Here is a 112709-nt window from a genome sequence, read left to right on the forward strand (position 1 = left end):
GGAGGGGGCCTGCCCCCTCCCCTGTCCCCACCCCCGTGAAGATATCTCTCATCGTCCGCTCTATCCTAGAACCCCGTGGCAAATCCGGGTAACATGTGGAGGAAAAGATATTCTGGCGACCGGCACTCCTCCCTCTTCAAGCGAAGAGACTCCCGGGAGATTACGGCTCCTGCGAAGAAGGCTTGTCACCGATCGAAAAAAGGCATCTGTGAACGGACGGTCCGCTCCTCGCATGCGTGAGCGGATCGCCGGCCGGAGATGTATGGAGAGGATCTACCGGACGATGAGAATCGGGGTCTCTACCTCTCCTGCCACCTCTTCGAGCAGGGCACTGAGCCGGGTCTTGCCGCTCTTGCCGTAGGCGCCCATGATGATGAGGGAGTACCCGCCGGCGTTTGCCTCGTGGATCACTTCGTCGCGGGTGATGCCTTCGGCGATCTTCGAGGAGCAGGCGAGTTTCTCCCGGTTGCAATGGTGCAGGATCCCGGCGAGATCGTCCTGGACGCCCTTCTTCATATCCCTCCAGATCTGGGTTTCGTAGTCTTTCACCCGGTCGCAGATGCCGCTCTGCGCACAGAAGTTGAAGGCCAGCGACCTGGCCTCCCTGATATCGAGGACCGAGAAGAAGACCACTTCCGCTCCTTTTCGTTTTGCGATCGAGACTGCGTGCAGCGCCGCTTTCTGGCTCCACTTTGAGCCGTCGAGGAGAACGAGATACTTCATGCCACTCACACCACGTACATCATCCAGAGTATTCCAAGGCCTACGGCCACGGTTATCACCAGCACCAGCATACCGAGTTTCAGGAAGTCGATAAAGCTGATGGCGATTCCTTCACGTTCTGCAATACCGAGCACAACGACGTTCGCCGAGGCGGCGATCGCCGAGCCGTTTCCGCCGAGGCAGGCGCCGAGCGAGAGCGCCCACCAGAGCGGGTACACATCCATCGTTCCGCTCATATCATGGATCAGCGGTATCATCGCCGCGGTCAGGGGAATGTTGTCCACGATCGCCGAGGCGAACGCAGCGAACCAGGTGATGATGATCATCGCCTCGCCGGTCGTGCTGACGTTGCTGATCATGAACGTGGCGATCTCCGCGATCACGCCCGTCTCCACCAGCGCCCCGACGATCACGAAGAGTCCGCCGAAGAAGAAGAGCGCCGGCCACTCGACCTTCTCGAAGATCATCTCCGGCGCCTCTCTGCTCCAGAAGAGGATGAGCGCCGCTCCTATCAGGGCAACCTCCGCGGGTTCGAGCGTCATCGCCGGATCGACGAACGGCAGCACCGTATGCAGAATGGCACCGATGTCGTCGTGGATGAAGAAGAGGAAGACCACGAAGAGGATGACGATCACCGATTTTCTGAAGAGCGCCATGTCCCGGATCGCCGCCCGCTCGTCGAGGCCGTTCAAGGTCTTGACGAGCACCTGGCGCTCTTCCGGCGTGACCTTCATCGTCCTGCCGTAGAGGAGATACATCAGTCCGACCAGGATGACCATGTCAACGGCGGCGATCGGGCCGAGGTTGAGGATAAACTCGTTGAACGAGAGCCCTGCCGAGGAGGCGATCATGATATTCGGCGGGTCGCCGATGAGCGTCGCCGCGCCGCCGATGTTCGAGGCGAAGATCTCCGCGACCAGGAAGGGGATCGGGTTGAGTTTCATCAGGCTTGCGACGTAGAGCAGCATCGGCGTGAGCAGCAGCACCGTCGTGACATTGTCGAGGAACGCGCTGACGACGGCGGTCACCAGCATGAAGAAGACCAGGATCAGGATCGGGCTGCCCTTCGCGAATTTTGCTGTCCGGATCGCAATGTACTCGAAGAGGCCGCTGTTCCTGGCGGTGTTCACGATGATCATCATCCCCATCAGCAGAAAGATGGTGCCGAGGTCGAGGTGTTCGAGGAGCGAGTCCCAGGGAACGATCCCGAGGAAGACCACGACCGCCGCCCCGGCCATGGCCGCGACCGCCCGGTGGATTCGCTCGTCGATGATCAGGATATACGTGAGCAAAAAGACGACTATTGCGATCAGTGCGACGCCGTTCATGACCATGCCTTCAGTAGATGACCGCCGGGATGCTCAGCCGCTGGCATATCCGGAGCGCGAGCGGGCTGATTGACGAAGTCTCGGTCTCGCCGCCGCCGTAACGCTTCGAGAGCGCGATCATGTCGTACTCCTCTGCCATCTGGACGACGTCGTCTCCTTTCTGGCCGATGAAGAGCCGTGTCCTGACGGTCATACCGCTGTTTTCCAGCCTGCGGGAGATCGCATCGAGGAGTTGCCGGCCGTGCTCCTCTTTCTTTCTGCGGAACTCTTCGGTCGTGTCGCGGTCGAGGGTCTTTGTGAGGAGCGAGTAGACCTGGGCGTCCACGATATAGGTGAGCGAGACCGTTGCGTTGTATGCGGAGAGAACGTCGACGAGTTCGTCGGGGATACCGGTTGCAAATGCGTCCAGGGGGAGCAAAACGGATTCTATCTCCGGAACGACCATCTCTTCCTTGGTGAGCAGGAACTCGCCGTACTCCCGTAAGACGGTCTCGTATCGCTTCCCGACGACATCCTTGAATTTGCGCTGAAGTAAGGACGAATAATAGCCCATCGTAGTGTTCTCCCGGTGTATGTGTTATGATCCTGGGTTTATTTTGGTGTATCTTTGCCGTAGTATACGATACGGCACTACATAAAATTGCTGACATATCCGTCTGCGGTATCGGCGGAATTGAGCTGAAAACGGAGCATGGATGGACGACTCCTTCCTGCCCGAAACCTGTCGGGTGTGAGGTGGTGGTGGCTGCCCCGGAGAGCGGCTTTGCCGGACGTTCCCTGCAGGTGGTGATCCCCTGACGCTCACTGCAGAGCACTCGCCTGTCCGGGAGGGTGCACTTCCGCGCTGCGGGTCACTCCCGGGCTACTGCCCGGAGGAGACCGGAAGCGCCGCTCTGCAGGCCGGGCAGAACTGCTTCTTCTTCCTGTCGAGTTCGTCCAGGGTCGCCGGGCGATACATAATGCACTCGGTGTCGCTGCAGTGGCCGAGGCCCAGGAGATGGCCGATCTCGTGGGCGCCTTCCTTGGCAAGCCGGTCGATCGTATCCTGGTCGCTCTGCGTGCGGTTGTAGTAGCCGTTCTCCAGGCGTGCGGCGGAGACGACCGCGACGCCGGCGGACGGCCGCGCCAGGCCGAAGACGAAGTCGCAGTTCTGCACGAAGAGGTCGCGTGCGGTGACGAAGAGGAGCGGCTCCTGGATGCCGTAGCGGCGGACAACGGTGTTCTGCAACCGATCCAGAATCTTCTGCGCATCGTGCTGGTCGCGTTCTCTGTCGTACCCCTCTATCAGGACCGGATATTCGACGAGCTCTGTGTCGCGTTCGAGGAGCATCGCGATGAGGCGGGAGACGGGGAGTGAAAGACCCGGAGAATACTGCTGATCCCAAAGAATATTGATGCCCATTACCTAATCTCTGGGTAATGCGTTCCTATAAACGTATTGAGCGGAGTATCGGGGATTTTATCGGCGCCCGGTACCGAAACGCCGCCGAGATCGGGATCGGCACCACTCCCGAGGCCGCGGAGGTTCTCGCCGGCGCCGGGAAGCTTGCGGTCTGCACCGATATCCGTTCCGGCATCCGTCACCCGGGCATGCCGGTCGTCGTCGACGATATCTTCGAGCCCGATATCTCCCTGTACCGGGGCGTGGACGTGATCTACGCCATTAGGCCCGGGGTCGAGATGGTCCCGCCCCTGATCGACCTTGCCCGGAGGCTCGACGTCGATCTGCTGGTCTATCATCTCGGGTGCGAGATCTACGAAAACGGCGGGGAGATCGTCGAGCCCGCCACCTGCCTCCGACGCTACCACCGCGGAACGTATCAGAAGAGCGTCGACTGACCGGAGGAGACGTCCGGTCGCTTCGCATCCTCTGGAGCCTTCGGTGGATCGGTTTCCGCCTTCGTTTTCCCGGTTTTCTTCCGTGACGCCGTCTCTTTCTTTTCGGCGGCCTTCGCCTCCTTTGCGACCTCCCTGACGACCTTTGCCGCTGCGGCCTTGTCATGGAGGAAGAGGGTGAGCTCGTCTGCGTCGAGGTCGAACTCCCGCACTGCGCGGGCAGGGTCCTGCTCCACCAGCAGGGTGATCGCCGTAAAGAACTCTTCGCGGAGGGTGCTCTGCGGGGTATGCGTCTCCCGGGAAAGTTTACGCAGAAGTTCTGTGCGGATCGCCTTCTGCCGGCGTGATCTGCTCATCTTCCCCCAGCGTTCCGGGGAAGTAATCCGGCCGTGGATGCCGTGTCCGCCTGCAGCATCGGCCACGCCGAGCAGCATCAGGGCTGTGGCGTAGCGCCAGAGCGTGTAGTACTGGCGGCGGTAGGTCCGCCCGATGTACTCGTCGGCACGGGAGATGCTGTCGTATCCCCGGGCTCGGGACGCAAAATCGGGCATATGCTGGAGGTTCCCCTCGATCCACTGCTCGATGGTGTCGGGCGTGTCCTCGACGTCGTATGACACCTTCAGCAGCGCCTCATCGCCTCGTTTGCCGAAGACGGCGGCGACGAGATCGAAGATGGTGGAGCGCTCGTCCTTCTCTCCCGTATGGATGTCCCCTGCCTGCAGCGTCTCCCTGCCGATAGCGGCGGCGTGCAGCATGTTCACGGCTGCCCGCATGTCCCCGCCGGCACGCTCGGCGATCGCTGCAAGCACCTCCTCGGGGCATGCAATCCCTTCGGCGCTGCAGATATAGCGGAGCCGCGGGGCGATGGAGCGTGCCTGCAGCGCCCGGAACTGCACCGGCTCCGTGACCTTCTTGAGCTCCTTCGCAAGACCGTAGTAGTCGTTTGCGATCAGGATGATCGGCTGGCGGGAATGTGCGATGATATCGACGATCGCCCGCGCCCCGCCGCGGTCGGCGTGGGCATGGAGGTTGTCGGCCTCGTCGAGGATGATCACCTTGCGCTGCGCCCCGGAGAGGCTTCCCGTCGTGCTGCTGCTGCCGGCAATCCTGTCGATGACCTGTTTCGTCCGCTGATCGGAGGCGTTCAGCTCGACCACCTCCCAGTTCATATCGTTTGCGAGGGCGTATGCACTGGACGTCTTTCCGATACCGGGTTTGCCGTAGAGGACGAGGGGCTTGCTCTGCGGCGTCCAGGTCTTCGCCCACTCGTACATCTGCCGTACGGCGGAGGTGTTTCCCACGATATCCCCGAGGCTGCAGGGGCGGTACTTCTCGGTCCAGTCTGTCGTATCGTGCATGGTGTTTCTTCCTTCTCTCGCGACCGCTCCTCTGGTATTCGGGCTGATTTTGGGAACGGCGAACAGGTCTTCTCTCCCTGGTACTATTGTCCCGGAGCGGTGAAATAGGCATCGGGTAGGCGGCGTGCCGACCTCCCGGCTGAATGCAGGGGGCGCTCCTCTCATCCGTACGCACGGCATGTACTGCCGGTATCATTCGCTGGTTATATGGGGATGGACCGGAATCCCGGTCAGGTTCGCACGATAATCAAATACATTATCTCTGATGAGGCAAAATACCATAAAGATAGATAGGAGTGTTGGTGTTCTCGTGGTAAGGGATTGCTCCACAGATTCAGTAGCAAAGGCCGTCAGGGAATACGAAGGCGTAACAAGGAAACGCGAGATCGGCGGGATGATCCGGGCGCTCCGGATTGAAGCCCCCGAGGTTATCGCCTCGTTCGGCGAGGACGCGGCCGTCATCAGGCACAATGGCGATGACGCTCTGCTGCTCGCAGCCGACGGCATCTGGAGTCGTCTCATGGAAGCGGACCCGTTCTGGGCAGGCTACTGTGCGGTGCTGGTGAACATCCACGACATCGCTGCGATGGGTGCAAAACCCGTTGCCATGGTGGATGTTCTCTCCATCTCCAGCGAGCGGATCAGAACCGAGGTGACCCGGGGGATGGTTGCCGCCTCCACCCAGTTCGGTGTCCCGATCGTCGGCGGGCATCTTCACCCCGATACGCCGTACAGCGTCGTCGACGTCGCCATTCTCGGAACCGGCAGAATGGACGACCTTATCTTTTCCCACACGGCGAACGAGGGCGATCAGGTCATCGCCGCGATCGATCTCGACGGACGCATCCACCCCTCCTGCTGCCTGAACTGGGACTCGGTGACGATGAAGTCGGCCGACCAGGTCCGTGCCCAGATCGCCCTGCTGCAGGAGCTCGGGGCCGGGCGGCTCGTGACCGCGGGCAAGGATATCAGCAACCCCGGGATCCTTGGGACGCTCGGGATGCTGCTTGAGGTGAGCGGCAAAGGTGCTGTAATCGATCTCGAGGCGATCCCGCGTCCCGACCTTGCTGCTCATGGTATGCCCTTCGAGCAGTGGGTGCGGATGTATCCGGGAATGGGCTTTATCCTGACCGCCCGGGACGAGCATGTCGATGAGGTCTGCCGACGGTTCGCCGCTGTCGGTATGGCTGCGGCATCGATCGGGCGTGTCGACGGCACCCGGAACCTCACGGTCACCTACCTGGGTGCCCGGACCGAGGTCTTCGATCTCGACCGCGACGGCATCATGCGGATCTTTGCAGACGAGGACGCATGCCGGTAACCGTCGGTCTCGGAGCCGCAGGCGACTACGACAAGATCCGGGAAAGCATCGCCGGTGTGGGCGGCCGGGCACGGGTGGTCTGCTTCGCTCCCCCGGGTTCGAAACCGCGCCTCGAGGATATCTGCACCGTCGTCGAGGGTGACGATCCGGGCAAAGCCCTCGTCTCCGCCCTGATGGCGGGTACGATCGATGCGGCCGTCCGCGGTACCCTGCCCGCCTCTTCCACGCTTGCCGCCCTGAAACAGGCCTCTGGGGTGGCCGACCTCGTCCGGATCGCTCTTCTCGAGACCGCCGGCGGCCGGCTCTTCTTCCTTGCGCCGGTGGGCGTGGATGAGGGCTGGACGATTTCCCAGAAGATCGACCTCGTCGAGTGTGGCCGAGAGCTTGCACGGAAGTTCGGGCTCTCTGAGCGGGTCTCCGTCCTCTCCGGGGGAAGATACGGGGATCTTGGGCGGCATCCGGCCGTCGACCGGACGCTTGCCGATGCCGAGCTCGTCGCCCGCCTGACCGGAGCCGACCATGCCGAGATCCTGATCGAGGACGCCATCCGGGATGCGGGTCTGATTGTGGCACCGGACGGCATAACCGGCAATCTCATCTTCCGGACGCTCACGTTTCTCGGTGGAGGTGTCGGGCATGGTGCTCCGGTGGTAAATATCGACAAAATCTTCGTCGATACATCGCGCGCCTCACCAAATTATGCGAAAGCAATTTTGCTAGCCGAATCGCTGTCTAAAGGGTGAATACGTATTTTTTGAGGTTATTTTTTGAAATGGGCTCATATGCTCATCAATTAAAAATGCGGTTTATCCCTGCCCCGTCTTCGGATGTGGTCATCAGATGTCACGCCGATGCGGGAGAACGCCGCAAATAACGAAAATAATCTCGAAACGTATTTATACTAACTGATATACTTCTTTTAGAGGTGGAATTGATTATGGCAGATCTACCTATTGCTGCGGTTGTACGTATTGCAAAGAAGAATGGCGCTGAGAGAGTCGGCAGCGATGCTGCCGCTGCACTTGTTGCAAAGGCAGAGGCATACATTGCCGAACTGACCAAGGAAGCCAACAGGCTGGCTCAGCACGCAGGCCGGAAGACGATCAAAGCAGAAGATGTCGACCTCGCAGTGAAATCTGCGTAAGACCGACATCTTCTCTTACCTTTACTCAGTTATCAGTATCGACGTTACACGTGCTGCGGGAGACTGCCCCTGAACGGGGTCTCCCGTGGTCATTCCCGTTCCCCGGACCCTGGGGTTCCGGGCTGCTGTTTTGATTGTGCTCCAGGAAACGCCTGGCAGCCCTTGTTGCAGGTTGTGTTCCGCCGCAACTCCACGGAGGTGCAGCAGGGGCAACTGCACGTGGGAGGGCGGGGAGATGTCATCGTGCATCGGTAGAGTCTGCATAGGACGTGAGAAGGCCGCCATGAAGGCTTCCCTCACGGTCTTCATCCCGGAGCAGCGCACGTGAAGCCGGGCGGCCTGTGGAAGAGCACGTCTCACACGTCTCTGCGGGCTGAAGCACCCTTCCCGGATCTCGTGTACGGGCAGTCCTGCAGCGGAAGGCCGTTCCTCCTCGCGAGAGAGACGCGAGACGGCTCGGGGCATCTTCCGCGTTTGAAAAAGAGTCCGCGGAGAGACGCACCGGCAGGGAGCCCGGTTGCTGCCCCTCAGAGCGTTCCTTTTGTGCTGGGGATCCCGCCTTCCGAGGGGTCGGGGGCGACGGCGGCACGCAGGGCTCGTCCGAACGCCTTGAAGACTGCTTCAGCAATGTGGTGGTCGTTCCTGCCGGCGAACGTGACGTGGGCGGTGATCCCGGCGTTGGTGCAGAGGCTATAGAAGAAGTGTTCGATGAGATCGCCGGGGATGCCGCCCGGCCCCGCCGGAGAGAACGCACCCTTGAAGACAAGGTAGCCGCGCCCCCCGACGTCCAGGGCGACGCTGGCGAGGGCCTCGTCCATCGGCACCGCAGCGTCGGCGAACCGGGTGATCCCCCGGCCGTCGCCGACAGCCTCTGCGAGAGCCTGTCCGAGGACGATACCGATGTCCTCGATGGTGTGGTGGGCATCGACGGCGAGGTCGCCGGAAGCCCTGACCGCGAGATCGAGCCTGCCGTGCTTCCCGAGCGCCCCGAGCATGTGGTCGAAGAACGGAATGCCGGTATCGACGGTGCACGCTCCCGACCCGTCGAGATCGACGGAGAGGCTGATCTCGGTCTCGCGGGTCTGGCGCCGCCGCTCACTCCTGCGCATGGGCCGCCTCCAGGGCTTCTTCGATCCGTATCTTCCCCGCATACAGGGCGGAGCCGAGCACCGCTCCCGCAGCCCCGGCATCGCGGAGCGCCGCCACGTCTGTTGTCGAGGAGACGCCGCCCGAGGCGACGACGGGAAGGCGTGTCCGCGCGAGCAGCCGGACGATCGGTTCGAGGGCGATCCCCTGCTGCAGTCCCTCCACATCGACGTTGGTGAAGAGGAGCGAGCCCGCGCCGAGGCTCTCGAAACGCTCGGCCCAGGCCAGGTAGTCGCCGGCCGACTCCTCCCAGCCCTCGATCACCACCTCGCCGCCGCGGGCATCGACTCCGGCCATGACATGGCTGCTGCCGAACTCATCGGCGATAGCCCGGACGGCTCCCGGCTCCCTGACGGCGAGGGTGCCGAGGATCACCCGCTCTACGCCAAGCTCCAGCCATCCCGCGGCGTCCTCGACGCTCCGGATGCCGCCGCCAAGCTCTACGGTGACCGCCGTCTCCCGGATAAGCCCGCGGATCAGGTCGGCATTCTTCGTTGCCTGTCCGAACGCCCCGTCGAGGTTGATGACGTGCAGGGCATCGGCGCCGGCGTCGAGCCATGTCCCGGCCCAGGCGAGCGGGTCGCCGTAGACCGTCGCCTCTTCGCGTCTTCCCTGGACGAGCTGCACGCACCGCCCGTCCAGGATGTCAACTGCAGGAAGGATATCCATACGTATCAGCGTATCATTCGATCGATCGGCATAACAAGTATGTCTTTTGCCCCCGCCCGCTTGAGCTGGTTGATGAGCTGATAGACCCTTTCCTCACGGACGACCGCGTGGACGGCGACGGCGTTTTCGCTCGACGCGACGTCCATCACCGTCGGCCCGCCGAGGCCCGGAAGCACCTGCTTCACGTCGTCGAGGGCATTCCGGTGGACGTTCATCATCAGGTAGCACTGCCCCTTCGCATGGATCACGCTCTCGAGGGCGAGGACGATTTCGTCGATCTTCTCCCGCTTCGCCGCGAGGGCGCCCTTGTTTGCGATCAGCACCGTGCTGCTCTGCAGGACTTCTTCCACAACGCGGAGGCGGTTGGTGCGCAGCGTCGTCCCCGAACTCGAGAGATCGACGATGGCGTCGGCGATGCCGAGGTGCGGCGTCACCTCGCAGGCGCCGCCGACCGTAACGATGGAGACGTCGATGCCGCGCTCCGCGAAGTATGCACGGGTTATCGTCGGAAACTCGGTGGCGATCCTGCTCCCCGCAAGATCGGCGACGGACGCAACCGGCGACTCCTCCGGCACGGCGACGACGAGCGTTGCCCGTCCCATCCGGAGATCGAGGAGCTCCGCGACATCGGCGCAGCGCTCCATCACCATGTCTTTACCGGTGATCCCGAGGTCGGCGACGCCGTTTGCGACGTACTCGGGGATGTCGATCGGGCGGGCGAAGAGGATCTCCACGTGGGGGTCGTGTGTTCTGGCGATGAGCCGCCGTTCTCCGCCGTCCAGCATGTGGAGGCCGCTCTTTTCGATCAGTTCATTGATGGGCTGGGAGATCCTGCCTTTGTTCGGGACGGCGAGGCGGACGGTGTACTCGTCTCCTCCCGTCCGCTCGTGCGGCGTCGGGTTCATAGGCAACAGATACCGAAAAAATTGTTTTAAAAGGTCTTAAGTTCTCCGCGGATCACCCGCTCGGTGATCGAGGTCACGTCTTCCAGCCACTCGTCGATGATCGACTCGATCTCGGAGGTGACCGTCGCGACCTTCGTGCCCGGCCGGGTAAGCACCTGGGCGCTGGCGACGTGCGGCTGGTCGATGGGATAGCCTATCTGGGAGAGCATGCGGATGTAGATCTCCTCGATGCCGTCGACCTTTGCCACACAGTCCGCGGCGATCTGGTTTGCGAGGAGGTTGTAGATCTTGCCGATATGGTTGATGGGGTTCTTGCCGCTGGTGGCCTCCATGCTCATCGGCCGGTTCGGGGTGATGAGGCCGTTCGCACGGTTCCCGCGGCCGACCGACCCGTCGTCGCCCATCTCGGCAGAGGTTCCGGAGACGGTGAGGAAGACGCTCTCGCTGGCGATATCGTCGGCGGTGTTCACGGCGACCGTGACCTTCCGGGTTGTCAGGCCCTTCGCCACTGCTGCGAGCTGCTCCTGGATGAACTGCTTCATCTCGACGTACTCATCGAGCGATGCGCAGTAGCGGTCGACGAAGGCCATCGCGACTGTGAGGGTGATATCGTCGCCGTCACGGAGGCACATGATCTTGCAGTCCTGGCCGATGACCGGATACTTCGGGCGCATCTGGTCGTCAAGGTAGGCGGCGACGCCTGCCACGATGCTCTCGGCCTCGGAGAAGGGTGCGTAGCCGACACCGAAGGAGGTGTCGTTCGCCCGCGGGATGGTGGCAGTGCCGCAGGACTGGAAGACGTCCCGCAGGTCGGTCGATCCCATCCCCATGCGGGAGTCGACGGTGATGTCGCGGTCCATGTTGAGGGTCGGGAGGATCTCTTTGATGTAGTTCCTCGCCGCCTCCATCGCGATGGCGTCGGCCGGGATGTTCGTGCCATTGAAGGACTTCGTCGCCCTGCCGCTCAGCAGCACGTAGATGGGCTTTGTGATCACGCCGCCGCCGAACTGCGGTATCGACTCTCCGGCGACGACTTCGCCCTGGTCGGTGTTGTGGTGCAGGACGACGCCGCACTCTTCGAGGTATGCGGCGCTGAGCGCCCGGCTGATCGACTCGGCGACGCCGTCTGCAATGCTGTCCGGGTGGCCGAGGCACTTTCGCTCCACGAGTTCAATCCGCTGCCGCTCGATCGGGATCTGGTCGAGACCCTCTATACTGATATTTCTCTTCATCGAATCCACCGTAGTTCTAAACGATACAGTACAAAATGACTGTAATTCATATAACCGTTTCTAACTTTTTATCCGCACATCGGAGCGAATGGCAAGCTTACAGATGCCGTCCCGGAAGACCCGCACCATGCCGCCGCTCTCGGAGATGGTGATGCCGACGACCGGGATCTCGCGGGTGACGAACGCCGTCGCACGGTGCCGGCCGCCGAGCCCGCCCGGGAGCATGACCGTCCTTCCCGTGACGTCGAGGTAGCGGCCTGCCGCCCGGATATCGCCGCTGGTATCGATGACGAAGACGCCGTCGAGCTGGGCAAACTCCTTGACGCTCTCCCAGTTGTCCTTGTTCTTGATGTCCCGCAGTGCGGGGGGCTGGCCCTGATAGGGGTTTAAGATCGCCTGGTGCGAGTGCCTGAAGATCTCGTCGGGATCGCCGATGATGAACGCGGTGCCGATCGACCGGCCCTCGCGCCCCTCGATGGCGATCTCCATAGCGAGGTTTAAAACAGCGTGGAGGACGTCGCGGGGCACGATGTCGGCGAACTCCTTGAGGCTGATGAAGTTTTTGCCCTCTTCGATGTCGTAGAGGATGAGGGCGTAGGGGAAGACCCCGACGACGAGGCCGCTCTCCAGTCGGCGCGAAAGGTAGAGCTGGACGGTGGCGTCGAGCATGTGCCGCTCGCTCACCTCCAGGATGTCGTGCATCGTGAGGTCTTTTAAGACGTCGAGCTGGAGCTCCTGCACCCAGATGACCGGGATATCGGACGCGAACTCACGCGGCTCGGTGAAGGAGACGATCGCCCGGGCGCCAACCGATGCCGCCACATCCCGGGCGGCCTGCAGCATCACGTCGTCGTTCATAGCAGGTCACGGATGAGCGCCGGGATCTCCGACGGGCGGGAGGCGACCGGCACGCCGAGGTTCTTGAGGCGCTGCACCTTCGACCGGGCGTCGCCCTCGCCGCCCTCGATGATCGCGCCGGCGTGTCCCATCCGCTTTTCGGGCGGGGCGCTGATGCCGGCGATATACGTGACGACGGGCAGGTCGGCCGACCGGACGCCCTCCTCCTCGAGGTTGCCGCCGACCTCGCCGATGACGACGACCGCCTTCGTCTGCGGGTCGTCCCGGAAACGCTCCAGCACGTCGACGAAGGTCTGGCCGATGACCGGGTCGCCGCCTATCCCGACGATGCTGCTCTGGCCGATCCCGGCGCGGGTCAGCTCGTCGACGACCTCGTAGGTGAGGGTGCCGCTGCGGGAGATGACCCCGACGGAGCCGCGGGTCGCGAGGTGGGCGGGCATGATCCCGAGTTTGCACTCGCCGGGCGAGAGGAGGCCAGGGCAGTTCGGGCCCACCACCGCACAGCCTTCGAGCTCGGCATACGAGATGGCGCGCATCGCGTCGTGCACCGGGATGTGCTCGGTGATCGCGACGACGAGCTCGAGGCCGGCGTGCGCCGCCTCCATGATCGCGTCACCGGCCGCGCCGCCCGGGACAAAGACGACGCTTGCGGCCGCATCGTGCTCCCGGAGGGCTTCTTTCACGGTGTTGTAGACCGGCACGCCGTGAACCTCCTGGCCGCCCTTCTTCGGGGCGACACCGGCCACCACGCCGCGTCCGCCGACCTCGCGGGCGTATTCGTTCATCAGGGCGGTGTGGAACGTGCCCTGCCTGCCGGTGATGTTCTGGACGATGACGCCCTGGTTCTTATCGGTGTAGATCATGCTGCCGCCTCCACCGCCGCCTTGACCGCGGCGTCCATGCTCTCGAGCATCCGGTAGCCGTGCTCTGCGAGCAGGCGCCGGCCTTCCTCCTCGTTCGTCCCTGCCATACGGACGATCACCGTCGGGGCAACGCCGGCGGCGATGATCCCTTTCGCCACCTCGTCGCACCGGGTGATGCCGCCGAGGAGATTGACCACGATCACCTTCACGTCCGGCATGCCGGCGACGAGCCGCACCGCGTGCTGCACCCGATCCTGGTCGGCTCCGCCGCCGACGTCCAGGAAGTTCGCGGCTCTGCCCTGGTAGAACTCGATCAGGTCGAGGGTGGACATGGTCAGCCCGGCGCCGTTTCCGATGACGCCGATGCTGCCGTCGAGTTCGACGTAGGCAAACCCGTGCTTCTCCGCCTCCTGCTCCCGGTCGGTGAGGTCGCGGTTGACGGCGATCCCCTGCCGGGCGAGGGCGTTGTCGTCGACGATCAGCTTGGCGTCGGCGGCGTAGACGCCCTTCTCGGTCGTGACGAGCGGGTTGATCTCGGCGAGCATCGCGTCCTTTTCGCGGAACACGCGGTAGAGCCTGTTGATCACCGGCGCGAGGTCCTTCGGCGCGTCCCCGAGGAGCTCGCGCATCAGGAAGGCGGGTACCTCGGTGAGGAGCGGCGGAAGGGTGACCTTCCGGACGGCGCCTGCGTCTTCCTGTGCGGCGCTCTCGATATCGACGCCGCCGGCATCGGCGAAGAGGATCACCGGCCCCTTTGTGGAGCGGTCGATCGCGATGGAGAGGTAGTACTCGTGGGTGATGGGGAGCCGCTCTTCGACCAGGATCTCGCGCACCGGAAGGCCCTTGATCTCCCGGGAGAAGAGGTCGCGGGCGGCCCTGACCGCATCTGCGTCGTCCGCTTTCAGGATGCCGCCGGCTTTTCCGCGCCCGCCGACGTCCACCTGCGCCTTCAGCACCACGGTATCCCCGAGCGCTGCAAGGTGAGGGGCAACCTCTTCGGGCGCTCTGATCAGCACACTCTTCGGGACCGGGATCCCGAAGTCTTTAAAGACCGATTTTGCCTCGTATTCCAGCAGTTTCATAGTTTACACGCTTCCTCGCCGAGTTCAAATCCTCGCATGAGAGCTTTTCTGTTCAGTTCTTCCGTGCCCTTCGGCACGCTGTCGAGCACCGCTTTTTCGATCGCGTCCCTGCTCACGACGCCGGTGCTGGCGACGAGCGCGCCCAGCATGACGATGTTCGCGACGATCTCCCGCCCCAAGGTCGCTTTTGCCTCTGCTGTCGCCGGGATCTCGCACGCCCTGCAGTCGGGGCGCGAGTGCACGAGACCGGAGTCGACCAGCATGATCGCGTCCTTCGACGCATGGACGCCGTACTTCTCGAACCCCTGCTGCGACATGATGACGAAGATGTCGGGGTCCGTCACCTCGGGGAAGAGGATGGGTGCATCGTCGATGATCACCTGCGCCATCGATGCACCGCCGCGGGCCTCCGGGCCGTAGACCTGTGTCTGGACGGCATATTTCCCGTCGTAGAGTGCCGCGGCCCGCCCCAGGGTGACGACCGAGAGGATGATCCCCTGTCCCCCAAACCCGGAGAACCTGACCTCGCGCCTCATCGCCGTACCCCCATCGCAGGCCGGGCTCTCCTGACCAGCTCGCCGACCGTGAACATCCCCTCGGGGATCGGAGTTCCTTCGCTCTCGAGCCGACGCTTCTTCTCGATGAGCAGTGCGTGCGTCCGCATATGCTCGATCATGTCGGAGACGCGCCGCTGCTTGTTCCGGCGCCCGTAGTTTGTCGGGCACTGGGTCATCACCTCTATAAACGAGAGCCCTGGTGTCTGCAGTCCGGTAGCGATCGCCTTTGTGAGCTCTTTGACGTGGTAGGCTGTCCACCGGGCGACGTAGTTTGCACCCGCGGCGACGGCGAGTTCGGCGAGGTCGAACGCCGCTTCGGCCGACCCGTAGGGCGTCGTCGTCGACTGGGCGCCCATCGGTGTGGTCGGGCTCCCCTGTCCTCCGGTCATGCCGTAGATCTGGTTGTTCATGCAGACGACGGTCATATCGACATTCCTCCTGCAGGCATGGATGAAGTGGTTCCCGCCGATGGCGGCGAGATCGCCGTCGCCGGTAAAGACGACCACGTTCAGGTCCGGTTTTGCCAGTTTCACCCCGGTGGCAAACGCCAGCGCCCGGCCGTGGGTGGTGTGAAGCGAGTCGGTCTGGATGTAGCCCGGTGCACGGGAGGAGCAGCCTATCCCGGAGACGAAGACGGTCTCGTCGCGCTCCCATCCCATCCCGGATATCGCTGCGAGGGTGCAGTTGATGACCGTGCCGTTGCCGCACCCGGTGCAGTAGATGTGGGGCAGCCGGTCGGTCCGGAGCCAGTCGCGGGCGGAGGTCATCGGTGCGCCTCCAGAACACTCGCGAGCTCCGCCGGGGTGTGGAGTTCCCCGCCGAGTTTCGGGATAGGTATCACCGGCTGGTCGACGTGCCGCTCGACCTCCCGCGCCATCTGTCCCATGTTCAGCTCCGGCATCAGGAAGACCTTCGCGTCCGCAAACTCCTGGAGTGCGAACTCCGGGAACGGCCAGACGACCCGCAGCCGCAGGTGGCCGACGCCCTCGTCCTGCCGGTCGTGGAGGAGCTGCTGCACCGTCCGGGAGGGAGGGCCGTAGGTGACAAAGACGCTCTCGGCGTCCGGGTTCGTCACCTCATAGTCCGCCATCTCACGGCGTGCCGACTCCACCTTCCGGTAGAGGCGGCGCACCAGGGCGTCGTGCGCCTCGGCGTCCGTCGTGTCCGGGTAGCCGCGTTCGTCGTGCGTCAGGCCGGTGACGTGGACGTGCCGCCCGGTGCCGAAGGGCGCGAATCCGGGAATGCCGTCGTCGCCCGCCGCGAACGGCAGTTCTCCTTCGGCGAGCGGCGGCCTGGAGACGGTCTCGACCGAATCCGGGATGACGATCCGCTCGCGCATGTGCCCGATGATCTCGTCCGACATCACGAACGTCGGGACACGGTAGCGGTCGGCGAGGTTGAAGGCCTTCGCCGTGAGGTCAAACATCTCCTGGACGCTATTCGGGGTGATCGCGATCGTTGCCATATCGCCGTGCGACCCGAACCGGCACTGCATCATGTCTCCCTGCGCCGCCCGGGTCGGTTGGCCGGTGCTCGGGCCGCCGCGCTGGATGTTGACGACGACGAGCGGCGTCTCGGTCATGACGGCGTAGCCGAGGTTCTCCATCATCAGCGAAAATCCTGGTCCGCTGGTGGCGGTCATGGCGCGGGCGCCCGTCCAGGCAGCCCCGATGACCGAGGCGATGCTGCCGATCTCGTCTTCCATCGGGATGAAGGTGCCGCCGGCTTTTGGGAGCTTGCGCGCCATATGCTCGGCGATCTCCGTCGAGGGCGTGATCGGGTAGCAGCCGAAGAACCGGCAGCCCGCGGCGAGCGCCCCCTCGGCAGACGCCGTGTTGCCCTGCATGAACTCAATCCTGCTCAATATTCGACCTCCACCCGGTGTGCCTCATAGGGCTCCTCTTCCTTCCAGTGTATCGCCTGATCCGGACAGATCATCTGGCAGACCCCGCAGAGCGTCCTCCCGTAGAGGGCCTGGAGACGGCAGTTCGTGCACCGCTCGGGCCGATCGAGAACCGGGACGACGATCCCCCGGCGGTTCGGCTTTGTCCCTTCCTGAAATATTGTATACGGACAGACCAGCACGCAGAGATTGCAGCCTTTACAGCGGCTTTCATCGATGACGAGTTTCATGGGACGTATCCTATTCGTTCTTGAATTCCCTGTTAAATTGTGTTTTCGCTTTGCTCTTCACCGATTCGAAGAGGTCTCCCCCGCAGGAATCGATGCCGACCGTCAGCGGCAGGTCGTCGACCTCGATGGCCCAGACCGCCTCCGCCATACCGAGGTCCTCGAAGAAGACGCCGCAACGGCGCATCCGGGCGGCGGCGAGTGCGGCGCACCCGCCGGTGAACGCGAGGTAGACGCCGCGGCCGCGGAGAGCCCGGGCGACCTCTTCGCCCATGCCTCCCTTGCCGATGAGGGCGCGGACGCCGGCGTCGAGGAGAAACCCGGTGAGCGCGTTCATCCGTGCGGAGGTCGTCGGGCCGGCGGCGACGATCCGGTCGCCCTGCACGACCGGGCCGCAGTGGTAGACCGCCGCCCCCTCCGGGTCGAAGGGGATCCCCTCTTCCATCATCCGCAGGTGCGCCTCGTCGCGGGCGGTGTAGATCGTCCCGGAGAGGGTCACCCGGTCGCCTGCCCGGAGGGCGAGCACCTCCTCGCCGAGCGGCGTTGTCAGGTTCACTCACGCCACCTCCACCGCGATCGTCGCCCGCCGGCACGCCCAGCACTGGATGTTCACGGCGACCGGAAGCGAGGCGGTGTGGCAGCCGCCCTGCTTCACCCGGACCGCGAGCGCCGTGGTGTCGCCGCCAAGCCCCATCGGCCCGATCCCGAGCCGGTTGATGGCGTCGCAGATCTCCTGCTCGCATGGGTTCATCCGGTCGATCGGCTCAAGAAGCGCCTCTTTCGCGAGCGCCGCGGCGGTATCGAACGTCCCGCCGATCCCGACGCCGACGACGACCGGGGGGCAGGGTTTTCCGCCGGCGAGCAGGACGGTCTCGGTTACGAACCGCGGGATCTCGTCCGCCTGCGAGGGGAGGAGCATCCCGATCCGCGAGACATTCTCGGACCCTGCTCCCTTCGGGAGGACGGTGACGGTGAGCCGTTCTCCGGGCTGCACGTGGATAGCGGGCATCCCGATCCCCGTATTGTCGCCGGTGTTCGCCCGTGAGAGCGGGTCGACGACGTTCGGGCGGAGCGGGACCGTCTGCGTTGCCCGGCGGACACCCTCCCGCACCGCTTCGTACAGGGCCTCGGTGAGGGGGACGGTCGGCGGAATCGTCAGGTAGATGACCGGTACGCCGGTGTCCTGGCAGATGGGCACCCGCCGCTCTCCGGCAAGAGCGATGTTGGCGAGGATGTTTTCGAGCTCCCGTGCGGCGATGGGGTTCGTCTCGTTCGCCGCCGCCCGTTTGATCGTCCCGAGGACATCGGGAGGAAGCTCAATCTCGGCCTGCTCGAGTGCACGGCATGTCGCACGGGTGAGCGCCGCAAGAAGTCGGGGATCTGCCGGATTGTTCATCATTTATAATGGAGGGAAGACAGTATAAAAATCTATATTCCTGTCTCTTTTGCCGCCGTCCGGGCGTTCCGGGATATGGCGGCAGGTGCCGCAGGCTTCCGGGCTGCCGGGGTTTTTTCGGCTGTTTTCGGGCGGAAAGCGGCATTTTTTGTGTTTTCCGGTCATGAACTGTGACGAAGGTCGGCGTGGCATCTTCTGCCTCTCTGCTCCGGGGACGCATCCCGCGCCCCATGCAATTGATTCGGGGTACCGGTCATCTTTGCACCCCCCGGCGTCTCCGCTGCATAGGCCGAATTGTGGGGGATAGTGCTTCGAGCTCTACCGATTCCCCGAAGCTCATGCGGATCATCTGCGATCGTAGGCTGCCCGAAAACCCCGGAGCAGGCGGTACCTGTGGAACGTCCCGGTAGCCCAAAAGAACTGATAAAAAAGGGGTTTGAATATATCTATGCGGCGGTCTTCTCGGTAATGACGACGCGGGCGGGCGAGGGGAGCTTGTAGGTGCCGTTCTTGATGGCGGCTTTCGCCTTCTCGACGAACTGGGGCGTCGTCCAGACGGTGATGACCTTCTGGTTCTGCTGGACGCGGGCCGCGGTTCCTACGGCTTTGCCGAACGCCATCCGCATTCCCTCGGAGACACGGTCTGCTCCTGCACCGGTCGCCTGCTTGTTCTCGCGGAGCACGTGGTGGGGGAAGGTGCGCAGTTTCATGTGGAAGTTCATCCTGCCGACCTCTTTGACGAGCTTTCTGTTGATGCTGATACGTGCCGCTTCAAGGGCGGTGTGGCGGATCTGGCAGGCTTCAAGAACGACGATGGAGAGCTCGACCGGGAAGTCTTCCCGAAGGTTCCCCATGTCGAACTGGACGATCTTGCTGCCCGGTACCCCGCCCATGTATTCTCTTCGTGTATACGCCTTCTTGTTGATATTCCTGTACATCTTGGCTGGTTTTCGTACCATCGATCTTCACTCCTGCCTGTAATAACGTGCTTTATAAAATGGAGATGTATTCTAATAAACCTTACTGGGTCTGCTCTCCCTCATTTATCAACTGGAGCACGTACCGCCGGATATCCGCGAACTCAGTGCTCGTCCTGTCCCGCGGCCGTGCCCAGGGGAGATCGAGCACCTCCCGTACTGTCCCGGGGCGGCCGGAGAGGACGACGATCCGGTCGGCGAGGTAGACCGCCTCGTCGACGCTGTGGGTGACGAAGACGATTGTCTTTCTGGTCTTCTCCCAGATGGAGAGGAGCTCCTTCTGCATCCGGTTCCGGGTCTGGGCATCGAGCGCCCCGAAGGGTTCGTCCATCAGGAGGACGTCGGGGTCGTTCGCGAGCGCCCGGGCTATCGCCACCCGCTGCCGCATCCCTCCCGAGAGCTCGTAGGGGTAGTGGTCGGCAAACTGCGCAAGGCCGACGAGATCGAGATACTCCCGCGCAGTCCGGGAGCGCTCGGACTTCGGAGCGCCTTTCATCTCGAGGCCGAAGGCGATGTTCTCGGTCACCGTCCGCCAGGGGAAGAGCGAGTACTCCTGAAAGACCATGCCCCGTTTCGGGTCCGGGCCGGTGATCGCCTCTCCGTCCAGGGTGACCGACCCCGCCGTCGCGGTCTCGAGGCCCGCGATGATCCGAAGCAGCGTGGTCTTGCCGCACCCCGACGGCCCGACGAAGCAGACGAACTCGTCGTCGCGGATCTCGAGGTTGATATCCCGAAGGGCGGTGATCGACTCGTTTTCCTTGGCGAACGACTTGGAGAGGCTGTTGATGATGACCCGTCCCATACTACACCACCTCCCCGGTCCGCCAGCGGAGGAGCCGGCTGTCGGTGTATGCACGGAAGAGACGGTCGATGACGAGGCCGAGGAAGCCGAGGATGAGCATGTAGACGACGACGTTCGGCATGTTCTGGAGCGAGTAGGAGACCCAGAGCTTATGGCCGATGCCGTAGCGGCTCACCCCGAAGATCTCGGCGGCGACGAGGCACATCCACCCGACACCCATGGCAACGCGGATCCCGGATGCGATCGCGGGGAGGGCTGCCGGGAGGGCGATGTGGCGGATCAGTTCGAGGTTCGTGTCGCACCCGAGCACCTTGCCCGCCTCTACGAAGGTCTTCGGGACGCCGCGCAGCCCGGTGTAGGCCCCGGTCAGAATCGGGAAGAATGCGCCGACGAAGATGACGAAGCCCGCCGCCTGGGTCGTGAGGCCGAACCAGATGATGGCGAACGGGATCCAGGCGAGCGGGGGTATGGGACGCAGAACTTCGATGATCGGATCGGCCAGGGAATCCAGCGTCCGGAACCATCCCATGCCGACCCCGAGCGGGATGCCGATCAGGAGCGCCGCCCCGAGGCCGACGCCGAAGTGCAGCAGGCTTGTTCCAAGGTCGATCAGGAGCGAGTTCATTACGGCCGGCGAGAGGAACGCGGCGACGACGTCGGTAAAACTCGGGAGAATGATCCGGTTGTCGACGATGAACTCCGCCACGACCTGCCAGAGTACGATGGCTGCGGCAACGGATAGTGCTGTCAGGAGTTCCCGCCTGATCCTGGAATGCAGTCTGATGTTCATGGGATTATTCCGGTTGCTTGATGAACGGGTGCTCGTATGGATCTTCCACTATTTCGTTGATATGTGCACAAAAGAATGTTTTGAAAAAAAGGATCGAAAAGATCCCGTTCATGCCGTGGCTTTCTCGTAGAACGAGAGGTCGAAGATCTCGTCTTTCGTGAGGGGCTTGTTGACGTAGCCAAGGTCGTACTGGATCTGGGTGTAGCTCACTACGGAATCGGTGATGAGGTTCGGGTCGTACACCCAGGTGCCGTCCCACTCCGCGAAGGACTTCTTGACGATAGCGACGTCCTGACCGGTCTTGGCAGCATAGGTCGTGGCTGCTTCGTCCTTGTTTGCGAGGCTGTAGTCGGTCGCCCGTACGTGAGTCTTCACGATCTCTGTGACGAGGTCGGGCTGCTCGCGGATCAGCTTGCCGCTGACGAGCAGCACGCAGCAGGCGTGGTTCGGCTGCATCTCACCGGAGGCAACGACCGATCGGCCGTTATTGTTGCTCTCGATGATCGCGGGTGCCGGGTGCGGGAGGAAGACGCCGTCGACCTGATCGGCGGCGATCGCGGTCATTGCGTCGCCGGGCCCCATGGCGACGATGGTGACGTCCACATCCGGGGTGAGGTTGTTCTCAAGCAGCCAGTTCTTGAGGAGCGTGTCCTGGATGGTACCGGGCGGGAAGGTCGCTATCTTCAGGCCCTTGAGGTCTGCGGGCCCCGCGTACGCGATCTCGGGCTGGAGCACGAGGTTCGAGCCCTGGGTCTGCACCGCGGCGACGATCTTTGCATCAAGGCCGCTGTTGGCCATCGCGACGATCGCCGGTGCGGCGCCGACGTAGGCGATATCAATCTGGTCGGCGATCATCGCCTGCATTTCGGGCGCACCGGTGGGGAACTCGGTGTCGGTTACGGTGGTGACGCCGTAGGATGCCAGGTCCTCCTGCCACCATCCCTTCTCCATCGCCGTCATCTCAGCGATCTGGTGGGTGCTCGGCTGATAGCCGATCCGAAGGGTCGTGACCTGCTGCGTATCTCCGCCGGTGCCGGTGCATCCGCTGGCGAGCACGAGTGCGACGACAACGACTGCGGCCATACAAAGTGAAATGATCCGTCTCATACGAGTGTACCTCTCTTCCAGTAGATTTGTACGGAGTACTCATTTGCAGCAGGATACGATAAAGTATTGCTGATAATCGCGATGAATGTTATATTATGGGCTCTTTTTTCCTGAAATTTGTATACTATGGGAGTGGTTTCTATCGCCTGCAGCAGACGGCCCGCGGGTCGTCGGCACGGGTATCCGCCGGCGCCATCCTCCGGCCGCAGGGAGGGTCAGCTCGAAAGCTCCCTCTCGGCAGGTTCCTGATGCCTCTCCTCCGCATACGGTGTGCGGCATCGGTGAACGGTGCGCTTGCGTGGCAGTGCAACGGGCACGGAGCAGCGGAACAGAAGAACTCTGCCGGGAGCATGACGCGAGGTATGTCGATCCGCATCGGTCTTCGTATCCCCGGATGCCTTTTGGCCGGGTTTCCCGATTCTCCCGGGCGTCCCCCACTCTCCGTTCCTCTCTCCGGCGGGATTTGCCGGGACGGGCGTGCCCTTAATCAGTCTTCGGAGCGAACCGATAAGAAGGACTGTTGATAGCATGCAGAAGGATCAGATTCGGCAGGGGAGACTCGCCGGAGACCGTTCGGAGGCGATTCTGCACTTTCTCGCGTCCATGGACGCGGATCGCTGGATCGCTGAGGCCGATCTCCTGGTGGATATGGCGCATCTCCTGATGCTCCGCCGCCAGGGCATCATCGGGGAAGAGCCTGCCCGGGCGCTGATGGCCGGGCTCCTCGACCTCCACGACACCGGCCTCCCCGAGAGCGCTTTTAACGAGCGGTTCGAGGACATCCACGCCGGGAAGGAGGCGTATCTCATCGAGCGGGTGGGCGAGGAGTTCGGCGGGCGCCTGCACATGGGGCGTTCGCGCAACGACGAGGTGGCGACGTGTATCAGGATCCGGCTCCGAAGCGAGATGCTCGGCATGATGCACGAGATCTGCGGCCTGCGGCAGGTTCTCCTCGATGCGGCCGCTCGCCACACGGAGACGATCATGCCCGGGTTCACGCACCTGCAGTACGCCCAGCCCACAACGCTGGCGCACCACCTGCTCGCCTACGAGCAGGCCTTCGCCCGGGACTCGGCCCGGCTCCGGAGCACCTACGAGCGGGTGAACCTCTCCCCGCTCGGTTCGGCAGCCTTCGCATCGACCGGTTTTCCGATCGACCGGGAGTATACGGCACGCCTGCTCGGGTTTGCCGGCATCGCCGCAAACACGATGGATGCGGTCTCGGCACGGGACTTTGCGCTCGAGGCGATCAGCGACGCTGCTCTCTGCATGACGACGGCGAGCCGGTTCTGCGAGGAGCTGATCCTCTGGAGCACGACGTTCGCCGGCTTCCTGCAGCTCGACGATCCCTACTGTTCGTCAAGTTCCATCATGCCGCAGAAGAAGAACCCGGACACCGCCGAGATCATGCGGGCGAAGGCCGGGTCGGTTGCCGGCGAGCTCGTCGCCGCCCTGACGATCGTCAAGGGGCTCCCGATGAGTTACAATCGCGACCTGCAGGAGCTGACGCCCCACCTCTGGCGGGGGGTTGAGGCTGCCCGGCAGAGCCTGCCGCTCCTCGCCGGGATGATCCAATCTGCGTCCTTCAACACCGATCGAATGCAGAGCGAGGCCGGCAAGGGCTTTTCCACCGCGACCGAGCTTGCGGACGTCCTGGTCCGCGAGTTCGATCTCCCCTTCCGGACGGCGCACCGCGTCGTCGGCCGGGCCGTCCGGCACGGTTCGCTCGATCTGGCCACGCTGGAGGCTGCCGCTGCGGACGCCGCAGGCATCTCGCTCACCGCCCGGGGTCTCACCGAGCAGCGGCTCGGCGAGGTGCTGGACGTCCGGCACGGCGTTTCCGTCAGAGTCGCACCGGGCGGCCCCGCTCCCGCTGCGACGGCCGCAGCGATCGCCGATCGGCTTGAGGCGCTCGCCGCCGACACCGCATGGCTCGACGGCACAGAGGCCGCGGTAACGGATGCAATAGAAGACCTGATACATGAAGCACGGAGGCTGATACAATAACAGAAGCACTGGAGTCCGGAGACCGGGTTCGCTGCACGCACGGCGGCGTATCCATGACCGGCACATACATCACCGATCGCGACGGAATGGCCGTCGTCAAGCTCGACACCGGCTACAACATCGGCGTCTCCCCGGGAGCGGTGCACCTCCTGGAGCGCCCCGCCCCGCAGCCTGCGGCAACGCCGGTGGTCGTCCAGAACCCGGAGCTCCCCGAGCTCGCCATCATTTCGACCGGCGGGACGATCGCAAGCAGGGTGGACTACCGGACCGGGGCGGTGACGAGCCAGTTCTCGGCGAGCGACATTCTCCGGGCGATCCCGGAGCTCGGCGACATCGCCCGCTACCGCTCGCGGCAGCTTGCAAGCATCCTCTCCGAGAATATGCGCCCCTCGATCTGGCAGGAGCTTGCCCGGAGCATCCACGCCGAGATCGAGAGCGGGGCTTCCGGCGTCATCGTCACCCACGGCACCGATACGATGGCCTACTCGGCGGCGGCCGTGAGTTTCATGGTCAAAAGCCCGGTGCCGATCGTCTTTGTCGGGTCGCAGCGCTCCGCCGACCGTCCGAGCAGCGACAACGCGATGAACGCCCTCTGCAGCGCTGCGGTCGCGACCGGCGATCTCGGCGAGGTCGCCGTGGTGATGCACGACACTACGAGTGACGACCGCTGCGCCGTCCACCGGGCGACGAAGGTCCGGAAGATGCACACCTCCCGGCGGGACGCCTTTGCGAGCATCGGGATGCCGCCGATCGGCTACGTCGACTACCCCTCGCTCGAGGTCTCGCTCTCCGGCGAGGCCGTCCGGCGGGGGACACACGACCTCGAGCTTGCCGACGACCTCGAGGAGCGCTGCGGGCTTCTCCACTTCGTTCCCGGGATGCCGCCCGAGATCCTGGACACCTTTGAGGGCTACGCCGGGCTCGTCCTCTCCGGCACCGGGCTCGGGCATGTCCGGACCGAGTGGATCCCGCGGCTCTCCGAGCTCATCGCCGGCGGGACGACCGTGGTGATGACCTCCCAGTGCCTCCACGGCCGGGTCTGCGACCGGGTCTACGACACCGGGCGCGATCTTCTCGGCATCGGCGTCATCGAGGGCGAGGACATGCTCCCCGAGGCGGCGCTCGTCAAGCTGATGTGGGTGCTCGCCCGCGAGGACGACCCGGGAACAGTCCGTGCGCTGATGCAGGAGAATCTCCGTGGCGAGATCCGCAGGGGGTCGCGGTGATGGAGTACGATTACGCAGAGATCGGTCTGAAGGCCGGTATCGAGATCCACCAGCAGCTCGACACTGCCGAGAAACTCTTCTGCCGGTGCCCGACGGCTCTCCGGGATACTGCGGAGCACACGGATGAGTTCTCCCGCTACCTGCGGGCGACGGAGAGCGAACTCGGGGAGATCGACCGGGCGGCGCAGGAGGAGATGCGGCTCGTCCGCAGGTTCCGCTACTACACCTACGACACGGTCTGCCTCGTGGAGCACGACGAGGAGCCGCCGGCGCCCCTGAACCCCGAGGCGCTCAGCGTCTGCCTCACGATCGCGAAGATGCTCGCGATGACGCCGATCGAGCAGGTGCACACGATGCGCAAGCTGGTCATCGACGGCTCGAACACCAGCGGTTTCCAGCGGACGGCGCTCGTGGCGCTGAACGGAACGCTCCCCGGCGACTGCAGGGTCGAGACGATCTGCCTCGAGGAGGAGGCGGCTCAGCGGGTCGAGGACGAGACCTTCTCGCTCGACCGGCTCGGCATCCCGCTCGTCGAGATCACGACGGCACCCTGCATGCACACCCCCGGGGACGTCCAGGCGGTCGCCCGGCAGATCGGCATGGTGCTGCGCTCCACCGGGAAGGTCAAGCGCGGCCTCGGGACGATCCGGCAGGACGTCAACGTCTCTATCCGGGACGGCGCCCGCGTGGAGATCAAGGGCGTGCAGGAACTCGACCTGATCGCCGAGGTTGTCCGGCGCGAGGTGCAGCGGCAGGTCGGGCTCCTCGGGATCAGGGACGAGCTCCGCGCCCGCGGAGCATCGGTCGACCCGGCGGTCACGGACGTGACCGATCTCTTTGCAGAGACGCAGTCTGCGATCCTCAAAAAGGCGAAGAACATCCTGGCGGTCTGCCTGCCGGGCTTTGCCGGACTCATCGGCCGTGAGATCCAGCCGGGCCGCAGGCTCGGCAGCGAGATGGCCGACTACGCCAAGAAATGCGGCGTCGGCGGGATCTTCCACACCGACGAGCTCCCTGCCTACGGGGTGACGGCTGAAGAGGTCGCCCGTCTCCGTGAGCACCTCGGCATCGGCGAGCAGGATGCGGTCGTCCTCGTGGCCGCAAGCAGGCAGCGTGCCGGCTGCGCCGCCGAGCAGGTCATTATCCGCGCCACGATGGCGCTCGACGGCGTCCCGGAGGAGACCCGCCGGATGCTGGAGGGCGGAAGCACCGCCTATATGCGCCCTCTCCCCGGCGCGGCCAGGATGTACCCGGAGACCGACGTCTTCCCGGTCAGCATCGGCGCCGGTCTCTGGGAGAGCATCGAGACGCCGGAACTCCTCACCGACCGCGCGGAGCGGTTCCACCGCGACCTCGGTCTCGACGAGGCGCTGGCGCGGCAGATGGCCTTCTCCGAGCGGCTTTTGCTCTTTGAGCGCGCCGTTGCCGAGGGTGTCCGCCCGGTGCTCGCTGCCCGGACGCTGCTCGGGACGATCCGCGAGCTCGCCCGCGACGGCGTCGGCGTCGCCGCCGTTACGGATGACGAGGTCATCGGACTGCTGCAGGCGGTGGAGGCGGGAAGCGCGGCGAAAGAGGCGATCCCCGACGTCCTGATCGAGCTCGCCCGCACGGCAGGGGAGCGGGCGCGGCAGACGCCGGAAGAGCGGGTCGCCGCCGCAATTGAGGCGGTCGCACCCGCCATCTCTGCCGCCGATCTCGAAGCGGTCGTTCGAAACGTGGTCGAAGAGCGCGAGGAGTTCGTCAGGGAGCGGGGGATGGGAGCGCTCGGTCCGCTGATGGGTGTCGTCATGAAGGAGGTTCGCGGCAGCGTCGACGGCAAGCTGGTCGCGCAGGCGCTGAAACGGGAACTGGAACGGCGGGCTTCCTGACCGTTCCACACCCGCCGCTACCTTTATCTGGCTGTTTGCGCATAGATGGTAAGGAGTTTGTATTTATGGGTAAAACAGGAACCACAGTCTGGGCGCAGGTTAAGGGCGTCAAGGGACAGATCCGGCTCGTCCCTGCACGTGAAGGCGAAGTGAAGAAACCGGGCCCGAACCAGCGGTACAAGACGCAGTCGTGCATAACGAAGCTCAGCCGCCAGCAGAGCCAGGATGCCCGTGGCGGCCGTGGCGGCCGCGGCGGTGCTCGTGGCGGCCGTGGCGGACGTGGCCGTGGCGGTGCCCCGACAGTCGATGTGCGCGTCCGCCGCAACATGCAGCGGTCGAAGGTCTCTGTTCTGGGCACCAAGCAGAAATCGCGGTAAGGCGCCTTTGTTCTCCCCCCTAAACACCTTTTATAGTATAAATTCCAGTATGTGGTATGGATCCTAAAACAGCCGTTATGAGTTACCAGTTTGCCGAACGGGCCAAGTCCGAACTGATCGTCGGTTCGCAGCTGACGCTCGCCCTCATGGATTTCAAGGGGAGCGAGAAACCCGGCGGAAAACGGATGCTGATTATGGTTCTTGAATCCATCCGCTCTGAACTGGAATTTGCGTACGGCTCGACCAGCCGGACGGAATTTAAGCGGGCGATCGATCATCTCGGCCAGGCGATCAGCATGGTCGAGAGCATGGACCTCGGCGCAGCCTCCAATACGATCAGCCAGGCGGTCAGTGCGGTGACGACCAGCGCGCAGGAGGCCTGGCAGGTCCTCAAAGAGCATGAACTCATCTGAATTTCTCCGCTTTCTGCGGAATCGCGGTTCGGTCCGGGAGTACCGGGCAGAGCCGCTCGGCGAGGAGCAGATCGAGTACATCCTCACCTGCGCCCGGACGGCGCCGAGTGCCGGGAACCGCGAGGCATGGGATGTCGTCGTCGTCACGGACGAGGATATCCGGCTTGAGCTCTCTCTCGCCGCACTCGAGCAGCCCCATATCCGGGATGCGGCGGCCGTCTTCGTCGTCTGCGCCAACTACATCCGGTCGATGTCGCAGTACGGCGAGCGGGGCATCATCTACGCGGTGCAGGACGCCACGATCGCCTGCACCTATATGATGCTCGCAGCGCATGCAGACGGTCTTCGCTCCTGCTGGACCGGTGCTTTTACCGAAGACGAGGTGCGGGAGGTTCTCCAGCTCCCGCAGCATATCCGCCCGGTCGCGCTCCTCGCGGTCGGGAAGGGGCAGCCGCCGCAGGTGCGCACGGGACGGATGCCGATCGAAGAACACGTACATAGAGAGATCTGGTAGGAAACGCCAGGGGGACATACGTATGCCCGACTATGTGGTTACACTTGAATCAGCGTGGATTATTAAAGACGTCAAATCCCTGGACGATGCCGTGAGCATTGCCATCAGCGAAGCCGGAAAACGGCTCAACCCTGCTGCAAAGTTTGTCGAGATCGAGGCGGGGATGATCGCCTGCCCCTTCTGCGAGGGTGAACTCAACAGCGCCCTCGTCGTTGCCAATACGGCGCTTGTCGGGCTCATGCTCCAGATCAAGGTCTTCCGTGCCGAGTCGAAAGAGCACGCCGTCCGGATCGCAAAGTCCGTCGTGGGAAAAGCGCTCCGGGAGGTTCCGCTGAAGGTGCAGGAGGTGGTCGAACAGTGATCTCGGTCGTGGGGCATACTGCGATCGATCACCTCTTTCGCGTCCCGGCACTCCCGGGACGGCACACCTCTACCTATATCACCGAGCACAAGGTCTACTTCGGCGGCGGGGCTGCCAACATCGCCGTCGGCATCGCCCTGCTCGGCGAGAAGTGCAGCCTTATCAGCGCCGTCGGCGGCGATTTTGCGGGCAGCGACTACGACCGGTGGCTGCGGAGCCTGGAGGTCGTCCAGGACTTCACGGTCGTCGAGGACGCCTTCACCCCGACGGCGTACGTCTTCACTGACGAGGATCGCGACCAGGTGACGTACTTTGAGTGGGGTGCATCCGCCGTCCGGTCGGATATGGAAGCGCCCGCACTCGACTTCGTCCACATGGCGACCGCAGATCCCGGTTTCAACGTCCGGGTGGCGGAAAAGGCTGCGTTTGCCTCGTTCGATCCCGGGCAGGATCTCCTCCGCTACAGCAGCGAGCAGCTTGCATCCATCCTCGGGAATATCGACATGCTCTTCTCAAACCACCATGAGATGGCGGAGATGTGCAGGATGCTTGGGACGGAGCAGGACGCGATCGTCGCCTCCGTTCCGATGGTGATCATGACGAAGAGCGCGGAGGGCAGCGTCCTCTACCATGAGGGCGCCGAGCACCAGATCCCGGTCGTCACCGTCGACGCCGTCGACCCGACGGGCGCGGGCGACGGCTACCGCGCCGGGTTCCTGACCGCCTACCGGCGGGGCTATGACCCCGTCGACTGCTGCCGTGTCGGAGCGGTGGTCTCGTCGTTCGTCGTCGAGCGGATGGGGACGCAGACGAACCTCCCCGACTGGGAGAGGATGCTGGCGCGATACCGGAAACACTTTGGAACTCTCGAACCAACGGATCGGTAAAGTATGGTGCGGGCGACGGTCTTCTCCTGCGGCACAGGGGCTCGGGCTGCATGGCGTGCAGCGGTGAGCATGCCGGCGCCGTGCCCGGGAGGCAGGCCTTGATGGAGTCGAGCCCCGACGTCCGGGTGGAGCGGCTCAGCCGCTATCTCTTCAGCGCTCCGTCGTGGTCGAAGTCGCTTGGTATCCTTGTCGTCCTCGGCCTCCTCATCGATGGAGCGAGCCTTCGGACGGGCTCGGAACTCTTCTTCTTCGGCACCCTCGGGTTCACCGTTCCGGCGCTCGCTGCATTCCTGCTCACCGGGCCGCTCGTCGAGATCTCCGGAAAGTTGATGTACCGGAACCGGTCGGCGCTCCTCGCCCTCTCGTGCACGGTCTTCGGGGTGATCATCAGCTTCTCGCCGATCATCTTCATCGACCAGACCCTTCTCCCCATCCTCTATGCCCTGGCACTCGGGCTGATCTTCGGCCTGCGGCTGCTGGTGCTCGTAGCGGTCGCCGACTACCGGATCAGCCGCATGCTCCTGCCGGCATCTCCCCAGAGCCTCTGCGGCGTTGTTATGGGAGCCCACTTCTTCGGGCTGTCGTTCGTTCCCTACGCCCTCCTCCTCCAGGTGCTCTTCGGGCTGGGCTTTGTCTTTCTCATATGGCTGATCGAGCGGCCGCTGAAACGTGCGTTCCAGATCAGCGGCCTCAACTTTCTCAATACGTTCATCGCCCACCTGACCGACGGCTCGAAGAGCATGGAGGACTTCTTCCGCGAGATAGGTGATGAGGTCTACGTGCCGGAGGTCTCGTTCTTCTTCCGGCGCACAGGTGCGCGGGACGTGATCTTCACCGTCCCGAACGTGCACCCCGGGCCTATGGGCGAAGTGGGCGGCGGCAATCTCCCCCGCGGTCTGCACGACGCCTTCGAAGAAGAGGTGCTGGTCGCCCATGGGTGCGCCACCCATGACTTCAATCTGGTCTCCGAGAGCGAGATCGATAAGATCGTCCGGGCGGTCCGCGCGTCCCGCGACGATGTCAGGTACAGTGGTATGGCGAGCCGTTCCTGCCGGGTCAGTGTCGGCACGGTGCACGTCCTCTGCCAGCGGTTCGGCGACTCGCTCCTGATGGTCAGCACCCGGTCGCCGGAGATCACCGAGGACGTCGACTTCTCTATCGGGATGGTGATCATGGCCGAAGGGCGTCGCTACTTTGCGCACACCGGGTTTGTCGACGCGCACAACTGTATGGCGCAGATGGGCACGGCCGTCCTGCCGGCGACCCGGACGGCCACGGAGTACCACTACGCCGCAAAGCGGGGCATCGAGGTATGCAGGGTCGCGCCCTTCGAGCCCCTCCGGGTCGGCGTCGCTCACATCCGCGTTCCGTATTCACGGGAGCAGGGGTTCGGCTCTCTCGGTATTCAGGCGCTTGTCACCGAGGTCGACGGACAGCGGACGGCATATGTCCTGATCGACGGCAACAATATTGCGTCCGGTATCCGCGAGCGGATCCTCGAACCGGTCCTCGAGCTCGTGGACGAAGCGGAGGTGATGACCACCGATACCCACACGGTGAACACCATCTCCGGCAAGAACCCGGTCGGGTATGCGGTGCCGGTGGAGGAGTTCCTGCCCTATGTGCTCGAGGCGGTCACCGGGGCGATAGATGACCTCACGCCGGCCAGAGCCGGGGCGAGCACGGCCTGCTGCGAACGGATCGTCGTCTTTGGCTCCCAGCGGGTATCGCAGCTTGCGAGCACCGTCAACGCGATGCTCGCGTTCATCGCTCCGCTCAGCCTGACCATCCTGCTGCTGGCGTTCCTCCTCTCCATATTCGCCTACATCGCCTTCCAGTAGGGCAGAGGTCGCCGGCATACCGATGCAATCCCTTTTTTGCCTGTGCACGAATAGTTTACCGTACGAGGTTTTCAGGATGGAGTATCGGTTTGCAGATCGGATGTCCCGCGTTCCGGAATCGTTTCTCGAGGAGCTCTTCCGGGTATCGGCAACCCCGGGCGTGATCTCGTTTGCCGGCGGGCTGCCGTCGGCCGCTATGATCGATGTTGCGGGAATCGCAGACGCCGCCCGGGCGGTCCTCGAAGAGGAGGGACGCGCCGCCCTTCAGTACTCGACGACCGACGGCTACCTCCCGCTTCGGGAGTACATCGCCGATCGCTACCGGCGGCGGCTCGGCATTCCGGCGGACCCCGCGGAGATCCAGATCGTGAACGGCTCGCAGCAGTGCCTGGACCTCGTGGCGAAGATCTTCCTCGATCCCGGCGACTGCGTCGGGATGGAGCGCCCCGGCTATCTCGGTGCGATAGAAGCCTTCTCCCTCTACGAGCCGGTCGTCCGTGCGGTGCCCCTCGAGGACGACGGCCCCGACCTCGATCTCTTCGAGGCGCTGGTCCGGCAGCACGACCCGAAATTTTTCTACGGGATTCCGAACTCCCAGAACCCGTCGGGGCGGACATATTCGCAGGAGAAGCGCCGGGCGATCGCCGATATCCTCGACGGCACCGGGACGCTCTTCTATGAGGACGATGCGTTCGGCGACCTCTTCTTCGACGGAAAGCCCCGCCTGCCGGTGAAGTCGTATCTCCCGGAGCAGACGATCCTCTCGGGGTCGTTCTCGAAGGTCGTCGCACCGGGCATGCGGATCGGCTGGGTCTACGCTCCGGCGCCGATCCTGGAGCAGTTCAATGTCGTCAAACAGGCGGCGGATCTCCACTCGAACTTCCTCTGCCAGAAGATCCTCCACCGCTACCTGATTGCCCACGACCTCGACGATCACCTCCGCCGGGTCACAGAGCGCTACGGCAGGAACTGCCGTCTGATCTGCGATCTCCTCGATGACCTCTTCCCGGACTCGATGACGCATACGACGCCCGAGGGCGGGATGTTCCTGATGGCCTTCCTCCCGCCGGGCGTCTCGGCGATGGATGTCTTTCGTGAGGGCGTCCGGCAGGGCGTGGCGGTGCTCCCCGCGGTGCCGTTCTGCGTGGACGGCGGCGGCGACGACGCCGTCCGGCTGAATTTCTCGGCGGCGGATGAAGACGCGATCGCGGAAGGGATGCACCGGCTGGCAGCGGTGGTGCGGGGGCTGGCGTAAAAACGCTGCTTCGATTCGCAATGTTTAACGGCCGGCAGGGTCTTTGTACCTTCAATGGCCACTCTCCCCTCGCCACGCTCTCCTCCGGGCCGTTCCCGGGCCTGGATCGCGCTTCTCATCTTCCTGCTCCTCATCCCCGGGAACTGCAGCGCTGCGGCCGACCCCGGCGCGGCTGCCGCTTCTGCCATTGCGGATGAGGACTGGGACGGTGTCCTTGCCGCGGTTGCCGAGGGGCTTGGCGGACAGCCGGAGAACGCTTCCCTCCTCTGCATGCAGGGCTACGCGCTGCGCAAACTCGGGCGCTACCCGGAGGCGGTGGCCGTCGTGAGCGAGGCGATCGCTCTCGACCCGAAGCCGGTCCGCTACGCGAACCGCGGCTACGCCTACCTCGCGACGGGGAACTGTTCTGCCGCGCTCGCCGATGCGGAAGCCGCGCTCCTCCTCGACCCTGCGGACAGCACGTCCTGGGGAGTGAAGGCGATGGCGCTCGCCGGGATGGGCGACCTTGCCGGCGCGGAGTCGGCCGTCGACCGGGGGCTCGCCCTGGCTCCGGAGAGCGCCCACCTCTGGCACGTCCGGGGAGCGGTCCTCCGTGCGGCCGGCAACGCCACGGGGGCTGCCGCAGCGCTGAACCGTTCGCTCGCGCTCGACTCCGAGTACAGCCTTCCCTGGCCGGGCATGCAGGACGCACGCGAGGACCTGGCGGCGATGCAGGCCGCCACCCCCGCCCCGGCGGCGCCGGTCGGCGGGATGCTCGCGGTCGCCGGCATTCTTGCGGTCGGTGTGTGGTCCCTCCGGCGGCGCTGATCCATCATTCCGAATGCAGGGAGAGTTCCGTGCTCAGCCACGCCATCCGGTCCTCCCGCGCTTCGTCGCTTAAGTAGTGCCCCGCATCGTACCACCGCATCGATTTCGGCTCGCTCGCCGCTTCAAAGAACTCCCGGGATATCTCCCGCGGAAAAAACTCGTCCCGCGCCAGGGTCCGGCGATACCTCTCGAGCGCCTCTCCTGCGAGATCGGGCAGATTGAGGACGGCGACGTCCGTGAAACTCCCGGTTCCCGCCATCAGGACGTAGGCCCGCACCCGCATCTCCACCGCGGAGAGGACTCCGCCGATGAGCGCCCCGAAACTGTGGCCCACGTAGCCGAGCCTGGCCGCGTCCACCTCCGGCCGTGCCGCAAGGAGGTCGATGCCGCGGCGCAGCCCTATCACGGTCAGAATATGTTCCCGCACGGCATTTTGCGGGTTCGTCACCGTTCTTCCCCACGTCGCGACCGCTTTCTCGGTCCAGGGGGCATCGACGAGGAGGGAGACTGCCCCTCGCCGGGCGAGCATCACCGCTTCGTCGAGGAACGTATCCCGGCTCCCGGGTCCGGGGTGGACGTAGATGATTCCTGCGAAGCGGCCTGCCCCCGGCGGCATAACGAGGTAGGCGCCGAACGTCCGTCCGGTGGCGGCGTTGTAGCGGACGTCATGGATGGCGATGCCGCCCCTCTCTTCGATGACGCTCTCTTCACTATCGAGCGGGAACTCCGGGTTGTAGTCGAAGAGGGCCTGCAGTCTCTCAAGCGATCTTTCGGGGGGTGGCGATCCTGATAGCATGCCGTTCATTCCTGCGTGGTATGGATGCGCCGCGGCATCGTCACGCAGAGCGCGATTGCACTCCGGCGGTATACAGTTTTATCGGATCCGAAGAGCCGTTGCCGCCCGGCATCCGCAGGGCCGGAGGTTCCCGGAATCCGGGCATCGCCCGGCTCGTCGGATCTCGGTCGTGCCGGGCGTCGGACTTAATACGTGCAATCGATAATAGATATTGGATCTTTTCTGAGCGAGGGTAGCCAAGCCCGGCCAAAGGCGGCGGACTTAAGATCCGTTCCCGCAGGGGTCCGTGGGTTCGAATCCCACCCCTCGCATATTGAATTTGGGTTATAGTTAGTAGTGAAAAATGCGCAGATCTCTGAACGGTTTTTTCGAACGCAGGCCCGAACGAGATGGCGAAGAGCCGGTAAGCGCATGCCTCAAGGAGAAGAGAGGGAGCGGTCCGCTATGCCCCCGCTCCTCCGGAGAGATGTGTCTGGATGAAGGTTGCCGCCATATCCCCGGCATCTTCTGCGAACATCTGGACCGCGATGCCGAGAAGAATGATTCCGAACACCCTGACCACGATCTCAAGTCCCTGCTTCCCGAGCACCCGCATGAGTGCGTCCGAAACGAGGTTGCAGACGACGATCAGCAGGCAGACGATGGCGACGACGCCGATGGCGGTTACGAGAAGACCATCGGCAATCGCCTGGTGGCCGTAGAGCACCGAGGCGGTGATCGTCGCCGCCCCCACGTAGATCGGGATGACGAGAGGGGCGAGGACCGTCGGGACAAAGACCTCGGCGGCTTTCCAGGGTGTAATGTCGCTACTGGATGAGGTGGCGGCATGCACACGTTCGGTATGCGTCCCGCTGATCATCGACATGGCAATGGTTATCAGGATGATGGCGCCGGCAATCTGGAATGCCGGGAGCGAGATCCCGAAAAAGGAAACCACCGAGGAGCCGAAGAACATGCAGAGCAGAATCGTTGCGAAGATGACCGGACCGAGGAGGATGGCGACGGCATGGTGGATGCGGCCGGAGGAGAGGTCGGCGGTATACATAATAAAGAACGGGACGTTGCCGATTGGGTTTGCGATGGCAAAAAGCGCCGCAAAGAAGGCAATAAAGAATGAAACCTGTTCCATATGGAAACGTGAACCGGAAAGCACGCTGAATCTTTTGGAACGCATTCTTGCAGCCGCAAATGTGAAACAGGCAGCGCGAATCGGTCATTTTCCGGAATGCCGGGGTTTGAAAGACGGGCTGATCGTGGCGGTTCGATCCCGTTTTGCCGCCCCGGACGGGGAGAAGCGAGAGCCTTTCAGTCCCGCTCGATCTCGCCGCCGGCCTCCATCGCCGGCTCAGGCCTGGGCACGCTCGCGGTTGAGGATCGTGCAGCTGCTCCTGTTCACCCGGTGTATCGGTTGCAGCGGCCGGAGACTGGAGAGTGTCCCATCCGAGGCCGTCTTACGCGGCTTTCCGCAGCGTAAACCGGAATGCCGCCCCTGCCTCCGGGCGGCCCGGCACCCGGTCGTCGACCCAGACACGGCCCCCGTAGCGCTCGACCAGGATCTGCACGAGGAAGAGCCCGAGCCCTTCGCCGACGCCCCGTTTCTTCTGCTCGTAGCGGTGGAAGATCTCGTCCTTCTCATTGTCCGGTACGCCGGGGCCGGTGTCCTCGACCGAGACCAGCACCTCGCCGTCCCGATCCTGAGCCCTGACGGTGACCGTGACACCGGAGCCGCCGAACTTCACGGCGTTGCCGACGAGGTTGTCGAAGACCAGGGAGAGCAGGTCGTCTGCCATGACAGAGGAGTCCGCCCCGTCACAGAGAATGGTGCTGCCCGGGAAGTCCGCGATCACGTCCCGGATCACCGTATCGAGATCCACCGGCCGGAGTCCGGAGGTCGTCCGGTGGATCCGGCGGATGGTAGTGACGGTCTTTAAGATCTCGATGCTCTTTTGGACGCTGCGCTGCAGTTTCTTCGCGTAGTCGGCGTCCTCTCCCGTTCCCTGCAGGCTGTCGATCAAGAGATCGGCATAGAGGTTTGAGACATTCTCGGTGTTCCCCATATCGTGGGTGAGGATGTCGAGGTAGAGGTTCGCCTCCCGGTTCGCGTCCTGCAGCTTCCGGTGAAGCCGCGCGAGGTCTTCGGTGTGACGCCGGAAAGCCACCTCTGCCTGTTTGCGCTCGGTGATATCCTGGGCTATCCCGAACCCGCCGAGCAGCCGGCCGGTATCGTCGATCTCCAGATACGCCTTCTCGCGCACCCATTTCACCTCTCCGTCCACCACAATGCGGTGCTCGATGTCGTAGGGCTCGCCGCCCAGTCCTGCCCGCCACCGGCCATCCACGTACTTCCGGTCATCGGGGTGGACGCAGGCCAGAAATGTCTCGTAGGTCAACGGCGTTCCTGCAGGCACCCCGAAGATCCGGTATGTCTCGTCGGACCAGGTCAGCACGTTCCGGTCGACATCCAGCCGCCAGCTCCCGATCTGGCCGATTTCCTGGGCTCGATCGAGATCTTCCCGGTTCTGGCGCAGCGCCTCCTCCGCTCGTTTGCGCTCGGTGATGTCCCGTACAATCACCTGAATCACCGGGCTGCCGCCGATATGGGTCATGACGCCCTTCCCCTCCGCCCAGAAGGGAGTCCCGTCCAGCCGAAGGATCTGCAGCTGGGTGGTCGGCGAGGAGTCGCCCAGAAGATCCTGTGCAACGTTCTTTCGGACACGGTCACGGAAATCGGGATGGACGATCTCGAGAAACCGCCTGCCCAGGATCTCGTCCGGGTGGGATGCGCCAAGGAGGTGCACCCCGGCCGGATTGATGTAGAGTATCTTCTTCGTGTCGTGAATGAGAACCATATCGAGAGCGGTCTCCACCAGGGTTCGGTACTTGGCTTCGCTCTCCCGGAGCGCTGCTTCCGAACGCCTGCGTTCTCCAATCTCGACCTGGAGCTGCGTGTTGGCACTCTCCAGATCGGCTGTCCGCTCCCTGACTCTCTTCTCGAGGTTCTCCCTGGCTTCCCGCAATGCCTCTCCGGCTTGCTTGCGCCCGGTTATATCGGTCGCGAATACCATGAGGCCGCCGGGTATCGGGGATAGCCGAAACCTCGCCCAGATTCCGTAGGGCTCGTAGTGGTACTCGAAGACCACCGGGACGCCGTGATCCATCGCATGCCGGAACCGCCGTTCGAGGTCGGTGCCGGTCAGTTCCGGAAAGATCTCCCACAGGGATGAGCCGATCAGCTCCTCACCGCGTCTCCTCGCCATGGCAAGCCCCCGGGTGTTGACATACGTGTACCGCCACCCGCCGTCGAAGACGAAGAGACACTCTGAGATACTGTTGAGGACCTCTGCGGTGGACAGAAGGGTGTGGTTCGGCGCATCGTCCTCTCTCCAGAGCTCCTGTGTCTTCCCGTCGCTTTCGGCGGGATCGGTTCCCTTCCGTGGTGTTCTCGGGGGTGTGGACATCTGGATCAGGGACTCCTCATAAGCAGAATGGCTATACTTTCGGTACGGTCGGTAATAACGATAGCTCCTGAGAAGGTGCGCGTGCGTGCCGCCAGCCTTCTTCGGGAGACGGAGGTGTGCTGAGCCGGGCAGGCGCGAGAGGTTCGCTGTGCACGGACGGATCCCGAAAATTGTCTTCGGCCGTATCGCGATTCCATTATGCGGCCTTTCGGAGTGTGAACCGAAACGCCGCCCCTGCCTCCGGCCGCCCTCGCACCCGGTCGTCGACCCATACCCTGCCCCCGTAGCGCTCGACGAGCGTCCGGACGATGAAGAGCCCGAGCCCCTGTCCCTTCCCCTTTGCCATGCCCCGCTCAAACCGGGTGAAGAGCTTCCCTTTCACCTCATCCGGGACGCCGGGGCCGGTGTCCTCGACCGAGATCAGTACCTCGCCGTTCTGCTCCCTGGCTCTGACGGTGACCCGGACGTCCGGGCCGCCGTACTTGACGGCGTTGCCGATGAGGTTTGCGAAGACTTCGGGGAGGAGCGCGTCTGCACAGACCTCCCGGTGTATGTTCCGGCAATGGATCCGAATGTGCTGCAGATGGGCGATGCCGGCCCGGATCGCCCGGTCTACGTCGATCGGTTCGAGGGGGGCACGGCCTTCGTAGATCTTTCTGATGGTTGCGACGTTCCGGAGGATCTCGGTGCTCCGGTCGATGCCGGCCTTCAGTCTCCGGGCATGCTCTTTCTCCGGCCCGTCAAGCTCCTCGATCAGCAGGTCGGCGTATATGCCGGGGACGTTGGTTGCGTTCCCCATATCGTGGGTGAGGATGTCGAGGTAGAGGTTCGCCTCCCGGTGGGCGTTCTCGAGATCGGTGTAGAGCCGGGCGCGCTCCTCCTCGGCGGACTTGCTCTCAGTGACGTCAGCGGCGACGCCGATGAGGCGGTGCGCCCGGCCGAGTTTGTCCCTGCTCACCAGGCCCTGGCTGGCGATCCAGCGCACGGCGCCGTCGGCCGGGCGCCGGATCCGGAACTCCACCCGGTATTCTCCGCCGCTCGCAACGGCTTCTTCGATGGCCGGCTGGATCCGGGGGCGGTCTTCCTCCAGCACGCAGGCCCGCCATCCGGCACGTGTCTGCAGCGCCCCCGGGTCGGAGACGCCGAAGAGTTCCGCCAGTGCTTCGGAGGGGGCAACCGTTCCCGTGATCAGATCTATCGTCCACGGGGCAAGGTGCGCAGCGTCCAGTGCCAGTGCCAGACGCTCCTGGCTCTCCCGCAGGGTTTCTTCCACCTGTTTCCGCCTGGTGATGTCGCGAACAACGCCGCCCCGGAAGAGCGGCCGCCCTTCTGCGTCCCGGGTGACGGTGAAGTGATCCGCAAGCCAGCGGTACTCCCCGTCTTTCGTTCTGAACCGGTACTCCAGGGTTCCCTGCCCGGCGGCGATCGCGTGGGCAATCTCCTCCTCTGCAGGAGCCCGGTCATCGGGATGGATCCGGTTCAGCACCTCGTCGATATCCATCGCGCCCATCTCTTCCGGCGTAAACCCGAGGATCTGCTCGATGACCGGGCTCATGTAGTCATAGCGATCGGTCACGAGGTTGCGCCGGTAGGCAGCGTCCAGGGAGTTTTCGAGGACCGCCCGGAGCCGTTCCCCGCTCTCCCGCAGGGCATCCTCCGCCTGCTTCCGGCCGGTGATGTCGAGCGCGATCACCATGCCGAGCTCGACCGTCCCCCGGTCACTCGTAACGGGGACATACCGCGAGAGGAAGGTGCGGCCATGGTAGGGTGTCTCAAACTCCAGCGTCTCCCCGGCTAGCACGCGGCGGTACCGGGGTTCGAGTATCCGGGCGGTCTCCTCATCGAGGTCCTGCACCCTCCGCCCCTCGAGCGATTCCCGGCTCCACCCGATCTGCCCGAGCGCCTGCCCTGCGGCAACGACGAAGAGGAGATCGTGGTCGAAGACATAGATGGCGCCCGGGAAGTTCGCAGCAACGGAACGCTGCAGTGTCTCGCTCTGCCGCACGCCCTCATCTGCCCGCTTCTGTCCCGGGCTCTCCCGGAACCGGACGAGCCGCATGCTCCGGAACGGCTCGTCCTGCATGACGCTGGTTGTAATGAGGACTTGTTGCTCCCGGCCGTATGCGGGGCGGATGGTGCAGGCAGTGTCGGTGCTCTCCTGCTGTGTGATCCGCTCCGTGCACGCCTCGTCCAGATACCGGCGCACGAACTGATCCGCATCGCTGCCGCAGACGGCGTCCCGATCGATGCCGAGGAGGCGTTCGAGCGTGCGGTTGACCAGGAGCACCCGGTTGTTCTGATCGATGAGAAGCGCCCCTTCGCTGAGCGCATCAAGTACAGCCGACGCAGACAGAAGTTCCGGTGAGAGGAGGGAGGGCGATTTCATCGAGTGGTACCATCCTGCAATAAATCTCATATTTTATAAATGTAGGTTTATAAATCTTCCAAAGGCCGGATACACTAAAATGTATCTTGCATTTTTCCGGAACGGTGGTTGTGCAATCCGGTGGAGCGGTAGGGCATTATGCACGTGTCAGTTTTCGGAGCATGCGGCGCTTTCAGATCTCCGCACGCGGAGATAGCCGTCTGCCTGAATATTCTGCATGTTCCGGTTGCATACTTCCCACCGCCAGAATGGGTAAGCGGCAGCAGGTGCCCGAAGATCCCGGCGTTCACGGCTGCCTCCGAAGAAGATACTGCTCCGTGCCCACAAGGACCGCCACGGTGACAACCATCATGCCGAGCAGGAGAGCGTTCGGTGCCTGGAAGTTCGCCGGATCGATACTCTGCACCACGCCGAAGAGGGCTAAAAAGTTGTGGAAGACGATCGTCGCGTAGATCTCCCTGACCAGGAAGTAGAATACACCGGTGACGACCCCGACAAGGGTGAGCAGCAGGATCAAGGGAAGCGTGTTGAAGGGCTGACTGTGTGCGATGTGGTATGCCCCGAATAGGACCGATGCAAGCGCAATTCCCACGATGATTGACGGGATCCTGCCGAGCGATCGCGTCAGCCAGGCCCCCGCCGCCCCGACGAGTGCGTATACGACGAGGACTTCTGCCGTGGAGGTGGTGAAGACCTGTGCAAAGACATTGAGCACGACCACCGGGTCGAGCGTCACCGGGGACTGCAGAACGAAGATCAGGAGGCCGAGGGCAAACGCTCCGGCGATCGAGACGAGTGTCCGCCCCGCCGGCTGGAACCCGAAGTACTGCCGCGGGATGCCGCCCCGTCGCCTGAAGACGTTCATGATGCCGAGAGCCGCCACCGTACCGATCAGCAGGTTGGCGACGACTGCATAGGTCAGGCGGGCGGCGGGGTCTCCACTGATCAGGAGATGTATTCTCCCCTCCAGCAGGTACGTGGCAAGCGTCCAGAGGAGGTAGAGCGCCAGCGCGATACCGAGCATCGTTGCCGGTGAGAGGCGCCCCTCTCCGTCTCCGTTCCGTGACATACGGGGCGATCCTGCGGCAGCGGCCTTATAGGTTGCCCCCGGATCGCGGCCGCCGATCCACGCCGCTCCGGTAAAGCAACCCTTATATATCAGCAATCCGGGTAGAATCCGGCCGCATTCCGACCCTCACAGATGCCCTCAGACGGACGATCTCGAGGCGAGTCATAGGAGACACCCTTCAAAAATTACCTCGCCGCATATCGCCGGTATGGCCTCGCGATCCTGCCGTTTTGCAGCAATCGGAGCGAGATAAGGCATTTAATTCCAGGGCCGGAATCCGGTATCTGAAACCTTCGTTACAATCGGAAAAGGGTGCCAATTCGGCCTTCTTTCAGGGCAGGAAGAGGGCGTCCCACGCGCAACCCCGGATGCCGCGCCGGGAGGAGCCGTAACGGTGCGTTCGCCGCCACCGCACCTCTGGGGTCTCGCGGCCGCGTGAACTCCTTCTGTCCGGATGCACCATCCCATGACCAAAACGCCTATGGTCTCGCGGGTGTCGGGGATCCGCGAAGACAGGTGATTCATTATGCCCCACATAAACATCGGTACAGAGAACTCGGGTGATATCTCTCTCTACTACGAAGACCACGGCACGGGCAGACCGGTCGTGCTGATCCACGGGTGGCCGCTCTCCGGTCTCTCCTGGGAAAAGCAGGTGCCGGTTCTGCTGGATGCGGGCCACCGTGTCGTCACCTACGACCGCAGGGGATTCGGCCAGTCCGGCAGGCCGGCCTTCGGCTACGACTACGATACCCTGGCCGGAGACCTGCACAAACTCGTGACGGAACTCAACCTGCGCAACGTCACGCTGGTAGGGTTTTCGATGGGCGGCGGCGAGGTGGCCCGCTACCTGGGCACCTACGGAAGCGAGCGTGCGGAGAGGGTCGTCTTCATATCCTCCGTCCCGCCGTTCCTGCAGAAGGCGCCCGACAATCCGGACGGCGTGGACGCCGCCCTCTTTGACGCAATCAGGGTGAGCATCGTCGACGACCGGCCGATGTTCCTCTCCGGATTTCTCTCCGACTTTTACAACGTCGACGTTCTCGGGGCCGACGGCGCCAGCGACGAGGTCGTCCGGCTCAGCTGGAATATTGCGGCCGGCGCTTCCCCCATCGGCACGCTGAACTGCGTCACGGCGTTTGCGGCGACCGACTTCCGGGGCGATCTCGGGCGTATCGACGTGCCGGTCCTGATCGTCCACGGCGATGCTGACCGGATCGTGCCCTTCGCCGCGTCGGGGAAGCGCACCCATGAACAGATTCCGGGGAGCCGGCTGGCGGTGATCGAGGGCGGGCCGCACGGGATCCTCTGGACGCACGCCGGAAGGGTCAACCGCGAGCTGCTGGAGTTCCTCGGGAAAAAGGTCGAAGCGGCGCCGGCGCCTGCCTGAGGGGCTGGCCTGCGCCGCCCCGGGCAGGTCAGTAGACGCCCTCGCCGGTCACGAGGATGCCCCGCACCGGGTAGGTGCCGTTGCACGCACCGGAAAACTCGTGGCGCACTCTCTCGTGGTACGAGTTCGACTGCCAGCCCATGACCCACCACTGGTTTGTCCCCTGAAATTCGGTCGAGATGGTGAGGACGTTGTCGTCGGCGGCGTCGAATGAGAGAATAAACGGCACCTCGACGACGTACCCGGACGACCCGGCGCTCACGTAGGTGTCATCGATGCGTCCGGCGGAGGCGTTCAGATCGCCGACGACCCGGTAGGGCATGAACAGGGGCTCGGAATCTATCGGCATTCTGGTATCTATCTCGTGGCCGACACCGGCATCATACATACGCAGCTCCATCTCGACGAGCAGCGGCGTCTCATCCGAGTACCTGTCGGAATAGACATGGGTCGGTTTTGGAAGCTCCGACTCGTTCTGCCCCGGCATGATCGCGATCGGCACGATGCGGTTTTCATAGACGGGAGTTATGCGATCGGCCGAGAGATTCAGCATCGGCACTCCGGCGACGTCCTCGATCCGTACCGATATATTGCGTCTGTCGACGTTGGTGAAACTGACCCGGGAGAGATTGACCGGAGTCACGTTTGTTCCAAAAGCCGGATCGGGGTAGGAAGGAAGCGGAATCAGCAGGACTGCGTTGTCGATGGGCCCCGACGTGGAGAGTTTCAGTTCGTAGCTGTACACCGACTCGGCACTCTCTGCTGCGGTAGCGCCCAGAAGGAGCACTGCGGCTATGACGAAGAGCACCACCAGAGCACCCACCGCGACGAGTACCCTCCGGATATTCAAGAGATTCCCCATAGTGAATGGGTTTATCGAAGAGGTGATAATTGTAGAGCATCTGTTCCCGGGCCTTCGGGTCACCATCGCTGCTTAATACCGCGCTCATGCTATAGATCCCGCAGAGATACGATGAGCGGCAGGAAGTACGTTCACGGCTATTCGGAGCGGGAAGCGGACCGGCTGAGCGACCAGGCACGGACCCTGACCGGGCTCCTCCACCACGACACCCGGTATCCGGCGGGCTCACGGGTGCTCGAGGCAGGCTGCGGCACCGGCGCCCAGACGGTCATCCTGGCGAAGAGCAGCCCGGACGCGGAGTTCCTCTCGGTTGACCTATCAGAGGCATCGCTTGCCCTGGCGGAGAAGCGCATACGGGAAGAAGGCATCACAAACGTCACCTTCGCGGCCGGCGACATCTTCGACCTCCGCTACCGTCCGGGAACCTTCGACCACATCTTTCTCTGCTTCGTGCTCGAACACCTCCGCCCGCTGCTCCGGGAAGGCGGCACGATCACGGTGATCGAGGGCGACCACGGCTCGGCGTACTTCCACCCGGACAGCGCGTATGCCCGCCGAACCATCGGATGCCTCGTCGACCTCCAGCGGGAGATGGGCGGCAACGCCCTGATCGGGCGGGAGCTCTACCCGCTCGTCACGTCCGCCAGGTGCCGGGACGTCCGGGTCTCTCCCCGGATGGTCTGCGTGGACGCGTCCCGGCCGGAACTCGTGGAGGGGTTCACGAAACTGACCTTCACCGCCATGGTCGAGGGTGTCGGGGATGAGGCAGTCCGGCGGGGCATGATGAGGCGGGATGACTGGGAGCAGGGAATACGTGATTTCTACCGCACCTCCGGGCCGGACGGCGTCTTCTGCTACACCTTCTTCAAGGCGACGGGACGAAAATAGCCGAAGGGACGATGCGGGCGCTCCCGTAAACGTTTTTTACCGGCATCCCGTATGGATGTATGAGAGAGGAGAATGGATCTTTCCGACTGCGCGAAGTTCGCGAACGAAAACCCCGTGACGTATATTGCGACCATGGACGGCGACCAGCCCCGGGTCAGGGCATTTTTGATGTGGTTCGCCGATGAGACCGGGTTCTATTACCACACCGGAACGCCGAAGAGTGTCTGCCAGCAGCTCCTGAAGAACCCGAAGGTCGAACTCTGCTTCTACGCGCCCGCCGAGGATGGAGGCACGATGATGCGGGTCGCAGGCGAGGTCGAGTTCCTCGATGACGCGGCTTTGAGGGAGCGGCTCGTCAAAGAGCGGCCGTGGCTTCTCCAGATCGTCTCGGGTGCGGACGATCCCGGGCTTGCGGTCTTCCGCGTCGCCCACGGCGAGGCGTATCTCTGGACGATGGAGTACAACATGCGGGAGGCCGAAGCGCCCCGCGTCAGGTTCTAAATCCCTTTTTCCCGAAGGGGAACCGGTCGGCGCCCGTCACCCCATCTCGTTGCGCCGGAGGAACTCCCGGATCTTCCGCGACTCGATCCACCCGCGGTCGAGCTCGGTGATGTAGCCGTTTATCCGCCTGACTTCTTCCGTTATCTTCCCGGTGAGCGGATCGTCGACGATGCCTGAAACACCGAGGATCACCTGCAGCGGCTGGCGGATATGGTCACCGAGGACGGCGAACTGCTCCATGTTCCGTTCGATCCGGTCGAGCGCCCGCACCCGGTCGGTGATATCCTGTACCAGCGCCAGATAGCCGTGCGGGGCATCGGCGGCATGGTCGGTCCGGGTGATGAGGACGTCGAGGTGTCGGGTGCCCGATTTCTCCGTCCGGTAGAGGTTTCGTTCTTTGACCTTCTCAAAATCGAACTCGGTGGTATAGTGCACCGTCTCGCCGCGCTCGAGCCGGAGCCGTTCGCTCTCCGGGATATTCGGGTCGGCAAAGAGATTGAATCCCAGAACTTCATCTCTGTCGGAGACGCCGAACATCCGGAGCCCGGCAGGGTTGACGTCCACCAGGGTGCCCCCGGCGTCGTAGGACTCGATTGCTATCGGAGACTCCGTAAAGATGCTCCTGAAACGCTCCTCGCTCTCCCGCAGGGCCTCTTCCGTCCTTCTGCGGTCGGTGACGTCGTGGATGATGGAGTAGAGGTACCTTCTCCCATGGATGGCGATGATCCCGCTGTAGACATCGACATCACGAACCTCCCCGCCTGCAAGGCGGTGCCTGAAGACAAAGTGGCGCTTCTCTCCGCTTCTGGCCTTCTGCAGCTCTGCATACGCTGCGCTGCTGTCGAGCGTATTGATCTCGGTGATCTTCATCCCGGTCAGGACCTCGTGCGGGTAGCCGTAGTATGCGCTTGCAGCCGGGTTCGCATCCACGATATCTCCCGTCTCCGGGTCGAGGATCAGCATAGCCGCGTGGCTCGTCGTGAAGATGCTGCGGTAGCGCTCCTCGCTCTCTGTGAGGGCCTGTTCAGCCAGGATGCGGTCGGTAATATCGGTGATGTAGCCCTCGATCGCAACGACCCGGCCGCCGGGATCGAAGATGCCGCGCCCCTGCTCCCAGACCCATCGCTCCCTGCGGTCCCGGGTGACGATCCGGTAGATCACCTGAAAGGGCGCGTGTGCCGCAAGGCCGGCCTGCACCTCTTCCCAGACCCGCATCCGGTCATCCGGGTGGATGAGGTCGCCGTAGGCCACCTGCCGGTTCCCGACGATATCGTCCGGAGCATAGCCGGTCATCCCGCGCGCGCCTTCGCTCAGGAACTCCATCGTCCAGCCGGGATCGTTCCGGCAGCGGTAGGCCATGCCCTGGAGGTTTGAAAGCAGGGTGGAGAGCCGCTGCTCGCTCTGTTCGAGTGCTTCCCTCGCCCGCTGCCGGTCAGTGACGTCCCGGGCGATTCCCTCGAGCGCGACGAGGTTCCCGGCAGCGTCGAGGACGGGCGTATTCAGGAGTTCAATCCAGATGAGGTCGCCGTCTTTCCGTATCAGGCGGAGCACGAGCGGCTGCTCGACGGCGGCCTCGCCGCGACCTGCCGCAGCGAGATGCGGGCGGTCGTCCGGGTGGATCATCGCATCGCCGAGTTCCGGGTCGGCAAGCATCTCTTCCGGGGTATATCCGGTGAGGGCGGTCGCCGACGGGCTGACGTAGGAGAACCGGAATGCCGGTACGAGCTCGATCCGGTAGATGAGGTCTCTTGCGCCACGGAGAAGCAGTTCAAGTTGTTCCTTGCTTCTCCGGAGCTCTTCCTCGGTGCGTTTCTGTTCGGTGACGTCGTGCAGGTGCTCGATGATGTACGCGACCTCGCCGCTCTCGCTTACGACCGGGGTGCTCCGGCATTCCAGGTACATTCCGAGTTCGGGGAACCACCGCTCAAGCATCGCCGGCTTTCGGGTGGCGACGGCTGTTTCGGTTGCACAGGCGGTGCAGGGCGACGTGCGGCCGATCAGCTGGTAGCACTTCTTTCCCCGCACCTCATCGGGCGTCATGCCGAGCATCTCGTAGCAGGCCTTATTGTACCGGATGAGGGTGTGATCGGGTCGCATGACCCCGACGATGTCGCCGAGGGCGTCGAACATCCCTTCGAGGAGGGTGTGCTCCTGCACCTCGGCGGTGACGTCCTGGATGACGACGACCGCACCGGTGAGTGTCCCGCCTTCGGTGATCGGGAAGGCAGAAACCCGGGCGTGGACGGTCTCTCCCGACGGGCAGGTGAGGTCGAACCGTTGATGCCCGACGACTTCGCTTCGGAGCGCCCGGCCTGCAGGTGAGTCGTACTCCCCGACCGGGCGGCCGTCCGGGTACCGCAGGTGCAGGCGGCGGAGAACCGCCGCCATGTCGTCTCCGCAGAGATCCGATCCTGCCATCTTCTCGGCGACCGTGTTGATCCGCGTTATCCGCCCATCCGCGCCGGAGATGATCACCCCGTTCGCTGTTCCGGCTAAAATGGCGTCGGCGAGAGCCGCCCGTTCTCCGATCTTCCGGATCTGCTGCGCGAGGCGATCGGAAACGTCGCTGCCGGCGGTGCGATCGACTGTTGCGAGGAGTTCCGCAAGATCGCCTTCGGCATGAGTGTCCCGGGAGTACAGGTGAGGTCGCCGCATACTGGATGTGCCGCAGTATGTCGACCTGGAGTAATACACTTTCCCTTCCGGCAGGAGCGCGGCCTTTCACGGGAAACCCGGAGATCTCCGGAACGCCCGGATCCCGGGGATCGGCTGCGCTCGAAACGAACGGTACCGCTCAAAACGGGAAATTTGGCCTGGTTTCAGGCCTTCTGTGAGGGGAGAGTCCTGTTGCCGTCATCTGACCGTCGGCGCTTCGGCGCCCCTGCCCTCTGCCGGCGGCTTCTGCTCTTCCGTAAAGAGGTGGTCGACGCCCAGGATGGTGTTCACCCACGACCAGTCGTCGCTGAACTGCGCGATCATCAGGACGATGAGCGTCAGCGGGACGGCAAAGATCATGCCGGCGACCCCGAGCGCCCATCCCCAGAAGATGACCGAGAGGATGACCACGAGTGCGGGAATCTCAAAGCGGCGCGATGCGAAGTGCGCGAAGATCGGGTTCTCGACGAGGGCGTTCAGGACGATGACGGCCGCAACGACCGCGACGACGCCCCAGAGCCCGAACTGCAGCCAGGCGAAGAAGATCGCCGGAACTGCGGCGATGATCAGTCCGATGTAGGGGATGTATGCAAGGATGAACGTCAGGACGCCCCAGAGAATGGCTGCATGCACGCCCATCACCCAGAGAAACGCACCGAAGAGGAAACCGTGGACGAGGTTCGCCTCGGTTCTGACGATGACGAACTCGATCAGAAACCTGCTCATGCGGGAGAATCCCTCGACACTCTTGGTGCTGTTCTTTGTCAGTCTCCGGATGCGGGCCGGCACCTGCGGCACCTCCAGGAGCATGAAGATCGTCGTCACCGCTATGAAGAAGAGGTAAAGGAGAAGGTCCGCGATGCTCATGGCGGAGGAGGAGAGGATCCCGGCGATCTGCTGCAGGTTGATGGAGGAGGGTGAGAACGCGGCTGTGCTGATCCCGTAGCGGTCCAGGAGGGCGAGGAGCTCGGAGAGCCGGGCGGTTAGTTCCTCCTGGTAGAGAGGGAGGTCGGAGATCAGGCTCTCGAACGAGAAGAAGGTGATATAGCAGAGGAACAGGACTGCAAGACAGGCGACGACCGTAACCACGCCGACGGCGGCCATCTCCGGCACGCCGCGCTCCCGGAGCGCCTTTGTTGCAGGGTACGCGAGCATGGCGAGGATCAGCGATACGACGATGATCGTGACGAGGTATGCGAGCAGCTGAATGCCGATGATGAGGAACACCATCGCCGCAAGCATGAGTACAATGCCGAGAGACCGGGGGAGAGCGGGAACGTCTGCCATCCTGGATTACACCGATTAAGGTGTTTTACGGCAACCGTATTTTAATCCCCCGAAATTGCATGGGAGGCGCCCCTCTCTGCGAAGCGTGGAGTCCCGGAGTGCTCATCGCCGTCCGGCGGGAGCATGCGGTGCTCCCTGGGTGGAGAAACCTGCTTCGGAATGCCCGTATCGCCGAAGTGCATCAGAAAGGAGTTACTTTTTCCGAAAGTGGCCTGGAATCCGGAAGGAAATTTCGCTACTTTTTTAAATCGTTCGGTATTTTTTTCTGTATGCGAAGACGTATCGCCAGAACTGACGTTTTACGGAGCGGCATCTGCCTGCTCGTCGCCTTCCTGCTTTTGTCAACGAATGCGGCGGCATGCACGACCTTTGCGATAACGCCCGGTGCATCCGAGGACGGATCGATGTATGTCGGGCACACGAACGACGGCGTCGGGAAGTACTGGAGACAGATCGACGATATCAGCCTGATCTACGTACCGGCACGCGATCACGATCCTGGCGCGAAACGACCGGTCTTCTACGACCCGAACAGCGGTTCGGATGCGGCAGGAGGCAAGAAAGGCAGTAATGCAAGCCTGCTCCTCGGATATATCGACCAGGTGCCGCACACCTACGCCTACTACACCTCGGCCTACGGTATGATGAACGAGCACCAGCTCCTCTCCGGCGAGTGCACCGATTACGCGAAGGTCGAGCTCGGCCCCGAGCCCGGAAAGAGGATCTTCTACTCCTCGGAGCTCGCCGACATAGCGCTTGAGCGCTGCACGAAGGCACGCGAAGCGGTCGAGCTCGTGGGCAGCCTGATCGAGACCTACGGCTACTACGGGACCGGCGAGACGCTCATCTTCGCCGACCCGGAGGAGGCGTGGGTCATCGAGATGTGCTCGAGCCTCGATCCGGAGGACGGCGGCGGTCTCTGGGTCGCGCAGAAGGTCCCGGACGGGGAAGTCTTTGTTGCGGCGAACGAGTTTCGGATCCGCGAGGTTGTTCCCGGGAACCCTGACCAGCTCTACTCAAGTGACCTCTTCAGCAAACTCGAAGAGGGCGGCGCCTGGTCCCCTGCGGACGGCCCCCTCGACTGGCTCGAGGCGGTCAGCTACGGTGAGTACGCGCATCCCTACTACTCGCTGATGCGGGTCTGGCGTATCCAGGACCGGCTCGCGCCGTCGCTCAACCTGAGCCCGTACGTCGAGAGCTCGTATACGGGTGCCTATCCCTTCAGCATCAGGCCCGACGAGAAGGTCAACCTCACGGAGGCGTTCTCCCTCTTCCGTGACCACTACGAGGGAACCGACTTCGACCTCACAACCGGCACGGCGGCAGGGCCGTTCGGCAACCCCTACCGCTACCTCGGGCCCGACGACGCCCACTCGGACTTCCAGAACGCATCGTACCAGCAGATCCGCGGCGGCGCGAACCCGCGCCCGGTCTCGGCGGTCTTCTGCAGTTACAGTTACGTCGCCCAGGCACGCTCGCATCTCCCCGATCCGGTGGGCGGCATCCTCTGGTTCGGCCCGGCGGTCGCGTACGAGACGGTCTACGCTCCGCTGTATGCAGGCGCTACGAACGTATCCACCGCATACACCATCGGCGACCGGCTGCAGTACGACCCTGACAGCGCCTACTGGACGTTCGACTTCGTGACGAACTGGGCGATGCTCCGCTACGATGCGATGATTGATACAATCCTCGCAGAGCAGAGCGCGCTTGAGGCCGGATCGATCGCCCTCGTGCAGGAGACCGACAGCAAGGCGGTCACGCTCATCGATGCCGGGGACGCAGAAGGGGCGGCACGCCTCCTTACGAACGTCACCGTCTCCCGGGGCGATGCGATCGTCGACGCCTGGCACGATCTCACCGGCACTCTGATCGTTACCTATTCGAACGGCCTCATAACCGACCCCGAGACCGAGGCGGTCGACGAACCCGGGTATCCGGCGTGGTGGCTGAACGAGACCGGCTACCAGTACGGGCCGCGGGTCTACGAGCTTGAGGATCTTCGGGATACCCCCGGGCTGAACTACACCGGCAAAACCGTCTGGGTCCCGAAGAACGCACCATTTGCAGAGATCCGGGATCTTATCTGAACTTTTTTTAGCGGATGCCTGCCCATTCCTATCGGGAAGAAGCCCCTGCCCCCGGTGGAAACGCTCAAATGCCTTTCTGAACCATGTATCTGTATGGATTACCGGGCGGTCGGGCGGCGGGTCGGTGAGTTGCTTGAGCCTGCGCACGAGAAAGACCGGGCAGTCCGGCGGCGGGTCTACGAGATACTGGAGCCTGCACGTGAGGGAGACCGGGCAAGCTACACCTTCGATGTCTTCATCACGCTCGTGATCGTGGTGAACATCGCGACCATGATCTTTCTCTCCGTCCAGGAGGTGCGCGAGGATCTGCCTTGGGTCGCCCTCGCTCTCGCCCTGCTCGCGGGCGGGACACTGATCGTCTTCATCATCGAGTATATCCTCAGGCTCTGGTCCTGCGTCGAGGATCCCGACTACAGCAGGCCCGTCGCCGGAAGGCTCCGGTGGGCACGGACGCCCTACGCCCTGATTGACCTGATCGTCATCCTCCCCTACTTCCTGCTGATCTTCTTCGGCCTCAATATCACCGGGCTTGTCATCCTGCGTGTCTTCCGGCTCTTTAAGATCGTCCGCTACTCGGACTCCATCTCCCTCATCATCCGGGTGATCCGGGCCGAGAAGGACACTCTGCTCACGACCTATGCGGTTCTCTTCATCGTCCTGATCGCAGCCGCGACCCTGATGTACCAGGTCGAGTACCCGGCCCAGCCCGAGAGTTTCTCCAACATTCCGGCGGCGATGTGGTGGGGGATCATCACCCTCACCACCACCGGCTACGGGGATATGGTCCCGGTAACGGTGGCGGGCAAGATCCTCGGCTCCGTCATCGCCCTGATCGGGATCGGTATCTTCGCCCTCCCCGCCGGCATTCTCGCCTCCGGGTTTTCGAAGGTGCTTGCCCGGGAGATGGACGACGAGGTCTACCTCTGCCCGCACTGCAGGCAGGAAGTGAAGCAGAGCGAGCTCTGGAGAAAGGGAGACTGACCGGTTTTTCGATCTGTAGCGAGGTGATCGCATGCCGGAGAAGAGATATGCACTGTTTGCCGTGGCCGTATGCTGCGTGCTGGTTGCCGGGGCCGCCCTGGTCTTCGGTATCGGCGGCTCCGGGACGCCGGCTGCGGAGAGAAACCTGCACGTCGCCCTGTATCCGGGTATCGTGGACGTCAACGGCGACGACCACCAGCGGACCGTTGCCATGCTGACCGGCCGGTTCGAGCAGCAGTATCCCGGCATCAACCTGACGCTCGAGATCTCCGGAAAGTACGACACCTATGACCTTGCGAACATCCCGCGGGTCTTTGCGCCGGAGGGTCCCGACCTGGTCGTCGTCGACCTGACGATCCTCGGCCGGCTCGTCGCCGGCGGCTATATCCGGCCCTACACTCCGGAGAGCCCGGAGGCGGCGGCGCTCCTCGAGGAGAACCTTGATGGGGTCGTCGGGCCGTTCCGGGAGATGGGCGTGGCCGACGGTACCGTCTACGCCATCCCGACCTGGCTCTGCAGCGAGTTCCGGTTCTCCCGGACTCCCCCGTCGGACGCGCCGGCGAGCGGCTACTTCAGCGGGAGCTGGACGCTGCCCGAGCTCTACCTCTCCGGGTATGCCTCAAACTACGGAGACGACCCGGCGCTGCTTGCCCGCGCACTCGCCGCTGCCGCAGAGAACAACCTCGACGAGTATACCCTGCAGGGGCTTGAGGCCTCCTTCGCCGAGGGCACCGATGCGGAGGGGCGGAACCGCTGCCTGAACGGCTACTACAACGATTCTTATCCGGGAGCGCGGGACTTTGCGGAGCACCGGACCGACCGGTATACCGGCTTTTCTGAGACCTTCCGGATCGTCCTCCTGACAAACCCGGCGGTCGCAGACGAGGAGATCGCGATCCAGGGGGCGGTCTTCGGCGACGGGACCCACCCCTCGCTCGCCTGGGCGGACGGGTTCGTCCTGAACGCGCATGCGGACCCGTCGGTGACCGCCGATGCCCTCCGGTTCGTCGCGTTCTACAACAGCCCGGAGACCAAGGAATTCCTCGCCTTCAGCCTCGACGCCGTCAATGCGTCGGCCCGGGTTCCCCGGTACCTGATGCCGGCGAGCAGCGGGTTCTACACGCTTCCGGGGGCAGTCGAGGACCCCTACTACCCGGAGTTTTACCGGATCCTATCGGGCATGTCCGCCTATCCCGTCTGGGGCATTCCCGCGACCGCCGATGCCATCTTCTGCAACATCGCGCGGGCGCTCTCTGCCGACGGCATGGATATCGATGCCGGGGACTGTGCGGTCGCCGGGTGACGGGAGATCCTGTTCTCTTCTTTTTCTCTGGCTTTTCCGTATTCCGGCGTTTGCCTGCATTCTCCCCGTGGGCGATACGACACCCCGATGCTGCTATGCATCTGCTTTGCGAGGAGCGAACCGTGGTGCACGTCTCCAGGGGGCATGATTGCGCCCTGACCGGGGGATAGTCCCGGAGCCGGAACTTTTTACGTGAAAAAAGGAGTTATACCCCGACGACCGGAGCCTCGGGTGCGTCTTCGTCGAGGTTGTCGGCGTGGATCTCGTCGCGGCTCAGGAAAGCCAGGACGACGACGGCAAGCGATATGAGGAAGACGGCGACGAAGACCAGGTCGAACCCGGTGGCAAGCACACCGATCCTGATATCCGCCGGAGAAGACTCGGTAACGTGGCGGTGCGACCCGACCGTGAGCATCGCCTGGATGAAGATCATGCTGATGAAGGAGATCCCAAGGGTCATCGGGCCGTAGCGCTCTACGTTGATGAGGCTTGAGACCATGCCGTGTTTGTCGCGGGAGGCCATGCTCATCGCCATGTTCGTGCCGGGCGAGACCAGGAGGCCGACACCGAAGCCCACAACGGCGAGTGCGCCGACGATATAGAGCATCGGGCTCTCCGCCGAGAAGAACTGGAACAGCAGGTATCCGGCGGAGACGACGAGCGCGCCGGCGACGCAGAGTTTCCGGTTCCCGATGCTGTTGATCAGCATCCCGGAGAGAATGCCGCTCACCATCATGGCAACCGAGAGGGCGGTGAGGACGAGCCCGGAGGTCGACGGGTCAAAACCCTTCACCAGTTCGAGGAAGAACGGGAGGAGGTAGTTGACGCCGCCGAAGAGGAAGTAGGAGAGGACGAGCATGAGGTTGACGTACAGGAAGTTCCTGTTCGTAAAGAGCCGGAAGTCGAGCAGCGGATCGCTCAGCTTCAACTCGTGGAGGACGAGGTAGCCGAGCGCGATCACCGCTGCTGCGAGTGCTGCGAGGATGGTCGGATCGGTCCAGCCGAGCGTCGATCCCTCGCTGACCGCATAGATCAGCGACCCGAGCCCGACGAAGACCAGAAGTGCGCCGAGCCGGTCGAACCGCGAGGGCGCAGCCTGCGCTGCCGGGCTTGCCGGTATCGCGTACGAACCGATCAGGATGGCCGCGATGCCCACCGGGACGTTGATGTAGAAGATCCAGTTCCAGGAGAGGTACTGGGTCAGGACACCACCGAGGATCGGGCCTGCCGCGGTTCCGAGCGCCGCGAAGGTGGTCACCATGCCCATCGCCTTCCCCTTCATCTTCATCGGGAAGAATGCGGCAACCAGCGCCGGCGCGATGGCGCCGATCATCGCCCCGCCGATCGCCTGGACGACCCTTGAGCCGATCAGCATGCCGAACGAGTTGAAGACCTCCGGGAAAAAGCCGCAGAAGAACGAGCCCGCGGTGAAGACCGCAAACCCTGCGATGAATATGATCTTGAAACCGATTCTGTCCGCCATCTTGCCGAAGATGAGGACGCATCCGGTCAGCACGAGGAGGTACGCCGTAGCGACCCAGGCGACCGTCGTCGAGGGGAGGTTGAAGATCTCCGATATCGTCGGGAGGGCGATGTTCACGATCGTCCCGTCGAGCGCCGTCATGAACGTCGCCAGGGAGACCGAGATCAGGATCAGCGTGTAATGCCGCCCCGAGGCATCGCCGGTTGATTGATGCATACAGTACTCTGCCTGCCGGTCAGGTTAAGATTTGTGAAACGGGTGCTCCCAGAACTCCGTTTATCTCTTATACCCGCATTCCTGCTCTGAATTCTGACTATCGCCTTCCCGGCCGTGAAACCCGGATCACGGAGCGATCGGCGGCGCCTGCGCCGGCCAGCCCCTCCTGCCGGGAGAGCAGTGCGTCTACAAAAACCGCGCTCCGGGCGAGAGCCGCAACCTCACTGCCCGGGCGGTGCGGCGCTCACTGTTGCGTTCGAACAAAAAAGTAAGGGGTTTACGGACCGGCCGCACGGATCAGCGGCAGGCTGCTCTTGCCCGTCATCGCGCCGGCGGGGCAGCCCGCGCCTCGGCTTCACGCCGTTCCTGCTCCGGACGTGCAGCAATCTGGCTCATGGCGAGGATGTTCCCCTCGGTGTCTTTGAACCATGCGATCTTATCCTGGCCGGTGGTTGCGATGCCTCCCTCGGTCTTCAGACCCGGCATATCGTACTCTTCGAATGTGATCCCCTTCTGTTTCAGCTCGGCAATCTCCGTCTTGATATCATCCACAAGAAATGCTGCCGCTGTGTTGTCGGCTTTCGTCGGCGCTCGCTGGTAGAGCAGGAGCATCGTCCCTCCTCCGGCATCGTAGAGCGCTCCGGCTTCCCGTTCCTCACGGAAGCGCAGGCCGAGTTTCTCCTCGTAGAACTTTCGCGCCCGGGCCATGTCGGCAACAGGGAGCGTGGGCATTATCATGGCATTGGTCATCATGTGTCGTACCTCCGGTGCCGGGCACCTGGTGGTGCCGGGCGGTTCAGGATAGCCTGACGCATATATGTATCTTCCTGCTGAGGGAGAGAACGCAGGTATACAGCGCGAATGCCGGTATGCGGCACAGGAAGGGGGGATTTTCGGGGATCGCCCTGCAGTGAGGATGTCCGCCGCCCGGGCATAAATGCTATATGCAGGGCGGCCGGACGGGGGGCATCCCATGGCGGAGGGAGGTTTTCATGAGAGGGAGTATCGTATTGTTTGCATTCGCTGCCGTCATGCTCGTTCTCGCCGGGTGCGTCACCCCGGGCGAAGGGAGCGACGGCGGAGCACAGAACGGCACGACGGTGGATATCGAGAGCGGCGGCCGGACCTATCCGGCCTATATCGCAGCGCCGGGTGAGAACGGGACCTATCCGGGCGTGGTGCTGATCCATTCCTTCAACGGGCTCGAGCCCGGGTACCGGGATATGGTCGACCGGTTTGCCACCGAGGGGTTCGTCGTCATCGCCCCTGAGTGGCAGATGCACGAACAATCGCCGGAAGACACGGAAGTCGAGGCGCTGATCCGGGATACGATCGCCTATCTCGGGAACCGCTCCGACGTGAACGAAAGCAGCCTCGGCCTGACCGGGTTCTGCGCAGGCGGGCGCTACACCATGCTCTTCCTGCCCGGGATAGAGGAGTTCGACGCGGGCGTCGCCTGGTACGGGTTCCCCTACTCCGGTGGGCAGGCGAACGGGACGCCGCCGGCCGAGTTCATCAGCGGGCTCGAGGATCCGATGCTGATCATCCACGGCACGGCTGACCAGGCGAGCCCGGTGGCCGATATCTACCGGTATGCGACCGACCTCGATGCTGCCGGGAAGTACTTTGAGCTTAAGGTCTACCAGGGTGAGCCGCACGGGTTCATGGTTCAGGACGGCGAGCTCGCCACGGGCTTCGTCGCAGAGGATGCCTACGGGGAGATGGTGACGTTTTTCAACCGGACGCTCGGGTGAAGGGCCTCCCCGGCCTCACTTTTTCGGTGCGTGGAGCGCGTCGCTCCGTTCAATCTTCTTTATCACCTTCTCCCATGACCTGGTCGCCAGGAAACTCTCCTCCATAAAGCCGATCACGTTTTCAAACTTCTTCATGGGAAAAGCCATCGTCAGGGTGTCCGGCGGGACGCAGGGGCGCGCCGAGGGGTCGAACATCCCGAGCACGGCTTTCGGGTTTTCTTTCTGCTGCTCGAGCCACGGGTAATGGAAGACCGAGCTGCACCCGGCGCCGAACGGGCAGATGACGCCGTCCGGGTCGGTCCGGTCGAAGTTCGCGAGCGTGAAGAGGCCGGAGAGCACCTCGGGCCGTGCGAAGAAGACGGCGGCGTCCGGGTTGTCCGCCTCAGTGAGATTATCCCAGCGCTTGAAGACAAGCTCCTTTCCGGCAGTGGGCAGCCGCATCGTCGTCTTGTCGAGCTCGTCCACGATCTCCGGCGTCTGCTTGTAACGCTCGCCCTCGACAGCGCCGGGCTTCCCGGAGGAGAGGAAGTAGCGGAAGTCGGGGAACCGCTCGGCGTCGTAGCCGAGGTAGAACCGCCCCCCGCGGCAGCTGATGGAGTCCTCGTCGAAGACGAGGCTCGTTCCTTTTCGCACCCTGACAAGATCGCAGACGAAGCACCTCCAGCCCTTCGGGGCGGGTGCTTTCTCGAGTCCGCCGGCGTTGCCCCCGACCTCGAAGACTATCGGAAGCTCCGCCCCCGGGAAGTACTTTGCAAAGAGCTCTATGAAGGTATCGCGAAGTGCTGTATCCATAGAATCCTCTTCTGGAAGAATGGTGAAGAATCTTCTGATCGTTTCACGGACGGCGGAGTCTTTGCTCCCGGGAGTTCTCATTCCCCGATGCCGCGGGACGACCTCAAGAATAAATACCGGCGCGCTCCACACTTGAGCGTTGCTACCATTCGTAACCGGCCGCGTCCGGAGGTTGTACCATGAAGAAAGGATTTGTAGCTGATATCGAGACAGAAACCGTACAGAACACCGACTTCCGCAGGGTCCTCTACACCGGGAAGTTCAGCCAGCTCGTGCTGATGTGCCTGAAACCCGGCGAGGAGATCGGTGCGGAAGTGCACGACGACATCGACCAGTTCTTCCGGTTTGAGGAAGGAGAAGGGAAGGTCGTGATCGACGGCGTGGAGCACGCCGTGAAGGACGGCAGCGCCGTGATTGTGCCGAGCGGCGCGAACCACAACGTGGTGAACACGTCACAGACGGCAAACCTCAGGCTCTACACCATCTACTCCCCGCCCGAACACCAGGACAAGGTCGTCCGGAAGACCCGCGAGGAGGCCATGGCTCGGGAGGAACACTTCGACGGAAAGACGACGGAGTGATCGCCTCCGGCATCTCTTTTCAGATCCTCATTTTTCACGCATGCTCCCCGGGGCGGTGCGGCAGAACCTTCAAGTCTCTGCCCGTCAGCTCATGTACAGATACGTTCCGTGCGCCTCTGCCGCAGACGGGACAGCATGTGGAGCACCCGACAATGACAGCGACCCCCCCGCCCCTGTTTGAGTTTGAGAAGATCACTGTCGTTCGGGACGGCAGAACGATCCTCGACTCGCTCTCGCTTACCGTCCGTGCCGGGGAGCAGATTGCCCTGCTCGGGCCGAACGGTGCGGGAAAGTCGTCGTTCGTCAGGTTGATCACCCGCGAGTATTATCCGTCGGGCCGGAGAGAGGACGTCGTCTTCAGAATCTGGGGCAACGACCGGTGGGACGTCTTCGACCTGCGCTCCCATCTCGGCGTCGTCTCAAATGACCTGCAGCAGACCTTCTCCCGGGATATCTCCGGCAGGGAGGTCGTCCTCTCCGGTTTCTTCTCGAGCGTCGGGCTCTTCACCCACGCCGTGACGAGCGCGATGGAAGCGAAAGCGGACGAGGTCCTCGCGTTCCTCGAGATCGAACATCTCGCGGACCGCCCGATGACGGAGCTTTCCTCGGGCGAGGCACGGAGGCTCCTGATCGGCCGGGCGCTCGTCCACGACCCGGCAGCCCTCCTCCTGGACGAGCCCACGAACAGCCTCGACCTGCATGCCCTCCATACCTTCCGCAAGACCCTCCGCACGATCGCCCGGTCCGGCACCGGGATCATTCTCGTGACCCATAACCTCCACGACATCATCCCCGAGATCTCGCGGGTCGTCCTCATGCGGGACGGCCGGTTCTGGAGAGACGGGCCGAAGGCGGAGGTGCTGACCGACGAGAACATCGGCGGACTGTTCCGCGTGCCGGTGCACGTAAAGCAGGATGAGGACGGCTACTACTACGCGACCGGGTACTGACCGGTCAAAAGAGGGAGTTTTCAGAGCAGCACTGCGGCGAGGGCGAGTGCGGTGGGTAGCCGGGAAGCGTGACCGCTGCCGTCGTGCGGGTGCTGTCCGGTCGGTCGGCGTCGTACGAGGGTGCGGTCGGAGCCGGCACGGGTCAAAAGAGTGGATACGGGTGTCGGCGTTCAGGCGCCGATCACTGCGAAATTCGGAGGCATACCCGCCGTCCAGATATCGTACTGGGCAACCGGCACCCACTGGTATGCGTCGCCGCCCTCCACCGACCAGAAGCAGTAGTGCGCAGTCGACCGGTCGCCGGCGGCATTCAGAGAGACCTCATCGCAGAAGGATCCGCTGACCCTCGCCGCGACCTCCGTTAAGGCGACCTTCAGCTCCGATGCATCTGCCGATGCGGTCTGCGTGCAGACTGTGGTGACGATCCAGAGTACATCGTAGGATGCCAGGCTGTAGCCGTCGGGCTGACGGCCCAGCCGGTCCTGGATCTTCCGGACGGTGGCCTCGTGTGCCGCGACAAGATCCTGCTGCCAGAACGCCGGGCCGGTGAAGCTCGTCCGTGCTGCGAACCGGGCGGCATCGCCGGGTGTCGCCAGCGCACCGATGAGAACGTTCGCGTCGCTTCCGTACCATCGGACCTGCGAGAGGTTCTGCATCCCTGCGGCCGCCTCCATGATCGGCGCTGCCTCTTCGAGGGTGATAGCGTAGACGCCGACCTTTTCCGCGCCGTATACTGCGATGGCATGCCCGACCTGCACGTCGAGGTCCGCTACCGCAGCGGTGTAGTCCGCCGTGCCCGGTGTGTACCTGACCCCGTCAAAGACGGTTCCGCCGTTCTCTTCGACCGCCGCCGCCGTCAGGTTCCGGAGTTCGTCGCCCCAGACGTCGCCGCGGGAGATGGGCACGATCGCTGTGACCCCACTCTCGTTCAGGAAGTATGCCATCGCATCTGCCTGGAAGGTGTCCGGCGGCACGAACCGGAAGACGTTGTCGCCGACAATCGCGAGTGACGGCGCCGTGCTCATGGTGCTGACGATGATGATCCCGTGCTCGTCCGCGTAACCCCGAACCGCCTCTCGGCGCTGGATACGGGGCCGATGACCATCGTGACCCCCTGCGCATCGAGTTTTTTCAACTTCTCAAGCGCAACGGCGGGCTCGGTCTCTGTATCCTCGACGACCAGGCGTACCTGGTAGTCTGAGCCGATTGAGGCAAAGTACCTGTTGATATCCTCAGCAGCCACTTCAAGGGCGGCATTGCTGGCCTGTCCGGCCTCCGTATAGTCGCCGGTGAGCGGCAGCAGAATGCCGATGACATTCTCCTGCTCGCCTGCCCGCGGTGTGGTCGTAGTTCCCGTGCATCTGCAGGCGAAGACGACTGTTGCGAGGATGATGAGCGTGAGGAATCCCGGAAAGTCTCTCCCGAGGCTTTCGAAGCGTATGCAACCGCCGCCGACGCGATGAGATCGGCGTTCGACTCCCTCACGGCATCGGTTATCGCGAAACTGTGAAGATCACTTCTCCTTTTTTCCTGCGTGCGTGAGCGCCGTCACCCTGCATCCCTGCCCCCTTGTCGCATTGCCGGCGGCCGAAAGCAATCCGCCGTGATGGATGTTCTCCCGTGCCGAACCTCGCGGATGGGCGGTACTTTTTTACGGCAGTTGCTCCATCCCGGGGAAAGGCGCTTTGCCGGAGGGGCCTTATCCGGCGGACGGCGGGAATTCTTCTCTGCTCCCGCGCCCGTGCAGAGAGGTGAGGAGGAAAGGAATGATACGGGATACGGCAACCGGCTTTCTCCAAAAGACGATGCGGGAGTATGCCGCCCGGACCGGGCTCGATCCCGCGAGTGACCGGCCGCGGCGCTACCTCTGGACCGACGCTTATGCGGTCTGCACCTACCTCGACCTCTTCCGGCTGACCGGCGATGCGGCGTATCGCGCCCTCGCTCTCGCCCTCGTCGGCCAGGTGCACCACACACTCGGCCGCCACCGTGACGACGACCCGAGGGCAGGCTGGATCAGCGATCTACCCGCAGCGGAGGGCGAGGAGCACCCGACGGCCGGAGGGCTTCGGATCGGGAAAAAAATGAACGAACGCGCCGCCGGCGAGCCGTTCGACGAGCGGCTGGAGTGGGACCGGGACGGGCAGTATTATCACTACCTGACGAAGTGGATGCATGCCTTAAGCCGCGTCGCCGCCGTCACCGGCGATCCCGTCTACCTCCGGTGGGCGATGGAGCTTGCCCGGGTCGCTCACGAGGCGTTCACCTACGCCGCCGGTGGCGGGAAGCGGATGTACTGGAAGATGAGCATCGATCTCTCCCGGCCGCTTGTCCACGCCATGGGGCAGCACGACCCGCTCGACGGTCTCGTCACCTACAGCGAGCTGCAGGCGGCGGTGAAGAACCTCCCCGGGACGGCTGCCCGGATCGATCTGGCGCCCGGGATCGCTGACATGGCCGGGATATGCCGGAAAGTGCATCTTGTTACCGACGATCCGCTCGGGATCGGCGGCCTCCTCTTCGATGCGACGCGGATCGCCCGGCTGATGATCGAGGGAGAATGGACATACGCCGAACTGCTGGAATCAGTCCTGGGCGCTGCAGGGCCGGGCCTTGTCTCCTTCGCACAGCGGGGGGTGCTCCGGCATCCCGCCGCATATCGCCTGGCCTTCCGCGAGCTCGGGCTTGCCGTCGGGCTTGCGGGCGTTCCCATGATGCTGGAGGCGTTCGAGGAGCACCCGGACGCTTTTGCCCCCTCCCTGCAGCGGCAGGCGCAGGCCATCGCAGAGTACCTGCCGCTCGGCGAGGCGATCAGAGAGTTCTGGCTGGATGAGAAGAACCGGCAGGCCGCCACCTGGACCGAACACCGGGAGATCAACACGGTGATGCTTGCAACCAGCCTCGCCCCCGGCGAGTTCCTGATGGTATAGGGGCGATCCGTGCGGAGCAGACGTTGCACCGGCGATCAGGGCGGCAGGAACCCATACTCACGGTACACCGCCTGCCCGCCGGGGCCGGCGAGAAAATCGAGGAATTCGGCGGCGGCCTGCGGGTGGGGGGCATCGCGCAGCCGTGCGGCGGCATAGGTGCCGGTCTGGTTCTGCTCCGGGGGAACCGTCACCAGCGCTATCGGGTTTCCGATCCGCTGCTGGAAGAGCGCTTCGGTGCACCACACCGGTCCCGCATCGGAAAGGCCCTGCAGGATCCGCATGGGCGTCTGCCGGTGGTGGATCTCGGTCAGGTAAGTGGCTCCCGCATCGACTTTCTCCCGCATCACGGCATCGACGAGCGCCTGCCCCCCCGCCTTTTCATATGCCTCCAGGATCAACCGCCCGACACCTTCGGACCGCGGGTCGGGCATGCTGACCCGCACGTCCGGTCTGCCGAGGTCGGCAAGCCCGGCGACCCGGCAGGGGTTGTCGGCACGGACCATGATCCCGAGCCGATTTTTCGCGTAGGGCTCAATTCGGTCGAACCAGCCGTTTTCCCGGTCGAAGTGCTCGATGCGTGACCTCCCGGCGGTGAAGATGTCCGGCCGGAGTGCGATCCGCAGATTGCCGATCAGCAGAGCTCCGGCACTGATCTGCTCGGCCAGCACGCCGGGCGGCAGGGTCTGCCAGTAGATCCTCCGGTACCCGGGATATTCCTGCCGGAATGCGGTGATCAGATCGTGGGTGACCATGAACTGGTTGCCGTTGAAGAAGATCACGAGCTCGGGGTCGACGATATCCCCGTGCAGGTCCGGAACGTTGTTGACCTCCGGGACGGTGAATCTGCGGCCGCTTCCGTGCGGTTCGGTCCAGGGCGGATAGATCTTCATGGCTCCTCCTAGTAGTGCATCAGCGCGTAGCCCTTCATCTGATAGGCGGGCAGGACGGAGAGTGCGGAGAGGGCGTATGTCACCTCCGGGTTCACGTCGTCCCGCCGGTATCCGTGTTTGAGAACCGACTGCCCGCAAACGTAGAGTGCAACGCCGTTCTGCGTGAGCTGGTGGATGAGGTCGGCGTCCGGATTAACCCTGCCGAAATCCCTCCGATATGCTTCGAGGGTGAGCGTTGCGGGGGTCGCTCCACTATGGACGACTCCTGCCAGGTGCAGGTGTTCGCCGGGCACCCCGGCCCACTCGAAGAGGTTGATGGTAAGAGCGATGTGCGAAAGCCCCGGGGTGGGATCGCCCTCTTTTTCGGGCGGGCTTGATATCCGGTATACGATCCGGTATTCCAGATTTTTATCGGGCTGGCAGGCCGCATCCGGCAGTTTTCGTATTGCACCGTACCCCTCGATCATCGTATCACCGGTTTTACTTCTCCCCATTCTGGAGTACGGTAATAAAGGTATCCCCTGCGGTCGCGTTACCGTATCCGCCTCCTGGTTGCGGGGCCTCGATTGGCAAAGGGGCGCGGTCGGTCTGATATCTCCGCGATAGGTATCCGGAAATCTGCCCTGCCCCCGATCAGAAAATCTGCGCGTTTATTGGTGTTAAACTCTCCGAGATCGGGTAAATGCGGTTAAAATACGAATTGGAAGCGCTTTTCATCGTCTCTTTATAAATACCCGCGTATAGCTTTGAGGTTTACCATGGCGGCTCCGGATCTCTCCCTGCCTGCTATCGATGCTTCCCGTATTATGTAGCTGTCTCTCGAAAACAGCGCGTGTGCGATACTCACCATCATTATTGGATATATTATCGTTCGGATACTCATTTTCAAACTCGAGGATTAGTCCGAGAAGCATATCCAGATACCCAAAATAATGATGACCCATATCATCAACGCGATACGATGGTTCCTCTACCTTATCGTGGTTCTTCTCGTCCTTGCGTTTCTGGACGAGGATATCGATGCTGTCATTCTGAGTGTCTCTGCGCTGGTTACGTTTATCCTGGGCTTCGGACTTCAGGACACCATCAACAATCTTGCGTCGGGCATCTGGATTGCCTCTGCACGGGCGTATGATATCGGGTAGTGCCCTACGAAACAACTGATACTCCCTTTGTTGCGATCGCATCCAGGTGTTCCCGATTGATTGCACCCCGGGGCACGGCTTTCCCCTGGGTATCGCCATGACTGCCCCCGCCCCCTGGGGAGGGGGGAGGAGGCCGGAGGCCGGGCGAGGTTGGGGGGTGAGGTGTGCGGATCTTTGCGTAAGACAGGGGAGGGGGGAGGCTCCATCCCCATGGCGATAGCCACCACGGTTCACGGCATGGGGAGACGCCGGGACAAGCCCGGTTCGGCACCAATCTCGTCAGGGAAGAATGACAGCCGGAATAGAGCTTCACCAAGGCCCGATACTGGAAATCTTCTCCCCATGGTATTTTTTTCATGAACACGGGTTGGCGGGTAGCGTAATTCGGTCGGATTCTCTGAGATCACGTATCAGGTATATGCTGGAGCACTACCTGATATCGGGGATGAAGTGACCATTGCAGGGCACCGCGGTTATGTTAAGAATGTAAACATTATGTCGACCGAACTGAAGCAGATTGATAATCCCAGGGTGATTATTCCAAACAGCAAAGTCTGGAACAATCCTATCATCAATGGTACCAGGATGCCGACACGGATGATCGCCCTCGAGTACTCGGTATCTTACACCACCGTTATCAGCGATGCAGTGAGCGTGAAGACCCATGAGCAGGAGCGGGGGTGGTTACACCGTATGATCCGCGACAATGAATAGGTTCTCCAGGATCCTTACAGTAACTCGTGCCGCTGGAGGAACGTCCGGATCTTCCGTGACTCGATCCAGCCCCGGTCGAGTTCTTTGATGCAGTCGTTGATCCGCGTGACCTGATCGTGGATCGTCTCCATGACCCGCTCCTCGCCGCTGAGGTCCGCCATGCCCAGGATCACCTGGAGCGGCTGGCGGATGTGATCGGCGAGGACGGCAATCTGCTCGATGTTCCGCTCGATCTGTTCGAATGCCTGAATGCGGATGCGCTCTGCCTGTTTCCTCTCGGTGATGTCGCGGACGATGCAGAGGACTTCCCGATCGTTCAGCGCCAGGAGACGCGCCTCGAACTGCCGGAGTCCCGACGGCACCGCAAGTTGGTACTCGATGTACTGGAGCTCTTCGGTCGCAAGAGCCCGTTCGATCGCTTTTAGGATGGCGTCGACGGCTTCGGGAGCAAATCCGGCGTCACGAATGGTCTTCCCGATGATCTCATCGGCAGGCAGGGCAAGGAGCTGCAGATCGGGCACCTGGAAGTCCCGGTACTCTCCGTCACGGGAGAGGACAAACATCATGTCCGGGATGGCGCCGAGGAGCACGGCGTTTCTGTGCTCTGCCTCCCGGATCTTCTCCTCAACCTGCCGCCGCTCCTCCATCTCGTAGTGCAGCCGTTCGTTCGCCTCCTGCAGCGCCGCGTTTGTGTCCCTGACGTTCTTCGTGGTGAGCGCCATATCGCTGAAGAGATGTGCAAGGCGGGAGAAGAAGTCCATCATCTTCAGCACGTACTCTTTCGAGAGGATCGGAACTTTTCCGAGCGCCTCGAGATAGGCGTCCGTATCAAAGCCGAACTCTTCGGCCTGCCTGACAAAGAAGTCGCGGTCGGGAGGCTCGAGGAGGAACTGCCCGGTGACGAAATACCCGATCCTCTCGCCCCGGATGGTGATGGGAACGGACACCGATACAAGACCGTTCCTGCACCGGTAGAGTGCGTAGCCCTCTTTGGTGTCGGGCTGCATGCCCGGAACCGTCTCGCTCTTCAGGCACCTCGCCGCGGTCCCGGGGTGCGTCCGGTGAAATCGGGCACAGATCTCCTGCCATCCGGTTTCAATAAGGATTGCACCTTCCCGGTCGAGGACGGCTGTGGGGGCGCCCGTCAGGTCGGTAAAACTCCTGCAGAGAGCCTCGAGATCGCCGATGTCTACCAGGTCGGATATATTCATGATACCGCCTCCCGTCACCCACGCTCCCGGACGTGCTGGAGGATCATACGCCAGGTATCGGATAATGATAACTCATACTTTTTGAATCCTTGCTGTGCTCCCGCGTACGATCCCCCTGCTCCCGGGAAAGGCTCTTCTCTGCCCTGCGTCCATACGTTCAGATATGACGGCAGAGGAGCGAACCCAACCCGCCGGCGACCTCTCAAGCACGCTCCGGCGGATCGATGGCAGGGGATACGGGGCGTACCGGGACTGCAGGGGAGCGTATGCCTTTCCCGGGTATACGCTCACCATCAACCACGTCCAGGCCGACCCGTTCGCGGCGCCGAGCCGGGTGCGGGTACGGGTTCCTGCCGGGACGGCAGGCTATCCCTCCTCCTGCACCCGGACGAAAGGGCGGCGGATAGCTCTTGCCGACCATCTTGCCCGGAGGTTCGCGGCGGCGGTTGACGCCCGCCCCCGGAGGCAGCGGGGCAGCGGCAAGAGTGGCTCTATTGCCATCGCCCGGCCGGGCCGGGAGATCCTGGAGCGCTCATCGGTGGTCGTGGCGGCCGACGGCGCCGTCGAGGCCCGGTTCACCGTCGGTCTTCCCGCCCGCGGGAGGACCGTGCTCGGCAGGGAGGCGGAGAGGCTCTTTTTTGAGGACGTTCCGGAGATCGTACGCGCATCGCTCCCGTACGCGGCCGTCGACGCAGAAGACCTTGCCCGGCATATCCGGACAAACGAGGACGCCGACCACCTCCGCTCCTCGCTCGACGCCCTCGGCCTCGTCGGGTTCGTCGCCGACGGGGCGATTCTGCCGCGGGCGAGCGGGGTGGACGATCGGCCCCTGGAGCGGGAGCGGGCGGTTCCCTTCGCCTCACCCCCCTCGTTGCGGGTCTCCGTCGACCTCCCGCACCGGGGAACGCTCACCGGGATGGGTGTCCCGAAGGGGATCACCCTGATCGTCGGCGGCGGATTCCACGGAAAATCCACGCTGCTTGCGGCGCTCGAACGCGGCGTCTACAATCACGTCCCCGGCGACGGGCGTGAGTTCGTGGTCACGGATGCGTCGGCCGTCAAGATCCGGGCGGAAGACGGGCGGAGGGTCGAGAACGTCGACATCTCCCCGTTCATCACGGATCTCCCCGGCCGGCCGGACACCCGGTCGTTCTCGACCGAGAACGCCAGCGGGAGCACGTCGCAGGCGGCGAACATCGTCGAGGCGCTGGAGGTGGGTGCGTCGGTTCTCCTGATCGACGAGGACACCGCGGCGACCAATATGATGATCCGCGACCGCCGGATGCAGGAGCTCGTCGCCGGCGGGAACGAGCCGATCACGCCGTTCATCGATCGCGCCCGCCCGCTCTTCCATGACGCTCATGTATCGAGCGTGCTGGTGATCGGGGGCTCCGGCGATTACTTCGAGATCGCCGACACGGTGATCCGCCTGAAGGAGTACCTGCCCGAGGACGTCACCGCAGAGGCGCGGGATATCGCCGCCCGGTATGCCACCGGGCGGCTGACGGAGGGGGACGGGAATTTTCGTCAGGTCCGGCAGCGCATACCCCATGCCCGGAGTATCGACGCACGGAAAGGAAAGTATGAGGCGAAAGTTTCGGCCGTCGGCACCCGGGCGATCCGCTTCGGCCTCCATGAGATAGACCTCTCGGCGGTCGCCCAGATCGTCGACCCGGCACAGACCGCAGCGATCGGGCGGGCGATCCTCCTTGCCCGCAGTTCCATGGATCGCGAGCGGACGCTCCGGGAGGTGGTTGCGGCCGTCATGGATGCAATAACCGCCGGCGGTCTGGACGTTCTCTCGCCGTATCCGTCCGGTGACTACGCCGCCTTCCGCCCCCAGGAACTTGCTGCGGCGATCAGCCGGCTGCGCTCGCTCTCCGCCGGTCAGGCGCCGTGACGGTTCTGCCGGGTCCCGCTATCCGAGCTTCCTCTTTGCTTCTGCGCGCTCCTCCTCTTTCTGCTGCCGCAGCTCTGCAGCCGTTCTCCGCTCTTCCGGGCTTCCCCGCTGCTCCAGCTCGACGTCCCGGGCCTCCTCCTCTAGCTTCTCGCTGCTCAGATAGCCCGAAGGCTCGATCTTCTCCCGTGCTTCTCTGAGTTCCTCCTCCTTCTGCTGCCGCAGTCTCGCAGCGTTCCTCTCCGCTTCTGCGGCAGACCCGGGCACCCGGGTATCCGGCTCTTCAGCAACCGCGATCTCTCTTCCCCGTGCCTCGGGAGTCTTCGGGAGACGTACCTCCAGCACACCGTTTTTGAAGGTGGCCTGTGCACCCTGTTCGGTGACCTCCGCAGGCAGCGATACGTCCCGTGAAACTGCTCCGACCGTCCGCTCCCGCATATAGTAGCCTTCCCGCTCTGTTTCTGTCGCCGCCTCGCGCTGGATCGCGATCCGCAGCGTCATTGGGTCAAGGAGACGGAGCGAGACGTCCTGCCGCTCGACGCCGGGGCAGTCGGCGGCGATCACGACCTCGCCGGGATGCTCGCTGACATCGACCAGCATCCCGGCGCCAGGGAGCATGGCGGTGCCCGGCGCTTCTCTGAGGCCTGCCAGCATCTCACCAAACTGTCGCCGCATCTCGGCAATCATCTCATCGAATTCACTCCACATCCCATACGGGGATCCTCTTCGTGCCATCTTTCGTACCCTCCTCTCTGTCGTTGTGCAGGTCTCCCAGTGCCGCCGCTGTCATATAAATATTCTGCGCAGGCCGTGCAGTTCCGGCAGATACGCTGCCGCGGGTCTATCGCCGCACGCATAGGCGGCGACCCTCATGCAAACTTTTAACTGTCGGTGCCGGGGGAGATCCCCATACGCGCTACCGTAGCCTCTGGGTGCGCTGAATTCCTGCTGCGATCGGCGGGGTCCAGGCAATTGATGAGATCCCATCTCTTGCTCCGGATGACCGCAATCCGGGGTATTCGGGGGCATGGACTTTCCCCTGGGTATCGCCATGACTGCCCCCGCCCCTTGAGGGGTAGTGCCCTCCGAAACAACTGATGATACCTTTGTTGAGATCGCATCCGGGTGTTCCCGATTGATTGCAACCCGGGGCACGGCTTTCCATTGGGTATCGCCATGACTGCCCCCGCCCCTGGGGGCGGGGGAGGAGGCCGGAGGCCGGGCGAGGTGGGGGGGTGAGGTGTGCGGATCTTCGCGGGAGACAGGGGAGGGGGAGATTCCGCCCCCCCCTGGCGAGAGCCACCACGGTCCACGGCACGGGGAGACGCCCGGGAAAAAGGTCGTCCCCGGCACCAGCCCGGTCAGGGGAAGGACGCGGGAGACGCGCAAATCCCCGTATCTCAGGGTAGCGCTAATGGGGTAGACCCCTCTTTCGGTGATGACCGGATGGGAACATTTGAGGAGACGATGAAGAGGATGCAGCAGATGTCACCGGAAGAACGTGCGAAATTTCTCGAAGACGAGGGAAAGAAGTGCATCTGCGGACAGTGTCCGACATACAACGAGTGTGCAAAGAACGCCCATGAGGGTTTCTTCTGTGCATGGGGGAAGAGCTTTGTCTGCATCGGATCGGAGGAGAAGAAGTGTATCTGTCCGGACTGCCCGGTGATGCAGGACTGGGGGATGCAGCACATCTACCACTGCACCCGCGGCGAAGAGCGGGCACAGTGGTTTGGCCGGTCTCTCCGATGATGAGGTGAACCGGTTCGGCAGAACCGGTTTTCACTCCTCTTTTCGTGCCGCGGCCAGGTTTTTTGCCGGATCCGTGCCCTGGTGGATAGGAGACGGATCCCGGGAATACGTTTCCCCCCGGCGTGGTGGAGGGTGCCTGCCGCCATGAGAAAGTTTTATATCTATGGATGCGCATTCAGGCATGCGGAGGGGGTCTGTGTCCGAACCGTGCACCTTTGGGATATGCGAGTTCTTCATTCCTGAGCGTGGCCGTTGCGACCTTGCCGACCTGCCCATTGATATCCTGTTCGCTTGTCCCCGAAGCCTCCGGGCGCATGAAAGCGTTTGCCATCACCTCTACCGCCCCCTCTCCGCAGAACCGGATCCCTGAACGTCTCTTCTGCCTCCCGGGCTACACCAGGGAGACCAGTATCCAGAGGATCACTGCGGTGTGCATCACGGCAAAGACCGGTACGAGCACAAACTTCGTCTTCCGCGTTTTATGCCGGAAGCGGCGCATCGCCGCGTATGCTCCAAACGGCCCGAAGAGGGCGGAGAGCAGGAGCGTGGTCTCCGGGGTTCTCCATGCATTGCCCTCTGCCTTCCTCTTGTCGCGTGCGAAGAGGAGATACGCACCTGCGTTGAGAAGAGCGTAGATGATCAGAAAGAATGGTAGGTATGCTGCGGTCACTCGTCACCGTTCCGTTGCTTTTTGTTCTGAATACGGATCCGCTCTGCCTGCGTATCTCTCTTGCCCTTGCCGGGCGAGGGCGTCACCCGCTGCAGGACCCGCTCTCCTCTCCGCGTCCGGCCGCTGCGCGCGCAGCATCTTTTTCCAGGACGGTAACGACGTCTTTTCTGTGCGGTGTCTGCACCAGGAGATACTCATTGCTCACCGATGCGGTCGTCCTCGCGGCCGTCTGCATGGTGAAGACGATCGTCCGCACCGCCTCTGCCATACCGCCGCCTTTCCAGGCTTCCCGGATACACCGGTTGGCGATCTCTTTTGCCACGGCATTCCCGAGAACGGTGAAGGTGCTCCCGGTCCCTTTCGAGACGAGGGTCATGCTGTCCCCTTCGAAGTCGGCGATGGCGTAGTTCCCCTGCGAGGCGTAGAGCCTCCGCTTCCGGACGATGCCTGCCTCGGTCTCGCCGACCTCGCCGACGAGGATCCCGTCACGCTCTGCGACCTTGGTCTTCGTGTCCCTGACATGGACGCCGATGCCGATCTCAGCTGCCCGGCGCCGCAGTGCATCGTCGGTGACGATCCGTCCGTCGTAGAGCTCCGCCTCGAGCGCCTCCCGGCAGGAGGCATCTCCGAGGAAGAGTATCTCCCGCATATCCCCTGCCATGACCGCGCCCTGCGAACCGATGAATGCAATCACGAGACTCATTGCTGTGTTGTTCCTCTCCTGCCCGCCGCCCGGCGGTGGGTACAAGGTATGTTCCCGGTCAGGTATACATGCTGCCCTCCAGCCTCTTTTTATAGGATGGACTTTACAACCGGCGTAGCATCTACGGGCACGGTGAGGTACTGCAGATGGTTGAACGACTTGATTTTCCATCCCCCGATGCCGCCCGGCAGTTCGCCGCCCGTGCCGGGGCGGCCGGATGGCAGGTGGCCTTCCCCGGCGAGAGCGCCGTCCGGATCTTCACCCGGCGGATGGCCGTGGCGACCCTCGCCGGGATTGCGCTCGGCGCCGCTCTTCTCGGGTTCATCGGGTGGCTCGCGGATACGGGACTTCTTGGTTTTGACCGGCTCGAGCCGCTCTTCGCCGCCCCGTATGGCACGGTCACCGTCCTCGCCGCCACCGTCGGCGCCTGCGTCGGTTGTCTCGCCGGCACCCTGGCGGCGCTCGAGCGGGTAGATCCGGCCGCACGAGGAACGGGATCCACTGTTCTCGTGAGCGGAAAGAAGGATCTATCGGAGATGCAGGCACTTGCCGCCGGCTACGGCGGGCGGGCTGTCGGTGAAGACGAACCTCCGGCCGGGAAGCGCCCTTCGCCGGTGCGGGACCCGGCGCGGATCACCCCGCTCCGGGGCGTCGCCTGGATCGGGATCATCATCGTCGCCGCGCTCATCCTCACCGGCACGTCGTACATCTGGATCCTCTCCGCCGCCTACGGCCCGGGGTCGGAGCAGGACAACCGGATCGGGTATACGCTCAAGAACGTCCAGCGGATCCCGGGCGACACCCCGCAGGAGGCCGGAGCGTCGATGGCGGAGATCCTGGCAGCGCCGACGATGCCCGCCCCCGCCGACCCGGTTGCCGCCGCCGTCCTCGCACCTCTTGCGGCGTCGCGGGGAGAGACGCTCGTCTACGGCGGCGCGGCAGGTGCGGCCGATATCGACGCGCTTGCCGGAGAGGCCTTCGCCGAACTCTCCGAGAGCCGCGACGTCGTCGTCGTCTCCCGGCAGGAGCCCGCGTACGCCATGCCCGGCGCCTATGCCGCAGCGCAGTTCGGTGCGCCGGTCGTCCCCGTCGGCAGCGACGGCTCGCTTCCGCAGAGTATCCGCGCCGCCCTCGCCGACGGAACGGAGCGGCGGTTCTCCGTCGCCGCCCCGGCACGCCTCGTCCCGGAGACGGCGCTCGACGGCCTCCGGGAGTACGGCGGCGTCACCCGCGTCGCGGACGAAAACATCTACCTCCACGCCCTCACCTGGGCGCGGAGCCGATGGGGGAACTTTGGCTGGGGGATGAACGAGGCCTTCGAGGACGACGGCTACTACTACTACGCGATGGCGAACCCGGCCGATCCCGGCTTTGCCGCCGCCGGGCTGCCGATGGCCTACCTGGGCAACTACGGCCCGCTCCTCTACACGCCGCATGACGACCTCGACCCCCTCACCGACCAGTACCTCTGGCGCGTCTCTCCCGACTTCTTTGTCGCGCCCTCCGACGGGCCGTTCATGAACGTCCGGGTGCTCGGCGGGCCGGCGAGCGTCAGCTACGCGGCGCAGGCGCGTGCCGATCTTGCGCTCGAGACCCACGAGTACTGGAACCAGGCGACCGGTGCAAGCGGCCTCGCCCTCATCGGCTGGTCCTGGTTCTTCATCGGGCTTTTTGGGGCGATATGGACACTCTTCGTCATACCCGCCCGCATTCCCGAGACCGGGTTCTACCCGCGGCTCTACTGGCCGCTCGCCGTCCTGATGCTCGGGCCCGCAGGCCTCACCGCTTTCTTCATGGTCTACTCCGGAAGCCTCGTCGACCGGTCGGGCGCGATGCCGCGGTTCGTCCGCCCGTCCTGGTCGCTTGCGCTCTCCGCGACGATCATGGGCATCTCGGTCGGGATGGCGCTGATGATCGGGGTGATGTACGCCGTGCAGCTCGTGTTCGGGATGCCGCTCACCACCGCCTTCGAGTACACCTGGTGGTATTGGCTCGGTGCGCCGATGTCGACGGTGATGTGGGTCGTGATGGTCGTCCCGGCGATCGTTCTCTCGACGCTCCTCTACATGGGGCCGATGCTGGCCGAGATGCACGGCGCCGGATACTGGCGGGGTGTCCGCCTCGCCGCGCCGGTCGTCGTCGTCTCGATGCTCGCGGCATCGGCCGGGATGTGGTCGATCTCCTGGTACCTGATGGCCTGGCAGGACCAGATGGCGAGTGAGGATCTCTGGCTCTGGATCGTCCCGCTCTGGACAGCTGTGGTGGCCGGGCTTCTGGCGGCCTATGTCCCGAACTACCTTATGGTCAGGGCCGGGTGGAAGGAAGGTGGTATGTGATGGATGCGCGACCGCTCACCACGTTTATCGCCATCGTCGTCGTAACGCTCGTCTTCCTCGGGCTCATCATCGTCACGTGGTCGTCCTTCGGCGACCCGTTCACGGCGAGCACGCTCAAAAGCCGGGAGAACCTCGAGATGACCGGCACGATGGCCCGGCTCTCGGGGAACGATCCTCTGCAGACGGCGGTCGCCTACTCGCAGACGATCTACGCCGCCGCCCAGGACAAGGACCGGCCCGGCGCGGTGGTGCTCGTCCGCGACGACGACCCGGCGACGGCGATCGCCACGACCCGGCTCCAGCACTTCCCGGTGAACGCCCCGATGCTCTTTGTGACCGGGAACGGCACCCGGGTTCCCGAGGTGACGATGCGTGAGCTCGAACGGCTCGACCCGGAGGGTGTGATGATGGACAACAACGTGCAGGTCTACCTGGCAGGAAACATCAGCGAGGATATCGCGATGCAGATCCGTGACCGGCTCGGCTACACCGTCCGCCGGCTCTACGCCGACGATCCGGTCACCTACACCGAAGTCCTCGACGAGTTCCTGGCCGTGATGGAGTCAAACCACCCCGACATCGTCTTGGTCGCATCGACGGAGGCGCTCGAGTACGCCTACCCGGCCGCGAACTGGAACGCCCACATGGGCAGGGGGTTCGCCTTTGTCACGCCGGAGGGCGTGCCGGACGAGACTAAGAGGATCCTCGAGCGGAGCTGGCCGAACTACCCCTACATCTACGTCTTCGCCCCTGAGTCGATCGTCGGGCAGGACGTCATGGCGGAGTTCTCCCGCTACGGGCACGTCCAGCGGATACCCGGCGAGACGCCGCAGGAGATGGCCGTTCGCTGGGCGGGCTACAAGGACTCTGGCCTCAAAGTGACCTGGTGGGTGAGCTTCCGGCCGCGGGCGGTCGGGTGGGGCTACGCCGAGCCCGGGCATAACATCCTCCTCGGCACCCCGGACGACTGGCGGGTCGTCGTGCCGAGCGGCGTCCTCTCGCATATGGGCAAGCACGCCTTCCTGATCCTCACCGGGCCGGACGGCACGCTGCCGGACGTCGCCCGGTCGTACCTCGAGGTCTTAAAACCGACCCGCACCTATCCGAATCAGCAGGTCTTCAACTACGGCTGGGTGCTCGGGCAGGAGGTGCCGGACAGGGCGATGCAGGAGGTGAGCGAGCTCCTCTCCGTTGCGAACGCCTCGCCGGAGTGAAAAAAGGGAGAGGGCCGTCACTCCCAGAGGGCGGTCTTCTCTTCCGTCCATACCGGGTCCACGAAACTTACGAGCATCGTTGCCGACTCTGCAATGTTCCGGGTCTCCTTCATCACACCCGGCGGAACAAACGCGCCGCTCCCGGCAGGAACACGCAGTCTCTCCCCGTCGGGTGTGGCGATCGCAACCTCGCCGCTGATGACGTAGATGAAGTCCGACGAGCCGTTGAGCCGGTCGTACGCGACGTATCCGCCGGGGAGGAGTTCTCCATACGCGACGCTGTAGTTGATCGCTATCCCGCGCTTCGGCATCAGCACCGGATTTGCGAGCGTATAGACGGTTCCACCCGTCCCGGCGTCCCAGGGAATTCCGTCATCGGGGCCGGCGACGACCACCGGCGTTCCGTTCGTCACGGTATCGATCGCGGCGAGCCCATCCCCCGAGACCTCGATTGCATCGGTGAAGGGCGGTTCGATCACGGTGAGGTAGGCAAGATCGGTATCTCCGGCCGCGGCTATCGACTGCAGCACGCTTTCCGGCAGGAGCACGACCTCGCCCTTGCGGACGGTCACGGTCTCGTTGTCGCAGGAGATCTCGGCCGTTCCGCTGAGAACGTAGACGAGTTCCGTCGTCCCGATCAACCGGTGCGGGAGTGTTGCGTTGCCCGGCGGAATGGTGACGAGCCCCATGCTGTAGTTTGCGCAGATATCCGGTGTTGCATCGCCGATGAGCTCGCTGTACGTCGCCTGGCCGCCGAATATGGGGATGGCGTCTGCCGGGGCGACCGGCCGGATCTGCTCCTCTGCCTGGGACGGGGCCGCGGTGAGGCATCCGGCGGCAAAGAGCATGCAGGCGAAGAGAAGGAGGACGATTCTGTGCATGATCAGTCATTCTGCAACGGACGAGATAAACCCGATCGCCGGGTAACTGACGTCTCGTGCGGCGATCCGATCAGGAATCTATACATGCCGACCGTGCGAACGAGTATGTGATGAGCCCGGGCGATGGGAAGCGCCGCAGCATCGGCCGTTCCGTCGGAACAAAGATATTTCTCGCTTTTTTAGCCCTCTCCACCGCAGCTCTCCTCCTGGCCGGCTTCCTCGCGTTCGCGGAGACGGAGGATATAAGCAGCTACGCCCTCCGGCAGAACGCCGAACTTGCCGACCAGGCGGTCGAGAGCACGGCTGCGCTCGAAGAGGATGCCGAGGAGTCGCTCCTCATGCTCGCAGAGGACCAGGCCTCGATCAGCACTATCGTCTTTGAGCAGGTGAGCGGCGACGTCGGTACCATGGCTGAGTACGCCGGCGAGGTCATGCACGATCCGGTGCCCGCTTCGACGGCGCCGGGTGTGGCGCCGCTCCTCTACACGGCGCCCGTTGCCGCCGTCACGGACGACGAACGCAGCGCCGTACTCCGGATGGAGAGCATCCTTCGCCCCGTCGGCGACGTCGACAGCCGCCTCTCCAGCGTCTATGTCGGAACCGAATCCGGTATGGCTCTGATCTATCCCCGGCCGGACGGTCTCAACGCTTCGTTCGATCCCCGCACCCGCGGCTGGTTCGTTCAGGCGCTGGCGACGGGGAATACGACCTGGTCGGAGCCCTACGTCGACGTCGGCGGGCACGGCCTGACGATAGCCTGTTCACAGCCGGTCACGGATGCCGGGCGGGGCTGGGTCTGGGTCGTCGGCGCGGACGTCACCATCGAGACCATCAATCAGCAGATCATCGGCACGCAGGTGGGCGACCGGGGGTATGCCCTGCTGGTCGATCGGCAGGGCAACGTCGTCAGCAGACCGGGTCTTGCGGCCGGAGATGCGCGGTGGGACGAGTCGTTCGTCACCGAGAACCTCCTTGCAAGCGGCAACCCCGATATCGTCGCGGTCGCGGAGAAGATGATAGCCGGGGAGACGGGCGTCGCCCGGGTCATGTTTGCGGACGGTGAACGGTTCGTCGCATACGCCCCGGTGGAGAGTGTGGGCTGGAGCGTCGGGGTGGTGATGCCGGTCGAGGAGGTCCTCGCCCCGGTGCTGGCGACGGAAGAGAGCATCCTGCAGGCGTCGGAGGAGACCGCCGCCCATATCACCGCCGAGCAGCAGCACATGCAGGTCATCTTCCTCGGGCTGTTCCTCGTCCTCCTGGCGGTGGTCGGCGTCCTCACGCTCCTCGTCGTCCGGCACCTCACCCGGCCGCTTGAAGAACTGCAGAAGGGGTCGGAGGCCATCGGGCAGGGCGACCTCGACTACCGGGTTGAGATCGCGACCGGCGACGAGTTCGAGGACCTCGCACGCTCGTTCAACCGGATGGCCGCCGATCTTGCCGCCCACATCGACGAGCTCCGGCAGAAAACCGCGGAAAACGAGCGGATAGGAAAGGAGCTCGAGATAGCGAAGGAGATCCAGCAGAGCATCCTGCCCGAGGCCGCACCGGTGCTCCCGGGGATCGACCTTGTGGGGTACAACCTCCCGGCGATGGAGGTCGGCGGAGACTTCTACGACTACATCCCCCTCGGGGGCGACCGGTGGGGTGTCGCGATCGCCGATGTCTCCGGGAAGGGTGTCCCGGCAGCCCTCTTCATGGCGCTCTCCCGCACCTTCCTCCGGGCGAGTGCCCTCCGCAGCCCCGACCCTGCCGCATCGGTCAGCGACGCAAACCGCGCCATCGCCCTGGACGCAAAGACCAGCATGTTCGTCACCCTCTTCTACGCCGTCCTGGACGCCCGCGAAAAGACCTTCACCTACGTGAATGCGGGTCACAATCCGCCGCTCCTCTTCAGGCCCGGGGCGAGCCGGGCCGCTCTTCTCGAGGGCAGGGGGATTGCGCTCGGGATCCTCGACGAGATCGATCCCGAGGTCGTCCGCGTCGGGCTCGGACCCGGCGATATGCTGGTGCTCTACACCGACGGCGTGACCGAGGCGACGAACGAGGGCGATGAGGAGTATGGTATCGAGAGGCTCGAGGCCTTCGTCTCGGGACTGCCGAAGGGGCTTCCGGCGAGGGAGGTGATCGCCGCGGTTGCAGAGGACGTGGCCGCCTTCGCCGGGACTGCACCCCAGTTCGACGACATCACGCTGGTGGTGCTGAAGGTGGCGTGACGGACGGCGATAGATTTAGTACGCAGGACGGGCACTCCCTGTCATGGCAGCGGCAAAGTACGAGGAGCAGCTCCGCGAGGCGGGCAGGCCGGAGCGCCAAAAGACGCACCGCCACGGCGCCGGCCATGGAGACGCGCTTGCGGACTTCCGCAGGCGCTTTATCGTCTCTACCATCCTGACGGTGCCCATTCTCCTCCTCTCCCCGACCATCCAGGGTTTCTTCGGGTTCACCCTCGTCTTCCCGGGCTCCGTCTACCTGCTCCTCGTGCTTGCCACCGTCGTCTACATCTACGGCGGATGGCCGTTTCTTGCCGGGATCGTCCGGGAACTTCGGGTGCGGTCGCCCGGGATGATGACCCTGATCGCCGTCGCCATCACCGTCGCCTATCTCTACAGCGCTGCGGTCGTTCTCGGGCTGGTCGGCGGCGACGGGTTTTTCTGGGAACTGGCGACGCTGATCGATATCATGCTCCTCGGTCACTGGATCGAGATGCGCTCGGTGCTCGGCGCCTCCCGGGCGCTCGAGGAGCTGGTGCGGATCATGCCCGCGGAGGCGCACCGCGTCACCGACGGCGGCGCCGAGGATGTCCCTGTCGAGCGTCTCGCTCCCGGCGACCGGGTGCGAATCCGGCCCGGCGAGAAGGTGCCGGTGGACGGCGTCGTGGTCGAGGGGGCGACCAGCATGAACGAGGCGATGCTGACGGGCGAGTCGAGGCCGGTCGCGAAGAAGCCGGGCGACACGGTGATCGGCGGCGCCGTCAACGCCGAGGGCTCGGTCGTCGCCGAGGTGCAGAAGACCGGGAAGGAGACCTACCTTGCGCAGGTGATCGACCTCGTGGAGCACGCGCAGCAGAGCAGGTCGCGTGCCCAGGACCTGGCTGACCGCGCCGCGTTCGTCCTGGTGGCGATCGCGCTCTCGGTCGGTGCGATCACCTTCACCGCCTGGCTCCTCGCCGGCGAGACGCTCGGCTTTGCGGTCGAGCGGTCGGCGACGGTGATGGTCATCACCTGCCCGCACGCCCTCGGGCTTGCGGTCCCGCTGGTGGTGGCGGTCTCGACGGCGCTCGCCGCACAGACCGGTCTTCTGATCCGCGACCGGAGCGCTTTTGAACGGGCGCGGAACCTCGAGGCGGTCGTCTTCGACAAGACCGGGACGCTGACCGAGGGGCGGTTCGGCGTGACCGATATCTTCCCGCTCGACACAATCGGCGAGGACGAACTGCTCCGTCTCGCCGCCGCGGTCGAGAGTGCATCGGAGCACCCCATCGCCCGGGGCGTGGTGCGGGCGGCGGAGGAGCGCGGGCTTGAAGTGCCCGGGGCCGATACGTTCCAGGCCATCCCGGGCAAAGGAGTGGAGGCAGACGTGGCCGGGCGGACGATCCGCGCCGTCAGTCCGGGTTACCTGGACGAGCAGGGGATTGCCGTCCGGAATGAGCGGGTGGCGGCGGCCGGCCGGCAGGGTAAGACCGTCGTCTATCTCCTGGAGGGCAACACTCTCCTGGGAGCGTTCGCTCTTGCGGATATCATCCGGAAGGAGTCGCGGGAGGCGGTCGACCGGCTGAAGGGGATGGGCGTCCGGTGCATGATGCTGACCGGCGACAACCGCTCCGTCGCGGCCTGGGTGGCGGAGGAGCTCGGGCTCGACGAGTTCTTTGCCGAGGTGCTCCCGACCGAGAAGGCGGAGCGGATAGCCGATGTCGCCCGGCGCTACCGGGTGGCGATGGTCGGCGACGGGATCAACGACGCACCGGCGCTGGTGCAGGCCGATGTCGGGGTTGCTATCGGTGCGGGGACCGACGTCGCGGTTGAGAGCGCGGACATCGTGCTCGTCAGAAACGATCCCCGGGACGTAGCGACGATCGTCACGCTCTCACAGAAGACCTACGCCAAGATGGTGCAGAACCTGCTCTGGGCGACCGGCTACAACGCGGTCGCCATCCCGCTCGCCGCCGGCGTGCTGATCGGAGCCGGGATCGTCATGAGCCCGGCCGCCGGCGCGGTGCTGATGAGCGCGAGCACGGTCATCGTCGCGATCAATGCTCGCCTGCTGCGCCTGTGAGGAGTCACGGTTCCCGGCCGGTGAGGTGCGTTACAACGCGGTAGAGGCCGGTCCCGATCATCCCTGCCCAGAGCGGGAAGATCGCGATGATGGCGGCTTCGCCCCCGATAACGGCCGCGAGGAACGCCCACGCAAGCGCCAGAACCTGTGCCGACTGAACCCGGAGTGGATTTAAGGGCCTGCCCGTCCGATCCCCGGCCGCTTCGACGGTGCTCGATCCGCCGATCACCGCCAGGAAGAGGAGTGATGCGAGGATGACGGCGCCGTTCACCCGCGGCCCGATGATATCGATGGCGAGGCCGCGGCCGGTGACGGCGAAGAGCCCGGTCTCCAGGGCGGCTGCCAGGGCGAACACGAGCTGTTTCCGGTTTGGGCGGGATAATACCCCGTCGAGGAGAAACGCGGCTATGGCTGCCAGTCCGGCAAAGAGATGCCCCTGCCAGAGCGGCCATGCAGCGACCGCGAGCACGATGACCGAGTCCGGGTACCCGGCCGCAAGGCCGGTGGTGCGGTTCACCATCCGGAGCAGCAGCAGGGCGAGGAGCGCGATACCCGGGTCGGGGAGCGGCAGGAGCAGGAGTGCGCCCCCCGCCAGCCCTGCCGCAACGAAAGCGGCATACTCCTTCTCGGGGTCGAGCTCGCGGGCGAGCGCCCAGGCGAGGAAGACGGACGCCGCTGCCAGAACGGCGGCGATGCCGCTTGCGAGGACGCCTGCCCCGAGTGCGAGGTTCAGGGCGACGGCGGCCGCGAAAACTCCGAGCGTCAGGATGCTGATGTTGCGGTTCGTCGGGTAGGCAGGATCGACGGACCGGACGAGTGCGGATGCCGGGGGCATGGCGATCGGCACCCCCCTCCGCCGCAGGCACGCATGAATGTTGCGGCGCTACTCTCCGGCTTCGGTCTGCCGGCTCTCGAACCGAAGAAGGGGTTCTGACGGCTCTTTCCCGATCGCTCTGAGCGCGGTTGAGATGTTTCCGTCTATGGTGAGGCGGTGCCCGGTCTTCTCCGCGTACTCGGCGGTCAGGAACGTGATGTGGTTTCTGTAGGTGGCATCGCGGGTGATGAGAAGGAGATCGCCGTCTGCCTGCCCGAGGATCATCTCCCAGATCACCTCGTCCCCGATCGTATCTTTCCTCTCGCTCTTCGGGGGATTGCCGAGGAGTTTTCGCCGGTGTGCCCGCTCGACGTGCTCCTCGGTCCGCCGGATGACGGTCACCGCCGGATCGTCGATGAGCCCGGAGAACGAAACGTACAGCGGGTCCTTCTGCGGATCGGCGATCATCTCCCTGATGCCGGCGACGAGCGACTGGAGCGCGGTATTGTAGTCGTCGCTTCTCTCCCGGAGCGTGGAGAAACCCTGCTGCTGCCGGACGAGGAACGGGGGGTGCAGGTCGTCGATCTCCGTTCTCCGCATCTGCCGGGACTGGGAGTCCAGGATCCGGTCGCGGTTGCGGAGAAATTCATCGGAGATCATGTCGGGAACGAGCAGGGAGCGCTTCAGCATCTCGATATCGCCGAAGACCTCCCGTACGTCCTCATCCGACCAGTATAATCCCAGGAACAGGTTGGTGTCGATACATATGCGCATCGTCATCCCGGGGTCATGGCCGCGGGGTGTGATAAGGGTTTCTGGCACCGGACGGAGAGACAGCCCGCCTATCGCTACGGCCGCCCGTCCGCCTGCACCGCCGCCGTAAGGGCGGCAACCATCTCGCCGGTGAGTCTCCCTTTCTTTCCGACGACCGAGGCGGTCCTGATGGTGACCGTATGCGCCGTTAAGATGTAGCTCTCGTCGAAGAGGTCAAGCCCGCCACGGGCAAAGCCGTCGAGGGAGAGCGGAATACAGGCTGCATCGGTCGGCGGGGTGCTCGATACCGGGCAGACGATGAGAGCGTTCCTCTCGACTGCGGTGATGACGACTGCAGGCCGCGTCTTCTCGCCTCCGGCTCCGCCGAAGCGGAGGGGTGCGAGAATGACATCCCCGGCCGCGAAGGATCCCATACCGATATGCATGGACGTTTCGGAGGATAAGGGAATTGATCTTCCTGCCGGGAATGCACCTATATAGGATGAGTGCCGCAGTCCCCTGCATGCAGCAGCAGGTGACACGTACGGCCGGTGAAGGTGATGCAGAGGCCGTCATCGGAGCGATCAACGGACGGCGGAGCATCCGGGAGTACGAGAAACGCGATCTTGCGGAGGAGACGGTTCGCCGGCTCATCGATGCAGGTGTCCAGGCGCCGACCGGGCTTGGTTTCCAGCCCTGGCGGTTCGTCGTCGTCAGGGACAGAGACCTGATGCGGGAGGTCTCGGAGTACTGCAAGAAGACGCTGACCGCAGAACTGGCGGGTGTGGACGACGAGAGTACGCAGCGGTTCCTCTCGCTCCTCAAACAGGAGGGCTTCAACATCTTCTACAACGCCCCGGTGCTCGTCCTCGTCTTCGGCGCCGCTGACGATCCCATGAGTTCCCTCGACTGCACGCTCTGCGCCGAGAATATGATGCTGGCCGCCTGGTCGCTCGGAGTCGGGAGCTGCTGGATCGGATCGGCGAGCGTCGTCGCCCGGAATTCCGACCTCATGGAGCGCCTGCAGGCGCCGGAGGGCTACAATCTTGTGGCGCCGCTGATCTTCGGCTACCCTGCAGCCATGCCGGAGAAGCCGGAACGGCGCGATCCGGTGATCACCCGGGTCGGCTGATCCGCCGGCCAGAACCCCTTTTTTCAGATCGGTGCACCCGGGTACTGCGCCGCACACTCCTGGTAGACGTGGAAGAGCTGGAAGACGAGCGCGATCGTGTAGATGATCACCAGAAAGACCAGCATCAGTGCAAGGTTCGCATTACCCGCCTGCAGGTGCGACCGGATGTCCCGCAGGACCGGGTACGCCGGGACGACGACGAAGACGACCGCAAAGAGCAGCATCATCACGACGGTGGCGAGGGTGATATCGGTGTCCGGCAGCCCGTTTCGCAGCAGCTCGATGAGCATCAGGATGATCTGGCGGTACGACAGGATGGTTGCGATCAGCAGAAACCCGAAGAAGGATGCGTAGGACCCGACGACGCCGACCTCGCCGGCGGAGAAGAGCGGCTTTCCGGGCGTAAGCGCACGCGTATCAGGCATGTTCCTCTCCCTCTTCGAGGGTGAAATCGACCTCGAACATCACGTAGCGCGCCTCCTCCATCCCCGCCGCCCGGTAGGCTTCCTGTGCAGTCACGTTCTCGGCATCGACGTAGAGCCGGAGCCCCGCCACATCAGGCCGTGCCCGCGCTTCCCGCTCGACCTGCCGGTAGATCCGCCTGAAGACCCCCCGGCGGCGGGCACCCTCCTGCACGTAGACGCTCTGTATCCACCAGAAGAACCCGCACCGCCAGTCGCTCCACTCGTACGTCACCATGCACTGACCGAGGATGCGCCCCTCCTCCGCCGCAACGAGGTAGAACCCCCGGCACGGGTCGGCGAGGACGGCGTCGACCCCCGCCCGTGCCGTTGCCGGATCGAGATCGCGGCCCTCCGTCTCCCGTGCGGTCGCACGGTTGTTCTCTGCAATGGTTCCGGCATCCTCCGCCACGGCACGCCTCAGGATCAGCGTCATCATCATACAGGGGCCTGAGAAGACTATCAGCGTTTCTGAACGCCCCTGCCGCAACTCCCAAATACCCGGGGGCATGAGAATCCTCCCATGCAGGGCACGGTCAGGGTCTCCATGGAGGACGGTATGCGGACAGCAGAGATACGGGGCATCGGTGCTCTCCGGGTGCGCTACCGCTCCGCAACGAACCTCACCGAGGCCGTCCTCGACACCGCCGCGGGAGTAGAGTTCCTGAAGGCTGAAGGCGTTACGTCGATCGGGCTCGTCGGCCACTCATTCGGAGGCGCGGTCGTCATTCAGGCGGCTGCAAACGACGACGCCGTGGACACGGTCGTCACCCTCGCAACGCAGAGCCTCGGCGCCGCCCCGGTCTCCCGTCTCAAGCCGGAGGCCTCAGTACTGGTGATCCACGGGAAGGAGGATGGCATCCTCCCGCCTTCTTCGTCGGTCTCCACCTACCAGCGTGCCCACGAGCCGAAGGCGCTGATCCTCTATGAAGGGGCGGGGCATATGCTCGACGAGGTGGCGGGTACCGTCTCCCGCGACGTGATGGAATGGCTCCTTGGCCGGCTCGGGTGATCGCAGGCTCGTTTCGTGCAATTAATGACCTATTTTCTGCAAAACCTGGAGAGGTGGTACGGATGAATCTGCGTGAGTTCAAACTGGAACGGTTCCTGGCGGAGTACGAGTTTCGTGCACCCTACCTGCTCTGCACCTCGGACTGCGAATCGGTGAGCATCGGCGACCTTCTGGCGATGGAAGAGGGGGCGGCGGACGCCTTCTCGGCTATCCGGCTCGGATACGGCGAACCTGCAGGCAGCCCTGCGCTGCGGGAGGCGATAGCGGGGCTGTACGAGGGGATAGGGCCGGACGCAATCGTCGCCTTCAACGGGGCGTCCGAGGGGATCCTGGCCTACATGAGCGCCGTTCTCGCGCCGGGAGACCACATCGTCGTCCAGTGCCCCGCCTACCAGTCGCTCCACGAGACCGCCCGGGCGAACGGCTGCAGTGTGACGCCGTGGCGGATGACCGAGCAGAGCGGCTCCTGGCACCTTGACCTCGATACGCTCGAGGAGAGTATCCGGAAGACCACCCGGGCGATCGTCATCAACTCGCCCCACAACCCGACGGGGTACCAGATCCCGCGGCGGGACTTCCTCGCCATCGCCGAGATCGCCGACGACCACGGAATAGCCGTCTTCTCCGACGAGGTCTACCGCTGCCTGGAGCACCCGGGCACCGGGCGGCTTCCCGCCATGGCCGATATCGCCGAGAACGGCATCTCCCTCGGGGTGATGTCAAAGGCGTTCGGGCTCGCGGGGCTGCGCACCGGCTGGATTGCCACCCATGATACGGCGGTGCTGCGGAGGGTCGGCGCGTTCAAGGACTACTCGACGATCTGCAACAGCGTACCGAGCGAGTTTCTCGCAGCTCTTGCGCTCCGGCACGCGGATGCGCTGGTGGAGCGAAACCTCGGGATTGTCGGAGAGAACATCCGCCTGCTCGAGGGATTCTTCGACCGGCATCGTGACCTCTTCGCATGGTCGCACCCGGCGGCGGGTTCGACCGCCTTTCCGGCGATCCGGTTCGATGAAGATGTCGAGCAGTTCTGCATCAGGCTGGTCGAGGAGTGGGGCGTGCTGCTGCTGCCCGGCACGGTATTCGACTACGACGGCCGGCACTTCCGGATGGGATACGGCCGGCGCGACCTCGCCCGCTCGCTCGAACGGCTCGAAGAAGCCATCGAAGCAGGGTTCTGCCCCTGATCCCCCGTCACCCGCGCGTCGCGTCCCGTGCCATGCAGGGGTCGTCGCTGGCAAACCCGTCCACGCCGAGGCTCTCGGCCCGGTGGATATCCTCCACGCTGTTCAGCACCCAGGGGATCACCAGAAGACCACGCTCGTGCGCCGTGCGCACAAGGCCGCCGTCGAGCCGGTCGAACCGGGGGAGGACGGCGTCGGCGCCGAGGTCTGCGGCGTCCCGGACGGGATCTCCCTGCTCCTCGGAGAAGATGAGTCCTGCTCCGGCGCCGGGGAGGAGCTTCTTCGCCGCCGCCACGCTCCCGGCGTGGAAGGAGACGAGCATGCACCGTTCCGGCAGGTTCTCGAGGAGGGTTGAGCAGACGATCTCCTCGGTTCCCTGCTCCTTGATCTCGACGATGAGCCCGGAGCGTCCGTCGACGAGGCTGAGCACCTCCCGCAGTGTCGGGATCTTCTCCCCCTCTCCGGCGTCGAGGCTCCGGAGGTCGTCGAGAGCGAGGTCGCGCACCCTGCCCGTCCCGTTCGTCGTCCGGTCGACCGTTGCGTCGTGGATCACCACCGGTATCCCGTCCCTGGTGAGGCGGACGTCGATCTCGACGTAATCGGCGCATGCCATGCCCGTGCGGAGTGCGGCAAGGGTATTCTCCGGTGCACGCGCCCGTGCACCCCGGTGCCCTACGATGAACATACTCCCCCTCTCTGGAACCGGGCACGATATACCTGATGGGCGGTGGGCGTGCCTCGCGACGAGGGGGAGCTCGGAAAAAAGAACTATTCCGGAATCTCTGATCTCATCAGAGTTTCTTCTCCACCGCGATCATGATCGCGGCGGCGATGAGCAGCAGAATAATATCGTTGATGTACGGGATGGAGGAGATGAGCGACTGGATGAGAGACGTGATATGGAAGAAGTCCTCGACCACCTTCAGGACGATATAAATAACGATGAGCCCCCCGATTAATTTTATAAGGGGTGTGATATCTTTCATGCAGGATATTTGGCGATAGTTCGTATTAAACCATATGCTTTGCGCAGCGGGAAATTCCTCCGAGAATTGCAAAAATCGAGGTTTCTCCTGGACGATATCGCTGCCCTGCGGTGAGGTATCCGGGAAGGGGTTCGCCCTCTCGGGGATGCCTGCAACGATCGGCGAAAAGAGAGGATTTTTCAGAAAAGGGCACTTCGGCCGCCGCCGCCCGGTGCCTCTTCCTGCATCGCCGGACCCGGCAGAACGTGCTATTTCTGCTGGACCCGGCGAAACTCCGATTCCACGTCCTCGATGGTGTTGTACAGCCGGTCGTCGAACATCTCAAGGACACGGATAACCGCCGGTATCGCTCCGGTCTTCTTTGCGTGGTCGATGATCCGCTGCTTGGGCGCCGGGTACGTGACCCACTGGATATGCACCTCAAGTGCGGCAGGGCTCAGCTCCTCGATCGGTACGGCCTTTGCGGACTGTTCTTTCCCCATCTCTTTCACTCCTCCTGGTTTTCTTCGTCACCGGTGCCGGGCAGATACAGAACCCGGGTGCAGCCAAAATGGTTTCGGTCATCCGGGCGGCCGCCCGGAACCGGTACCAAGTGGCTCTGGTGAAACACCGCGTGAAACGCTTGGGGGGTACACACCCGGTTGATGGAGATATCTGCTCCGGTTCTCCGAAAAACCCCTCTGACACCTCGCTCCAGGACGGCCATCGCCTCCGCACAGTGTCCGGTTATGCTATGGCATCCTCGAAAGCCGGAATGAGCACCGTGACAGCCCGAAAAAATTGGTTATTTGATCCTGCCGAACTCTTTGCTCACGTCCGCGGCGGACTGGTACTGCTTGTCGTCGAACTGCTGCAGCGCCGTGATGACGGCGTCGGGCGCGTCGTTCTTCCTGGCATGATCGATCAGGTCATGTTTGCCTGCCGGATAGTCCATGCCGCCGAGGAATTTCTGGAGTGCGGATGCGCTCAGTTCCTCGAACGACTGTTCCGCATGCAGCGACGCCTGGCCGCCTTTCTGTCCGCCTCTGACCGATGGTCTCTCTTCTGCCATTGTTCATCTCCCCGCATCCGGTAGATGCAACGCCCCGAAACCGGTTCAGACGACAAATAGGTTGCGGTCGAAGGATCTCGATGCCGGATGGCGTGGTGGTATCCCGGGCACGTCCCGAACGTGTCTGCGGATGGAACGACCTGTCTCGATCGGCGCACCTTTCCCGTCCTGCCGGCAGGAACGATGTGCATCATAGGTAGAATCTGTGTGGGGTATTCCCGGGATGCAGATCCCCCAGCTCCCCTCACGTCCACCCGGTACAGGTACGAACGGTCGTGGCGCATCCGGCGCAACAAAGAAGGCTTATTGGCATCGCTGCCGTACGCATACCAATAACCTGCCGGTCAGCCGTACCGGCATCGGGACGCATCTCTTCCATGACCCTGCGACCGCTCCACCCAGGACCCGGGCTTCTCCCGGTCGTTATGCTCCTCTGCATCGTCACCGCAGCGTTCTCGTCTGCAGGCTGCACCGCTCTCGCGGGCACCGATGCCGCCCCCGTCCGTATCGGCGTTCTGCTGCCGGCAAACGGTCCGCTTGCCATGCACGGGCTGGACAGTCTTGCCTGGGCGGTGGACGCCCTGAACCGGCAGGGCGGATTTGACGGTCGCCCGATCGAGCTCATCTACCGGGACACGAGCACCGGCAATATATCCGCATACGCGGAAGAACTCGCCGGGCGGGGCGACATCGGCGTCATCATCGGCCCTGCGACGAGCGCGGAGCTTTCTGAAATTGCCCCGCTCGTCACGAGCCAGGGCAAGATCCTCATCTCTCCGAGCGCCACGTCGGGACTCATTACGGCCGGTTTTGCGGAAAGTGACCGCGTCTGGAGAACCTGCGCCGTCGACGGCCAGCAGGTGAAGGCGGTCTTCCGGGTCCTCCACGATGATGGTGTCCGGAACGTCTCGCTCATCACCGCGGACGCGACCTATGGGGAGACATTTGCGCGGCTCGCCCCTGGAGCGGCCGCGATGACCGGGATCCGGATCACCGGAGCGGTCTCCGTTGATGCATCCGACGACGTCGCGGGGCTTGCCGCACGGATCGGCGAGGAAGACCCGGATATGGTCGTTGCTGCGGTGTACCCCGAAGATGCGGCCAGGATCGCAGATGCGCTGGATGCAGCGGGCTCGTCCGCCGATCTCTTCCTGACCGATGCCTGCCGGTCGCCGTACCTGCTGGAAGCCCTGGGCGAGCGGGCGGAGGGAGTCCGGGGTACGTCGCTCACCTCCGATCCCTCGACCGGGTTTGCCATCGCCTACGAGGAGACCTTCGGGGAGATGCCTCCGCCGTTTGCCGCAGAGACCTACGACGCGCTCCTCCTCGCCGTCTACACCGCGGCGCGGCAGGAGGCGGCACCGGCCGAATCGCCTGCAGAATCTCTCCGCCGGGTCGTCTCCGGCGACGGCATCACCAAAGGCTGGGACCCCCAGGAGGCGGGCGAGGCCATCGCGACGCTCCGTACGGGCGGGCACCCGGCTGTCACCGGTGCTTCCGGCCCTCTCCGGTTCGGCGCACGATCATCCGCAGGTCCGCTCGTCGGCTACTATACCTGCTGGGCCGTCGAAGGCGGAGCCTTCTGCGAGAGCACTCCGGTTCCTTCTGCGGACGTCTCTCCGGCACTCCCCGGCCTCTCGTACGACCCGGCCGGCGATACCGGAGACGACCGGCCGGTGGTCTGGATGGTCTACCCGCTGGTGAAGGGCGACCGGTCGTTCGCGGACTCGGCGTACCGGGGTCTTTTCCGTGCGCAGGAGTCGTTCTCCATCGTCAAGCGGGAGTGCACCTACGGCGACCTTCCGCTCCTCGATGCCGTCTTCGCTGCGCAAACCTTCACCGAGAAACCCGACCTCGTGATAACCGAAGGGTTCCAGTTCACCGACGCCTCACGGAGATGGGCGGAGGCAAACCCGGGCATCCGGTTCTTCACCCTCGAACAGGCGGACTATGGCCTTCCGAACGCATGCGACGTCGTGATGGTTCCGTACGGGGCGTCGTATCTCGCGGGCGTGATGGCAGCGAACATTACATCGACGGGCAGGATCGGTGCGATCGCCGGGGCGCCCGTCTCCGTCATCGATCCGTTCGTCGAGGGATTCCGGGCAGGGTCGGAGGCGTATGACCCGTCCGTGAACGTCACGGTGCGCTATGTCGGCGAGAGCTTCGCGGGGTTCGGCATGCCGGAGCGTGCGGGTGAGATCGCCCGGGAGCTCCGTAATGAGGGCGTCGACGTCATCCTGATGATCGCCGGCTCCTCGAACACCGGGATCGTCGACGCCGTCCGGGAGACCGGCGACGTCTATCTCATCGGCGAGGATACCGACCAATCCTACCTCGCCCCGAGCCTCGTCGTCGCATCGGTGGTAAAGCAGATCGATCGGATCGTCTGTCATGCGGTGGAGGAGGAGGTCTCCGGGGCGTTCACGCCGGGAAGGGAGGTCTGGACGCTCGAGAACGACGGCACCGGGCTTTTCATCTCGCCCCGGTTCGCCGACTATGCATGGGCCGCCACCGACTGGCGGGAACGGGCGATCGCTGCGGAGAAAGAGTATCTAAAAACAGCCGTCATCTGACCGGGACGATCCCCCGCTCCGATCATGCTCCTGCCGCAGTTTCCCCTTTCATGATCGCTTTCCTACGCGAATCGAATCATCATGTTTATTAGCTGCTTCGGTGTATCCCTCACCATGGCTCGAAAAATTGTATCATCCGTGCTTATTTCCGGTATTATCGTTACTATGGTCATTTTCGCCGGAACACTCCCTGCAACGGCGGCTTCCGATGCGCGGCTCGAAGGATTTGATGCCTATATCGAAAAGATGCTCGCCGACTACGAAGTACCCGGCGCCGTCGTTGGAATAGTCGAAGGTGACCGGGTGATCTATCTGAAAGGGTTCGGCGTCCGGGAAATCGGCGAGCCCGGGACGGTCGACGAGAACACCAGGTTCCAGGTTGCGTCGGTCACGAAATGGTTTACGGGAGCGGCGATAGGCACTATCGTCGATGAGGGAAAACTCTCCTGGGATACCCCGGTTGTTGAGTATATTCCCGAGTTTGCATTGAAGGACGAGTATGCCGGCAGATATGCCACCCTCCGCGACCTCCTCGCCCACCGGGCAGGGCTTGCACCCTATGGCGGCGAACTTCTCGGCAGGATTGGCTACTCGAATGAGGAGATACTCCACCGGACCCGATACCTGGAACCTGCCGCAAGTTTCCGTGAGCGGTATCTCTACAGCAACGTCGGTTACTTTGTCGCCGGCGAGGTGGCGGCCCGGATAGACAACCGGTCCTGGGAGGACCTGACGAGAGAACGGATACTTGTGCCCCTCGGGATGACGCGGTCCGGCACCACGCATGAGACCATGTACCTCGACAGTAACCACGCATCCGGGCATGCCGGATACGGTTTGGATCTGGAGACGATCCCGCTTGAGTCCGCTTCTATGCCTGCTGCCGGCCAGATTGTCTCGACGGGCGCGGATATGACCCGGTGGGTCAGGATGCTCGTCGGCAACGGGACGTTTGAAGGAGAGCAGATCCTCGCTCCGGCAACGCTTATGGAGATCATGAAGCCGAGCATGGTCAGCGGGCCGGGAGGCCCGTTGGGCGATCCGAACGGGGCGACCGGGCTTGGGTGCGACAGTTACCGTTTCCTCGAGTACCGTGTTGTCGAGAAGAACGGGGCGCTTGACGGGGTACGGTCGATCGTCGCGATAGTGCCAAAAGAGCAGATCGGAATCGTCGTCATTGCAAACAAACAGCTGACGGCATTCCCTGAGGCGGTGCGGTGCGAGTTCCTCGAACGCTTCCTCGGAAGAGCCGGTGTCGATCTTCAGGAGAAGACCCTTGCAAGCCAGAAGATCTGGGATTCGCTCATTCTTTCCCCCGATATTCCAGCGGACGCTCATCCGCAGACGCGGGACAGCGCAGATTTTGCCGGCACATACATGGGGTCCCTCTTCGGCGACCTCCGGGTGATTGCTGCCGGGGACGTTCTGACGGTCGAGATCGGCAGGGTAGGTTTCCCCGGAAACCTCACGCATGTGACCGATAACGTGTTCTGGCTCTCCTGGCCAAATCCCGACGATCAGCCCGGATACATCACCTTTACCACCGGTCCGGACGGGAGCGTGAACGGGATCGATTCAAAGACCTTCGGGAGATTTACGCGGACCGGCCAGGCTTAACCGTCTCCCTTTTTTAACCCTTTGAGACAGCTGGAGACGCAGACGATGCTGTCCAAAGAGACGTCTGGACACCGTACCACCGGGGGTGACGGATCGGTTCCTGACTCCGGGAGCGGCATCTGTCGGTGCACCGGATGATGTTGCGGAGATTGCCACACGGATCCGGAAGAAAGGGCCGCTGCGGTTGTTGCTGCCGTATACCGGAAAGGTCGTCGGGATCGGAGTGACGGACTGATTGTAAAGAGTCAGGTCTGCGATCGCCCCTCTTCCGCCCTAATCCCGGGTCTGATTCCAAAGATATATATTTTCTATGTGTCTATTGTATTTTCATGGAAAGGAACGGATTATTCGTGATGCTGGCCTGCGCTACGGTGCTGGCCGTGCTCTTCGCCGGCTGCACCGGCACCCAGACCGAGACGCCGGCAGCGACCGGTTCAGAAAAACAGACGTACATCATCGGCATCGACGCCGAGTACCCGAACTTCACCTTCATCGACAAGGACGGCAACGCCGTTGGCTTCGACGTCGACTCCGCCAAGTGGATCGCCGAGCAGCAGGGTATTGAGGTGACGTTCCAGCCGGTTGCCTGGGACTCTATCATTCCCGCGCTCCAGGCAAAGAAGATCGATATGGTCTACGCCGGCATGACGATCACCGACGAGCGGAAAGAGAAGGTCAACTTCACCAACCCCTACTGGACGGTCAACCAGGATGTCGCAGCACGCGAGGGTTCAAGCGTCACGCTTGACGACGTCCTCGCCGGCAGCGCGACGATCGGAACCCAGCGGGGCTGCACCGCCGCGATCTGGGTCGAGGAGAACCTGATCGAGACCGGCAAGATGCCGGCCGAGAACCTCAAGCAGTACGACAACACCCCGCTTGCGGTCAACGACCTCGAAGCAGGCAGGGTCGACGCGGTCATGTATGACGACCTGGTGCTCAAGGACATCATCGCCGGCAAGTCCGTACACATCATCGGATCGGTGGAGACGAACGAGCAGTTCGGTATCGCCATCCGCAAGGACGACGTCGAGCTCCTGAATACCATGAACGAGGGCCTCGGGAAACTGATGAACGACCCCTACTGGGACGAGCTCCAGGCAAAGTACAACATGGCGTGATTCTCCCGGATATCCGGGAATCGGAGAGGATGGCCGCTGCGGCACCCTCTCTCCTGATTTTTCTCATCTACCATGCATGCACACGACCGTAAACCGATAGCCTGCGCCCTTGCGGCCGCGATACTCATCGGCCTCTCCGCACCGCTCGCCAAGCTCCTGCTCGGGGAGGTGGAACCGATCACCCTCGCTTCGCTCCTCTACATCGGAAGCGGTCTTGGGGTCGTCTGCATCGCCGCCGCACAGGCAGCGTGCGGGCGAGACCGGCGGCAGACGGAGTCTGCCCTCCAGAAGGCCGACCTCCCCTGGCTTTTCGGGATGACCCTCTTCGGCGGTGTCCTCGCCCCGGTGACGCTCATGTTCAGCCTTGGCATGCTCCACGCGGCGACCGCCGCCGTCCTGCTGAACTTCGAGGCGGTGGCGACAACGCTGCTTGCGGCCCTCATCTTCAGCGAACCGGTCGGCCGGCGGATCTGGGCGGCGATGGGGTGCATCACGGCGGCGTGCCTGCTGCTCTCGTGGGACCCAACGGCCGCGTTCGGGCTCTCCCTGCCGGCGCTCGGGATCCTGGCGACCTGCACCCTCTGGGCGCTCGACAATAACTTCGGCCAGAGGCTCTCGGGCCGCGATCCCCTTCAGGCGATCGCCGTCAAGGGGCTGGCCGCCGGCATCGCCACCCTCTGCATCGCTCTCCTGTTCGGGGAGCATCTCCCGAGTCCGCTCACCTGCACTGTTGCCATGCTCTTCGGGTTCATCAGCTACGGCGGCCTTGTGAGCGTGCTCTTCCTTCTGGCGCTCCGCGGCATCGGCACCGCCCGGTCAGGCTCCCTCATCGCGATCGCACCGCTCTTCGGGGTGGTCGCCTCGCTCGCCGTCTTTGCCGACCTGCCGGAGATGCTCTTCTTCGCGGCGGCTCCGGTCATGGCAGTCGGTGTCTGGCTGCTGGTCTCGGAGGATCACGTGCATTCGCACTGCCACCCGGCGGAGGTACATGCCCACCGGCACCGGCACGACGACCTCCACCACGACCATGAGCACGCTCCCGGCGACCCGCCGGTCTCGGCGGACGCCGAGCACGCTCACGTCCACCGGCACGCCGAGGTGGTGCATACGCACCAGCACCGGCCGGACATCCATCACCGGCACTCGCACCGGTGATGCGGTTCTTTTTTTCGCGAAAGGGCACACCGGAGCCTTGTGGAGCAGATCCGCTTCAGGAGTGCCTGGGAGTCTTCGTGCTCGCCAGAATTCTGTTATGCAACTCCACGGTCAGGTATTCGGGAATGCCGGATGCGGGCACCCGGCATCCGGAACCAAAAAAAGATACTCAGAGCTGCATCGCGGAGGTCTCGCCCCGGATCATGCCGGGGACGGAGACGTGCTTCTCGAGGAGATTAACGGCGACCGTCGTGATGGTCACGAGGGCGAGGTAGACCAGTCCGACGACCATGAACGTCTCGGTATAGGCGAAGTACTTGGTGGCGACGAGTTTTCCCGCGCCGGAGAGCTCGATCACCGTCAGCATGTAGGCGAGCGACGAGTACTTAATCAGGTAGATGAACTCGTTCGAAAGCCCGGGGATGGCCCGTATCAGCGCCTGCGGGAGGATGATATTCCGGATCGCCTGCAGCCGCGTCATCCCGAGCGCCTGAGCGGCGACCATCTGCCCGTCCTTGATCGAGAGGATCGCGCCCCGGATGTACTCCGAGTTGTACGCGCCGTTGCAGAGGATGAACCCGATCACCGATGCGGTGAAGGCCGAGAAGGTGATCCCGACCGACGGGAGGCCGAAGTAGAGGATGATGAGCAGCAGCAGCAGGGGCGTCCCCTTGATCAGGTAGACGAAGACCTTGCAGACCGGGGAGAGGATGCCGCCGCCGTACTGCCTTCCCACCGCCACGCCGATCCCGAGCAGGAGGCCGAACGGCGCCGAGACTGCAATGAGCTGCAGCGTGACGACAAGGCCGCTCATCAGCGCCGGGAGGAGGATCTCGGTGAGGAAGGTTATCTGATCCATGCTTTCTGTTCCTTATTCAGTCGGTGAGCTGGCCGAGGAAATTTCGTGTCCGGGTATACTGCGGGTCGGAGAGGAGCGTCTCCGGTGCTCCCTGTTCGGCGATGACGCCGTTCTCCATGAAGAGGATTTCGGTGGCGGCCGAACAGGCGAAGCTCATCTCGTGCGTGACCACGAGCATCGTCATCCCCTGCTGCGCGAGTTTCCGCATCACTTCCAGAACCTCGCGTGTCAGCTCCGGGTCGAGTGCCGAGGTCGGTTCGTCGAAGAGAATGACGTCCGGGTCCATAGCGAGTGCCCGGGCGATCGAGACCCGCTGTGCCTGCCCGCCGGAGAGCTCGGCAGGATAATGGTCTGCCCAGTCCTCGAGCCCGACCTGGCGGAGTTCGGAGAGCGCCTTTTCACGTGCCTCCTCTTTTTTCATCTTTTTTACCTTCAGGAGCGCGATCTCGACGTTCTCGATGGCGCTGAGGTGGTCGAAGAGGAAGAAGTTCTGGAAGACCATCCCGATCTTCTGCCGGAAGTGGTTGATCCGCGGCCCGGAACCGGTCACCTCCTCGCCGTGCAGCCAGACCCTTCCCCGGTCCGGGGGTGTCAGCTGGTTGATGCAGCGCAGCAGCGTGCTCTTGCCGGTTCCGGAAGGACCGATGAAGACCTTGGTGTCGCCTTTCCGGACACCGAAGGAGACACCGCAGAGAACCTCCTTGTTCCCGAAGGACTTGTGAATGTCCTCAACGTTCAGAATATAGTTGTTCGTACTCATGCGTTCACACCGCTCCTGACCCGAAGCCCGGTATTGCTATCCTCTTCTCCAGCCGATGCAGGATTCTTATGCCGCCGTAGTTGAGGAGAATGAAGACACCGGCGGTCGCTATGTAGATCGGCATCGTGACGTGGGTCTGCGAGACGATCTGCGATGCCCGGGTGAGCAGCTCCGCAACACCGATGGCATAACAGACCGCCGAGTCGGTCAGAATGTTCGGGTACTCGTTCGACCACCCGGGGAGAGCTATCCGCACCGACTGCGGGAGGATGATCGACCGGATCGCCGTCAGCCTGCTCATTCCGAGCGAGCGCGCCGCGATCATCTGCCCTTCTCCGATCGACTGGATCGCTCCCCGGAAGATCTGGGACTGGTATGCGGCGCCGCGGAGGCCGAGCACAACCGCACCGACGACGAACGCCGGGACGTCGCCGAGGCCGAGACCCGGGAAGATGCCGAAGTAGAAGAGGAAGAGGAGCACCAGAATGGGGAGCCCCCTGAAGAACCAGACGTAGATGCCGACGATCCAGCGGAGCGGACGCGAGCCGTAGACCTGGCCGAGCGCCATCGGCAGACCCATCACGACGCCGAGCCCGAGAGCACTTAGGACAAGACCGAGCGTTACCAGAACGCCGGTGAGGAGATACGGAGCCCAGTCGATGAGGATTGCTAAAACGTCCATTTCTGGTATTCCCTGACTTATCTCATGCTCCTCCGGCGGCGGATAGCCCTGTGGGAGAGAGCAGGCATCACTTGGATATATAACGGTTTTTTGTGGAAAGGAAATAAAATTTGTTAATTTATCTCCTTCCCGGTGAAAAAGGTGAGAACGGGGGAGCCGTTCACATCTCCCATTTGTCCTGGAGTTCGTCCCAGTAGGGATCGTTCATCAGTTTCTCGAGGCCTTCGTTCATGGTATTCAGGAGCGCGACATCGCTCTTGCGGATGGCAACCCCGTACTCTTCGCCGGTATCGATCTCACCGATGATGTGTGCGGGCTTGTCCGCAATAGCGTCGAGCATCGGGGGCGTGTCGTAGATTGCTGCGTCTATCCGCTTGTTCTGCAGATCGGTGGCGACCAGCGGGAAGTTGTCGTAGAGCTTGAGGTTCTCGGCCGGCATCTTGCCGGTCTCGATCAGGTTCTCCTCGACCCAGATCTGGCCGGTGGTGCCGCGCTGGGCGCCGATGATCAGCGTTCCGGCATAGAAGTCATCCATGGTGACCGATGTGTCGTCGTGGATGGCGACCGACTGGTTCACCTTCCAGTAGGGGATGCTGAAGTTGACCTTCTCCTGCCGCTCCTTGGTGATCGTCATTCCCGAGTAGACCATATCGATCTTGCCGGCCTGGAGTGCGGGGATGATGCCGTCCCACGCGGTCGGCTGGAACGTCACGTCAAAGCCCTGCTGCTCGGCGATCCACTTTGCGGAGTCCACATCGAACCCGATGGCGTTGCCGTCTTTGTCAAGGTACGAATACGGGGGATACTCAGCGTCGATGCCGATGATGTACGTCTGTTTTTCTGAACCGGTCGCTGCCGGCGTCTCGGTCTGGGTGCCGGTACAGCCGGCAATCCCGACGATCAGAAGAAGCAAGCATGCACAGATTGCTCCTAATGCCTTCCTTTCCATAGATGAAAGCTATTGGGATGCGCCTATTTAGGTGTTGTGAAATGAAGGCGTTGAGCGCCCGGATCAGGGAACCGCTCCGTTCTGCAGAACCCAAATGAGCTACTCGCCGTGCTTTATCCATCTGTACATCGATATATTCCTCGGTAGTGCCCTACGAAACAACTGATACTCCCTTTGTTGGGATCGATCCGGGTGTTCCCGATTGATTGCACCCCGGGGCACGGCTTTCCATTGGGTATCGCCATGACTGCCCCCGCCCCTGGAGGCGGGGGAGGAGGCCGGAGGCCGGGCGAGGTTGGGGGGGTGAGGTGTGCGGATCTTTGCGTAAAACAGGGGAGGGGGGAGGCTCCACCCCCATGGCGATAGCCACCACGGTTCACGGCATGGGGAGACGCCGGGACAAGCCCGGTCCGGCACCAATCCCGTCAGGGAAGAATGACAGCCGGAATAGAGTTTCACCAAGGCCCGATACTGGAAATCTTCTCCCCAGGTTATTTTTGTCATGAACGCGGGTTGGTGGATAGCGTAATTTCGGTCGGATTCTCTGAGATCACGTATCAGGCATATGCTGGAGCACTACCTATTCCTCCGGAAGCGATACGAATGCGAAAGAAGACCTATATCAAACGGTTCGGTGTCATCCCGGCGGCAAAATTCACGCCGGTGCTCACGGCGCTCTACGGGCTGGTTATCGGCGTTACTGCCACACTCGCCGGACGGTTCGCGCCTGTCGCGGGAGGGCTCGCACACGGCATCCCGGGTGCCATCGGCACGATCGGGCTCGGTGTCGGTCTGGTCGTGCTCTTCACGCTTGCCGCGGCGCTGATCGGGTTCATCATCGGGGCGATCCTTGCCGCCCTCTACAATATCGTCTTCTCCACGACCGGCGGGATCGAGGTCGAACTGGATATCAAAGAGCGAAGCCGCCACCAGCCCCTGCAGATACATAGAGGTATCCCTCCCCGCCGCACCCGGGCCGCGGCAGTCCCGGCGAATCTCTCCCCCAAAAAGGGTTGCATCCTCTTTTGCGGCACGAAGGGAAAGCGTCCCGGCCGGCCTCCTCTTCCGCCCGGCGGTGAGCAACACTTAAGTAGATGAGAACGAGGAGACTTGGACATGCCAGCCCAGGCCGATATCACAATCCCTCTCGACGTGCCCGGCGAGGCGCGGGAGACGTACCTGAACGGGTACCGGACGATGACGCACGGGACCGGGAGACTGATGCTCTTTGCCGGCGACCAGAAAGTCGAGCACCTCAACGAAGATTTCTCCGGGGAGGGGATCTCGCCGGACGATGCCGATCCCGAGCATCTCTTCCGGATCGCCGACCAGGCGCGTATCGGCGTCTTCGCAACGCAGCTCGGCCTTATCGCCCGCTATGGGAGCGATTATCCGGACGTGCCCTACCTGGTCAAGCTCAACTCCAAGACCAACCTCGTCGAGACCGCACAGCGCGACCCGCTCAGCTCCGAGCTGCACCACGTCCGGCAGGCCGTCGATCTCCGTGACCGGGCCGGACTGAAGATCCTCGGCGTCGGGTACACGGTGTACCTCGGCAGCGATTACGAGGCGGTGATGCTCTACCAGGCGGCGCAGATCGTCCACCGTGCGCACCAGCACGGCCTCCTCTCCGTGCTCTGGATGTATCCGCGGGGGCGGGCGGTCAAGGACGAGAAGGACCCGCACCTCATCGCCGGTGCCGCCGGGGTCGCGGCGACGCTCGGTGCCGACTTTGCCAAGGTGAACCCACCGAAGAAAGGCGGCTCCGCCGACGCGTCGCTTCTGCGTGAGGCAACCCTCGCGGCCGGCCGGACGAAGGTCGTCTGTGCGGGCGGCGCGACCATGGACGCCGCCGGGTTCCTGCAGCAGCTCTACGACCAGATCCACAGCGGCGGGACAGCGGGGAACGCGACCGGCCGGAACGTCCACCAGCGCGACCTCGACGAAGCCGTCAGGCTCTGCAATGCGATCTCCGCCATCACGCTGGACGACGCCGGTGTCGACGAAGCGCTGAAGATCTACCAGGGGGCGTGAGGGGCGATGACGACGATAGGCGTGCTGACGGGCGGCGGCGACTGTCCGGGGTTGAACGCCGTCATCAGGGCGGTCGTCAGGACGGGGATCAAGTACGGCTACGACACGATCGGGATCCGGGACGGATGGGCGGGCCTCGTCGAGGGCAACGTCGAGCCCCTCACCGACTACTCGGTGACCGGCATCCTCCCGAAGGGCGGGACGATCCTCGGAACGTCGCGGACGAACCCGTTCCGGAAGGAGGCGGACCTCCAGCGGCTCACCGACAACGTCAGGAAATTTGGGATCGATGCGATCGTGGCGATCGGCGGTGAGGATACTCTCGGGGTCGCGGCAAAGCTCTCTGAGATGGATATCCCGGTCGTCGGCGTCCCCAAGACGATCGACAACGACGTCGCAGGCACCGACTACACCTTCGGCTTCGATACGGCCGTCGCCATCGTCACCGAGGCGATCGATCGCCTGCACACGACGGCGGAGTCGCACCACCGGGTCATGGTCGTGGAGGTGATGGGGCGGCACGCCGGCTGGATCGCGACGGTCTCCGGGATCGCCGGCGGTGCCGACGAGATCCTCATCCCGGAAGTCCCCTTCGACCTCGACGAGGTCTGCCGGCACCTTCGGGCACGCTACGAGAGCGGGAAGAGTTTCAGCATCGTCGTCGTCGCTGAGGGTGCAAAACCGAAAGAGGGCGGGGGTGTCATCACCCAGTCCGAGAAGACCGATGCCTTCGGGCACGTCCGGCTCGGAGGGGTGGGAAATTATCTCCGCGAAGAGCTCGAGGAGAGGCTCGGGATGGAGACGCGGGTCACGGTCCTCGGCCACGTCCAGCGGGGTGGTTCCCCGACCGCCCACGACCGCGTCCTCGCGACCCGGTTCGGTGTCAGGGCGGTCGAGCTTATCCGGGAGAAGAACTACGGGAAGATGGTCGCCCTGCACGGCGATGCGATCGTGGCGGTGCCGATCGGGGAGGCGGTCGCGCAGCTCAAGACCGTCGATATGGACCTCTATGACCTTTCTAAGATCTTCTTCGGGAGCTGATAGACCCAACCCCGCCCCGTATTTACATGACCCAGCGCGAGAGCTCGACCCCGGTCTTCACGGAGTACTCCATCTCACCGAAGAGCATCCTGACCGCCAGCCTGGATACCCGATACCCCTTCTCGAGCAGCCACGCATCGACAGGTGCGTTCGCCAGGTTGACCGGGACCGTCACCCTGGAGAACCCTTCCTGCGCACAGTAGGCCTCGACCCGATCGATCGCTTGCGAGAATGACTCTTCTGATCGGTCTTGCAGCACGAGAGCCTTCACGGAGGCGCCGTCGTTCGTGCCCCCTCCCGGTTCGGGCGGACCTGCACGAGGGCAAACCCCCTCCACGCTCTGTCCTCTTCAAGCGGGATCACGGCCGTGCCCGGATCGGCCTCGCACCCTGATATCGAACCCGTCGATAACCTCGCCGGTTATCTCCGCCATCCGGCCGCAGGCGGGACAATCTCTTGGCATCCCTCCCGCGCATCTGTGATCTCTTTCTCGACGATCAGTGTCGGCGTGATGATTCGAAAGCCCGCTCTGCGGTAGAACCCGATGTTGTAGCCGGATTCGGCCGGTGTCTCCAGGCCGATCACCGGGCACCGTTCGTTTTCCTGCAGGCCTGCACGCGCTGCCCGGAGGAGCCGTTTGCCGATTCCGGCTCCCCGATATGCCTCGTCGACGCCGAACGTGCCAAGCCACCCGATACTGCCCCACGTGCGCGAAAAGATGAACCCGACGGTGCTGTCGTCATGCTTTGCCGTAAAACATCCCGCCGGGTTCACGCTGTATGCGTACGCGATGTTCTTTCGCGTCCGGGGAGGGAGGTTATATGACCGAAACGCCAGGTGGTCGATCCGGATGACGTCGCCGAAGTCGTCTTCGCGCATCTCCTCGATGGTAACGGATGGGGTCATCTTCACGCTTCCGTATACGCATCGTATCCGGTGACATATATGTCTCTGCCGGCTGCCCTCACCGCAGGGCTTAATACCTTCAGGACACTTCTTGCATCCCGGAGGCAGGTGGTCTGTCCGGCATACAGTGTTCAGGGCTCTTCAGGCGCTCCCGCCGGGGACTCTCGTTTGTCAGGGAGGTCCTCCGCTCTCCTTCCGGGGCGGAACGGCCGGGCGGAACGGAGGATATCGCCTTCTTCCTGCGCTACGTCCGGCCGCTCTGGAAGGTGGGCGCATCCGCTCTTCTCGCGACGGTGTTCGTCGCGGGGCTGAAGGCTCTCATACCGCTCTCGAGCAAGGTCTTCATCGACGATATCCTGCTCGGGAACGAAGCCGGCCTCTCCTCCCTCTTCCCCGTCTCCTCCCTCACCGCCCTTGCGGCCGCCCTCCTGCTGCTCGGGGCCGTGATGGGCGGCATGGACGTCCTGAGGAGTTACCTCATGGCGCAGCTGCGGGAGCGGTTCTCGCTTGCCCTCCAGACCGATCTCTTCGATCATGTCCTCCGGTTCCCGCTCTCCTACTTTCGGTCGCAGCAGACCGGCTACGTCATGTCGCGGGTCTCCGACGACGTCCAGATCCTGCAGTACGTCTTCTCGCAGTTCCTCCCGACTATGATAGCGAACGTCATGTACGTCGCGTTTGCGTTCGTCGTCCTCTTCAGCCTGAACCTGCGGCTGACCCTGGTCGTGCTTGCGTTCGTCCCGTTCTTTCTCCTGGTCAACGTCCTCTTCATCGGGCGTATCAGAGCCGCCTCCTACCGTGAGCGGGAACGGCAGGCCTACGTCTCCCGCGACCTTGCCGAGGTGATCACCGGGATCGATACCGTCAAGACGCATGCGGCGGAGGACCGCGAAGCCGGGCGGATCTCGCGCACGCTCCGGGACGTCGTGCAGATCCGGATCAAAAACACCATGCTCGCGGCCTTCTCGGAGTACATCCGCATCGGCGTCCAGTTCCTGATGCTCGTCGCCGTCTTCTGGTACGGCGGCAGCGAGGTGATCGCGGGAGCGATGAGCGTCGGTGACTTCGTGGCCTTCACGGTCTATATCGCCACCTTTGCCGCATCAGTCAGCATCTTCTTCTCGTTTCCGGTGGTCATCCAGCCCGCCCTGACCTCCGCTGCCCGTATCCGGGAGATCTTCGGGCTTGAGCGGGAGGTCGGGGAGGAGGGGCTCCTGGCTCCGGAGCATTTCCGGGGACAGATAGCCTTTACGGATATTGCGTTTGCCTATCCGGGCGGAGCGCCGGTGCTCCGCGGCGTCTCCTTCACCGCACGGCCGGGTGACGTGATCGCCGTCGTCGGCAGGACGGGTGTGGGCAAGACCACCCTGATCAACCTGCTCATGAAGGCATTCTCCCCGCAGGCGGGAACGATCATGCTCGACGGGATCGATCTCGCCGACCTCGATCCCCGGTGGGTGCGCCGGCAGATATCGGTCGTCTCCCAGGAGATCTTCCTCTTCCATACCACCATCGAGGAGAACATCCGCTACAGCAGGCCGGAGGCGTCCCGCGGTGAGGTGATCGAGGCGGCACGAAAAGCGCAGGTTCACGATGACATTCTGGGATTTCCAAACGGTTACGCGACGGTCGTCGGAGAGCGGGGCACCCGGCTTTCGGTCGGGCAGCGGCAGCGGATCGCCATCGCCCGGGCGTTTCTGAAGGACGCCCCGATCCTTATCCTCGACGAACCGACCTCGGCGCTCGACACCGCGACCGAGCGGCAGGTGCAGGAGGCGCTCGGCACCCTTGCCCGCCGCCGCACGACGCTCCTCATCTCCCACCGCCCCTCACTGCTCGCGATCGCGGGTCGCATCCTCCTGCTCGAGGAGGGGCGGGTGCGCGAGGTCGAGCCCGGCAGTATCCCCGCCGGGGATGCGGCGGCCGCAGACGCTCAGAAGCGCCACAGACCGGTTGCCGCCTGCAACCCGTAAAAATACCCTTTTATGCGCGCAGGGCCGAGGTACCTGTATGGAGCATAGAACGGGCTGCCTGGTCTGCGGCCGCGACCTCGTCTACCTGGACGAACCGCGCCGGGTGACGTGCCTGTACTGCGGCGAGGCGGAGGATGCCGCGGTCGTCTGCCCTGAGGGGCACTATGTCTGCGACCGCTGCCACAGCCTCTCTGCGCTCGACCTGATCGAGCAGTACTGCACCAGGACGGCCGATGCCGATCCGCTCGCGATCGCCTGCAGACTGATGGAGAGCCCGGCGGTCAGGATGCACGGGCCCGAGCACCATTTCCTCGTTCCCGCCGCGCTCCTTGCGGCATACTATAACCATACCGGCGAGCCGGAGATGAAGGCGAAGAAGCTTGCCGTTGCGCGGAGTCGGGCGGAAGCAGTAAAGGGAGGTTTTTGCGGGACTCACGGGACCTGCGGCGCTGCAATGGGCACTGGCATCTTCATCAGCCTGATCACCGGCGCAACGCCGCTAAAGCAGAAGGAGTGGTCGCTTGCCAATCAGATGACTGCCCGGAGCCTGATGGTGATCGCCCGGCACGGTGGGCCGCGGTGCTGCAAACGCAACTCCTGGCTTGCGATAACGGCGGCGGTCACCTTCCTCCGTGAACGGTTCGGCATCGACCTGCCGGTCAGGACGACGATTACGTGTACGTTCTCGGCGATCAACCGTGAATGCCTCCGTGAGGCCTGCCCGTTCAACCCTGCCGCCGTGCGGGAGTCCTGAAGAGATACGGCAGGTCACTCGATCGGATACCCGGCCGCTCGCATCACAAAGGCGATAGCATAGTAGGCGACGACGACCCCGGCAAAGGTCGCTGCGATGCCGGCGATGCCGCCCGGCCAGACCGCCGACACCCACGAACCGAAGGCGAACCCGATGATGACCGAGAGGAAGAGGACGATGAGATTCATACGATCTGATAGCGGCATGAACGAAAGCTCCACGGGATGGTTTGGCCGCCGCAGGCTATCAGTCTTCCCTTCCTCTCTCTCGATCAATGCCGTTTAATACCTGCATTCCGGATATCTACAGAAGATGTTCCTTGCATGCCACCTCTTTGCCGGGGTGCTGATCGGGGTTGTGCTCGCCGTTCATCTCCGGGACAGAAGGCTTCTTCTCTTCGCGGCGGCCGGTGCGCTCCTCCCGGACCTCATCGACAAGCCGCTCGGCCATATCGTCCTGCACGACTCCATCGATGACGGCCGCATCTTCATGCACGGACTTTTTCTCGCGCTCGTGCTCCTCTTCATCGGCCTCTATCTCTGGCGGCGGCGCGGGTCGTTCGCGGCCGGCGCCCTCGCGTGCGGCATCCTCTCCCACCAGATCCTCGATACGATGTGGGAGGTGCCCGTCAGCTGGTACTATCCGCTGCTCGGCCCCTATCAGCCGGGTGACTTCCCGGACTTCCTGGCGTTCGCCCTCTGGAGCGAGGTCGGTTCCCTCTCCGAGTGGGTCTTTGCCGCATCGTCCGCGATCGTCCTGCTGCTCGCTTTCCGGGAGACAGCGGAGGCGTATCTCGGCAGCCGGGCGGTCGCCCTCGCCGGCAGAGTTTTTCCGGCGGCACCGTTCCTCTCTGCGGGCATGGGAGCTGTCGCTCTCGGGCTCTTTGGTGCCGGGGTCGAGAGCGACCTTCTCATGGTCGGCGACTCGCCGCAGGCAAACCTGATCCTCGCCCTGGCGGGCATCGGCGGAGCGGCGGTGCTCACCCGGTACCGCGATTCGGCGCCCCTGGCATGGTCAGGGGATCCGCGTCACCAGCTCGATCTGGTGCGGCAGGCGCCGCTCGACCCTGAGAGCGGCACCGGCGGCAGGCTTCATCTCGACGACGAACTCTCCATCGGCGACGAGATCGCTCGGGATGATCGGTGAGATATTGATCCGGAACGTCTCCCCGTCCTCAAGGATGGCATCCCCGTCACCGTTGAAGACCTCCTGGATGCTCCAGCGATTGGCGCGCGGGTTTACGTACATGAGCGGGTCTTCCGGTTCGAGCTCGCCGTAGTGGTTCCGGCTGAGAAACCGGACCGACATGGTGCTGACGTCGACCCCGTCGCCGCCCGCTGCGATGCCGATCGGGATGAGCAATGCCTGAACCTGCACCCGGTTCGGACTGACACCGTAGATCGTCCCGGTGACGGTGAGGCTCGAACTGACCCCCTGCACCTCTGTATGGATGACCTTCTGGCTCTCCTGGATAGCAGAGAACCCGGTGCCGAGCACCATATACGAAAAGACCGAGGCGACGACGACAAATGCGATCAGGATGATGGCAGCCTCAAGCCCGGTGAAGCCTCCGTCCCGGTTGCGCATCGCCATCATCTCCCGTTCACATCAGTTCATAGTAGTCGCTCGCCGTGATCTCGGGCGGAGCCGTCCGCGTCAGGGCGAGGGCGCTGCCCGTATCGGCCGTCAGTTCGATGGTGAAGGTATCTCCTGCGCTGATATCGGCGTCGCGGACGTCGATGGTTATGCAGGCGAGCTCGTTCTCCTCCAGGATGTCGTCGCTGTCAGCCCGGTAGCGCCAGGTAACGGCGATCCGGGGATCGCCCGGGGGGATCGAGAGCAGGGTGTCTGCGAGGGCGATCCTGCAGTTGATCCTGGTCATATCCGTCCCGGTTCCTGCCCCGGCGGTCTGGAGGTAGATCCTTACCAGTTTTAATTCCGTGCCGAGGTTGTTTGCCTGGCAGGCGACCGTCCCCCCCAGGACAAGAGCATTTGCAGACTGGTCGATACCGGCGTGGATCACCTCCTGGCTCTTCTGGGTGGCAAAAAACCCGCTGCCGAGAACGGCGAAGGCAAAGACCGAGGCGACGACGATGAAGGCGATCAGGATGATCGCCGCTTCGAGGCCCGTGAAGCCGTCGTCGCATGCGGGGTGCCTGACCGCAGCGATCTCGTTGCTCTTCTTCGGTGCCATTCCAGTATCTCCTCTCTCGTTACCGGAGTTCTGCAAACTCCTGCTGCCCGGTTATGTGACGTGCGATGAACAGTGCATCGTACATAGTGATCCTGCCGTCCCCGGAGACATCTCCGGCGGGTTTGGTCATGTTCTCGTATCCCGGGACCCCGAGAAGGTGCCGCGCGAGGTACGCTGCATCGGCTATCGTCACGGTACCGTCCTCGTTCACGTCGCCGTTTCGGATCACCGTGACCGGAATCGTCGTCGTGTTCACGGTGCCGCGGATAGTGGTTATCGTCACGACAAGATTGCGGGACTGGTAGGTTCCGTTCATGAACGGAGACGGCAAAGCCGCTGAAACGTCGGTCGACCAGACGCCGTCGCCGGTGTTCGTCATCGGTGATGCCGCGGAGCCGCCGACGTCTGAGAGGTCGATGGTGGCGTTGCTGACGATCCATGCGTTCTCTGCCGTGAGTGTGATGGTCATCGCCTCTCCCCACCCCGGACTGCCGCCCATGGAAGCGGATATGACGGCCGGCACCGGCCGGGTCTCTATCGTAAATGAAGTCGGAGAGGCCCAGACGGCTTCTTCAGCGTCCACCCGCCCGAATCCGTAGGAGGAGTCCCGGCCGTCCTGGCCGAGGTCGTCGGCGGTTCCGGCCAGGACTGTTCGGACGTTCTCGTTCGTCATTGCCGGGTACCGCGAGAGCACGAGGGCGGCAACGCCGGCAACATGGGGGCAGGCCATCGATGTTCCGCTCATGTAGCCGTAGGTATCTCCCGGGAGCGTGGCGAGGATCCGTTCGCCGGGCGCCACGAGCTCCTGTGCGCTGCCCTGGTTGGAAAAGCTGCTCAAGGCGCTTGTTTTTCCGATTGAGCCGATCGCGATGACGGAGTCGTATGCTGCCGGGTACAGGATCTCTGCACCGCCCCCGTTCCCGGAGGCCGCTACGATGATGCAGCCCTTGCTCCAGGCGTAGTCGCACGCCTCTTTCTGGGTCTGGGAGAAATATTCGCCTCCGAGACTGAGGCTGATGATATCCGCCCCGCTGTCGGCGGCATGGATGATACCTTTTGCGACGTTCGAGATGTAGCCGCCTCCTTGGGCGTTGAGCACCTTCTCCGCCATGATGCCGACCTGCGCTACTCCGGCAATGCCCCGGTCATTGTCCATGACCGCTGCGGCGATGCCAGCGCAGTGCGTGCCGTGCCCGTTGTCGTCCAGTGGGTCGGCATCATCGTTTACCCAGTCGTATCCGCCGGAGCGGTAATTTCCGGCAAGGTCGGCGTGGCGGTAGTCGATGCCGGTATCCACGATGGCGATGGTAATATTGCTGTTTCCCTGCTCCATGCTCCAGGCATCGTCCGCTCCGATGATTTCGAGACTCCACTGGTATGCATACATCGGATCGTCCGGCACGTACGGTGCGGGGCTGCACGCCGATACCGGGTAGTCGGGTTCGATGAATGCCACGTTCTTCCGGGATGCCAGATCGGTGACGAACCGGTCGACGTCGTCGACCGAGAATTCCTGTATGGTGAGGTGATCGCAGGTAGCGACGAGTGCGGTATCGGAGACACCTTCCGGGAGTGGCAGTGCTGTTCTCTGCATGGGTGCGGAGCCGATCCGGTTGTCAAAACCAACAAGCACCCGCTGGTTGTCTTCGGCACTGTCGCTCCGCGATGCGGCGTGGGCAGCGGGGAGCAGGATAAATCCTGCGAGAAGCGTCAGTACACAGAGTCGCTGCATGAGAGTAGTCATTGTGGTGCTCCGGAAGGCGTGCTTTGGTATACTGTCATTTTGGAAGTTGGATATATAATAGTTCCTTTATTGCGGTCGAACCAATTATTTCATTAAAATAAAAAAGAGCTGTTTTTCATAGCTCTCTGGCGGGGGGCTGGAGGTGGGAAATATCTCGCACCCCCCGCATCGGTTCGTCTTCTATCCGGGGTAACCGGAAGGCGCATCTCCTCTTGCAGACGTACGCTGCCGTGCCCTTGATCGTACCTGACGATGGACATTTCGGGTGTTCTCCGCACCTCCCGGCATGCCTTGAATTGTGTTCCCCTCTCTGCTGATCGGTGACGGGTGCGGCTTTGAGAACCGTCTGTGATTGCTGTTTTGGGGAGCGGAGTGCGGAGAGGTTCGCTCAAAGTGCACGGTCGTTCGCGGAACGGGTACGAGTGGCCGGAGGCCGGGATGAAAACAGAAAAAAGTATGGATTCGGGGTTACTGGTTCTTCTTCTCCATGTAGAAGAAGGCTGCTCCCGCAACGATCAGGATCGCGACGATCGCGATGATGATATACATGAACGGGAGTTCTTCCGTTGGCTGTGCCGGCGTGGTCGGAGCAACCTGCGTCGGGCTGGTCGTCACGACCTCTGTCGGGGTGGGCGTCGGCAGGACGCCGGTGGTGTAGACGACCGCGAACGTACTGAAGTGCGTGACGGTTGCGCTCACCGTTCTGGTCGTCGGGTTGACCGTGGTCGGGACATCCTCCCAGGCATTGGTCTCTGCGTTGAACCACTTGATCGTCGGCACCTGGCCGCTTGCGATCATCCGGTTCCAGTCCTCCTCAGAGAGGGTGGCGGAGAGCGTGAGGCCCGGGTTGAAGGTGGCGCCTGCAGGGCTGCACTCATAGACGTAGCCGGAGATGCTGAAGAGCGCGCCTGCCGGGGCTGCCGGGACGTCGCCGGTCCGCTCGATGCTGATGGTGCTGATCGGGTTGCCGTCCGCGTCGAGTGCCCGCACGCCCGCGTTCAGGGTGAGTTTCCCGCTATCGTCACTCGCAACGACGGCGATCGACCGGGTCACGATACCGCTGCTGCTGGTCGAGACCGTGGCGCTTCCTTCGTAGGTGGTAACGCTACGGCTGCTGCCGCCACCGCCACCGCCGCCGCTGGGCGTGTACGGGGTCGGAGTTGGGGTCGGGGTCACCGGGGGCGTGATCTGAACCGTGTACTGACCGTAGGCCTCCACGGTTCCGTTGGAACTCTGGCCGATCAGGTAGACGTCATACGTTCCTGCGGCGAGGCCGGACGTGTTCACCGTGGCCTGGTTCGTGTTCGCTACGACGTAGGCTCCGGCGTCGGGGCTGATGTAGACATTCCCGATGAGTTTCTGGGTCGCGGGGATGCCGTTGTAGGTGAGGTTCAGCTGGAGCGTCGAGGTGCCGATGGTTGCTGCGTCGATGAGCGCCGTGCCGTCGTAGGTGACGTCACGGATCAGCATGACACCGAGGCGCTCGCACGGGGCGGTGAACTGCGCCGTGAAACTGTCTCCCTTCTGCACGCTCGTGGCGGAGATGCCGCCCTGGTCGCCGCTCTCCATAACGCTGATCGGCATTGCGCCGAGAGCGCCGAGGCGGTCGCCGTCCATGGCGATGGCGGCGAGTGCGTAGTCACCTGCGGGGAGCTGGATGGCTTTGAGACCCTGGGCACTCAGCCGGTAGCCGGCGTTCAGGTCGACCTGGTTGTCCGGGTGCCGGAGTGTCTGGGAGATATTGCCTGCGTTGGTGATGGCCGTTCCGTTATAGTCGTCCATGATGAAGGTACCGTCGTCACGCACGGTGATCTTCGTCCACCCACCGTCGATGAAGAAGTATGCGGTCTTCTTCATGAGTTCGGTGTAGTTGACGGATCTGCTGCCGGAGTCGATCATCTGTTCGATGTACGACTCGTTGGCCTCGAAGAGCAGGACTGCTGCCTTCGGGGCGTTGGGCACCTGCACCAGGAAGTCGAGCGTTGCACCGGGTTCGTAGACCCAGAGGTTCTGGTAGGTCTCGGTTCCCTGCATGGTGCGGTTTGCGGTGTTGTCGACCGCTACGAAGGTGTCGGCGGTGACCTGGCCGACGTTGATGACCGACCGCTGCAGCGTGCCGATGCTCGGGACGGCGACGGTGCGCCCGTTGTAGAGAGTGACCGAGCTGATCGCGGTTCTGCTGATGTCCATCTCTGCGGTGTAGGTGGTATCGATGCCGGATATCGTGCCCATCTTGGTGGAGTTAATCCAGATCATGTAGTTGTAGTAGAGATGGAAGGTGCGGCTGTCGGAGTTGAGCGCCTGGTCGTAGGCGCGGAACGCAAGGTCGCGGTTACCGTCGGTGATGGTGGTTGTTGCGGTTCCGCTGATATCGTTGCTGCTCCAGAGTTCCTCGCCCGTGGTGGTGTCCACGAGGACGACGCGTGCAAAGGACGGGTCGGCCGCGACGTTCCAGTTCAGGGTGAGCGTCTCGCCCGCTTCGACGTAGCCGTCACCGTCGTCGCCGCTGATCGTGAACGCGGTGATCACCGGTGCGGTGGTATCGAGCGTGAACGTCCAGTTCAGGGAGCGCGGATCGCCGAAGTTGTCCGTACCGCTGGCGTTCACCCAGTAGGTGTTGTCTGCAAGCGGGCCGACGATCGTTCCCTTCGCGTAATCGGTCGAGGTGTCGACCGCAAGGGGGACGGGGGCGGAGGTTGCCGTACCGAACTGCATACCGACGGTCCCTTTGTTCATCTGGGACATGAACGCCGATGCCTGGGTCGGTGTGGCGTTGACGTAGCCTGTCGGGCTCGGGTCGGAGAATCCGACGTTCACGACGTTGATGACCTGGGTGTCGGTTCCCTGCCTCCCGGCCGCATCGGTTGCCGTGACGATGAGGTCAACGCCGTTCTCAATCGGCCAGGTGACCTGCGTGTTGAAGGTGTAGGTGCTGGCGCCGGTCTGTGTCAGCGGAAGGTTGTACTGGACGGTGTCGGTCGTGTTCTGCAGGGTCGCCGTGGCGGTGCCCATGCCGCCGACGTCGGTGATGGTGCCGGCGATGTTGAACGTGGACGATACGCTCGTGGGTGTGGAGATCGAGACGACCGGGTCGACTTCATCCAGGGTGGTGAAGGTGCCGTTCTGGATGGCTGCCGTAAGAATATCTCCCGGGGGGACAACCGTTGAGAGGGTGTTTAATTTCATCCCGAGTTCCGACTGGCTGCCGTCGTTTTTCAATGCAGAAAGCGTCACCGTGGCAAGCAGAAGGTCGCCGTTGTCGTATCCGCCTGCATTGAAGCCGTTCACGAGAATGTGATCGGCGAACGTGTTGGAGTTCGATGCATTGTACTTCTGGATACTGTCCACCGATACGACGGTGTTGTCGAAGTACATCTCAACATTAAACGCTCCGATCTTCGGACTGAAGTCGTTCGCGATATAGATACTGACCGTAGCCGTGCTTCCCTGTTGTACATCGGAGGCATTGGTTACGTATAATGTGCCAGTACCTGTTGCCGCGCTTGCAGCGGGCGTAATGGCCAAAAGCCCTACTACGAGCAGCAGGGCTAGATGAAGAGATTTCATGAAGTTTTCCCTCCTTTGCTAATCATATTTCATGCCGTATAAATCATTCGTAATTGAATTTTCACCGTTTTTTCGTGAATGCAAATACTACAAGCACCAGCGCGCAAATTCCGATGATGGGTGACAGCGGTGACTTGGGTGTTGGTGCCGGTGTCGGCGTCTCTGGTGTTCCGGTGACAGTTCCGGTTGTGCCGGCAGCGGGTGATTCTGATGCCGCCGTCTGCTGCACTCCGGCTGTTGTCGGCGTCGGTTCGGCCTCTTGCAGGGTTGCAGTGGCCTGCGGTTCATTCGGCTGCGACCCGCCGCTCGATGATCCGGTTCCCGAAGCGGTCGTCGGCACTGCCGTCGGCTGCGCTCCCGGGGAGGCGGGTGTGTCCGTGTCGAAGGCCGGGTTCGTCGTCGGGATCGGATCGCCGAGCGGGTTCACCAGATCGTTCACATAGACATCGAAACGGGCGTCGCCTGTGTACTGTATCTCTGCGACGGGGACGTCGCCGGTGAGGTGCTGTTCGGTCGTGAACCCGGAAACCCTCACTGTCTTCTTGTCCTGCTGGATGTTGACTGCGCCCATGAACGGTTCGACGAACGTTACGTCCGTCACGGTGGTCGCTGCCGTATCGTAGCCGATCACGATGCTGAAGGCGCCAAGGCCGAGGCTGTCATCGACGCCTTTCACGACCAGCTGGCCTTCCGCGACCACGACTTCGGCGGCGCTTGCCGCAGATACCATTGCGCAGAGAATTGCGATGCCAAAAAGAAAACGGAAATGGGGTTTGTTCATGTGCTATACCTCATGCAACTGGTTGGTAGTACTCGGTGAGGAGGCCGGCGTCGTAGCTCGCGACGTAGAGAGCGTCGATGATGTTGATGACGCCGTCACCGGTGACATCGGGGTAGTCATACGTTGCCAGGCCCGTAATCAGCTGAGCATCATAACTCGCGATGTAGAGAGCATCGATGATGTTAACGCTGCCGTCGTTGTTGCTCTCACCGAGGCTCACACCCTCGAACCCGAGTCCGATTGTGTTCTGTCCGTTCGGTGCATCGTAGATGACCAGCGTCGCGTTTGTGGTGGTGTAGGCTCCTCCGACCGGGTAGGTGAACGTTCCGTTCCGGAACTCGTAGGCGGTCGGGACGCCGTTCACCGTCACCACCGGGTCGTGCAGCAGGTAGCGCATCGGGAACTCGAGCGCAATGCCGAGCTCGCCGCCGTTGCCGAGCACCGTCACGTTATAGCTGGTGTTCTCGTTCCGGAGCGCGTTGAGCGTCTCGGGCGGAACCTGCGCCACGCCGGCGATGCTGCCCGAGCCGCCCTCGGAGAGCACCAGGACCGGTGCCGTCAGGGTCGAGGGGAGCGTGACGTTGTAGAGCGCGGTTGCACCCGGAGTGACGTTGACATTGGAGTGGATCTCGGGGTAGCCGGTCTTGTTCACGACCATGCTATAGGTGCCCTCCAGGACGTCTTCGAACGTGTGATTCGATACAGCGGTGACGCTGCTCGCTCCGACCGAGATCCGGTCGGCGGTAACGGCGTCGCCGTTCTCGTC

107 protein-coding genes, 1 tRNA gene and 2 pseudogenes (1 of these 110 running past the window's edge) are annotated in these 112709 nt (G+C 63.4%); 47 read left to right on the forward strand and 63 right to left on the reverse strand.

All coding sequences use genetic code 11. The annotated features are described in order from the left end of the window. Positions 1-273 precede the first annotated feature (273 nt). From FGU65_RS04840 to FGU65_RS04855, 4 genes are all read right to left on the reverse strand, one after another. On the reverse strand, positions 274-723 hold the full coding sequence (locus FGU65_RS04840) for a universal stress protein (RefSeq protein WP_301663298.1): 450 nt from the start codon (positions 721-723) through the stop codon (positions 274-276). Positions 724-728: 5 nt separating this feature from the next. Beyond that, the gene (locus FGU65_RS04845) at positions 729-2051 is read right to left on the reverse strand and encodes an ArsB/NhaD family transporter (RefSeq protein ID WP_301663299.1); all 1323 of its coding nucleotides are present in this window, start codon (positions 2049-2051) and stop codon (positions 729-731) included. A gap of 10 nt (positions 2052-2061) precedes the next feature. After that, positions 2062-2604 (reverse strand): universal stress protein, encoded by a 543-nt coding sequence (locus tag FGU65_RS04850; protein ID WP_301663300.1) that lies wholly within the window; start codon positions 2602-2604, stop codon positions 2062-2064. Between the two features lie 309 nt (positions 2605-2913). Beyond that, positions 2914-3453: an archaemetzincin family Zn-dependent metalloprotease gene (locus tag FGU65_RS04855; RefSeq protein WP_301663301.1), complete on the reverse strand. Its 540-nt coding sequence runs from the start codon at positions 3451-3453 to the stop codon at positions 2914-2916. A gap of 17 nt (positions 3454-3470) precedes the next feature. Between FGU65_RS04855 and FGU65_RS04860 the strand changes: the two genes are divergently transcribed. Next, on the forward strand, positions 3471-3890 hold the full coding sequence (locus tag FGU65_RS04860) for a UPF0146 family protein (RefSeq protein WP_301663302.1): 420 nt from the start codon (positions 3471-3473) through the stop codon (positions 3888-3890). Here the strand turns inward: FGU65_RS04860 and FGU65_RS04865 are convergent. Further along, positions 3872-5245, reverse strand: a complete 1374-nt coding sequence (locus tag FGU65_RS04865) for a replication factor C large subunit (RefSeq protein ID WP_301663303.1) — start codon at positions 5243-5245, stop codon at positions 3872-3874. The genes FGU65_RS04860 and FGU65_RS04865 overlap by 19 nt on opposite strands. 310 nt (positions 5246-5555) lie before the next feature. Here FGU65_RS04865 and FGU65_RS04870 point away from each other — a divergent pair, with 310 nt between their 5' ends. The 3 genes from FGU65_RS04870 to FGU65_RS04880 all read left to right on the forward strand — a co-directional run bounded on the left by FGU65_RS04870 (position 5556) and on the right by FGU65_RS04880 (position 7710). Then, positions 5556-6566 carry a methanogenesis marker 2 protein gene (locus FGU65_RS04870; protein WP_301663304.1) on the forward strand — a complete coding sequence of 337 codons (1011 nt, stop codon included), beginning with the start codon at positions 5556-5558 and terminating at the stop codon, positions 6564-6566. Further along, positions 6557-7309: a methanogenesis marker protein Mmp4/MtxX gene (mtxX, locus tag FGU65_RS04875; RefSeq protein WP_301663305.1), complete on the forward strand. Its 753-nt coding sequence runs from the start codon at positions 6557-6559 to the stop codon at positions 7307-7309. The genes FGU65_RS04870 and mtxX overlap by 10 nt, the downstream gene beginning before the upstream one ends. Before the next feature lie 194 nt (positions 7310-7503). After that, positions 7504-7710, forward strand: coding sequence for a histone family protein (locus tag FGU65_RS04880; protein ID WP_301663619.1), 207 nt, complete (start codon positions 7504-7506; stop codon positions 7708-7710). Positions 7711-8237: 527 nt separating this feature from the next. Here FGU65_RS04880 and hisB read toward each other — a convergent pair. The 17 genes from hisB to FGU65_RS04965 all read right to left on the reverse strand — a co-directional run bounded on the left by hisB (position 8238) and on the right by FGU65_RS04965 (position 22224). After that, positions 8238-8819: an imidazoleglycerol-phosphate dehydratase HisB gene (hisB, locus tag FGU65_RS04885; RefSeq protein ID WP_301663306.1), complete on the reverse strand. Its 582-nt coding sequence runs from the start codon at positions 8817-8819 to the stop codon at positions 8238-8240. Next, positions 8806-9525, reverse strand: a complete 720-nt coding sequence (hisA, locus tag FGU65_RS04890; protein ID WP_301663307.1) for a 1-(5-phosphoribosyl)-5-[(5-phosphoribosylamino)methylideneamino]imidazole-4-carboxamide isomerase — start codon at positions 9523-9525, stop codon at positions 8806-8808. Before hisA ends, hisB begins: the two co-directional genes overlap by 14 nt. A 5-nt stretch (positions 9526-9530) precedes the next feature. Further along, entirely contained in the window at positions 9531-10430 is a 900-nt protein-coding gene (gene hisG, locus FGU65_RS04895; RefSeq protein WP_301663308.1) for an ATP phosphoribosyltransferase, read from the reverse strand. Positions 10431-10456: 26 nt separating this feature from the next. Continuing rightward, positions 10457-11662: a methionine adenosyltransferase gene (locus FGU65_RS04900; RefSeq protein ID WP_301663309.1), complete on the reverse strand. Its 1206-nt coding sequence runs from the start codon at positions 11660-11662 to the stop codon at positions 10457-10459. Positions 11663-11722: 60 nt separating this feature from the next. Further along, positions 11723-12520: a DNA integrity scanning protein DisA nucleotide-binding domain protein gene (locus FGU65_RS04905; protein ID WP_301663310.1), complete on the reverse strand. Its 798-nt coding sequence runs from the start codon at positions 12518-12520 to the stop codon at positions 11723-11725. Beyond that, positions 12517-13383, reverse strand: coding sequence for a succinate--CoA ligase subunit alpha (sucD, locus tag FGU65_RS04910; RefSeq protein WP_301663311.1), 867 nt, complete (start codon positions 13381-13383; stop codon positions 12517-12519). Before sucD ends, FGU65_RS04905 begins: the two co-directional genes overlap by 4 nt. Further along, a complete protein-coding gene (locus tag FGU65_RS04915; protein ID WP_301663312.1) occupies positions 13380-14465 on the reverse strand; it encodes a succinate--CoA ligase subunit beta in 1086 nt (361 codons plus the stop codon). Before FGU65_RS04915 ends, sucD begins: the two co-directional genes overlap by 4 nt. Continuing rightward, positions 14462-15001 (reverse strand): 2-oxoacid:acceptor oxidoreductase family protein, encoded by a 540-nt coding sequence (locus FGU65_RS04920; RefSeq protein WP_301663313.1) that lies wholly within the window; start codon positions 14999-15001, stop codon positions 14462-14464. Before FGU65_RS04920 ends, FGU65_RS04915 begins: the two co-directional genes overlap by 4 nt. Next, complete coding sequence (locus FGU65_RS04925) at positions 14998-15789, reverse strand: thiamine pyrophosphate-dependent enzyme (RefSeq protein ID WP_301663314.1); 792 nt, start codon at positions 15787-15789, stop codon at positions 14998-15000. Before FGU65_RS04925 ends, FGU65_RS04920 begins: the two co-directional genes overlap by 4 nt. After that, positions 15786-16886, reverse strand: coding sequence for a 2-oxoacid:acceptor oxidoreductase subunit alpha (locus tag FGU65_RS04930; protein ID WP_301663315.1), 1101 nt, complete (start codon positions 16884-16886; stop codon positions 15786-15788). The genes FGU65_RS04925 and FGU65_RS04930 overlap by 4 nt, the downstream gene beginning before the upstream one ends. Next, positions 16883-17155 (reverse strand): 4Fe-4S dicluster domain-containing protein, encoded by a 273-nt coding sequence (locus tag FGU65_RS04935; protein ID WP_301663316.1) that lies wholly within the window; start codon positions 17153-17155, stop codon positions 16883-16885. The genes FGU65_RS04930 and FGU65_RS04935 overlap by 4 nt, the downstream gene beginning before the upstream one ends. A gap of 10 nt (positions 17156-17165) precedes the next feature. After that, positions 17166-17708 (reverse strand): FumA C-terminus/TtdB family hydratase beta subunit, encoded by a 543-nt coding sequence (locus FGU65_RS04940; protein ID WP_301663317.1) that lies wholly within the window; start codon positions 17706-17708, stop codon positions 17166-17168. Next, the gene (locus FGU65_RS04945; RefSeq protein WP_301663318.1) at positions 17709-18551 is read right to left on the reverse strand and encodes a fumarate hydratase; all 843 of its coding nucleotides are present in this window, start codon (positions 18549-18551) and stop codon (positions 17709-17711) included. It lies immediately after the preceding gene. 443 nt (positions 18552-18994) lie between these two features. After that, positions 18995-19507, reverse strand: coding sequence for a 50S ribosomal protein L16 (locus tag FGU65_RS04950; protein ID WP_301663319.1), 513 nt, complete (start codon positions 19505-19507; stop codon positions 18995-18997). A gap of 61 nt (positions 19508-19568) precedes the next feature. Further along, positions 19569-20327, reverse strand: coding sequence for an ABC transporter ATP-binding protein (locus FGU65_RS04955; RefSeq protein ID WP_301663320.1), 759 nt, complete (start codon positions 20325-20327; stop codon positions 19569-19571). 1 nt (position 20328) lies between these two features. Further along, on the reverse strand, positions 20329-21117 hold the full coding sequence (locus FGU65_RS04960; RefSeq protein ID WP_301663321.1) for an ABC transporter permease: 789 nt from the start codon (positions 21115-21117) through the stop codon (positions 20329-20331). Between the two features lie 108 nt (positions 21118-21225). Then, positions 21226-22224 (reverse strand): ABC transporter substrate-binding protein, encoded by a 999-nt coding sequence (locus FGU65_RS04965; protein ID WP_301663322.1) that lies wholly within the window; start codon positions 22222-22224, stop codon positions 21226-21228. Positions 22225-22752: 528 nt separating this feature from the next. Between FGU65_RS04965 and argH the strand changes: the two genes are divergently transcribed. The 11 genes from argH (at position 22753) to FGU65_RS05020 (ending at position 33780) form a co-directional block, all read left to right on the forward strand. Further along, positions 22753-24231 (forward strand): argininosuccinate lyase, encoded by a 1479-nt coding sequence (gene argH / locus FGU65_RS04970; protein ID WP_301663323.1) that lies wholly within the window; start codon positions 22753-22755, stop codon positions 24229-24231. A gap of 53 nt (positions 24232-24284) precedes the next feature. Next, positions 24285-25457, forward strand: a complete 1173-nt coding sequence (gene gatD / locus FGU65_RS04975; protein WP_437344436.1) for a Glu-tRNA(Gln) amidotransferase subunit GatD — start codon at positions 24285-24287, stop codon at positions 25455-25457. Beyond that, positions 25457-27325, forward strand: coding sequence for a Glu-tRNA(Gln) amidotransferase subunit GatE (gene gatE / locus FGU65_RS04980; protein WP_301663324.1), 1869 nt, complete (start codon positions 25457-25459; stop codon positions 27323-27325). Before gatD ends, gatE begins: the two co-directional genes overlap by 1 nt. A gap of 65 nt (positions 27326-27390) precedes the next feature. Continuing rightward, positions 27391-27702 (forward strand): DUF5350 domain-containing protein, encoded by a 312-nt coding sequence (locus FGU65_RS04985; RefSeq protein WP_301663325.1) that lies wholly within the window; start codon positions 27391-27393, stop codon positions 27700-27702. 56 nt (positions 27703-27758) lie between these two features. Further along, a complete protein-coding gene (locus FGU65_RS04990; protein ID WP_301663326.1) occupies positions 27759-28115 on the forward strand; it encodes a hypothetical protein in 357 nt (118 codons plus the stop codon). Then, positions 28102-28629, forward strand: a complete 528-nt coding sequence (locus FGU65_RS04995; protein WP_301663327.1) for a nitroreductase family protein — start codon at positions 28102-28104, stop codon at positions 28627-28629. The genes FGU65_RS04990 and FGU65_RS04995 overlap by 14 nt, the downstream gene beginning before the upstream one ends. Positions 28630-28651: 22 nt before the next feature. After that, entirely contained in the window at positions 28652-28990 is a 339-nt protein-coding gene (locus tag FGU65_RS05000; protein WP_301663328.1) for a DUF555 domain-containing protein, read from the forward strand. Then, a complete protein-coding gene (locus tag FGU65_RS05005; RefSeq protein ID WP_301663329.1) occupies positions 28987-29877 on the forward strand; it encodes a carbohydrate kinase family protein in 891 nt (296 codons plus the stop codon). The genes FGU65_RS05000 and FGU65_RS05005 overlap by 4 nt, the downstream gene beginning before the upstream one ends. Positions 29878-29978: 101 nt before the next feature. Then, on the forward strand, positions 29979-31718 hold the full coding sequence (locus FGU65_RS05010; RefSeq protein ID WP_301663621.1) for a DUF2070 family protein: 1740 nt from the start codon (positions 29979-29981) through the stop codon (positions 31716-31718). Between the two features lie 76 nt (positions 31719-31794). Beyond that, positions 31795-32973: an aminotransferase-like domain-containing protein gene (locus FGU65_RS05015; RefSeq protein WP_301663330.1), complete on the forward strand. Its 1179-nt coding sequence runs from the start codon at positions 31795-31797 to the stop codon at positions 32971-32973. Positions 32974-33027: 54 nt separating this feature from the next. After that, positions 33028-33780 (forward strand): tetratricopeptide repeat protein, encoded by a 753-nt coding sequence (locus FGU65_RS05020; protein WP_301663331.1) that lies wholly within the window; start codon positions 33028-33030, stop codon positions 33778-33780. A gap of 4 nt (positions 33781-33784) precedes the next feature. Here the strand turns inward: FGU65_RS05020 and FGU65_RS05025 are convergent, their stop codons facing one another. Continuing rightward, positions 33785-34585 carry a dienelactone hydrolase family protein gene (locus FGU65_RS05025; protein WP_301663332.1) on the reverse strand — a complete coding sequence of 267 codons (801 nt, stop codon included), beginning with the start codon at positions 34583-34585 and terminating at the stop codon, positions 33785-33787. Between the two features lie 217 nt (positions 34586-34802). On the opposite strand from FGU65_RS05025, the gene FGU65_RS05030 reads away from it, so the two are divergent. After that, positions 34803-34887, forward strand: a tRNA-Leu gene (locus FGU65_RS05030). Between the two features lie 131 nt (positions 34888-35018). On the opposite strand, the gene FGU65_RS05035 is transcribed toward FGU65_RS05030, so the two are convergent. From FGU65_RS05035 to FGU65_RS05050, 4 genes are all read right to left on the reverse strand, one after another. Next, positions 35019-35705 carry a MarC family protein gene (locus FGU65_RS05035; protein WP_301663333.1) on the reverse strand — a complete coding sequence of 229 codons (687 nt, stop codon included), beginning with the start codon at positions 35703-35705 and terminating at the stop codon, positions 35019-35021. Positions 35706-36027: 322 nt separating this feature from the next. Beyond that, on the reverse strand, positions 36028-38034 hold the full coding sequence (locus FGU65_RS05040) for a sensor histidine kinase (protein WP_301663334.1): 2007 nt from the start codon (positions 38032-38034) through the stop codon (positions 36028-36030). Between the two features lie 196 nt (positions 38035-38230). Continuing rightward, entirely contained in the window at positions 38231-40450 is a 2220-nt protein-coding gene (locus tag FGU65_RS05045) for a sensor histidine kinase (RefSeq protein ID WP_301663335.1), read from the reverse strand. Between the two features lie 256 nt (positions 40451-40706). Next, positions 40707-41489: a CPBP family glutamic-type intramembrane protease gene (locus tag FGU65_RS05050; protein WP_301663336.1), complete on the reverse strand. Its 783-nt coding sequence runs from the start codon at positions 41487-41489 to the stop codon at positions 40707-40709. A 526-nt stretch (positions 41490-42015) separates the two neighbouring features. Here FGU65_RS05050 and FGU65_RS05055 point away from each other — a divergent pair. Then, positions 42016-42879, forward strand: coding sequence for an alpha/beta fold hydrolase (locus FGU65_RS05055; RefSeq protein ID WP_301663337.1), 864 nt, complete (start codon positions 42016-42018; stop codon positions 42877-42879). A gap of 28 nt (positions 42880-42907) precedes the next feature. On the opposite strand, the gene FGU65_RS05060 is transcribed toward FGU65_RS05055, so the two are convergent. Then, a complete protein-coding gene (locus FGU65_RS05060; protein ID WP_301663338.1) occupies positions 42908-43741 on the reverse strand; it encodes a hypothetical protein in 834 nt (277 codons plus the stop codon). 111 nt (positions 43742-43852) lie between these two features. Here FGU65_RS05060 and FGU65_RS05065 point away from each other — a divergent pair, with 111 nt between their 5' ends. Next, positions 43853-44629, forward strand: coding sequence for a class I SAM-dependent methyltransferase (locus tag FGU65_RS05065; RefSeq protein WP_301663339.1), 777 nt, complete (start codon positions 43853-43855; stop codon positions 44627-44629). Positions 44630-44701: 72 nt separating this feature from the next. Continuing rightward, the gene (locus tag FGU65_RS05070; protein ID WP_301663340.1) at positions 44702-45130 is read left to right on the forward strand and encodes a pyridoxamine 5'-phosphate oxidase family protein; all 429 of its coding nucleotides are present in this window, start codon (positions 44702-44704) and stop codon (positions 45128-45130) included. 36 nt (positions 45131-45166) lie between these two features. Here the strand turns inward: FGU65_RS05070 and FGU65_RS05075 are convergent, their stop codons facing one another. Further along, positions 45167-47785, reverse strand: coding sequence for a PAS domain-containing protein (locus FGU65_RS05075; protein WP_301663341.1), 2619 nt, complete (start codon positions 47783-47785; stop codon positions 45167-45169). A 198-nt stretch (positions 47786-47983) separates the two neighbouring features. Beyond that, on the reverse strand, positions 47984-49072 hold the full coding sequence (locus FGU65_RS05080; RefSeq protein WP_301663342.1) for an AI-2E family transporter: 1089 nt from the start codon (positions 49070-49072) through the stop codon (positions 47984-47986). A 269-nt stretch (positions 49073-49341) separates the two neighbouring features. Between FGU65_RS05080 and FGU65_RS05085 the strand changes: the two genes are divergently transcribed. The 3 genes from FGU65_RS05085 to FGU65_RS05095 all read left to right on the forward strand — a co-directional run bounded on the left by FGU65_RS05085 (position 49342) and on the right by FGU65_RS05095 (position 53446). Next, positions 49342-51162 carry a dipeptidase gene (locus tag FGU65_RS05085; protein ID WP_301663343.1) on the forward strand — a complete coding sequence of 607 codons (1821 nt, stop codon included), beginning with the start codon at positions 49342-49344 and terminating at the stop codon, positions 51160-51162. A gap of 93 nt (positions 51163-51255) precedes the next feature. Next, positions 51256-52143 (forward strand): ion transporter, encoded by an 888-nt coding sequence (locus tag FGU65_RS05090; protein ID WP_301663344.1) that lies wholly within the window; start codon positions 51256-51258, stop codon positions 52141-52143. A 31-nt stretch (positions 52144-52174) separates the two neighbouring features. Next, complete coding sequence (locus FGU65_RS05095) at positions 52175-53446, forward strand: type 2 periplasmic-binding domain-containing protein (RefSeq protein WP_301663345.1); 1272 nt, start codon at positions 52175-52177, stop codon at positions 53444-53446. 205 nt (positions 53447-53651) lie between these two features. Here the strand turns inward: FGU65_RS05095 and FGU65_RS05100 are convergent, their stop codons facing one another. Together FGU65_RS05100 and FGU65_RS05105 are read right to left on the reverse strand one after the other, a co-directional pair. Then, on the reverse strand, positions 53652-55145 hold the full coding sequence (locus FGU65_RS05100; RefSeq protein ID WP_301663346.1) for an MFS transporter: 1494 nt from the start codon (positions 55143-55145) through the stop codon (positions 53652-53654). Between the two features lie 321 nt (positions 55146-55466). Then, positions 55467-55898: a VOC family protein gene (locus FGU65_RS05105; RefSeq protein WP_301663347.1), complete on the reverse strand. Its 432-nt coding sequence runs from the start codon at positions 55896-55898 to the stop codon at positions 55467-55469. A 239-nt stretch (positions 55899-56137) separates the two neighbouring features. Here FGU65_RS05105 and FGU65_RS05110 point away from each other — a divergent pair, with 239 nt between their 5' ends. Then, positions 56138-56899, forward strand: coding sequence for a dienelactone hydrolase family protein (locus tag FGU65_RS05110; RefSeq protein WP_301663348.1), 762 nt, complete (start codon positions 56138-56140; stop codon positions 56897-56899). 15 nt (positions 56900-56914) lie between these two features. On the opposite strand, the gene FGU65_RS05115 is transcribed toward FGU65_RS05110, so the two are convergent. Next, entirely contained in the window at positions 56915-57691 is a 777-nt protein-coding gene (locus FGU65_RS05115) for a DUF169 domain-containing protein (RefSeq protein WP_301663349.1), read from the reverse strand. Between the two features lie 179 nt (positions 57692-57870). Between FGU65_RS05115 and FGU65_RS05120 the strand changes: the two genes are divergently transcribed. Together FGU65_RS05120 and FGU65_RS05125 are read left to right on the forward strand one after the other, a co-directional pair. Continuing rightward, positions 57871-58272, forward strand: coding sequence for a cupin domain-containing protein (locus tag FGU65_RS05120; RefSeq protein WP_301663350.1), 402 nt, complete (start codon positions 57871-57873; stop codon positions 58270-58272). Positions 58273-58424: 152 nt separating this feature from the next. Further along, positions 58425-59222 (forward strand): ABC transporter ATP-binding protein, encoded by a 798-nt coding sequence (locus FGU65_RS05125; RefSeq protein WP_301663351.1) that lies wholly within the window; start codon positions 58425-58427, stop codon positions 59220-59222. Positions 59223-59392: 170 nt separating this feature from the next. Here the strand turns inward: FGU65_RS05125 and FGU65_RS05130 are convergent. Next, positions 59393-60663, reverse strand: a pseudogene (locus FGU65_RS05130) (ABC transporter substrate-binding protein). Between the two features lie 325 nt (positions 60664-60988). Here FGU65_RS05130 and FGU65_RS05135 point away from each other — a divergent pair. Beyond that, positions 60989-62152, forward strand: a complete 1164-nt coding sequence (locus FGU65_RS05135; protein WP_301663352.1) for a hypothetical protein — start codon at positions 60989-60991, stop codon at positions 62150-62152. 35 nt (positions 62153-62187) lie between these two features. On the opposite strand, the gene FGU65_RS05140 is transcribed toward FGU65_RS05135, so the two are convergent. Further along, complete coding sequence (locus FGU65_RS05140; RefSeq protein WP_301663353.1) at positions 62188-63042, reverse strand: molybdate ABC transporter substrate-binding protein; 855 nt, start codon at positions 63040-63042, stop codon at positions 62188-62190. Positions 63043-63050: 8 nt separating this feature from the next. Further along, entirely contained in the window at positions 63051-63509 is a 459-nt protein-coding gene (locus FGU65_RS05145) for a DsrE family protein (RefSeq protein WP_301663354.1), read from the reverse strand. 465 nt (positions 63510-63974) lie between these two features. Between FGU65_RS05145 and FGU65_RS05150 the strand changes: the two genes are divergently transcribed. Together FGU65_RS05150 and FGU65_RS05155 are read left to right on the forward strand one after the other, a co-directional pair. Beyond that, complete coding sequence (locus FGU65_RS05150; protein WP_301663355.1) at positions 63975-64187, forward strand: mechanosensitive ion channel domain-containing protein; 213 nt, start codon at positions 63975-63977, stop codon at positions 64185-64187. Positions 64188-64625: 438 nt separating this feature from the next. After that, on the forward strand, positions 64626-64901 hold the full coding sequence (locus FGU65_RS05155) for a mechanosensitive ion channel domain-containing protein (RefSeq protein ID WP_301663622.1): 276 nt from the start codon (positions 64626-64628) through the stop codon (positions 64899-64901). A 14-nt stretch (positions 64902-64915) separates the two neighbouring features. On the opposite strand, the gene FGU65_RS05160 is transcribed toward FGU65_RS05155, so the two are convergent. After that, a complete protein-coding gene (locus FGU65_RS05160) occupies positions 64916-66112 on the reverse strand; it encodes a PocR ligand-binding domain-containing protein (protein ID WP_301663356.1) in 1197 nt (398 codons plus the stop codon). Positions 66113-66275: 163 nt separating this feature from the next. On the opposite strand from FGU65_RS05160, the gene FGU65_RS05165 reads away from it, so the two are divergent. After that, entirely contained in the window at positions 66276-68012 is a 1737-nt protein-coding gene (locus tag FGU65_RS05165) for an ABC-ATPase domain-containing protein (protein WP_301663357.1), read from the forward strand. An 18-nt stretch (positions 68013-68030) separates the two neighbouring features. On the opposite strand, the gene FGU65_RS05170 is transcribed toward FGU65_RS05165, so the two are convergent. Continuing rightward, positions 68031-68744, reverse strand: coding sequence for an Hsp20/alpha crystallin family protein (locus tag FGU65_RS05170; RefSeq protein ID WP_301663358.1), 714 nt, complete (start codon positions 68742-68744; stop codon positions 68031-68033). Between the two features lie 711 nt (positions 68745-69455). On the opposite strand from FGU65_RS05170, the gene FGU65_RS05175 reads away from it, so the two are divergent. Further along, the gene (locus tag FGU65_RS05175) at positions 69456-69761 is read left to right on the forward strand and encodes a DUF2769 domain-containing protein (protein ID WP_301663359.1); all 306 of its coding nucleotides are present in this window, start codon (positions 69456-69458) and stop codon (positions 69759-69761) included. 391 nt (positions 69762-70152) lie between these two features. Here the strand turns inward: FGU65_RS05175 and FGU65_RS05180 are convergent, their stop codons facing one another. Beyond that, on the reverse strand, positions 70153-70431 hold the full coding sequence (locus tag FGU65_RS05180; protein WP_301663360.1) for a DUF1294 domain-containing protein: 279 nt from the start codon (positions 70429-70431) through the stop codon (positions 70153-70155). Between the two features lie 82 nt (positions 70432-70513). After that, positions 70514-71134: an MJ0548 connectase family domain-containing protein gene (locus FGU65_RS05185; protein ID WP_301663361.1), complete on the reverse strand. Its 621-nt coding sequence runs from the start codon at positions 71132-71134 to the stop codon at positions 70514-70516. A gap of 146 nt (positions 71135-71280) precedes the next feature. Here FGU65_RS05185 and FGU65_RS05190 point away from each other — a divergent pair, with 146 nt between their 5' ends. After that, positions 71281-73470 (forward strand): DUF4396 domain-containing protein, encoded by a 2190-nt coding sequence (locus tag FGU65_RS05190; RefSeq protein WP_301663362.1) that lies wholly within the window; start codon positions 71281-71283, stop codon positions 73468-73470. Further along, complete coding sequence (locus FGU65_RS05195; protein ID WP_301663363.1) at positions 73470-74684, forward strand: hypothetical protein; 1215 nt, start codon at positions 73470-73472, stop codon at positions 74682-74684. The genes FGU65_RS05190 and FGU65_RS05195 overlap by 1 nt, the downstream gene beginning before the upstream one ends. Positions 74685-74701: 17 nt before the next feature. Here FGU65_RS05195 and FGU65_RS05200 read toward each other — a convergent pair whose 3' ends face one another. After that, positions 74702-75565, reverse strand: a complete 864-nt coding sequence (locus tag FGU65_RS05200) for a cupin domain-containing protein (RefSeq protein ID WP_301663364.1) — start codon at positions 75563-75565, stop codon at positions 74702-74704. A 110-nt stretch (positions 75566-75675) separates the two neighbouring features. Here FGU65_RS05200 and FGU65_RS05205 point away from each other — a divergent pair, with 110 nt between their 5' ends. Together FGU65_RS05205 and FGU65_RS05210 are read left to right on the forward strand one after the other, a co-directional pair. Then, positions 75676-77778, forward strand: a complete 2103-nt coding sequence (locus FGU65_RS05205) for a SpoIIE family protein phosphatase (protein WP_301663365.1) — start codon at positions 75676-75678, stop codon at positions 77776-77778. Positions 77779-77821: 43 nt separating this feature from the next. After that, positions 77822-79837: a copper-translocating P-type ATPase gene (locus tag FGU65_RS05210; protein ID WP_301663366.1), complete on the forward strand. Its 2016-nt coding sequence runs from the start codon at positions 77822-77824 to the stop codon at positions 79835-79837. 4 nt (positions 79838-79841) lie between these two features. Here FGU65_RS05210 and FGU65_RS05215 read toward each other — a convergent pair whose 3' ends face one another. The 3 genes from FGU65_RS05215 to FGU65_RS05225 all read right to left on the reverse strand — a co-directional run bounded on the left by FGU65_RS05215 (position 79842) and on the right by FGU65_RS05225 (position 81838). After that, on the reverse strand, positions 79842-80672 hold the full coding sequence (locus tag FGU65_RS05215) for a hypothetical protein (RefSeq protein ID WP_301663367.1): 831 nt from the start codon (positions 80670-80672) through the stop codon (positions 79842-79844). Between the two features lie 48 nt (positions 80673-80720). Further along, positions 80721-81431: a PIN domain-containing protein gene (locus FGU65_RS05220; protein WP_301663368.1), complete on the reverse strand. Its 711-nt coding sequence runs from the start codon at positions 81429-81431 to the stop codon at positions 80721-80723. Between the two features lie 68 nt (positions 81432-81499). Next, on the reverse strand, positions 81500-81838 hold the full coding sequence (locus FGU65_RS05225) for a type II toxin-antitoxin system PemK/MazF family toxin (RefSeq protein WP_301663369.1): 339 nt from the start codon (positions 81836-81838) through the stop codon (positions 81500-81502). A gap of 68 nt (positions 81839-81906) precedes the next feature. Here FGU65_RS05225 and FGU65_RS05230 point away from each other — a divergent pair, with 68 nt between their 5' ends. After that, positions 81907-82536 (forward strand): nitroreductase family protein, encoded by a 630-nt coding sequence (locus FGU65_RS05230; protein WP_301663370.1) that lies wholly within the window; start codon positions 81907-81909, stop codon positions 82534-82536. Positions 82537-82559: 23 nt separating this feature from the next. Here FGU65_RS05230 and FGU65_RS05235 read toward each other — a convergent pair whose 3' ends face one another. Both FGU65_RS05235 and FGU65_RS05240 read right to left on the reverse strand, forming a co-directional pair. After that, positions 82560-82961, reverse strand: coding sequence for a hypothetical protein (locus FGU65_RS05235; RefSeq protein WP_301663371.1), 402 nt, complete (start codon positions 82959-82961; stop codon positions 82560-82562). After that, positions 82954-83433: a GNAT family N-acetyltransferase gene (locus tag FGU65_RS05240; protein ID WP_301663372.1), complete on the reverse strand. Its 480-nt coding sequence runs from the start codon at positions 83431-83433 to the stop codon at positions 82954-82956. Before FGU65_RS05240 ends, FGU65_RS05235 begins: the two co-directional genes overlap by 8 nt. Positions 83434-83520: 87 nt before the next feature. On the opposite strand from FGU65_RS05240, the gene FGU65_RS05245 reads away from it, so the two are divergent. Next, positions 83521-84009, forward strand: a complete 489-nt coding sequence (locus FGU65_RS05245) for a dienelactone hydrolase family protein (RefSeq protein ID WP_301663373.1) — start codon at positions 83521-83523, stop codon at positions 84007-84009. Between the two features lie 62 nt (positions 84010-84071). Next, on the forward strand, positions 84072-85196 hold the full coding sequence (locus FGU65_RS05250; protein WP_301663374.1) for an aminotransferase class I/II-fold pyridoxal phosphate-dependent enzyme: 1125 nt from the start codon (positions 84072-84074) through the stop codon (positions 85194-85196). A gap of 7 nt (positions 85197-85203) precedes the next feature. Here FGU65_RS05250 and FGU65_RS05255 read toward each other — a convergent pair whose 3' ends face one another. The 4 genes from FGU65_RS05255 to FGU65_RS05270 form a co-directional block, all read right to left on the reverse strand. Beyond that, on the reverse strand, positions 85204-85878 hold the full coding sequence (locus FGU65_RS05255; protein WP_301663375.1) for a glycerophosphodiester phosphodiesterase: 675 nt from the start codon (positions 85876-85878) through the stop codon (positions 85204-85206). A 106-nt stretch (positions 85879-85984) separates the two neighbouring features. Further along, positions 85985-86179, reverse strand: a complete 195-nt coding sequence (locus FGU65_RS05260; RefSeq protein WP_301663376.1) for a hypothetical protein — start codon at positions 86177-86179, stop codon at positions 85985-85987. A 248-nt stretch (positions 86180-86427) separates the two neighbouring features. Further along, complete coding sequence (locus tag FGU65_RS05265; RefSeq protein WP_301663377.1) at positions 86428-86661, reverse strand: DUF2795 domain-containing protein; 234 nt, start codon at positions 86659-86661, stop codon at positions 86428-86430. A gap of 302 nt (positions 86662-86963) precedes the next feature. Further along, positions 86964-87230 carry a DUF2795 domain-containing protein gene (locus FGU65_RS05270; RefSeq protein ID WP_301663378.1) on the reverse strand — a complete coding sequence of 89 codons (267 nt, stop codon included), beginning with the start codon at positions 87228-87230 and terminating at the stop codon, positions 86964-86966. 377 nt (positions 87231-87607) lie between these two features. Between FGU65_RS05270 and FGU65_RS05275 the strand changes: the two genes are divergently transcribed. The 4 genes from FGU65_RS05275 to FGU65_RS05290 all read left to right on the forward strand — a co-directional run bounded on the left by FGU65_RS05275 (position 87608) and on the right by FGU65_RS05290 (position 93699). Continuing rightward, positions 87608-89806, forward strand: a complete 2199-nt coding sequence (locus FGU65_RS05275; RefSeq protein ID WP_301663379.1) for a BMP family ABC transporter substrate-binding protein — start codon at positions 87608-87610, stop codon at positions 89804-89806. Positions 89807-89971: 165 nt separating this feature from the next. Then, the gene (locus FGU65_RS05280) at positions 89972-91423 is read left to right on the forward strand and encodes a serine hydrolase (RefSeq protein WP_301663380.1); all 1452 of its coding nucleotides are present in this window, start codon (positions 89972-89974) and stop codon (positions 91421-91423) included. A gap of 329 nt (positions 91424-91752) precedes the next feature. Further along, a complete protein-coding gene (locus tag FGU65_RS05285; RefSeq protein ID WP_301663381.1) occupies positions 91753-92544 on the forward strand; it encodes an ABC transporter substrate-binding protein in 792 nt (263 codons plus the stop codon). 72 nt (positions 92545-92616) lie between these two features. Continuing rightward, positions 92617-93699 (forward strand): DMT family transporter, encoded by a 1083-nt coding sequence (locus FGU65_RS05290; RefSeq protein ID WP_301663383.1) that lies wholly within the window; start codon positions 92617-92619, stop codon positions 93697-93699. A 169-nt stretch (positions 93700-93868) separates the two neighbouring features. On the opposite strand, the gene FGU65_RS05295 is transcribed toward FGU65_RS05290, so the two are convergent. The 4 genes from FGU65_RS05295 to FGU65_RS05310 all read right to left on the reverse strand — a co-directional run bounded on the left by FGU65_RS05295 (position 93869) and on the right by FGU65_RS05310 (position 96949). Further along, on the reverse strand, positions 93869-94558 hold the full coding sequence (locus tag FGU65_RS05295; RefSeq protein WP_301663384.1) for an amino acid ABC transporter permease: 690 nt from the start codon (positions 94556-94558) through the stop codon (positions 93869-93871). A 16-nt stretch (positions 94559-94574) separates the two neighbouring features. Beyond that, positions 94575-95318, reverse strand: a complete 744-nt coding sequence (locus FGU65_RS05300; protein ID WP_301663385.1) for an amino acid ABC transporter ATP-binding protein — start codon at positions 95316-95318, stop codon at positions 94575-94577. Positions 95319-95322: 4 nt separating this feature from the next. Continuing rightward, complete coding sequence (locus tag FGU65_RS05305; protein ID WP_301663386.1) at positions 95323-96000, reverse strand: amino acid ABC transporter permease; 678 nt, start codon at positions 95998-96000, stop codon at positions 95323-95325. 160 nt (positions 96001-96160) lie between these two features. Then, a complete protein-coding gene (locus tag FGU65_RS05310; protein WP_301663387.1) occupies positions 96161-96949 on the reverse strand; it encodes an ABC transporter substrate-binding protein in 789 nt (262 codons plus the stop codon). Positions 96950-97552: 603 nt separating this feature from the next. Between FGU65_RS05310 and FGU65_RS05315 the strand changes: the two genes are divergently transcribed. The 3 genes from FGU65_RS05315 to FGU65_RS05325 are packed head-to-tail and all read left to right on the forward strand — an operon-like array spanning position 97553 to position 100024. Next, positions 97553-98047: a hypothetical protein gene (locus tag FGU65_RS05315; RefSeq protein ID WP_301663388.1), complete on the forward strand. Its 495-nt coding sequence runs from the start codon at positions 97553-97555 to the stop codon at positions 98045-98047. Positions 98048-98065: 18 nt separating this feature from the next. Then, the gene (locus FGU65_RS05320; RefSeq protein WP_301663389.1) at positions 98066-98983 is read left to right on the forward strand and encodes a beta/alpha barrel domain-containing protein; all 918 of its coding nucleotides are present in this window, start codon (positions 98066-98068) and stop codon (positions 98981-98983) included. Positions 98984-98989: 6 nt separating this feature from the next. After that, positions 98990-100024 carry a 6-phosphofructokinase gene (locus FGU65_RS05325; protein ID WP_301663390.1) on the forward strand — a complete coding sequence of 345 codons (1035 nt, stop codon included), beginning with the start codon at positions 98990-98992 and terminating at the stop codon, positions 100022-100024. Between the two features lie 22 nt (positions 100025-100046). Here FGU65_RS05325 and FGU65_RS05330 read toward each other — a convergent pair whose 3' ends face one another. After that, on the reverse strand, positions 100047-100283 hold the full coding sequence (locus FGU65_RS05330) for a hypothetical protein (protein WP_301663391.1): 237 nt from the start codon (positions 100281-100283) through the stop codon (positions 100047-100049). Between the two features lie 161 nt (positions 100284-100444). Beyond that, positions 100445-100930: a GNAT family N-acetyltransferase gene (locus FGU65_RS05335; RefSeq protein ID WP_301663623.1), complete on the reverse strand. Its 486-nt coding sequence runs from the start codon at positions 100928-100930 to the stop codon at positions 100445-100447. Between the two features lie 266 nt (positions 100931-101196). Between FGU65_RS05335 and FGU65_RS05340 the strand changes: the two genes are divergently transcribed. Then, the gene (locus FGU65_RS05340) at positions 101197-102903 is read left to right on the forward strand and encodes an ABC transporter ATP-binding protein (protein ID WP_301663392.1); all 1707 of its coding nucleotides are present in this window, start codon (positions 101197-101199) and stop codon (positions 102901-102903) included. 37 nt (positions 102904-102940) lie between these two features. Further along, positions 102941-103657 carry a DUF5714 domain-containing protein gene (locus FGU65_RS05345; protein WP_301663393.1) on the forward strand — a complete coding sequence of 239 codons (717 nt, stop codon included), beginning with the start codon at positions 102941-102943 and terminating at the stop codon, positions 103655-103657. Between the two features lie 14 nt (positions 103658-103671). Here FGU65_RS05345 and FGU65_RS05350 read toward each other — a convergent pair whose 3' ends face one another. Further along, positions 103672-103863, reverse strand: a complete 192-nt coding sequence (locus FGU65_RS05350; RefSeq protein ID WP_301663394.1) for a hypothetical protein — start codon at positions 103861-103863, stop codon at positions 103672-103674. A gap of 106 nt (positions 103864-103969) precedes the next feature. Between FGU65_RS05350 and FGU65_RS05355 the strand changes: the two are divergent. After that, positions 103970-104299, forward strand: a pseudogene (locus FGU65_RS05355) (metal-dependent hydrolase); the annotation flags it as partial. A gap of 372 nt (positions 104300-104671) precedes the next feature. On the opposite strand, the gene FGU65_RS05360 reads toward FGU65_RS05355, so the two are convergent. From FGU65_RS05360 to FGU65_RS05385, 6 genes are all read right to left on the reverse strand, one after another. After that, the gene (locus FGU65_RS05360; RefSeq protein ID WP_301663395.1) at positions 104672-105253 is read right to left on the reverse strand and encodes a flagellin; all 582 of its coding nucleotides are present in this window, start codon (positions 105251-105253) and stop codon (positions 104672-104674) included. Between the two features lie 7 nt (positions 105254-105260). Further along, complete coding sequence (locus FGU65_RS05365; RefSeq protein ID WP_301663396.1) at positions 105261-105851, reverse strand: flagellin; 591 nt, start codon at positions 105849-105851, stop codon at positions 105261-105263. A gap of 19 nt (positions 105852-105870) precedes the next feature. After that, positions 105871-107595 (reverse strand): S8 family serine peptidase, encoded by a 1725-nt coding sequence (locus FGU65_RS05370; RefSeq protein ID WP_301663397.1) that lies wholly within the window; start codon positions 107593-107595, stop codon positions 105871-105873. A gap of 468 nt (positions 107596-108063) precedes the next feature. After that, positions 108064-111162 (reverse strand): autotransporter outer membrane beta-barrel domain-containing protein, encoded by a 3099-nt coding sequence (locus tag FGU65_RS05375; RefSeq protein ID WP_301663398.1) that lies wholly within the window; start codon positions 111160-111162, stop codon positions 108064-108066. Between the two features lie 61 nt (positions 111163-111223). Continuing rightward, positions 111224-111892, reverse strand: a complete 669-nt coding sequence (locus FGU65_RS05380; protein WP_301663399.1) for a hypothetical protein — start codon at positions 111890-111892, stop codon at positions 111224-111226. A gap of 61 nt (positions 111893-111953) precedes the next feature. Then, positions 111954-112709, reverse strand: the 3' end of a protein-coding gene (locus FGU65_RS05385) for a dockerin type I domain-containing protein (protein ID WP_301663400.1). It continues 3048 nt past the right edge of the window; 756 of the gene's 3804 nt are visible here — the last part of the coding sequence; the start codon falls outside the window, past its right edge; it ends in the stop codon at positions 111954-111956.

This window comes from Methanoculleus frigidifontis (assembly GCF_030464345.1).
Lineage (GTDB): Archaea > Halobacteriota > Methanomicrobia > Methanomicrobiales > Methanoculleaceae > Methanoculleus_A > Methanoculleus_A frigidifontis.

Excerpts from the sequence above, each read along its gene's own strand:
- FGU65_RS05035 (WP_301663333.1), bottom strand. The coding sequence starts at position 35,705 with ATGGAACAGGTTTCATTCTTTATTGCCTTCTTTGCGGCGCTTTTTGCC.
- FGU65_RS04840 (WP_301663298.1), bottom strand. The coding sequence starts at position 723 with ATGAAGTATCTCGTTCTCCTCGACGGCTCAAAGTGGAGCCAGAAAGCG.
- FGU65_RS05020 (WP_301663331.1), top strand. The coding sequence starts at position 33,028 with ATGGCCACTCTCCCCTCGCCACGCTCTCCTCCGGGCCGTTCCCGGGCC.
- FGU65_RS05090 (WP_301663344.1), top strand. The coding sequence starts at position 51,256 with ATGGATTACCGGGCGGTCGGGCGGCGGGTCGGTGAGTTGCTTGAGCCT.
- FGU65_RS05240 (WP_301663372.1), bottom strand. The coding sequence starts at position 83,433 with ATGACGCTGATCCTGAGGCGTGCCGTGGCGGAGGATGCCGGAACCATT.
- FGU65_RS04920 (WP_301663313.1), bottom strand. The coding sequence starts at position 15,001 with ATGAGGCGCGAGGTCAGGTTCTCCGGGTTTGGGGGACAGGGGATCATC.
- FGU65_RS05170 (WP_301663358.1), bottom strand. The coding sequence starts at position 68,744 with ATGGCACGAAGAGGATCCCCGTATGGGATGTGGAGTGAATTCGATGAG.
- FGU65_RS05200 (WP_301663364.1), bottom strand. The coding sequence starts at position 75,565 with ATGCACAGAATCGTCCTCCTTCTCTTCGCCTGCATGCTCTTTGCCGCC.
- gatD (WP_437344436.1), top strand. The coding sequence starts at position 24,285 with ATGACCGGCACATACATCACCGATCGCGACGGAATGGCCGTCGTCAAG.
- FGU65_RS04950 (WP_301663319.1), bottom strand. The coding sequence starts at position 19,507 with ATGGTACGAAAACCAGCCAAGATGTACAGGAATATCAACAAGAAGGCG.
- FGU65_RS05160 (WP_301663356.1), bottom strand. The coding sequence starts at position 66,112 with ATGAATATATCCGACCTGGTAGACATCGGCGATCTCGAGGCTCTCTGC.
- FGU65_RS05265 (WP_301663377.1), bottom strand. The coding sequence starts at position 86,661 with ATGGGGAAAGAACAGTCCGCAAAGGCCGTACCGATCGAGGAGCTGAGC.
- FGU65_RS05065 (WP_301663339.1), top strand. The coding sequence starts at position 43,853 with ATGAGCGGCAGGAAGTACGTTCACGGCTATTCGGAGCGGGAAGCGGAC.
- argH (WP_301663323.1), top strand. The coding sequence starts at position 22,753 with ATGCAGAAGGATCAGATTCGGCAGGGGAGACTCGCCGGAGACCGTTCG.
- FGU65_RS04960 (WP_301663321.1), bottom strand. The coding sequence starts at position 21,117 with ATGAACATCAGACTGCATTCCAGGATCAGGCGGGAACTCCTGACAGCA.
- FGU65_RS05210 (WP_301663366.1), top strand. The coding sequence starts at position 77,822 with ATGGCAGCGGCAAAGTACGAGGAGCAGCTCCGCGAGGCGGGCAGGCCG.
- FGU65_RS05080 (WP_301663342.1), bottom strand. The coding sequence starts at position 49,072 with ATGGCAGACGTTCCCGCTCTCCCCCGGTCTCTCGGCATTGTACTCATG.
- FGU65_RS05075 (WP_301663341.1), bottom strand. The coding sequence starts at position 47,785 with ATGCGGCGACCTCACCTGTACTCCCGGGACACTCATGCCGAAGGCGAT.
- FGU65_RS05280 (WP_301663380.1), top strand. The coding sequence starts at position 89,972 with ATGGTCATTTTCGCCGGAACACTCCCTGCAACGGCGGCTTCCGATGCG.
- FGU65_RS05115 (WP_301663349.1), bottom strand. The coding sequence starts at position 57,691 with ATGGATACAGCACTTCGCGATACCTTCATAGAGCTCTTTGCAAAGTAC.
- FGU65_RS05215 (WP_301663367.1), bottom strand. The coding sequence starts at position 80,672 with ATGCCCCCGGCATCCGCACTCGTCCGGTCCGTCGATCCTGCCTACCCG.
- FGU65_RS05260 (WP_301663376.1), bottom strand. The coding sequence starts at position 86,179 with ATGAAAGATATCACACCCCTTATAAAATTAATCGGGGGGCTCATCGTT.
- FGU65_RS05360 (WP_301663395.1), bottom strand. The coding sequence starts at position 105,253 with ATGATGGCGATGCGCAACCGGGACGGAGGCTTCACCGGGCTTGAGGCT.
- FGU65_RS04915 (WP_301663312.1), bottom strand. The coding sequence starts at position 14,465 with ATGAAACTGCTGGAATACGAGGCAAAATCGGTCTTTAAAGACTTCGGG.
- FGU65_RS04965 (WP_301663322.1), bottom strand. The coding sequence starts at position 22,224 with ATGAGACGGATCATTTCACTTTGTATGGCCGCAGTCGTTGTCGTCGCA.
- FGU65_RS05015 (WP_301663330.1), top strand. The coding sequence starts at position 31,795 with ATGGAGTATCGGTTTGCAGATCGGATGTCCCGCGTTCCGGAATCGTTT.
- FGU65_RS05295 (WP_301663384.1), bottom strand. The coding sequence starts at position 94,558 with ATGGATCAGATAACCTTCCTCACCGAGATCCTCCTCCCGGCGCTGATG.
- FGU65_RS04865 (WP_301663303.1), bottom strand. The coding sequence starts at position 5,245 with ATGCACGATACGACAGACTGGACCGAGAAGTACCGCCCCTGCAGCCTC.
- FGU65_RS05145 (WP_301663354.1), bottom strand. The coding sequence starts at position 63,509 with ATGATCGAGGGGTACGGTGCAATACGAAAACTGCCGGATGCGGCCTGC.
- FGU65_RS05300 (WP_301663385.1), bottom strand. The coding sequence starts at position 95,318 with ATGAGTACGAACAACTATATTCTGAACGTTGAGGACATTCACAAGTCC.
- FGU65_RS05060 (WP_301663338.1), bottom strand. The coding sequence starts at position 43,741 with ATGGGGAATCTCTTGAATATCCGGAGGGTACTCGTCGCGGTGGGTGCT.
- FGU65_RS05255 (WP_301663375.1), bottom strand. The coding sequence starts at position 85,878 with ATGTTCATCGTAGGGCACCGGGGTGCACGGGCGCGTGCACCGGAGAAT.
- FGU65_RS05370 (WP_301663397.1), bottom strand. The coding sequence starts at position 107,595 with ATGACTACTCTCATGCAGCGACTCTGTGTACTGACGCTTCTCGCAGGA.
- FGU65_RS04900 (WP_301663309.1), bottom strand. The coding sequence starts at position 11,662 with ATGAAGAGAAATATCAGTATAGAGGGTCTCGACCAGATCCCGATCGAG.
- FGU65_RS04985 (WP_301663325.1), top strand. The coding sequence starts at position 27,391 with ATGGGTAAAACAGGAACCACAGTCTGGGCGCAGGTTAAGGGCGTCAAG.
- FGU65_RS05195 (WP_301663363.1), top strand. The coding sequence starts at position 73,470 with ATGGATGCGCGACCGCTCACCACGTTTATCGCCATCGTCGTCGTAACG.
- hisB (WP_301663306.1), bottom strand. The coding sequence starts at position 8,819 with ATGCGCAGGAGTGAGCGGCGGCGCCAGACCCGCGAGACCGAGATCAGC.
- FGU65_RS05270 (WP_301663378.1), bottom strand. The coding sequence starts at position 87,230 with ATGGCAGAAGAGAGACCATCGGTCAGAGGCGGACAGAAAGGCGGCCAG.
- FGU65_RS05290 (WP_301663383.1), top strand. The coding sequence starts at position 92,617 with ATGCATGCACACGACCGTAAACCGATAGCCTGCGCCCTTGCGGCCGCG.
- FGU65_RS05235 (WP_301663371.1), bottom strand. The coding sequence starts at position 82,961 with ATGCCTGATACGCGTGCGCTTACGCCCGGAAAGCCGCTCTTCTCCGCC.
- mtxX (WP_301663305.1), top strand. The coding sequence starts at position 6,557 with ATGCCGGTAACCGTCGGTCTCGGAGCCGCAGGCGACTACGACAAGATC.
- FGU65_RS05140 (WP_301663353.1), bottom strand. The coding sequence starts at position 63,042 with ATGAAGATCTATCCGCCCTGGACCGAACCGCACGGAAGCGGCCGCAGA.
- FGU65_RS04935 (WP_301663316.1), bottom strand. The coding sequence starts at position 17,155 with ATGAAACTCGTCATCGATGAAAGCCGCTGTAAAGGCTGCAATCTCTGC.
- gatE (WP_301663324.1), top strand. The coding sequence starts at position 25,457 with ATGGAGTACGATTACGCAGAGATCGGTCTGAAGGCCGGTATCGAGATC.
- FGU65_RS04850 (WP_301663300.1), bottom strand. The coding sequence starts at position 2,604 with ATGGGCTATTATTCGTCCTTACTTCAGCGCAAATTCAAGGATGTCGTC.
- FGU65_RS05190 (WP_301663362.1), top strand. The coding sequence starts at position 71,281 with ATGGTTGAACGACTTGATTTTCCATCCCCCGATGCCGCCCGGCAGTTC.
- FGU65_RS05010 (WP_301663621.1), top strand. The coding sequence starts at position 29,979 with ATGGAGTCGAGCCCCGACGTCCGGGTGGAGCGGCTCAGCCGCTATCTC.
- sucD (WP_301663311.1), bottom strand. The coding sequence starts at position 13,383 with ATGATCTACACCGATAAGAACCAGGGCGTCATCGTCCAGAACATCACC.
- FGU65_RS04845 (WP_301663299.1), bottom strand. The coding sequence starts at position 2,051 with ATGAACGGCGTCGCACTGATCGCAATAGTCGTCTTTTTGCTCACGTAT.
- hisA (WP_301663307.1), bottom strand. The coding sequence starts at position 9,525 with ATGGATATCCTTCCTGCAGTTGACATCCTGGACGGGCGGTGCGTGCAG.
- FGU65_RS04925 (WP_301663314.1), bottom strand. The coding sequence starts at position 15,789 with ATGACCTCCGCCCGCGACTGGCTCCGGACCGACCGGCTGCCCCACATC.
- FGU65_RS05315 (WP_301663388.1), top strand. The coding sequence starts at position 97,553 with ATGCGAAAGAAGACCTATATCAAACGGTTCGGTGTCATCCCGGCGGCA.
- FGU65_RS05055 (WP_301663337.1), top strand. The coding sequence starts at position 42,016 with ATGCCCCACATAAACATCGGTACAGAGAACTCGGGTGATATCTCTCTC.
- FGU65_RS05085 (WP_301663343.1), top strand. The coding sequence starts at position 49,342 with ATGCGAAGACGTATCGCCAGAACTGACGTTTTACGGAGCGGCATCTGC.
- FGU65_RS05205 (WP_301663365.1), top strand. The coding sequence starts at position 75,676 with ATGAGCCCGGGCGATGGGAAGCGCCGCAGCATCGGCCGTTCCGTCGGA.
- FGU65_RS05050 (WP_301663336.1), bottom strand. The coding sequence starts at position 41,489 with ATGTCACGGAACGGAGACGGAGAGGGGCGCCTCTCACCGGCAACGATG.
- FGU65_RS05335 (WP_301663623.1), bottom strand. The coding sequence starts at position 100,930 with ATGACCCCATCCGTTACCATCGAGGAGATGCGCGAAGACGACTTCGGC.
- FGU65_RS05305 (WP_301663386.1), bottom strand. The coding sequence starts at position 96,000 with ATGGACGTTTTAGCAATCCTCATCGACTGGGCTCCGTATCTCCTCACC.
- FGU65_RS04955 (WP_301663320.1), bottom strand. The coding sequence starts at position 20,327 with ATGGGACGGGTCATCATCAACAGCCTCTCCAAGTCGTTCGCCAAGGAA.
- FGU65_RS05185 (WP_301663361.1), bottom strand. The coding sequence starts at position 71,134 with ATGAGTCTCGTGATTGCATTCATCGGTTCGCAGGGCGCGGTCATGGCA.
- FGU65_RS05040 (WP_301663334.1), bottom strand. The coding sequence starts at position 38,034 with ATGTCCACACCCCCGAGAACACCACGGAAGGGAACCGATCCCGCCGAA.
- FGU65_RS04945 (WP_301663318.1), bottom strand. The coding sequence starts at position 18,551 with ATGATGAACAATCCGGCAGATCCCCGACTTCTTGCGGCGCTCACCCGT.
- FGU65_RS05165 (WP_301663357.1), top strand. The coding sequence starts at position 66,276 with ATGACGGCAGAGGAGCGAACCCAACCCGCCGGCGACCTCTCAAGCACG.
- FGU65_RS05365 (WP_301663396.1), bottom strand. The coding sequence starts at position 105,851 with ATGGCACCGAAGAAGAGCAACGAGATCGCTGCGGTCAGGCACCCCGCA.
- FGU65_RS04855 (WP_301663301.1), bottom strand. The coding sequence starts at position 3,453 with ATGGGCATCAATATTCTTTGGGATCAGCAGTATTCTCCGGGTCTTTCA.
- FGU65_RS05105 (WP_301663347.1), bottom strand. The coding sequence starts at position 55,898 with ATGATGACCAATGCCATGATAATGCCCACGCTCCCTGTTGCCGACATG.
- FGU65_RS05285 (WP_301663381.1), top strand. The coding sequence starts at position 91,753 with ATGGAAAGGAACGGATTATTCGTGATGCTGGCCTGCGCTACGGTGCTG.
- FGU65_RS05150 (WP_301663355.1), top strand. The coding sequence starts at position 63,975 with ATGATGACCCATATCATCAACGCGATACGATGGTTCCTCTACCTTATC.
- FGU65_RS05380 (WP_301663399.1), bottom strand. The coding sequence starts at position 111,892 with ATGGTATCTGCGGCAAGCGCCGCCGAAGTCGTGGTCGCGGAAGGCCAG.
- FGU65_RS05100 (WP_301663346.1), bottom strand. The coding sequence starts at position 55,145 with ATGCATCAATCAACCGGCGATGCCTCGGGGCGGCATTACACGCTGATC.
- FGU65_RS05350 (WP_301663394.1), bottom strand. The coding sequence starts at position 103,863 with ATGCCGCTATCAGATCGTATGAATCTCATCGTCCTCTTCCTCTCGGTC.
- FGU65_RS05250 (WP_301663374.1), top strand. The coding sequence starts at position 84,072 with ATGAATCTGCGTGAGTTCAAACTGGAACGGTTCCTGGCGGAGTACGAG.
- FGU65_RS05230 (WP_301663370.1), top strand. The coding sequence starts at position 81,907 with ATGAGTGCCGCAGTCCCCTGCATGCAGCAGCAGGTGACACGTACGGCC.
- FGU65_RS04990 (WP_301663326.1), top strand. The coding sequence starts at position 27,759 with ATGGATCCTAAAACAGCCGTTATGAGTTACCAGTTTGCCGAACGGGCC.
- FGU65_RS05070 (WP_301663340.1), top strand. The coding sequence starts at position 44,702 with ATGGATCTTTCCGACTGCGCGAAGTTCGCGAACGAAAACCCCGTGACG.
- FGU65_RS05220 (WP_301663368.1), bottom strand. The coding sequence starts at position 81,431 with ATGACGATGCGCATATGTATCGACACCAACCTGTTCCTGGGATTATAC.
- FGU65_RS04880 (WP_301663619.1), top strand. The coding sequence starts at position 7,504 with ATGGCAGATCTACCTATTGCTGCGGTTGTACGTATTGCAAAGAAGAAT.
- FGU65_RS05000 (WP_301663328.1), top strand. The coding sequence starts at position 28,652 with ATGCCCGACTATGTGGTTACACTTGAATCAGCGTGGATTATTAAAGAC.
- hisG (WP_301663308.1), bottom strand. The coding sequence starts at position 10,430 with ATGAACCCGACGCCGCACGAGCGGACGGGAGGAGACGAGTACACCGTC.
- FGU65_RS04995 (WP_301663327.1), top strand. The coding sequence starts at position 28,102 with ATGAACTCATCTGAATTTCTCCGCTTTCTGCGGAATCGCGGTTCGGTC.
- FGU65_RS05245 (WP_301663373.1), top strand. The coding sequence starts at position 83,521 with ATGCAGGGCACGGTCAGGGTCTCCATGGAGGACGGTATGCGGACAGCA.
- FGU65_RS05320 (WP_301663389.1), top strand. The coding sequence starts at position 98,066 with ATGCCAGCCCAGGCCGATATCACAATCCCTCTCGACGTGCCCGGCGAG.
- FGU65_RS05275 (WP_301663379.1), top strand. The coding sequence starts at position 87,608 with ATGACCCTGCGACCGCTCCACCCAGGACCCGGGCTTCTCCCGGTCGTT.
- FGU65_RS05310 (WP_301663387.1), bottom strand. The coding sequence starts at position 96,949 with ATGGAAAGGAAGGCATTAGGAGCAATCTGTGCATGCTTGCTTCTTCTG.
- FGU65_RS05135 (WP_301663352.1), top strand. The coding sequence starts at position 60,989 with ATGATACGGGATACGGCAACCGGCTTTCTCCAAAAGACGATGCGGGAG.
- FGU65_RS05120 (WP_301663350.1), top strand. The coding sequence starts at position 57,871 with ATGAAGAAAGGATTTGTAGCTGATATCGAGACAGAAACCGTACAGAAC.
- FGU65_RS05045 (WP_301663335.1), bottom strand. The coding sequence starts at position 40,450 with ATGAGATTTATTGCAGGATGGTACCACTCGATGAAATCGCCCTCCCTC.
- FGU65_RS05225 (WP_301663369.1), bottom strand. The coding sequence starts at position 81,838 with ATGGGATCCTTCGCGGCCGGGGATGTCATTCTCGCACCCCTCCGCTTC.
- FGU65_RS05110 (WP_301663348.1), top strand. The coding sequence starts at position 56,138 with ATGAGAGGGAGTATCGTATTGTTTGCATTCGCTGCCGTCATGCTCGTT.
- FGU65_RS05175 (WP_301663359.1), top strand. The coding sequence starts at position 69,456 with ATGGGAACATTTGAGGAGACGATGAAGAGGATGCAGCAGATGTCACCG.
- FGU65_RS05345 (WP_301663393.1), top strand. The coding sequence starts at position 102,941 with ATGGAGCATAGAACGGGCTGCCTGGTCTGCGGCCGCGACCTCGTCTAC.
- FGU65_RS04860 (WP_301663302.1), top strand. The coding sequence starts at position 3,471 with ATGCGTTCCTATAAACGTATTGAGCGGAGTATCGGGGATTTTATCGGC.
- FGU65_RS05095 (WP_301663345.1), top strand. The coding sequence starts at position 52,175 with ATGCCGGAGAAGAGATATGCACTGTTTGCCGTGGCCGTATGCTGCGTG.
- FGU65_RS05375 (WP_301663398.1), bottom strand. The coding sequence starts at position 111,162 with ATGAAATCTCTTCATCTAGCCCTGCTGCTCGTAGTAGGGCTTTTGGCC.
- FGU65_RS05025 (WP_301663332.1), bottom strand. The coding sequence starts at position 34,585 with ATGAACGGCATGCTATCAGGATCGCCACCCCCCGAAAGATCGCTTGAG.
- FGU65_RS05125 (WP_301663351.1), top strand. The coding sequence starts at position 58,425 with ATGACAGCGACCCCCCCGCCCCTGTTTGAGTTTGAGAAGATCACTGTC.
- FGU65_RS04905 (WP_301663310.1), bottom strand. The coding sequence starts at position 12,520 with ATGAACGACGACGTGATGCTGCAGGCCGCCCGGGATGTGGCGGCATCG.
- FGU65_RS05325 (WP_301663390.1), top strand. The coding sequence starts at position 98,990 with ATGACGACGATAGGCGTGCTGACGGGCGGCGGCGACTGTCCGGGGTTG.